The following is a 113406-nucleotide window of genomic DNA, read 5'->3' on the forward strand; positions in this document are numbered from 1 at the left end:
TGTATTGTTGGCTGTATCGCACATTGCCTTAATGACATCAGGATGGTGCCCCATGCCAAGATAGTCGTTCGAGCACCAAACGGTGATCTCACGGGCAGTGCCATTGTTACGCCAGGTAGCTCGGGGGAAGCGGCCCACAATGCGTTCAAGATCAGCAAACACGCGGTAACGCTTCTCGGCGTGCAACTGGTCGATCGCTTCTTCAAAAAACCGGCGATAGTCCATTATACGCTCCTTGTTACTGCTCTAGTACCGCTTTTGCTCGATTGCGTCCATGCCGCAATGACGGTCAATTTGCCACGCATTCGTGAAGCTGCATTGATCAAAATCAAACAAATAGCCGGTTTTCAGTATCTGAACAAAAAAGGCGGGCTATCTGGTCATCAGGCGGTAGATGAATTTTGGTGCCAAATCTCGGCGGCGTACATAGATCCGCGGCATACCGAATGGATCGTCGGATGCTCGTGCGCGGGCACGGACAGTCGTTGTTGCAGTTTCATATCCGGCTTCGCGGCACATCTCGCGATGCACGGCATGATTCCCTCCATAGGGATAAGCGAAATTGGTCACTTCTGATCCAAGCATGTCCTCGAGCATGGTCTTGGATAAGGCGATCTGCTGGCGGGCTTCGTCTTCCGGTATCTTTTCAAGATTGACGTGATCGATTGTATGCGCGCCGACTTCGTGGCCGAGTGCTGCCCATTCACGCATCTGCGCGACCGACATGCAGGGCGTCAGCGGCACACCCATGGCCTGATCCCAGACATTACTGCCACCAACCTGATTGGCGACAAAGTAATTGGTTGCCGTGAAGCCAAAATCGGCAAGAACCGGCAGCGCATTCTCATAATTATTGAGAAACCCGTCATCGAAGGTGATGACTGCGACTTTGCCGGTCTTCTCGCCTTTAATATAAGGCATGGCATCGCGCAGTGAGAGGCCTTGATAGCCGAGCCTCTTCAGCCAGGCCATCTGGTTTCGAAACTTGTCCGGATGCACCCAAAGCCCGCGAAAAGGAATCTTCTTATGTGGGAGAGGGGCAATCTGATGATAGAGAAGAATCGGAACAGCCATTTGTTTCACTTCGATCTTGCAGAAAAGCGACGCACACGCATCCGGTAGATTGGGCGCAGGATCTCACGCGCAAGCTTATCTGAGAAGGACTTCTTGTGCTGGATGGTCGTCCCGCCAAGCTGTGCGGAGATTTCCTTGACCCCGCCTGGAATGACTGCAAGCGGCTGCAGGCCCGTCACCCAGCGCATTTGTACGGTGGTGTCGACAGGTCGGTCGAACTGTTCTGTCGCTGCAAGTAATTTCTGAGCCGCGTCGAAACTCACAAGCTGCGCCACCATACCAAGCCCGATTGGATTGGGAATGATGAGGCGCATCTGGTCGTTGCGAAACACTTCGCGACCATGTTCGCGATCGTCGCGGAAAGTGAAGCGTACGAAGCTACCTGGCTCAAAATGATTGGTGACGGCATGGAAGGCGGCGTTAAAAACGTCTGTCAGTTCGATGTCGTCTTCGATGATAAAACCGGCATCGAGTTTCTGATCAACAATGGCCTGCCAAGCTTTGCGATGCGACAGAAAGCACGCGATTTCATTCTTGCTCAATTCAAAAGGATAACGCGGCGCATGAAGTTTGCGGCGGTAAACGCGTTTGATTTCCGCGTCTGCGAGCGCGCGGCTGTCAACAGCGTCAATGACTTCCGTTTTGACAGGCAGTTCACGAATGAGTTTGTCGACTTGGGGTCCGCGATCGGTCGCGCGCGCCAAGTGGATGATAAAGGCCTTGATGTTCATGTAAAACCTGAGCGCGCAAAAAGTAAATTCAGCCGAAGCGGCGTTCTATATCTGCTATGCGCTTAATTTTCGCAAGTCACACTTACTAGCCTACTTTATGAAGATCTCCCGCAGCGATCTTTTCTTCGATCCACTTGCGCTCGGCTGCCCAGTCGTGCCGCTTCCAGCCTTCCCAGCTGAAGCCACAGATTTTGACGTCCCAATCGGGTAAAGAGTATTTACGCAGAACAAGCCAGATACCGAAGAAGCCAGTGCTGGGAAAGACTGTCTTCATGCGGTCAGCGCCAATGCCAAGCTCTTCACAAACAGCGAAATAATCCTGCGAAGGCATGATGCGGATCTTCTTTCCAGCACGACCGAAATAATCAATTGCCTGATTGGTCCAGTCAGCGCGGCGGCCTTTTAGGCGTGAGAGAAAATTGGGGTGGTGGTGGAACCGCTTGATGATGCTCGGATGAAATGCAAACAGAACTTCTGGGGTATTTCGAACAATTTCAGAATTTATGAAAGTCGGATCTTTGATCCATTGTTCCATCTGCTTGCTCGATGTTGCAAGCATCAACATGTCGGTTTTTGTGCCGCTCATTCCGAGAGAGACGCGCGGTTCATTGAAACGAAGGACAAGATCGGCTGCGTCAATTTCAGAAGACAGATCACGGTCGAGAGGACCGTTCCCGACAATAAATATCGTTTTGTTCATACGTTGGGGAATCTTATTCTGTTAAGCCAGATAAACAGATTTAGTTAAAATCCGAAGATTACAAGTTTCGAACGCCCTCCTAACTCTATGGAGAGGTGTTTTGCCGATCACTTTTATCGCGGGCAGTAAAGAACTGCGTTACTGCGGGTCGCTCATTGTGTCAGCGCTGACGTCATTGCAGCCATGCAGTTTATGCACTTCTCAAAACGATTAAAAAGACGGAAGCTTCATATTGGGAGGAAGGTAAAAAGCTCAGCACTTAGAAGGTACTGAATATAAGGGGATACCACAATGAACCACCTCCGTACCCAGTTTTCCCGTTGGATGCAGTATCGCGAAAATCTGCGCGAGTTGAGCGGTTGCACTGACCGCGAGCTTTATGATCTTGGTCTGACGCGTGATGACATCCATCGCGTAGCCCGTGAAGCAGCTTTCGCCTGATTACTCAGGCGAAGCGTCTATCAGGCATCTTCAAACTTCACCCGGCTTTTTAAAGCGGATGTGAATGTCATCGCCTGCGAGATCAAAACCGGCATAGTTGCGCTGAAAGGCGATAAGGGCATCATTTACGCCCTTTGAATAATCGTCGTCATGCACTTCGACGTGATGCCGGTAAATGATGCGATCGTCTTTGTAGAATATAACCTGACCTTCCATGATGGCCTCCTGTTTAGCGCATCCCGAAAAGTGCGAAGCTGTATTCGGACAAGATGCGCGTAAGAAATAGGCGTGCAACCCTATGGGTGATGGGCGCGCGAACGCGTCCTGAACGTCGGTGTCTTCTATCGAGATAGGCGTTGGCTTGTTGCTTTCAAGCTTTGCCGCTGTTGTTTTCGCCTTTGCAAAGCGCAAGCCATGCTCTTGCGGCATGGGAAAGAAACGCGCCTTTGCGCCAGATCAAGGCCAAGTCCCAATTCACTTCCGCGTCTCTGATCCGATGGATGCGAACGCCGGGATTCTTGCGCTGTTCGGCGATCATTTGCGGCAGAAAGCCAATACCCATGCCCGCGGCCACCAACTCGACAATAAAGTCGATCTGGCTGGAGCGCACGGCGACATGCGGAAACAACCCACGCTGATGGCACGCATCCAGAATGATATGATTGAGCGCGAAGCCGCTTTCAAAAAGAATGAAGGGCAGGCTCGCAATGTCCGACAAGGGAATGCCGCCATCGTCGATGAAACTGTGATTGGCGGGAAGCAGGGCTACGACCGGTTCGCAGCGGACCTCCTGCCATTCGAAGCTCTCTTCGACGGGCAGAAGCGAGGCGGCAAGTTCCACATCGCCAGCCAGCAAAAGCTCTTCCAGCCGCTTGCTGCCATGTTCGACCAGTTGAATGTCGATATCGGGGTAGAGCTTGGTGAAGTCTGCAAAGACCGGAGCAAACAAAACGCTGGAGCCGATGGGTGGCAAGCCAAGTCGCAAAAGCCCGCGCTTAAGTCCGCGCAACTCGCCGAGCTCGGTCAGCATATCATCTTTTTCGGTCAGCATCGCCAATGCGCGGCGGTAGACGATTTCGCCTGCACTTGTCAGGCGGGGCGGGGTGGCTTCCCTGTCAAGCAAGATGAGCCCGAGTTCTTCTTCGAGCTGCCGCACCGTCTTGCTGACGGTGGATTGGGTGGCATTGATGGTGCGGGCCGCGGCCGAAAAGCCGCCCTGTCGCACCACTTCCACGAAAGCCTGAAAGCCACGTAAGTTCATAAGCTATTCTATTATGGAATAGCTGCAATGAAATCAATTCATTTCTGGAATGGCGACACAGCCCCTATATTGAATACACAAACACACGCATTGGAACATGACCATGACCGCCCATAACCTGATGATCCGCTTTCGCTATGCGCTGCACAACAGCCGTCTGATGCAGATTGCGACCCTGTTCGGCTTCTGGCTGGCGGGTGAGGGTTTTGTCCGTCTGGTTGGTCTGCCGCTACCCGGTGGTATTGTCGGTATGGCGCTGGTTCTGGCGCTGCTCTTAAGTGGTCGCATCAGCCTGTTCAGCATGAAGCGTGGCGCGGAATGGTTTCTGGCGGAAATGCTTTTGTTCTTTGTGCCTGCGGTTCTCGCCGTTCTTGAGCATCAGGAGCTGCTCGGAATGCTCGGGGTGAAGATCATGGCTGTTATTTTGGTTGGCACGCTGACTGTGATGACAGTGACAGCACTTACTGTTGATATGTGCTATCGCCTGAGTGTGCGCTATGCCGCTAAGTAATCCCTATGTGGCGATGCTGTTTTGGTCAGCGGCCACAATCCTCCTTTACCTAGCAGCAAAGCGCGTCTACCGCCGCTTTCCAATGTGGTGGCTGACACCGCTTGCCGTTACACCATTGCTGCTGATGGCGCTTCTCATTGGCATGAATGAAAATTATCGCAGCTACTTTGGCGCAACACATTGGCTTGTGGCTTTGCTTGGCCCTGCGACCGTAGCCTTTGCCATTCCGATCTATCAGCAACGCGCAACCATTCGTCGGTACTGGCCTGTTTTGCTGGTCGGTGTGGTGATGGGCAGTTCGTCGGCAATGCTCTCTGCGTGGGGTTTAGCGCATTTGCTTGGTCTTAACGATGCGATCAGCCTCAGTCTGATGCCGCGCTCGATGAGTACGCCTTTTGCCATGACGGTGTCCGGCGATATTGGCGGCACGCCTGATCTGACCGCAATCTTTGTGGTCATCACCGGCGTTTTTGGTGCAGCTCTGGGCGAACTCATGCTCAACTGGCTGCCATTGCGCTCGACGCTCGCACGCGGCGCGCTGTTCGGCATGGGCGCGCATGGTGCAGGCGTCGCCAAGGCGCACCAGATTGGCAGAGAAGAAGGTTCGATCGCTGGCCTCGTGATGGTGCTTGTAGGACTGGTCAATGTTCTGGCTGCACCTTTCATTGCCCATCTTCTCTGAATCATTGTTTTAGCAGCATATTTTTCTACAAATGCTTATTTAATGAGCAGGATTCTTATATTCACATTTTTGCAATAAACTTAAGCACCGGCGTATTTGCATAACTGTTATGCGTTATTGGTCGTTGTTGAATAAAGAGGCTCAAGGTAAACATTGCTCATCGGGTTCACTCCTCCTCCCAGAACCCGATGACGAATACGGCACTCCTCCTCCCAGCCGTATTCAAGATCAGGCCGCGCATCCTCCTCCCGCGCGGCCTTTTTCTTTTTCTAATCTCGCAAAAACACATTCTGATCTGTTAACAGTGCGTCGCCGCATAGCCCCATGGGCATTTGAGCCGATGTAAACTATCGGGCAAGTTCACATTTGCGGTGAGTGCCTCTGTCTGAGAGACTTGCCGCCACAAAAGCGGGAGATCGCAATCATGACCAGCGGCATCCATCACCTCACGCTCATTACGCGCAAGGTTCAGGCCAATGTCGATTTCTATGCAGGCTTTCTTGGCCTGCGTATCGTCAAGCAGACTGGCGGCTTTGAGGATGCCGAGCAGTTGCATCTTTTCTATGGCGACCGTTCCGGAACGCCCGGCTCGCTGATCACTTTCCTCGTCTGGGAAGATGGTGCGAAAGGCCGTGTCGGTCATGGTCAGGTCAGCGAAATTGCGCTTGCCATTGATCGTTCTTCTGTTGGCTTCTGGCTGGAGCGGGCATTGCGCTATCATGTGCAGCCCGAAGGTCCGGTGCAGGAGTTTGGCGAGCCAGTGCTGCGCCTGCGCGACCCAGATGGCGTGATCGTCAAGCTGGTTGGTAGCGATCTTGCGGCCAATGACGCGTGGGTGTCTGGTGACGTACCGGCAGAACATGCCGTGCGCCGCATCCGTTCGGCCACGATCCTGTCCGAGCAGCCTGAGCAAACTGTCAGCTTCATCGAGCGTTACTTCGGTTTTCATTCTCAGTCGAAAGAAGGCACGATAGATCGTCTCATTTCCGATTCAGGTGATGCAATTGACGTGCGCGACGCAAGTGGTTTTTGGCCGGGTATTCCGGGCACGGGTATTGCCGATCATGTGGCTTTCCGTGCCGCAACAACTGACGATGTGACGACACTGGAGAAGGAGCTTTCAAAGCTTAACTCCAGCGAAGTGAATGTGCATGATCGCAAATACTTCACATCTCTCTATGTCCGCGAGCCGGGCGGAACTCTGTTTGAGTTTGCCACAGACGCGCCCGGGTTCACTGTTGACGAAACGGTGGAGACACTCGGCCGAGCTCTTTTTGTGCCGCCGGGCAACGAACAGCAGGCCGACGCGATCCGTGCTCGTATGCCTCAATTTGGTCTGCCGGGCGAGGAGCGGGTGATCTATCGCGAATTGCCGTTTGTGCATCGTATTCATCAGCCGGAAAATCCGGATGGCACGGCGCTCATTCTACTGCATGGGACGGGTGGCAATGAAAACGATCTTATGCCGCTTGCTCGTCTTGCTGCGCCTCGTGCAACGCTACTTGGTGTTCGCGGACGTAGCACGGAAGAGGGCATTCAGCGCTGGTTTCGCCGGTTCGACCTGAAACGGTTCGACCAGAACGACATCCGGTTTGAGGCGGAGGCTTTTGAAGCTTTTGTCGAGGGGGCGATTGCTGCTTACGGCATCGACCCTGAACGAACTGCCTTCATAGGCAATTCCAACGGGGCGAATTTACTTGCGGCTTTCATGCGGCTGCATCCGCATGTCGTGCGTAAGGCTGTATTGCTGCGCGCAACGGATGTTTTGGAAGAGCAGCCAATTGCGGACCTTTCGGACGCTTCTGTCCTGTTACTCAACGGGATAGGTGATCCATTTGGAGATGCATCCGGCAAGTTGGAAGCGGCCTTGCGGGCGGATGGGGCTGCAATAGACGTTCTTTCCGCAGAAGGTGGTCACGGGCTGTCGGATGAAGATGTCCGGCTGACCGGTGAATGGCTGCAGCAAAAGCTCTGACTGTTTGTAAGAGATAAGAAAAAGGGCCGCCGGAGATCTCCGGCGGCCCTTTTGTTGTTTAATCAAGAGGCTTCAAGCCCTTTTCAATCGCCTGTCGTTTTCCTTCAAGGAATGGCGGCAGTGATAAGCTTTCGCCGAGGGTTTCAAGTGGTTCGTCAACTGCGAAGCCAGGACCATCGGTTGCGATTTCAAACAAAACGCCATTGGGTTCGCGGAAGTAGAGCGAGCGGAAATAATAGCGCTCGACCTCACCGCTTGATGGAATACGAAACGCTCTCAGACGATCCACCCATTCCTGCATGGTTTCCTGATCCGGAGTACGGAAAGCAACGTGATGCACTGCGCCTGCTCCCTGGCCAGCAGGTTCCAGATTAGGCTGCACAGCGATGTGCAACTCAGCACCCGCACCACCGTTACCCATTTCAAAGACATGGACATGGCCTTCGCCATCAGGCGATGCATAGTCGCCAGCTTCACGCATGTTCATCACCTTTTCCAGCACGATTTTTGTCGGTGCCAGATCCGGAACGCTTAGCGTGATCGGGCCAAGGCCACGTATCTGCCGCTCAGCAGGAACCGGGCTTTTCTCCCAGCTATGCGATGCGCCTATGCCGCCATCATCGGTCAAGCGCAGCCGCTGGCCTTCCGGGTCCTCAAAATCGAGAACTGCGCGACCGGCAATCTCAAATATGTCGCCGGTTTCGATACCCTTTCCTTTGAGGTGATTGCGCCACCAATCGAGGCTTTCAACCCCATTCACGCGCAATCCTGTCCGCGAAACACTGTGAGTGCCGCGCCGTTCACGATGAACGGGCCAATCGAAAAAGGTAATGTCAGTCCCCGGAGATGCCAGCCCATCGGCATAGAACAAATGATATGCGCTGGTGTCATCCTGATTGACGGTTTTCTTGACAAGCCGAAGCCCGAGTGTGTCGGTATAGAAGCGACGATTGCCCGGTGCATCAGCGGTAATGGCTGTCAGATGATGCAACCCTGTGAGTTGCGGCTTAAGTTCTGAAGTCATTGTATGTCCTCCTGCGCAAAGGCGAACTTGCCCGCGCTGTTGGCTCAAATATCGGGCGCTTGGGATCTGCAGAAAAGTGGCTGTTGCGGAAACAGTGTGTAACCAAGATGCCGCATCGGGACGATCTTTCCACAGCCCCCACATTTAGGGCTTGGCATATCCTCTCAGGTAAAGAATATATTAACCGCGCGCTCCGTGACGGTGAGAGCGCTCTTCGGTTTGTATCCTGTCAGGAGAGTTGGGTTTTGCGGAGCATCATTCGTCGTACTGCCCCGGCATTGCTTGTCTGCCTGACGCTGATCACCGGCTGTGCAAGCCGTCCGGATGGTGTTCTCGTTCCTATTGCTGCAAGTGTTCCCGGCGCATCCAAGGTCGATCTTCTGGTGGCAACTACGCGCGCGCCTTCCGGCAATCCAGGAACGCTATTTTCCGGCGAACGCGATCAGGATATCAGCCTGACTGAGATCATGGTCTCCATCCCGCCTGAAAAGAACCGCAAGGTCGGCGAAGTTCAATGGCCAAAGAAGCTGCCCGCCAATCCGCTCAAGGATTTTGCCACAGTTGAGGTCAAGGCGATCAATACCGAAACTGGTGCGCGTCAGTGGCTTCAGCACAGCCTTCCGAAATCTCGACGTGTGATGGTGTTCGTCCACGGGTTCAACAACACCTATGAGGATTCGGTCTATCGTTTCGCACAGATCGTTCATGATTCAGGTGCCGAGGTTGCACCTGTCATCTTCACATGGCCGTCGCGCGGCAGCGTGTTTGACTATAATTACGACAAGGAAAGCACGAATTATTCGCGCGATGCACTTGAAACGACTTTGCGTAAAATCGCCGAAGATCCGCGTGTAAAAGATATCACCGTCATGGCTCATTCCATGGGCAGTTGGTTGACGGTTGAAGCTCTGCGCCAGATGGCGATCCGCGACAAGCGTGTTAATCCGAAGATTAGCGATGTCATTCTCGCGTCCCCTGATCTCGACGTGGATGTGTTCAGCAAACAGTACCGCGCGATGGGCAAAGACCATCCGCGCTTCACGCTTTTCACGTCGCGCGACGATCGAGCCCTGCGCGCTTCCCGTTTCATCTCGGGTAATGTTGATCGTCTCGGACAAATCGACCCTTCGGTAGAGCCATATCGTTCTCAGCTTGAGACGGCGGGGATAACCGTCATCGATCTCACGCAGCTTAAAGCCGGAGACAGCCTCAATCACGGCAAGTTTGCCGCAAGCCCAGAAGTCGTGCAGTTGATAGGTCAGCGTCTCGTCACTGGCCAGACGATCACCGATTCCGACATTGGACTGGGTGAGCGTCTCGGTGCTGTGGCCCTTGGTACGGCGCAAGGTGTAGGCAGTGCTGCGTCGCTGGTTGTCAGTGCGCCGATTGCCGTCTTCGATCCAAACACTCGCCGAACCTATAATGAGCAGATCGACAGGTTTGGCAGAACAGTGGGCGGCACGGTCAGCGGTGCAGTTGGTAACTAAGCGCGGGCTCTTTCATATATTCACTAGCAAATGCGCTGTTGTCATATTTGAGGGCGCGCTGTAGGACTGCGACAAAATCTGGTTGTTGGCAGGGAGACCCTCATGCAGATCATCCATACGATTGAAGACTTACGGTTTGCGCTTGGCGCAGCGCGCAAGAGCGGTAAATCTATCGGCCTCGTGCCAACGATGGGCTATCTGCACAAAGGGCATCTCGAACTTGTTCGCCGCTCGCGTGAGGACAATGACGTCACCGTCGTTTCGATCTTCGTCAATCCGCTGCAATTTGGTGCCACCGAAGACCTCGACAAATATCCGCGTGATCTGGAACGTGATGCAAATCTACTCCGCAATGCGGATGTTGATTTTCTCTTCGCGCCTGCCGTATCGGATATGTATCCTCGACCGATGCAGACGGTGGTTGATGTTCCAACACTTGGCAACCAGATGGAAGGCGAGGCGCGCCCCGGCCATTTTGCGGGTGTTGCAACGGTCGTGAGCAAGCTTTTCAATATCGTTGGGTCTGACGCCGCTTACTTCGGCGAGAAGGATTTTCAGCAGCTCGTTATCATCCGCCGCATGGTGGACGATATGGCTATCCCGGTACGGGTCGTTGGTGTTGAGACGGTGCGTGAGGACGATGGGCTCGCTTGTTCATCGCGCAATGTTTATCTGACAGCTGAGCAGCGCGCCGCGGCAATCATCGTGCCAAAAGCGCTGGATGAAGCCGAGCGACTTTACCGCTCGGGCGTAGATGATCCTGAAGCATTGGAAGTAGCTATTCGAGTATTTATTGCGTCAGAACCATTGGCGGCGGTGGAAGTGTTGGCGCTTCGCGATCCGCAGACGCTAGAGCGCCTTGAGACTGTTCAGGGGAGGCCGCTTCTCGTCGCTCTATTTGTACGTTTTGGAAACACAAAGCTGCTCGATAATCGCGTGATTGCACTTGCCGCACAGGAAAAGGCCGCCTGACATGAGCGTCACCGTTAAGAAGAAGCGCCTTTCGCCGAAAGCAGTTCAAGCAATGAAGGGCGAGCGTCCGATTGTCAGCCTCACGGCCTATACGACGCCGATTGCCCGGCTGCTCGATCCGCATTGCGATCTTCTTCTGGTGGGCGATTCCGTTGGCATGGTGCTTTACGGCATGGATTCGACGCTTGCCGTTACGCTCGATATGATGATCGCGCATGGACAGGCAGTGATGCGCGGCGCGGAACATGCCTGTGTGATTGTTGACATGCCGTTTGGTTCTTATCAGGAATCGAAGGAACAAGCCTTCCGCAATGCGGCCCGCATCATGCAGGAAACCGGCTGTGACGGCGTGAAGCTTGAGGGCGGCGAGGAAATGGCTGAGACGGTTGAATTCCTCGTCAAGCGTGGCATTCCGGTCTTCGGTCATGTCGGGCTGATGCCGCAGCAGGTGAATATGGTTGGTGGTTTCCGCTCACTCGGTCGCGATGATGAAGAGGCCAACCGCATCCGCCGTGATGCCCAGGCTATTGCAGAAGCTGGTGCGTTCGCGCTGGTCATTGAAGGCACGGTTGAGCCATTGGCGCGCGAAATCACGCAGACCCTATCAATTCCGACGATTGGCATCGGTGCATCGCCTGCCTGTGACGGTCAGATTCTCGTTTCAGATGATATGCTTGGACTGTTTCAGGATTTTACGCCGCGTTTCGTCAAACGCTTCACGGAGCTTGCGCCGCAAGTGTCGGATGCTGCCAAAGCCTATGCGGAAGAAGTGCGCGCCCGATCATTTCCGGGACCGGAGCATGTTTTTGGTGTCAAGAAGTGACTAAGCTTACGATCTGACTGCTTTTAAAAATAGATCCTGAACGCCGCGAACCATTTCATCGCGCTCCGTGATGTTTGAGCGGATGATAAAATCATCGACAGCGCCATGCAGCGCATGAAACAGCAGCGTCGCCAGCAAGCGTGTGTTTTCGACGGACCAAGCACCCGCTGTCTTGCCTTCGCTCAACAGCTGATCAAGCCGGACGATTGCCGGGTTTTCCTGCATCACATGGCGCATAGGCGGGTGAAAGTCATGAAAAACCAGATCGTGCAGGCGATAATTATCGAGATAGCTCGCAATGCCTGTGCTGGCCCAGACAGCGAGACGAGTGTTCCAGTCATTGGCTGGAACACTGTTCATTTCGCTGTCAAGCCGCTCGCAATAAAAGCCAATGAAGCGCTCGCGTAATGCCACAAGGACATCGTCCTTGCTGCGAAAATGTAGGTAGAATGTACCCTTGGCGACATCGGCCTTGTGCACAATCTCGTCGACGCTGGTTGCTGCGAACCCCTTTTCCAGAAAGATCGTTTCAGCAGCAGACATAAGCTCGCTGCGGCGAATTTCCGCCGGTTTGGTGCGGGGCTTGGTCTTGGCTGCTGGGAAATCCTTCACTCCGGTTTTCAGGCTGCTTCCAGTTTTGCGCGGATTGCAGCTTTGTCAAAGGCAAGCTGGTTGGGTCGAACAACCCGTTCATCAAGCCAGTGCAGGGCGGCGTCGATATTTGAGAATGTACCGGCTGGCACGCGGAACAGTTTTTCCGCATCCATGCGGCTTGCTTCCTCATACACGGATTCAGGCACAATGCTAATCATGCCCATGACCTGATGGCGGATGCGTTCGGCATTCTGTTGAAACCATTGCTTGATTTCACGCGCTGCACCGTCTGGATGCTGAAGTGCATCCGTGTCGAGAAACCGCCGGATCGCAATGAAGGGCTTTCCTTCATCCAGCCATGCGTTCCAGCTATCGAAGAATGCGCGCAGCTCTTCAATGGTTGATGGGCCTTTGGCGAGCGTGACGATATAGGGCCACTGTTCGGTATCGTGAAACATAGAATCTCGCTTTTGCTGCGGCCTTCGAGTGTCGGTTCAAGCGGCATCCAGAAATCTGCGTTGCACGTCTGGAGGCAGCTGAAACCGGCCGCAAGCACTCATGTCTCGTGGTTATTGGGTCTGACAACCTGAAAGACCTGCACGCACACATTAGCCGGTCTCTCAGGTCGCCAATTTCACTGACTGATAGTCAGTCATTTATAATTTGCATGAAAATATGAATAAAGCAATCATGTTTCTTCAAAGAAACTGTTGCGACCAGCTGGCAGAGAGGGTGGCCCCGTAAAATCCAAATGAAAGGCCCACCCGCAACTCGCAGGCAGGCCTCCCGTGTTTTAGATCACTGGTCGCAAACGTTACTCTGCCAATAGCGATAAAGCGCTTCCACATCGCCATTTGTCAGCGTCTGCATCGCGCCTTTCAGTTGATGGTCAGTCCAGTCCCACCATTGCATTTCCAGAAGCATATTGACGTTCCTCTCATCGAAACGCGAGCGGATGGTGCGGGCAGGGTTGCCGCCAACAATCGCAAAGGGTTCAACATCACGCGTCACCAGTGCGCGCGTGCCAATAATTGCGCCATGGCCGATTTTCACACCCGGCATGATGATCGCTTCAGAGCCAATCCAGACATCATTGCCGATGACCGTATCGCCCGATGGGGCATAACCATTCGTGCTGCCTGCGAATATGTCCACTTCTGACATGAAGAAGAACGGGAAGGTGCTGATCCAGTCGTGTCGATGGCCCTGATTGCCCGCCATGATGAAGGCTGCACCTGATCCGATTGAGCAGAAGCTGCCAATGATCAGCTTGTCGGCACCTTCATCGGGCAGGAGAAAGCGGGCGCAGTCGTCGAAGCTGTGGCCATGATAATAGCCGGAATAATAGCTGTAGCGCCCGACGACGATGTTTGGATTTGTGACCTGTTTGTCGAGAGTGATGCCCTTGAATGGGCTTTCAAAGTAATTTTTCATGAGAATACTCACTGCATGAGTGCCGGTATCTAGCGCATCCCGAAAAGTGAGAACCGGTTTTCGGAATAGGATGCGCGTGAAACGAAAGGCTCGGCATTTATCCGCCTGCAAATATGCAAACGAAAACCCCGCAAGAAACCAGAGGTTTGCTTGCGTTCATGCTCCTGGTGATTGATTGCTCAAATCACGGGAGCGCGATGCAGGGGGTACTCGAACATTTTATCATGGTGACAAGCATAGCGCCCATCACGGCGAAAGCCAAGCAGGCCACGAACTAGTTCAGCTTCTCCAGGTTCTTTTCAAAGAAAGCTGCGATTTCAGCATTCATGCGCTGGTGAAGTGCAGTTCTCACGATGCCGGGATTATCAATGCAGAACCCGGCAACGAGCTTTGTAAGTTCTTCCGAGCATGGCGCGAGGAAGGTGAAGTGCCCGGCCTTTTCAATGACTTGCAACTGTGCCTTTGGCAGTTGAGGCGCAAGCGCCATGGCATTTTCTTGCGGCGATAATTCTCCATCCTGATCACCCACATAGATGAGTGTCGGTGCTGTGACTGACTTGAGAGTCTCGGCCCCGAAGATAACGCTCAGTGGTGCCATCAGGACATAAGCGCTGATGCGCGGGTCGGCTTGTGGGGCGAGGTCAGGGCGGTCAGTTCTGATCTTACCCTCTGCCTCGCAGACGCTATGATCATCTGGTCGTTTTGCGCAGTAAGCTTCAAATCGTGACAGGTCCGGCTTAGCACCTGCAAGGATGAGGCCGGTTGTGCCGCCTGCCGAAAAGCCGGCGAAACCGATGCGGTCCTTGTCGATATGGGGGGCGAGTGCAGCTTCGTCTAAAGCTGCCGTCAATGCTGCTGAAATCTGCATCGGGCGGCCATAGGTCGAACTGACGGTACCCAATCGGCTTGGGTCTTTAAAGTTGTCGCCGGGATGGGTCACACTCACAACGATGTAGCCATTGCGGGCAAGCGATGCGCCCAGATCATGATGCCCCCACATGCTGCCCATATTGCCATGCGACAGCAGGATCAGAGGAAAGCGGCCTTCTGCCATCGGTGCAGTGGGTGACGCCTGAACCTGATAAGGCCCAATTTTCGTAGCTTCCGTCTTTGCTGCACTGGGATAGAAGACGACTGCTTCCATGGGACGGCTATCGACCGGATCGACTACGGCAAGTTTCTTGAGACCGCTGCCATTGAAACTCTCGGCATTCGCCACGGATACGAGGCATAAAATCGCGGTGACGAGGGCGAATAATCTCAGAAGCATTTCAAAGCACTCCCAAGGGCAAATGACGCGTAGTCTGTAAATTCGAATTATAATAGCAAAAAGGGAGGCATGAGCCTCCCTTTCTATCTTTATGCGGCGCGTTTTACTTTTCGACGAAAGCCTTTTCGATCACGAAATGACCGGCTTCGCTCTGGCTGCCTTCTTCAAGACCGAGACCTTCGAGGATGACACGCATGTCCGCAAGCATTTCTGGACTCCCACAAAGCATCATGCGGTCGTCTTGCTCGGAGAATTTCGGAAGGCCGAGATCTTCAAAAATCTTGCCGGAGGTGATGAGATCAGTGAGGCGACCCTTGTTGCGGAATTCTTCGCGCGTCACGGTCGGATAATAGATGAGCTTCTCGCGCACCATCTCGCCCAAGAATTCGTCTTCTGGCAGTTCTTTGGTGATCAGATCAGCATAGGCCAGTTCGTTCACTTCGCGCACGCCATGCACGAGGATGATTTTCTTATAGCGCTCATAGGCTTCCAGATCGCGGATGATCGACAGGAATGGCGCAAGGCCCGTACCCGTGGAAAGCAGCCACAAATTGTCGCCTGGAATGAGATTGTCATAAAGCAGCGTGCCAACCGGCTTTTTGCCAACGATCAGCTTGTCGCCTTCTTTAAGGTGCTGCAGGCGCGAGGTCAGCGGACCGTCCTGAACTTTAATGGAGAAAAACTCGAGCTGTTCATCATAGACGCTGGAAGCAATCGAATAGGCCCGCAACAACGGTTTGCCGTTCACTTCAAGGCCGATCATAATGAACTGACCACTCTGGAAGCGTAGGCCCTGATCACGTGTTGTGCGGAATGAAAACAGCCTGTCGGTCCAGTGGTGAACGTCAAGAACGGTTTCCTGATAAAAATTGCTGCTCATGTCGGAACTGTCTCTGTTTCGCTTTTCACGGTGTCCGCTCAAAACAAGCGAACTTCATTGATCGCAATCATGGGGGGATCGCGTGTGGCTGCCTTCAGGGTGGCTTCCGCGGAGGTCGTGATTTGCCGGTATGCTGCACCATGCCCGGCCGACGATTACGGAAGTTGGAATAATGCTTCTGTGTCCCGACATCAAGAGTTAATCAGGTGTACACTTCGCGCAATTAAATCGAATCCAAACGCAGTCTCAAGAAAACACATCCTAATCAGACATGCCTTCGGAGTATGCTATGCTCCAAAGGCCTTGTTTTACATATCAGCGTGAGCTGCGCACCAGTGCGATTGCTGCAAAGAGAGCGACGCCCGACATCACGGCAAAGCCGATAAAAAGCCAGAGCGCTGCATTTGCAGTGCCTGCAACGCCGCCCGGATTGCTAAGACCCGCCAAGTTGGCAATCATCCCTGCCAGCGCCGCACCCATAGCTGTGGTGAAAAGCTGGACTGTAGTGAGTGACGCTGAAGCCAGATTCTGGTCCGCAGCTTCGGCACGTTTGAACACACGGGTAAGCAGGTGCGGCCATGTCATGCCGACGCCGAAGCCGACAATAATCATCGCAAGACAGATTGGCACCAGCGTGGCCCAATGACCATCGCTGCCCGGAGGCACGAGGATAGCAAGTGTCGCCATGCCGACAACGCCCATAATGGGTGCGGCAAGGATAACCTTGTTCACGCTCTTGCCTGTCACGCCGGATGAACCGATGGAACCCAACGTCCAGCTTCCACCCATAAGTGCAGCAAGATAACCGGCAATCAACGGAGACTGGTTATGCAAAACCTGAAAAAACAGGGGAACGAACACTTCAGAACTGGTGACCGATCCGCCCAGAAAACCCATGGTGAGATAAAGCGCACCAAGGCGGCTCAGGCTGAACGTACCTTTCGGCAGAATACGCTTTGTTGATCGATGCTCGACCCACACAAGCAACATCAGCACGGCAAGTGCGATCAACACGCCAGCGATATTCCAGAAAGCGCTTGGCGAAATGCTGGCGGCTGAGATGATCAGTACGGCCATTGTGAGCAGAATAAGCTGCGGCCATGCCAGTCGATCTTTGTTTTCAGCATTGTTGGTTTGCTTTGGCAAAATAACCATCGCCATCACCGCAAAAATAGCAATCACTGGCACCAGCGACCAGAAGGCAGCGCGCCATTGTCCCAGCTCGGCAAAAATGCCGCCAACGGCAGGGCCAACCAGTGTTGCCACACCCCACATGCCGGAAACCAGCGCAATGGCACGCGGCCAGAGCCGTTCACTGAACACGATGCGGATCATCGCATAGGAGAGTGCCAGCAACATACCGCCGCCTAACCCCTGCACAATACGCCCGCCAAGCATGGCTGGCATGGAAGGGGCGAAGCCGCAGATGAGCGTGCCAATGGCGAAGATGATGGCCGCGACCAGATAGGCATAGCGCGGCGCTGCCTGTGACAAGAGTTTAGGCACGAGAGCTGAGCCAAGGATCGACGCCGTCACGAACAGTGCTGTGTTCCAGGCATAATAATCCATGCCGCCAATATCGGCGACCACGGTTGGCAATATGGTTGTGGCAATGAAAACATTGATGGCGTGGAGCGCTACGCCACCGACGAGCGTTAGCGAACGGATCGCATTCTTGCCCGCGAACAATTCTCCCCAGCCTGCGGTAGCCCCTGCTGTTACAGTGGCGGCTGGATTTTCGGTCTGCATTTCTTTCCCTGGTCCTATCCCGCATTTCAGAGGCGGGTTAATGCCCGCTGTCCGCACGCGTTGGCGACCTTATAAAATGCTTTTTCAAACTTCGGAATGGGGCGTGAAGTAAAACAACGCCAATAAAAATCAAAAGGGGTTCAATTTAAGATGAAAAGTCCTATATGAAGCACAGAATTCAAAATCCGCCGCTGCGTTGGAGAAATTTTTCTCAAAACGTCTGTGGCGGATTTGTGTTTCTGTCACAAGGTTCCTATAAGCCTCTCCAAAGCGGCTTTTATAGTGCATCCCGAAAAGTGTGAAACGGTTTTCGGATAAGATGCGCGCCAGAGCAAATAACGTGCCCGCCAGCCAGCTGGATAGGCCATCTCCCCTAACTGACGACCCGGAACGACCATGATCCAGACGCCTTACTATCTGATCGACAAGACCAAGTTGAAGCGCAACATGGAAAAAGTTGCCTATGTGCGTGAGAAGTCCGGCGCAAAGGCGCTGCTGGCGCTCAAGTGCTTTGCTACATGGTCGGTGTTTGATCTGATGAGCGAATATATGGACGGTACAACGTCCTCCTCGCTCAATGAAGTGCGTCTTGGCCATGAGCGATTTGGCGGCGAAACCCATGCCTATAGCGTGGCCTATGCCGATCATGAGATCGACAAAGTCATCAGCCATGCTGACAAGATCATCTTCAATTCGATTGGCCAGCTCGAACGCTTTGCCGATAAGGCTGCGCATATCAAGCGTGGTCTGCGTCTTAATCCGGGCGTTTCATCTTCGACATTTGATCTTGCCGATCCGGCGCGTCCGTTCAGCCGTCTTGGCGAATGGGATGTATCGAAGGTCGAAAAGGTTATGGACCGCGTCACCGGCTTCATGATCCATAACAATTGCGAAAATTCCGATTTCGGTCTTTTCGACAAGATGCTGACCGACATCGAAGAAAAGTTCGGCTCGCTCTTGCATCGCGTTGAATGGGTTAGCCTTGGCGGCGGTATCCACTTCACCGGCGACGATTATCCGGTCGATGAATTCTGCGCACGCCTGAAGGCGTTCTCGGAAAAGTTCGGCGTACAGGTTTATCTGGAGCCGGGCGAAGCCTCGATCACCAAGACCACGACGCTGGAAGTGACTGTTCTTGATACGCTTTATAACGGCAAGAACCTCGCCATCGTTGATAGCTCGATTGAAGCGCATATGCTCGACCTGCTCATTTATCGTGAAAAGGCGAAAATGGCGCCAAACAATGGCGAGCATAGCTACATGATTTGCGGCAAGTCCTGCCTTGCTGGCGATATTTTCGGCGAGTTCACTTTCTATAAGCCGATTGCCATTGGCGACCGCCTCTCATTTGAAGATGCGGCCGGTTATACCATGGTCAAAAAGAACTGGTTTAATGGCGTGAAAATGCCAGCCATTGCCGTGCGCGAACTTGATGGCACGGTCAAATTAGTCCGTGAATTTGATTATGCGGATTTTGAAGGGTCGCTTTCTTAAAGATCCTTTTGCGGTCCTCAGACTGCGAAAAACTCATGTGTTCCGGGTGAGAAGGCAATCGGGACGGTTAACAGATGGCGGGTAACCGCTGGAAGAGGAAGCATCGACAGAAAATGAAGAAGAACGTTCTCATTATCGGCGCCGGGGGCGTGGCACAGGTTGTTGCACATAAATGTGCTCAAAACTCTGACATATTGGGCGATATCCATATTGCGTCCCGCACGGTTGAGAAATGCCGCAAGATTATCGATAGCGTGCATGAAAAGAAGAGCCTCAAGACTGAGGTGAAACTGGAAGCGCATGCTTTGGACGCGCTGGATATTGAAGCCACCAAGGCTCTGATCCAGAAGACAGGCGTTCAGATCGTCATCAATGTCGGCTCGGCCTTCCTCAATATGTCGGTCCTTCGCGCCTGTATCGATACGGGCGTGGCTTACATGGATACCGCGATCCATGAAGATCCGAAGAAGATCTGCGAGACCCCACCGTGGTATGGCAACTACGAATGGAAGAATTTGCAGGAATGCGAAGAGAAAGGCATCACCGCAATTCTCGGCATCGGCTTTGATCCAGGCGTGGTCAATGCCTATGCACGTCTGGCTGCTGACGATTATCTCGATGAAGTCAAATCCATCGACATCGTTGACATCAATGCCGGTTCGCATGGCCGCTGGTTCTCGACCAACTTCGACCCTGAAATCAACTTCCGCGAATTCACCGGCACAGTCTATTCATGGCAAGGCGGTCAGTGGCAGTCGAACAAGATGTTCGAAGTCGGCCAGACTTTCGATCTGCCTGTCGTCGGTCCAAGCAAGGCCTATATGACCGGCCATGATGAAGTGCACTCGCTGTCCAAGAACTACCCGAACGCCGATGTGCGTTTCTGGATGGGCTTTGGCGATCACTATATCAACGTCTTCACGGTGTTGAACAATCTCGGCCTTCTGTCCGAACAGCCGGTCAAGACCGCTGAAGGTCTGGAAGTCGTGCCGCTCAAGGTGGTCAAGGCCGTTCTGCCGGATCCATCGTCGCTTGCACCGGATTACACCGGCAAGACCTGCATTGGCGATTTCGTTAAGGGCACTAAGGACGGTAAGGAGAAGGAAGTCTTCATTTATAACGTTGCCGACCACAAGGAAGCCTATAACGAAGTGGGTAGCCAAGGCATTTCCTACACCGCTGGCGTTCCGCCGGTCGCAGCCGCAATCCTGATCGCTTCAGGCGAATGGGATGTGAAGAAGATGGTCAATGTGGAAGAGCTTAATCCAAAGCCTTTCCTCCATATTCTGAACCAGATCGGTCTGCCATCGCGCATTAAAGACGAAGACGGCGACCGCGCACTCGACTTCGCGTAAGCTTGAATACAATGATAAAAGAAAACCCCGCTTTAGCGGGGTTTTTTGTTTGTCGGACACGCGGTGCGAGGTGATTGAGATTTTTGTGATGACGAGACGAAAATGGTGTTTCTCGAGAACCGGAGCGGAATGTACTTAAAGGTACATGAGCACCGGAAGTGAAGAGAAGCGCCATTTGCAGTCCGTCAGCGCGTAAATATCAGTCGTCTCGGGGCCATGTGTCGGAAAGTCGATACCCACCCGGAAACGGATCGCTTGGATCAAGCATAAGCTGCGAAGTCCCCGTCACCCATGCGCGACCGGAAATGATCGGGCTGATGGCGGGTTTGCCAGCAAGGTCTACAGCCTTATCAAGTCGACAATGAAACTCCGTTCCAAGTACAGATTTGCCGATAAATCTTTCACCGACTTTCATCTGGCCCTTGGCGTACAATACGGCCATGCGCGCTGAACAGCCAGTGCCAGTTGGCGAACGGTCGAGCTTGGCCGGGCGGATAGCGACGGTGTTGACGCCGGTGAGTACGTCGCCATCGCGTGTCACTGGTTCAGTGATCTGGCAGAATGAAATGTGGTTCCAGTCTTTCTCAGGATGGCGGAAACCGAATTGTTCATTGGCGGCTTTGGTGATCTTCACGCCGATCTCGGCCAGTTCACGCGCCTGACCCGGCTCAATCTTCATGCCTATATGCGTCGCATCGACAATGACGAAACTGTCGCCGCCATAAGCAGTATCGACGGTAATTGTGCCAAGCCCTTCGATTTCCAATGTAGCATCCAGACGATCTGCAAAGGACGGCACGTTGCGGACACTGATGCGCTCGGCCTTGCCGTTGCGACATTCCGCCTCCACTTCAATGATTCCGCCGGGCGCTTCCAGCACTATGCGGGTTATCGGTTCCTGCATCGGGATGATGCCGCTATCCAGCAGAACAGTGGAGACGCAGATCGAGTTGGAACCAGACATTGGCGGGGTATCCGCGGGCTCCATGATGATGAACCCCATCTGCGCGCGCGGATCTTTGGGTGGGACCAGCAGATTGATATGGCGAAACACGCCGCCACGCGGCTCGTTCAACACGAAATTGCGCAAGGTCTCGTCGCTGGCAATGAAGCGCGACTGCTCCCACACGGTATCGCCAGGAGGAGGAGCCACGCCACCGACAATAACATCACCGACTTCACCTTCAGCATGACAACCAACAATGTGGATGACTTTGGTACTACGCATGGCTTTCCTCGCAAATTCGCATCGCCACTATTGGTAAATCACGCGGCGTCGCGGTCAACTGAAATACGGACGGAAAAATGCCGTTTTGCGACATGTGGGAAATTGATTTCCACGCATGTCAGCAGTTGAGAATTTACTTCTCAAGATGTGTTGCTTCTTTGTGCAAGTCTGATATCCATTGTGCTCTAATTTTGTGCAAATCGATGCGCAGCCCGCTTGGCTCCGGATCAATTTCTGGAACATACACAACGTTCCCGATAGAAATTGAATATTCCGAAAAGTTGGGGCGAAGTCGCTTTTAGCGATGGACGCTCTTAGCCGGCATGGGGCGATCGATATTCGTATCACGATGCTAAATTCCTCAGATTGACATGGTCTCTGACGTCATGGCGCGTGTTCTGGCTATGGATTGTCTGGCGGATTGACGGCCCCGGACAGTTCGGGGAGTAACTTGTGACCAATACAGTTGATGCGGGCTTTCGCGAGCCACAATTGAACAGCGTGCAGCGCTGGACCCGGGAAATGTCGACAGCCCTTAAACTGGGCTGGCCGCTGATTCTAACCAATCTTTCGCAAGCGGCATTGACGGCAACTGATGTGATTTTCATCGGGCGACTGGGCAAGGATACGCTTGCCTCGGCGCTGCTTGCGACCAGTTTTTATCATACGCTGATGATCTTCTCGATGGGCCTTGTCTCGGCTGTCATGCCGATGATTGCCATCGCGCTCGGCAAGAATCGGCATTCGGTGCGCGATGTTCGCCGTACCGTGCGTCAGGGCATGTGGTCGGCGATCATTATCTCGGTCCCAATCTGGATTGTGCTCTGGCATTGCGAGGAGATTTTCCTCTTCCTCGGTCAGCAGCCGGATATTGCGGCACGCTCAACGGATTTCATGCACACGCTGCAATGGGCGCTGTTGCCATATCTCTTCTACATAGTGCTGCGCTCTTTCTTTGCGGCGATGGAAAAGCCGATGTGGACGCTATTGATTGCGGCTGCTGCCATCGGGTTCAACGCGCTGGCGGGCTGGACGTTGATTTTCGGTCATTTTGGCTTCCCGCGTATGGAACTGCATGGTGCGGGTATCGCCACCACGCTGTCGAGCATCATGATGTTCCTTGGCATGGCCATTATCACCGTGCGCCATCACCGTTTTCGTCGCTATCGCTTGTTCGGTCGCTTTTGGCGTCCGGATTGGCCACGCCTGATTGAGCTATGGCGCATCGGTTTTCCGATGGCGCTGACCTTCGTATTTGAAACCTCGATCTTTTACGCAGCCGTCGTCATGATGGGCTATATCGGGCCGACAGCCATGGCAGCCCATGCGGTTGCCATTCAGGTGGCATCGCTCAGCTTCATGGTACCGCTTGGCTTTGGTCAGGTAGCAACCGTGCGCGTTGGCCGCGCCTATGGTCGTGGTGATCCGCAGGCCGTGGCCTATGCAGGTTGGAGCGCCTATGCGCTTGGCGTCGGCTTTATGGCGATCATGGGCCTGCTGATGATTCTCATCCCGCGCCTGTTTATCGGCGTATTCCTCAACCTTAAAGACCCGGAAAACTTCGCCGTTATCGAACTCGCGGTCACGTTCCTGGCGCTTGCTGCACTGTTTCAGATTGTCGATGGCGCGCAGGCAGTTGCAGCGGGCATGTTGCGCGGTCTGCGTGATACACGCGTTCCAATGTATCTGGCGCTGGTCGGATATTGGGGTGTGGGCCTACCGTTGGGCGCGCTGCTGGCATTCCAGTTCAAGCTTGGCGGTGCGGGTGTCTGGCTTGGTCTGGCAGCAGGGCTTGCTATTGTTTCGGTGCTGATGACCATGCGCTGGCGTCGATCGCTCAAGCGCATAGGTGCGGTTTAAGGACTGAACCTTAGCCTATTATATTATTCCTTAAGCTTGAATCAGTTTAAGGTAAAATTATGCTGTAAATATAAAGTGTTAGAGCACCGCGCGCCCAAAAGGACGCACGGTACTCTAGTGCGCATCAAGGGTGCAAAAAAACCGTACGGTGGAAGCCGTACGGCGTGATCTTTGATGCTGCGGATATCGTTATGTATCCGCTAAAATCAAATGCCCCCTATTATTTCGTAAGTGCAATAATACGGTCGAGCGCTGCACCATAGCCTTTCAATGAAATTTTGAAAGCGACAGCCTGGCTTGGGCTGAGTGCAGTCGCGCTGACGTTCAAATTTGTGCCAGCCTTGAGCGAGGCGACCTGCTTGGCATCAAAACTAACTGGCGCCAGACAGCCCTGCGGCAAGCACGTTGAAAAAGTCAAATGCGGGCCATCAACTTCGTCGATCTTGAGAGTGGAACCTTTTGCGAGATCAAGGCCAAATGGCATCAGAATGACACCTTCGACTTTGCCGCCGTTCACATTGCGCAACTCGACCGTCAGGACGCGCTGACCGGTCTGCGTACTGCTTTGATCCTGGCGGACGGCGCAAACTGTGTTGTCTTTTGCAGACTGGCAGGAAACTGTCCAATCCTCATAGGTTTCCTGCAAAGTGCTGGCCCCACCAGGGAGAGGTGCAGCAATAGCGGGAAGGCTCGAGATTACGGCAAAGCCTATTGTGAGACCGATTTGGCGATAGATTTTCATAAATAGATTCTCTGTTAATGGGCATTTTTTAAAAGGTTTTAACTCGAAATCAAACCTTTCCGATGCCAGTGTACATGACGTTAATTCTTTTACAATAGAAATATATTTGCAGAATAATAAATATAAGTAAATTATGAAATATGAATTATCTAAAAACATTAATTAATATATACTGGTGAATACTTAATTCATCGGGAGTGATGGTTTTTTATGAATACGGTGTGAGCATCAATGTAATTGGTGAATCTCAATATTTTAAAATCAATGCCATTAATTTATAGGCACCGAGTCGTATGTAGCAACATATAGGGTGTAATATTTTTGATAAAAATTGCTATATTTCAATGTAATTCTAAATAGTGTTTAAATTAACACACAATATTCGATAATTTTGAAATTGTAAAAGTTGCAATTGAGATTGTTGAGTTTTCTATTCTATCAGTCATTTGCATTAATTAACTTAGATTTGTTGGAGGCATTTTCAAAATGACTATTAAGGGACTTCTTCTCGGGTCAGTGGCAACTATCGCGGTGGGAACTGCTGCTGCGAATGCAGCTGATGCCGTTGTGGCTCCCGAGCCAGAACACGTAGAATATGTACGCGTATGCGATGCTTATGGAGCAGGCTACTTCTACATCCCGGGAACTGAGACTTGCCTGCGCGTATCTGGTTATGTCCGCTATGATCTGACCGGCGGTGATGATGTTTACGGTCGCGGATTTACAGATCGTGACGGTGCTGCGATTGGTGGCAAAGACTACGAGCGTAAGACCTGGGATAATAAAGCTCGCTTCACGCTGCGCCTTTCGACTGCTTCTGAAACCGAGCTCGGCACTCTCAAGACCTATGCTGAAACGCGATATGATTGGGGTAATGGCACGCCCGGTACGTCCGGTGAACTGCGTTACGGCTATATCGAGCTTGGAGGTCTCCGCGTAGGTCTCGACGAATCTGCATTCGTCACCTTTCCGGGCTATCTCGGCAATGTCATCAACGACGACGTCATCCTTGCAGGTGGCTATCGCACAGGTTTGATCAGCTACACATTCAATGCTGGTAACGGCTTCTCGGCAATTCTTTCGCTTGAACAGGGCAACAACGTCGATACCGATGGCAAGTATGGTTATAACGGCGCCATCAAGGATTATACGCCTCATGTCGTTGGCGGCCTGAAGTATGAGCAGGGTTGGGGTAAGATTGCTGCAGTCGCAGCTTATGACGCCCGCAATGAAGAATGGGCTGGCAAGGTTCGCGCTGATTTAAACATCACCGATCAGTTCTCGATCTGGGCTATGGGCGGATATAAGTCCAACAAGGACCAGTACATGAACGTAACAGATGGTTCGGGCAATGTTCTCGGACAGGTTCGTGCGATCAGCAGCTTCTACGGTACTTGGGGTGGTGATTGGGCCGTTTGGGGCGGTGCATCCTTCAAGGCAACCGAACAGGCAACCCTCAATGCGCAGGCTGCATATGATGGCAGCAGCACATTTGCAGCAACCGCAAATGTTGCCTACGAGCTGGTTCCTGGCTTTACTGTTACACCAGAAGTTTCCTACACCAAGTGGCAGGATGACAAGTCTTACCTGAAAGGCAAGGATGCTTGGCAGGGTATGGTTCGCTTCCAGCGCTCGTTCTAATACAAAGCATGGCCGCCACATATTGTGGCGGCCATACTTATTTTTGAATTAATACATTAATACTTATCCGTTTTCATATATCTATGAAAAAATACATGTAATTTTGAATTTAATATTCGATCAACTACATCACGAGATGCCATTGGATAGCGTAGAAGGACTGCGCTGTTTTAAATTCTGATCTCCAGTCGGAAAATGGCTGCGGCGGGCTTAACTATAATGTTAGGCCCGCCGCTTTTATTTGCGCTGTTATCGCGACAGCTTCATATGACGATTGACGTCCTTGTAAAGCAGATAGCGGAATTTGCCTGGCCCGCCAGCATAGCAAGCCTGCGGGCAGAAGGCGCGCAGCCACATGAAATCGCCCGCTTCTACTTCCACCCAATCTTGATTGAGGCGATAGACGGCTTTGCCTTCCAGCACATAAAGCCCGTGTTCCATGACATGGGTTTCGGCAAAGGGAATGACGCCGCCCGGCTCGAATGTCACGACTGTCACATGCATGTCGTGGCGCAGATCGTTTGGATCGACAAAGCGCGTTGTCGCCCATGCTCCATTGGTGTCAGGCATCGGCGTTGGTGCAATGGTCTTCTCGTTGAGGAAAAGCGGCTCCGGCACGTCAAGGCCCTCGACCTTTTCATAAGCCTTGCGCACCCAATGGAAGCGCGCGACGGCGCTTGAATTGTTGCGAAGCGTCCAGCCGCTCTTTGGCGGCAGATAGGCATAGCCGCCTTCGGTCAGCACATGGTCTTTGCCTGAAAGCGTGACGGTGATTTCGCCTTCGACAACGAACAACACACCCTGTGCGCCGTCATCAAGCTCTGTGCGGTCACTACCGCCGCCGGGCTGCACTTCCATAATATATTGCGAGAAAGTCTCGGCAAAACCTGATAGTGGGCGAGCGATGATCCATAGCCGTGTCTTGTCCCAGAAGGGCAGGAAACTTGTGACGATATCGCTGAATGTGCCTTTTGGAATAACCGCATAGGCTTCGGTGAACATCGCGCGATCAGTCAGAATTTGCGTCTGTGGCGGCAGGCCACCGGTCGGTGCGTAATAATTACGGCTCATTGTTGCCTCTGATCAATACAGTGTTTCGGGAAGAATATCTTTGAGCCGCAGCAGCGCGATGCGCTCGACCTGTTCGGATGCTGTTTCCAGCTCCGCCTGCTTGCTGTTTTCGACGCGCCGTTTGAAAGCATCGAGAATCTCATGGCGGTTGCGGCCCTTGACCGCGATGATGAACGGGAAGCCGAACTTATTGGTATAGGCGTCGTTGAGTTCGGTGAATGTCTTGCGTTCATCATCCGTCAGAGCATCAAGACCGGCAGATGCCTGCTCAGATGTGGATTCTGGTGTAAGGCGTTTGGCCGCCGCAAGCTTTCCTGCAAGATCGGGATGGGCACGCAACACACCGAGCTTTTCATCGTCTGATGCAGCGCGGAATGCCCGGACCAGAACCGTATGAAGACCGGATGCAGAATCGGCCAGTTCCGTCAGGCCGGTGTCGTAGGCGCGTTCGGCAATCCATGGCGAGTGCTCGAAAATCCCGCCATAGCGTGCAACAAAATCCGCCTTGCTGGCCTTGGATGGCACAACATCGATTTGTTTCGGTTTGTGATGTTCGTGCCAGTGACGCGCAATATCGACGCGCTTGGCAACCCACACCTTGTCATGGCTCTGTACGTAATCAAGGAAGCGTTCAAGTGCTGCCACACGACCTGGACGCCCGACCAGACGGCAATGCAGGCCAATCGACATCATCTTTGGCGCGCCTTCTGCACCCTCGCGATAAAGCACGTCGAACGTGTCTTTGAGATAGGTGTAGAACTGATCGCCGGAGTTAAAGCCCTGTGGCGTGGCAAAGCGCATGTCATTGGTGTCGAGCGTATAAGGCACGATCAGATGCGGACCCTTTGGCCCCTTAACCCAATAAGGCAGTTCATCGGCATAGGAATCGGCTGAATAGAGGAAACCGCCTTCCTCCATCACCAGCTTCAGCGTGTTATCCGACGGCTTGCCCTGATAAATACCGAGTGGGCGAGAGCCGGTAATCTCCGTGTGCAGACGTACCGCTTCGCGAATATGTTCGCGTTCTATCTCTTCGGGTACATCCTTATATTCCCACCAGCGCAGGCCGTGGCTGGCAATTTCCCAGTCGGCTTCCTTCATGGCGCTGATGGCCTCGGGATTGCGCTCCATGGCAAGGGTCACGCCATAGACAGTCACTGGCATGTTGCGTCGCGTAAACGCGCGCCACAAACGCCAGAAGCCTGAGCGGGCGCCATATTCGTAAATGGACTCCATATTGAGGTTGCGCTGGCCGTTCCATGCCTGCGCGCCGACGATTTCCGAAAGCAGGCATTCGGACGCCGGATCGCCATCGAGGATGCAGCTTTCGCCGCCTTCCTCATAATTGACGACAAACTGCACCGCTATATTGGCCCCACCCGGCCATTGTGGGTCTGGAGTGTTGCGGCCATAGCCAACCAGATTGCGCGGATAACTCATATGGAATTCCCTCGGTTTTTGTCTGTTTTGCCTATGATAATAAAGATTTACGCGGACCATTCCCCCTCAAAATTTTGAAAGACATCCAACGATTATCATCTTTCCCAAGACAGGACTTAGGTAAATACTCACAATCGGGAACAAGTGTGGTTCGCAATGGCTTGAATGTCGCGCGAAATAAACCACATAAAAACAAGTGCTTGCAATGGTTCTAACGGTGATGCCGGAAGAATCGTGCAGGCGGCAGGAGTACAAATGGGAAGCCAAGCAAGCGGTCAGGGCCGGTTAACGACGCATGTCCTTGATACGGTCAGTGGTAAACCAGCCGCAAATCTGCGCATCGAATTACGCCGCATCGAGAATCAGCAGGCAGAGATTCTGCGCGAAATCCGCACCAATGCTGATGGTCGCTGTGATGCGCCGCTGCTTGCGGGCGATGCGCTACATTCTGGTTCATATGAGCTGCTTTTCCATGTCGGCGAATATTTCGGCAAAAGCGATGATGCGATCCCGTTTCTGGATGTGGTGCCGCTACGCTTTGGTGTTTCCGACGAAAAGGCGCATTATCATGTGCCGCTTCTGGTTTCGCCATTTTCCTATTCAACCTATCGCGGGAGCTGAGCGATATGGGTCAAGCAGTCAGACATAATATCCGCTTTCTGCTGAACGGCGAGACAGTTGAGCTCGACCGCGTTTCGCCGACAGAAACCTTGCTCGATTATCTGCGTCTTTCCTGCAAACTGCGCGGCAGCAAGGAAGGCTGCGGCGAGGGCGATTGTGGTGCTTGCACGGTGCTGGTCGGCAAGATCGTTGGTGACGAACTCGTCTATGAAAGCGTGAATGCCTGCATCCGCTTCGTGGGCTCGCTGGACAGTTGTCATGTCGTCACCATCGAGCATTTGCGCGGCTGCGACGGTGGTTTGCATCCGGTGCAGAAGGCGATGATCGATTTTCACGGCTCGCAATGCGGCTTCTGCACGCCGGGCTTCGTCATGTCGCTTTATGGTCTGTGGATGCGCAATCCAAAGCCTGCGGATGCTCACATTGAAAAGGCGCTGCAAGGCAATCTTTGCCGTTGCACCGGCTACGAAGCGATCATGCGTGCAGCGCGTGTGATTTCTGACTACGGCACTTTGATGGACGATCCGCTTGCTGTTGAACGTGCGCATGTCATTAGCCAGTTGACGGAATTGCGTGATGGCGCGCGGGTTGAAGTGGGTAGTGGTAAAGATCGTCTGGTCGTGCCTGCCGATATTGATGATTTTGCCACTGTTTATGCAGCCGAAGCCAAGGCAACAATCGTTGCCGGTTCAACTGATGTCGGCCTTTGGGTTACCAAGATGATGCGCGATATTTCGCCGGTGATCTTTATTGGGCATCTCAATGAACTGCGCACAATGAGCGAAGAAGATGGCGTCATCACCATTGGTGCAGGCGTCACCTATACGGAAGCCTTTTCGTTTTTGGCAAAGCGTATTCCAGCGCTGGGAAGCCTCATCAACCGCATTGGTGGTGAACAAGTACGCAATATGGGCACCATCGGCGGCAACATCGCCAATGGTTCGCCGATTGGCGACACGCCGCCGCCATTGATCGCGCTTGATGCAAAGCTCACGCTCCGCAAGGGAACAGAACGCCGCACCATTCCTCTGCAAGAGTTCTTCATCGCCTATGGCAAGCAGGATCGTCAGCACGGCGAGTTTGTGGAAGCCGTGCATGTGCCAGTGCCGCTTGAAGGCAGTCAGTTTGCCATTCACAAGATTTCCAAACGGTTTGAAGAGGATATCACAGCAACGCTCGGTGCCTTCCATCTGACGCTTGATATGCAAGGCAAAGTCGCATCCATCCGTATTGCCTATGGCGGTATGGCTGCAACGCCCAAGCGGGCATCCAATGTGGAAGCAGCGCTGACGGGTAAACTATGGAATGAGGAAAACGTTGAAGCCGCACTCGAAGCCTATGGTCTCGACTATCAGCCTCTAAGCGATATGCGCGCGACAGCCGATTATCGTTTGCTGGTTGCGAAGAATTTGCTCCGCCGCTTCTATGCTGAAACGCAAGGTGAGAGCGAACCTTTGCGTAAGCCAAACGTTGAAGCTGCATAAGGAGGGTGACATGAACAAGCATCCTGCAAACGCAATCAAAGCCGCCCGCATTAAAGGTGGCGTCGCTACCGATCAGCGTCATGATTCAGCGCACAAGCATGTGACAGGCGAAGCGGTCTATATCGACGATATTCCGGAACCTGAAGGCACGCTGCATATCGGCGTCGGCTTCTCGACGGTCGCCCATGCCAAGATCAATGCTACGGACCTGTCTGCCGTGCGCGCTGCTCCCGGTGTCGTTGATGTGCTGACTTATAAAGATGTACCGGGCGAAAACGACGTCTCGCCATCGGGGATGCACGACGATCCGATCTTCGCGGTTGATAATGTTCAGTTCCACGGTCAGCCGATTTTTGCGGTTGTTGCCCGCACGCGTGATCAGGCGCGCCGCGCAGCCCGTCTTGCCAAGGTCGAATATGAAGAAATGCCGGGCCTGTTCTCGATTTCCGGTCTCGATGGTTACAAGGACAAGCTGGTTTTTACCCCGCTGACGCTCAATCGTGGTGATGCTCGCAAAGCCATTGATGACGCACCGCGCAAGGTCAAAGCGCGTATGAAAGTCGGTGGGCAGGATCACTTCTACCTTGAAGGGCAGGCCTCGCTCGCAATCCCTGGCGAAGATGACGATGTGACCATCTATTGCTCCACACAAGGCCCAAGCGAAACCCAGCATCTGGTCGCCCATGCGCTGGGTGTGCCGAGCCATTCGGTGACGGTTGAAGTGCGCCGTATGGGTGGCGGTTTCGGTGGTAAGGAAACACAGGCCAATCAATGGGCAGCGATTGCTGCTATCGCAGCCAAGAAGCACAAGCGCGCCGTTAAAGTTCGTCTTGATCGTGATGAGGATATGACCTCAACCGGCAAGCGGCATGATTTCATGATCGATTATGAAGTCGGTTTCGACGATGAGGGCAATATCCTCGGTGTCGATTATATGTTCGCGCTGAATGCGGGTTTCTCTGCCGACCTGTCCGGTCCGGTGGGCGACCGCGCGCTGTTTCATTGCGACAATGCCTATTTCTTCCCTGCCGTTCATGCGCAGTCGGCGCCGCTTTATACCAATACCGTTTCCAACACGGCATTTCGTGGTTTCGGCGGTCCGCAGGGCATGGTGGGGGCCGAGCGCGTGATTGAGGAAGTGGCTTTTGCTGTTGGCAAAGACCCGCTCGAAATTCGCAAGCTCAATTTCTACGATGCCATGGGCACCGAAGGTGGCACGCGCAATGTCACGCCCTATCACCAAAAGGTGGAAGATTGCATCATCCAGCGTATCGTTTCCGAACTTGAGGAAAGCGCTGATTACGCGAAGCGCCGCGAGGCAATCCGTGAATTCAACGCCAAAAGCCGCTATGTCAAACGCGGCATGTCACTGACGCCAGTGAAATTCGGCATCTCTTTCACCAAGACGGAATCCAATCAGGCTGGCGCGCTGGTGCATGTCTATAATGACGGCTCGGTGCATATGAACCATGGCGGCACGGAGATGGGGCAGGGGCTTCATCTGAAAGTGGCGCAGGTTGTGGCCGAAGAGTTTCAGATTGATCTTGATCGGGTAAAGATTACCGCAACAACGACCGCGAAAGTGCCAAACACAGCGCCTACGGCGGCATCGTCCGGTGCTGATTTGAATGGTATGGCCGCACAGGATGCGGCGCGTCAGATCAAGAAGCGCCTTCTTCATTTTGCAGCCCAGCAATATCAGGTGCCGGAAGATCAAGTCGTGTTTCTCCCGAACCGTATTCGGGTGGGCAATCAGGAGATCAGCTTCAACGATCTGGTGAAGCAGGCCTATATCGGGCGCGTGCAACTTTCAGCATCGGGTCATTACAAGACACCGAAAATCCACTGGGATCGCGCCAAGGGTAAAGGCCACGCCTTCTATTATTACGCCTATGGCGCGGCTTGCTCGGAAGTTTCCGTTGATACGCTGACCGGTGAATATGTGGTGGAACGCACCGATATTCTTCATGATACCGGGCGGTCGCTCAACCGCGTCATCGATCTTGGCCAGATTGAAGGCGGCTTCGTGCAGGGCATGGGCTGGCTGACTACGGAAGAGCTTGTCTGGGACGACAAAGGCCGACTGCGTACACATGCACCGTCAACCTACAAGATCCCGCTTGCATCAGATCGTCCGAAGATTTTCAATGTGGCGCTGACCGACTGGTCTGAAGCTTACGAGCCAACGATCCACCGCTCCAAGGCCGTAGGTGAACCGCCGCTGCCGCATGGCATGTCTGTGCTTTATGCGCTGTCGGACGCGGTTGCCAGTGTTGCCGATCACAAAATCAGTCCGCGCCTTGATGCGCCAGCAACGCCCGAGCGCGTGCTGATGGCTATCGAGCGGTTACGAAGTCAGAAAGGCTGATGCGATGCTGGGCAGGCGGGACGACATAAGGGCGTTTCTCAATAAACGGCCCGACAGTGTTCTGATCGAAGTCACTGATGTGAAAGGTTCTGCACCGCGCGATGCAGGTGCCTGGATGCTTGTCGCACGAGACATGATTTTCCGCACTATCGGCGGTGGCCAGCTCGAATATATGGCGATTGACCATGCCCGCAAAATCCTGGCTGGCGGTAGAGATTCCCCGATGGATGTCCCACTTGGCCCGGAAATTGGCCAATGCTGCGGTGGCCGCGTGGGCTTAAGCTTCCGGCGGGTTAACCGAGGATTGGCTGAGGACCTTGTTGCCAAAGTTGATGCCGAAATCGCCACCCGCCCGCATATCTATGTTTTTGGTGCTGGCCATGTGGGCGATGCTTTGGCCTATTCGCTATCGCTGACACCTGTACGGGTTATTCTGGTGGATACGCGTGAAGCGGAGCTTATGGCAGTGGATGCTCCAGGCGTCGAAACCTGTCTTGCTGCTATGCCTGAACAGGTAGTGCGCTCGGCACCGCCCGGCAGCGCCTTCATCGTGCTGACCCATGACCATGCGCTTGATTTCCTGATCGTGGCAGAGGCTTTACAGCGCGACGATGCTCTCTATATCGGCATGATCGGCTCGAAGTCCAAAAAAGCCACTTTCAAAAATTGGTTGAAACGCGAAATCGGTAGCGATGATTTATTTGAAAATCTCGTCTGTCCGGTTGGTGGCTCAGTCGTGAAAGACAAGCGCCCGGAAGTCATTGCCGCATTGGCTGCGGCAGAAGTTTTAACCGCTGTGCTCGTTTCCAGTAAAGTTTTACAGCCCGCCTAATTCAATTGATCAGGCGGGCGTTATTTACAGTATTTCCAGCAAAAGTGCGAAGCGGTTGTGTGTTGGATAATGCGATAAAAGCAAAGAGTAGAGCGACCTTTGTGCGCCCAAAAGGGCGCACGGCGCTTTAAGCCAGTGCTTCGCGGATCAAGCGCTGGCAGCGTTCCGTCATGAAATCGATAATCAGGCGGACCTTCGGGTCCTGAAATCGCTTGTGCGGATAGATCGCAGCAAGCTGGATCGACGCTGGCGGTGTGCTCTCAAGAATTGGCACGAGCCTCCCATCGCGGATATATTCCTTCACCTCAAACAGCGGTTTGTTGATGATTCCGCGTCCACCAAGCGCCCATTGCGTCAATACGTCGCCATCATCGGAGTCATAAGGACCAGTGACTTCGAACTTACGCAGACCTTCCGGCGTTTGCAGCGACCAGTAAAACTCTTTGGAGCCGGGAAACCGCAGCAGAAGGCAATCATATTTGTCGCCCAAAAGCTCTTCCGGCGACTGTGGCGTGCCATGCTTTTCCAGATATTCAGGTGCAGCACAGATCACACGTTCGCAGTTAAGAATACCGCGCATCCGCAAGTTGGAATTTTCCAGAACGCCTAATTTGAAAGCAACATCAACGCTTTCGCTCATGATATCGATCTCATGGTCAGATAGTCGCAGGCGCACTTCGATGTCCGGATATTTGTCGTGAAACTCCGGAATTCCCGATGCGATAAGCCTCCGACCCAGTCCCAGAGGTGCTGTAATGCGAATCGAACCTTTGGGATTCTTGGCAAGTTCGGCGACGGCTGCTTCGGCTTCATCCACTGCTTCGAGGATCTTTAAAGCACCATCATAAAATATGCGGCCATGCTCGGTTGGCGTCAGTTTGCGTGTCGTTCTGTTGAAGAGACGCACACCAAGATGCTTCTCCAACTCCTTGATTCGATTACTTGCAACAGCTGGCGAAGCGCGCTGGTCACGGCCTGCTGCTGACAAATTCCCCAATTCGACAACGCGCACAAAAACGCGCAGATTATCAAGATAAGACATGCGTCCCCTCCACGATTGTCTAGATTTTTTTGAAAGTGATGGTCGTGTTGTGACGTTCCCATTGGTGCAAAGCTTTGGCACATAATAAAGTAACGAACAATGGGGCCGCCGCATTGGGCCAAAAATCAATAATGGATTTTTGGAAAACATGATGCGGCAACAAAACAAGACAGAGTGTCCTTTATGCGTCCTTCTGGACGCGACGCGCTCTGAGAATGGGAGTACCGGATGTATGATCTTGCCGTGGCCTGGGACTGGCTGGGCTTCGCAGTGCGGTGGCTACACGTCATCACCGCGATTGCGTGGATCGGCTCGTCTTTCTATTTCATCGCGCTGGACTTAGGACTTCGCCAGCGTCCGGGCTTGCCCGTCGGCGCTTATGGCGAAGAATGGCAGGTCCATGGTGGTGGCTTCTATCATATCCAGAAATATCTGGTTGCCCCCGCCGAGATGCCAGAGCATCTGACATGGTTCAAATGGGAATCCTACGCCACATGGCTGTCGGGCTTCACTTTGCTCTGCATCGTCTATTATGCGGGCGCCGATCTCTATCTGGTTGATCCGAATGTGCTCGATGTATCGGCGCCGACGGCAATCGCTATTTCGATCGCTTCGCTGGCGTTTGGCTGGATCGCCTATAACACCATCTGCAAGCTGATGCTCGGCAAGAGCGATACGCTTCTGATGGTCATTCTCTACTGCATTCTGGTGGTGATGGCCTGGGGCTATACGCATCTGTTTACGGGTCGTGCAGCTTTCCTGCATCTGGGAGCTTTTACCGCGACAATCATGTCTGCCAACGTGTTCATGGTCATCATTCCGAACCAGAAAATCGTGGTGGCCGATCTGATTGCCGGTCGCAAGCCAGATCCGAAATACGGCAAGATCGCCAAGCAGCGCTCGACGCATAACAACTATCTGACGCTGCCGGTTCTGTTCTTGATGCTGTCGAACCACTATCCGCTGGCCTTCGGAACCGAATTCAACTGGATCATCGCATCGCTGGTGTTCCTGATGGGTGTCACGATCCGCCACTGGTTCAACACCCAGCACGCTCGCAAGGGTAGCCCGACCTGGACATGGCTGGTGACGGTTATCCTGTTCATTATCATCATGTGGCTGTCGACCGTGCCGAAAATTCTGACCGGAGAGCCGGAAGAACAAAAGGTTTCATCGCTACAGCAGACTTTCATCTCGGACCCGCACTTTGAAAAAGTGCGGGATACTGTTCTGGGACGTTGTGCGATGTGCCACGCCAAAGAGCCAGGTTGGGAAGGCATCATCGTGCCGCCAAAAGGTGTGGTTCTTGAAACAGATAAAGATATCGCGGCCCATGCGCGCGAAATCTATTTGCAGGCTGGACGTTCCCATGCCATGCCGCCTGCCAACGTCACCGGGGTAAGTAATGAGGAGCGCAAGCTGCTCGCTTCCTGGTATGAATCCGCGACTTCTGGAGCAAAATAACAATGACCAAACTTCTCATCCGTGGCCGCGTGCTGACTTTTCGTGAAGAACCGCAGAGTCTGGATGATGCTCAATCCTATCGATATATCGAAGACGGTGCCGTGCTTGTCGAAAATGGCCGCATTGCGCGCCTGGGCGACTATGCCGATGTCAGCGCTGAAGCAGGCCATGACGTGCAAGTTGCCGACCATCGCCCGCATCTTATTCTGCCGGGTTTCATCGATACTCACATCCATTATCCGCAGACGCAGGTTGTCGCGTCCTATGCGGCCAATCTCCTTGAATGGCTCAACACCTATACATTCGTGGCAGAGCAGAAATTCGCCGATGAGCAGCACGCGGAATTTATCGCTGAGCGCTTTCTGGACGAATTGATCCGCCATGGCACTACCACCGCCGTCGCTTATTGCTCGGTACACCCGCAGAGCGTCGATGCCTATTTCCGCGCGTCGCAGCATCGCAATATGCGTATGCTTGGCGGTAAGGTGATGATGGATCGCAATGCGCCGCCAGCACTCTGTGATACAGCTCAATCGGGATATGATGATAGCAAGCAGCTGATCGCCCGCTGGCATGGCAAAGATCGACTTGATTATGTGATCACGCCGCGTTTTGCGATCACATCAACGCCTGAGCAGCTGGAAGCCAGTCAGGTTCTGGCACGCGAGCATCCTGAATGCTTCATCCAGACACATCTTTCGGAAAATCACGAAGAGATTGAGTTCACAAAATCGCTTTACCCGGATGCGCCTGATTATCTCGGCATTTATGAGCATTATGGTTTGTTGGGTAGCAAGACCTTGCTTGGCCATTCCATCCATCTAGAAGAGCGCGAAGTGAAGGTGATGGCAGAGACCGGCTCGATTGCCGTCTTCTGCCCGACCTCAAACCTGTTTCTGGGTTCTGGCCTGTTCGACCGTGATCGCCTTAAAGCATCGGGCGTACGTATGTCTGTTGCCACTGATGTCGGCGGCGGCACCAGCTTCTCGATGCTGCGCACGATGGATGAGGGCTACAAGGTACTGCAATTGCGTGGAAGCCGCCTCAACCCTTTCCAGTCATTCTACATGATGACACTCGGCAACGCCCGCGCGCTGTCGATGGAAGACAAGATCGGCACGCTCGACGAGGGCACAGAAGCCGATATTGTGGTGCTGGATTCAGCTGCCACATCGCCGATGCGGCTGCGCATGGCCGCAGGCGCCACGCTCGAGCAGGAGTTATTCCTGTTGCAAACGGTTGGCGATGATCGCGCGATTGTCGAAACCTATGTGGCAGGCAAGCCGTTGAAGGCTGAGCTTTCTTAAAGAATCTCAGGAGGAGGGAGAGGGAGGGCCCGCGGCGGAGAAATCTGCTGCGGGTTCTTCTGCTTTTACAACTCTTCCGGTCGCTTGCCACCCATGGTGCGGGTCAGCTCATCGGCTGTCGAGCGGATCAGTGGACCGAGTTCGTCAAGCTTTTGTCGGGGCAGGCGCACCGCAGGTCCGGAGACAGAAATGCCAGCAATCGCTTCGCCATATTCGTTGAAAATGGGCGCCGCGATGCAGCACATGCCGAGCGTATGTTCTTCGTCGTCAATCGACCAGCCGCGCGTGCGGGTTGCCTGAATGTCTTTCAGCAATGCCGGTAAGGTGTCGAGTGTGCGCTGCGTGAAATGTTCAAGCGTTCTGCCAGAGAGCGTGCGCGCGATTTCCGTGTCCGACCATGTGGACAAAACTGCCTTGCCGATACCCGAGGCGTGGATTGGACCGCGACGACCCGGGCGGAAGAAGGCGCGCATCGGCGCATGGCTTTCAATCTGCGAAATGAACACGACGTCACCGCCGTCCTCAATGCCGATATTCGCGGTTTCGCCGCTCGTTTCCATCAATGATTTAAGATAAGGCCGCGCCAGCGTGCCGAGCTTTCGGAAGCGGCGAAAAGCGTTGCCAATCTCGAAAGCCTTGACGCCAATGGTCCAGTCACCGGTTTCCACATCATGCGAAACCATGCCGTGATTGGCGAGCGATGAGAGAAGCCGATGAACGGTCGAAGGAGCCATGCCACTGGCATCGGCGAGGTCGGTTAATGTCGAGCCGTCATTCTCGGCAATGAGCGCCAGAAGCCTGAGACTGCGATCTAAAACCTGAACGGATGAGGGCACGGCATTCTCCGCTGCCTTGCGGCCACGCTTTGCTTTTGCCTGTTCCATATGCCGCCTCCGATTCCCTGTTCTTTCATCACTACCCCATGATCGTAATCTCGGGAAGTGCGCGGCGATTATCTCCATTCCGTTGAAAATCTTTATTTCCATATAATGGTATGAATTTCCATTTTTATAGAATAACTTTTAATTATGGATTAGCTTTCCGCTGGAGGAGATTAACATGGCCAGAATGCGTGCAGTCGATGCAGCCGTACTTGTGCTGGAAAAAGAAGGGATCAATTGCGCATTCGGTGTGCCGGGCGCTGCGATCAACCCATTTTATTCGGCCATGAAGGCACGGGGTTCCATCCGTCACATTCTTGCGCGACACGTTGAAGGCGCTTCGCACATGGCGGAAGGCTACACCCGCGCAAAGCATGGCAATATAGGCCTGTGCATCGGAACGTCCGGCCCGGCTGGTACAGACATGATTACCGGCCTTTATTCGGCCTCTGCCGATTCAATTCCAATCCTCTGCGTTACAGGCCAAGCCCCCCGCGCGCGTCTCGACAAAGAGGATTTTCAGGCAGTCGATATTGCCAAGATCGCGGCCCCCGTTACCAAATGGGCGGTCACGGTTATGGAGCCAGCACTGGTGCCTTTTGTTTTCCAGAAGGCTTTTCATATCATGAAGTCGGGTCGTCCCGGCCCGGTGCTGATCGATCTGCCGATCGATGTCCAGCTCGCCGAAATCGAGTTTGACATCGATACCTATCAGCCGATGGAAGCATATAAGCCCTCAGCCACCCGCGCACAGGCCGAAAAGGCCATCGCGATGTTGAACGACGCGGAACATCCGTTAATCGTTGCAGGCGGCGGCATCATCAACGCCGATGCTTCCGATCTTCTGGTTGAATTTGCTGAAATCACCGGCATTCCGGTTATCCCGACCCTGATGGGCTGGGGCGTCATCCCTGATGACCACCGCCTGATGGCGGGCATGTGCGGCCTTCAAACCTCGCATCGTTATGGCAATGCAACGCTACTGGCCTCCGACATGGTGATCGGCATCGGAAACCGCTGGGCAAACCGTCATACCGGCAATGTCGATACCTATAAAAAGGATCGCAAATTTATCCATGTCGATATCGAACCAACCCAGATCGGCCGCGTTTTCGCACCGGATTTCGGGATTGTTTCGGATGCTGGCAAAGCCCTGAAACTGCTGCTGGATGTCGCCACCGAATGGAAGTCCGCAGGCAAACTGCGTGACTGGTCAGGCTGGGCGCAGGAATGTGGTGAGCGCAAGAAAACCATGTTGCGCAAGACGCATTTCGATCAGACGCCACTAAAGCCGCAGCGTGTTTATGAGGAAATGAACAAGGCATTTGGCCGCGACACTTGTTATGTCACGACCATTGGTCTGAGCCAGATTGCCGGCGCGCAGTTCCTGCATGTTTATCGCCCACGCAACTGGATCAATTGTGGTCAGGCAGGCCCCTTGGGCTGGACATTGCCAGCAGCACTCGGGGTTCGCGCGGCCGACCCTGATCGTCCGATTGTTGCACTATCCGGCGATTATGATTTCCAGTTCATGATTGAGGAACTGGCGGTCGGCGCACAGCACAAGCTGCCTTACATTCATGTCGTCGTGAACAATTCCTATCTCGGCCTGATCCGTCAGGCGCAGCGCGGCTTTAATATGGATTTCGAGGTCAGTCTTGCCTTCGATAACATCAATGCATCGGGTGATGCGGAAAAGGGTTACGGCGTCGATCATGTAGCGGTTGCCGAAGGCCTCGGCTGTAAGGCGATCCGCGTTCGAAGCCCGAACCAGTTCGCGGAAGGGTTCGAACAGGCAAAGGCGCTGATGGAAGAGCATCAGGTGCCGGTCGTTCTCGAGTTCATCCTTGAGCGTGTCACCAATATTTCCATGGGCGCCGATATCGATCAGGTGGTCGAGTTCGAAGAACTGGCCGAGCGTGGCGAAGATGCGCCAACGGCGATTGCCATGCTGCTGGATTAAAAATGAGCAATTGCAGGAAAACTGTGAAGCGGTTTTCCGTTTGCAATTGCGTAGAAAAATAGAGGAGGCGGAAATGCCAAGATTTGCAGCCAATCTCACCATGCTTTTCAACGAAGTGCCGTTTATGGATCGCTTCGCTCTGGCCGCCAAAGCCGGTTTCACAGGGGTGGAATATCTCTTCCCCTATGACTTCAATCGCCATGAGCTGAAAGCCGCACTCGCCAAGCACAATCTGGCACAGGTGTTGCACAATCTGCCTGCGGGCAACTGGGGTGGGGGCGAGCGCGGTATCGCGGTTCTGCCGGATCGTATCGATGAATTCCGCCGCGGCGTCGCCGACGCGATTGACTATGCGACAGCGCTTAACTGTTCGCAGGTCAATTGCCTTGCAGGCATTGCCCCTCAAGGCGTTGACCCGGATGTGTTACGCGCAACCTTCGTCAGCAATCTCAGGCTTGCTGCAAAGGAACTTGGCAAGCACGGCATTCGCCTGCTGATCGAGCCGATCAATCACTATGATATTCCGGGCTTTTATCTCAATACGGTCGAACAGGCGGTGTCGATCATCGATGAGGTGGGCAGCAACAATCTGTTCATTCAATATGATCTTTATCACCAGCAGCGCACGCGTGGCGAACTGATTGCCACTTATGAACGCTACAAGCCGCTGATTGCCCACGTTCAGCTAGCCGATAATCCGGGCCGCAACGAACCGGGCACCGGCGAAATCAACTATCCATATGTGTTCGAAGCGTTGAAAAATGCTGGCTACAAGGGCTGGATCGGTTGCGAATATAAGCCAAAGACAACCACCGAGGAAGGACTTGGCTGGTTCAAACAGGATGAAGCCGAACGGCTTACCGCATAGGGGGAACGGTTATGACAAATATAGGTTTTATCGGGCTTGGCATCATGGGCAAGCCAATGGCGCAGCATTTGCAAAATGCAGGCCATCAGCTCTTTACTTCAAAGCACACACAACCGCCGCACAAGGATTTGCTCGATGCAGGGCTGAGCGTTCTTGAAACGCCAAAGGCAGTCGCAGCCGAATGCGAGACAATCATTCTCATGTTGCCGGATACGCCACAGGTAGCGGACGTTCTGTTTAGCGAAAATGGCGTTGCCGAAGGTTTGGGCAAAGGCAAGACGCTGATCGATATGAGTTCGATTTCGCCGATTGAAACCAAGGAGTTTGCAAAGAAAGTCCGCGCAACCGGTGCCGAATATATCGATGCGCCAGTATCGGGCGGCGAGGTTGGCGCGAAGAATGCCAGCCTTTCCATCATGGCAGGCGGTGCGCAGGATGCTTTTGACAAGGCGCTGCCACTGTTGAAACTCATGGGCAAAAACATCACGCTTGTTGGTGATTGCGGCGACGGCCAGACAACCAAGGTCGCCAATCAGATTATTGTCGCGCTGAATATTGAAGCCGTAGCCGAAGCGCTGGTCTTCGCGTCCAAAGCGGGGGCTGATCCAGCCAAGGTGCGAGAGGCACTGATGGGTGGGTTCGCGTCATCGCGCATTCTGGAGGTGCATGGCGAACGCATGATCAAGCGCACATTCGATCCGGGTTTCCGAATTTCGCTGCACCAGAAGGATTTGAACCTTGCATTGCAGGGCGCAAAGGCTCTCGGCGTTTCGCTTCCTAACACCGCAACCGCTCAGGAATTGTTCAATTCCTGTGCAGCACATGGCGATGATGGTCTCGATCATTCGGGACTGGTGCGCGCGCTGGAGCGCATGGCGAACCATGATGTTGCCTAGTCCCCAAGTTTGATTTCTCTGGAGGGGAGAGGGTGGAGCTGGTTATCTGGAGGGAGATGGCCGGCTCCATTGCTTTTATATGCGCAGCACGAAATAGTGCTGCTTATCGCTTTCTTACGCGCATCTTATCCGAAAACCGTTTCACACTTTTCGGGATGCGCTCTAAAAACAATAATCAATGTCGGGAATCTCATGACTGCTATCACCGATCCGAAGAAGTTTCTGACCAGTCTGTTCGATGCAGCGGTTGCGGCTGCTGATCCCGAACTGGTTATCCGCGCCAATCTGCCTGCCAAGCCCAAGGGCCGGACGATTGTGATTGGTGCAGGCAAAGGGTCGGCACAGATGGCAGCCGCTTTCGAACGCGCATGGGCAGAGCGGCATGAGGGCGAGGACGCACCAATCGAAGGCATTGTCGTCACGCGCTATGGCTATGGCGCACCTTGCAAAACTATCGAGATCATTGAAGCATCGCACCCGGTTCCGGATGATGCCGGGCTTGCGGCCTCAAAACGGCTGTTCGATGCTGTGTCCAACCTCACCGAAGATGATCTTGTTGTGGCGCTTATTTCTGGTGGTGGTTCTGCTTTGCTGCCATCGCCGCCTGAAGGTCTGACGCTCGCCGACGAAATTGCGGTCAACAAAGCTTTGCTTGCTTCTGGTGCGCCAATTTCGGCCATGAATGCGGTGCGAAAACATCTGTCGACCATTAAAGGCGGGAGGCTGGCAGCGCACGCACATCCGGCAAAAGTCTTCTCGCTGGTGGTTTCCGATATTCCCGGCGACAATCCTGCCTTTGTCGCTTCCGGTCCGACCGTGCCTGATGCAACGTCTCGCGATGACGCGCTGAAAATTATCGAACGTTACAAGCTTGAACTTCCCGATGCCGTGCTCGCGCATATCAAAAGCGAGAAGGCTCATGCACCGAAGCCCGACGACAAGATCTTTGCCGATAACGAAGTGCGGGTGATTGCGTCCGCTGCTGTTTCGCTGGAAGCAGCCGTCAAAGAAGCCGAGCGTCATGGGGTCGAGGCGGTAATCCTGTCCGATTCAATGGAAGGTGAAGCACGCGAAGTAGCGCATGTTCATGCAGCGATCGCGCGTGAAGTGGCGGATCGTGATCGCCCGTTCAAAAAACCGATTGTGCTGCTTTCCGGTGGCGAGACTACTGTGACCATCCGCGCCAAAGGCGGCAAGGGTGGCCGCAACAGCGAGTTTCTGCTGTCCTTTGCGCTTGATATTGATGGCTATGCAAATATTTACGCACTGGCGGCTGATACGGATGGCATCGATGGTTCGGAAGACAATGCAGGCGCGTTTGCAGATGGCACGACCGTTTCGCGGCTGCAAAAGGCTGGTGAAGATGGCGCGGCGCGGCTTAACGCCAATGATGCATGGAGCGCATTTGATGCAATCGGCGATCTGTTCATGCCGGGGCCAACCGGCACCAATGTCAACGATCTCAGAGCTATTTTGATAACGGGCTAGCGCTCAAGCAAAGGGGAAGGGGTGTTAAGTTATAACGACTCATAATCCGCAATCGCGATTCTGTTATAACGATTCATCCTTCTTTGCGGGAAAGCGGTCGTCATCGATCAGAATGCGGTTGGCGGCGCCGTCGAGGTCGTCATACTGACCATTTTTCAGCGACCATAGAAAGCCTGCGAGGCCTAGAACACCCAGGCCAAGCGCAATAGGAATCAGGAAAAGCAGTCCGCTCATTTGTGCGCTTCCTTGAGAACAACAGCAGGTGCGACAGTGGTTTGCGCCTGCTGTTTTTGTTTTCCTGCCCTTAGCCGCATGGCGTTGCTGACAACCACAATAGAGGATAGCGACATCGAAAGTGCAGCCACCAATGGTGTCACATAACCAAAAATCGCAATCGGCACCGCAATGATATTATAGCCGATGGAAAGCGCAAAGTTCTGGCTGATTAACCGGCCTGCTTCTTTTGACACGGCAAAAGCCAGCGGCACGGCAGCGAGGCTTTCGCGCAGGAATACGAAATCGGCAGCGTTACGGCCAATATCGGCAGCGGTTGCCGGCGCCATGGAAACATGGGCCGCAACAAGGGCAGGCGCATCGTTCAAGCCGTCGCCGACCATCAGTACTTTACGACCATTGCTGGTCAGTTCCTGCACAAGCTGTGACTTGTCTGCAGGCAGAACTTCGCCGCGATAAGTATCGACACCAAGATAACCGGCAAGCTTTTGCACGGCGGGCTGTTTATCGCCGGAAATGATTTCCAGCTTCAAGCCATTGCGTTTCAGCGCACCGATGGCGCTCGCTGCATCTTCGCGCGGCTGATCTTCAAAGCGGAAAGTTTGAACCAGCTTGCCATCGATGGAGAGGCAGGTTTCAGGACCATCGGAAGCAGCCGCATTCGCATCGCTGTCCGCCCATTCGCGCTTGCCAAGCCGATAGATCGTGCCGTTCAGCTCGGCTTCAATGCCAGCGCCCGGAATTTCCTCAATTCGGGTGAAGGCAGTCATTGGCTTTGCGCCTGAAAACAGCGCAAGCGCCCGCGAAAGCGGATGGCGCGAATAAAGCGAAAGTTCGGACGCGATCTCGAGATTGTTCGGGTTTATCGCATCAAGATCGATCAGGCGGGGCTGACCAAGTGTCAGCGTGCCTGTCTTGTCGAATACGGCCGTGTCGATTTCGGCCATGCGTTCCATGGCAGAGCCGTCCTTGATCATGATGCCGTTTTCAAACAGGCGACGGGCTGCCACCACCTGAACGATTGGCACCGCAAGCGCCAATGCACAGGGGCAGGTGATGATGAGCGTGCAGATCGCAATATAGATCGAGCGATACCAGTCGCCGCCGGTATAGATCATCCAACCGACAAAGGCCGCAAAGGCAATCGTATGCACCATCGGCACATAGAGTTCGGATGCCCGGTCAGCGAGACGGCGATAAAAAGCGCGACCGCCTTCGGCAACGTCCATCAGACGCACCATTTCAGCAAGAAACGAATCCTTGGCTTCAGCGGTTGCGCGAATGACGAGCGGGGCGGAGAGGTTCATGGTTCCCGCACGAATATCCGAGCCGGGACCGACTGGAACCGCATCGCTTTCGCCTGATGCAATCGCGCAATCAAGCTCTGAACGACCGTCTTCGACTTTTGCGTCCACAGGCACACGTTCGCCTGCGGCAAGGATGATCCGCATTCCGGGACGGATTTCATTGACCGGCAGATAGTTGCGCTCGTCATTGTCGCCGATCACCACGGCACCACGCGGGCTTAATTGTGCCAAACCACGCACGGCGGAGCGTGCGCGTGCGCGCATCAGATAATCGAGCGTGCGGCCAATCAGCAGGAAGAACAACAGCGAGACAGAAGCGTCGAAATAGGCGTGCTGGCCATGGTTCATCGTCTCATAAACGCTCATGCCGAAGGCAAGCGAAATGGCGAGTGCAATCGGCACATCCATGTTCACGCGACGGGTGCGAAGCGCATTCCAGGCTGAAACATAGAAAATCCGGCCCGAGTAAATCAGGGTCGGCAGTGCGATCAGGCCGGAAATCCAGTGAAACATATCGCGGGTAGCAGCATCCGCACCCGACCAGACCGCAACCGACAACAGCATCACATTGCTCGACGCAAAGGCTGCAACACCAAGCGCGATCAACAGCCGCGTGAAGGTCGGATCTTTGTCCTGCACCATATCGAAAATATGCGCTTCATAACCGAGACGGCGCAGCGGATCGACAACATCAGGCGGTGTCTCTCCATCCTTCCAGCGGATGGTAACGCGACGTGCTGTCAGGTTGACGCGGACATAGGCAACACCGCTGATTTTGCCGAGCGCATCTTCGATTGTCTTGATGCAAAGCCCACAATGAACACCGGGAACCGAGAGATCAAGCTGGCGCTGGCCGTCACCGAGCGCACGACTTGCGACCTGCATTTCATCTGGCGAAATGGCCTGAATGACGGTGGCGATCTGTGCATTTTCTACGCAGCAACTCATAAGATCCTCCCGTCCTTCACCAGAACACGGATGATGTGGCGATAAGGGTCGTCGAGGCCGTAATCTTTACTGGCATCAGCATTGACTTCCATGATCCACGCGCCTTCGCCAAGCTCAAGCGGTGCTGTCAGAACACCTTCTTCCGCAACAGTGAGCGAGACTTTGGTGTCATGCACGTCGCCAACCGGTCGTTTGAAGTCGACGGTGCCGCCGGTCAAAGTAACGGCCTTGCCTTCACGGTCGGTCAGGCGCCATGTAAATACACCTTCTGCGAAGGTCGGCTGTGACTGCCATTGAAGCGCCGCCTGTTCTTTGCCGGTCTCGGCTTTGTCGTTGAACTCCTGACTTGCGACATAGGTGTTCTTGACAACAAGTCCGCTCCAGCTGCTGACGGCCTTGTAAGCCATCGTGACGTTGACGGCGATAATGACGCCGAAGAATGCAACCATGATGCCCAGCATGTGCCATCCGGTGAATGCGCCTGAAGTCTTCGTTTTCACTGACATTATCTGCCCTCCGGAGCCATGAAGGTTGCTTTGTAGCGCGCGTGTTCTGCGCCGTCCGCATCACGCACTTCGATTTCGTAATCCTTGCGGTTCTCGGTGATTGCGCTATGCGGCATGGTCACGAAAACGCGCAGAGTTTTCAGGCGATCCGGTTCGACCGGAATATCGTAATTGCCATCGGCATCGGGTGTCTCGTCCTGAACCGTAATTTCCGCCCCCGGCAAACCTTCGATCGAAAGCCGGAAAGTACGCGGAACCGGGATCATGTTAAGCAGCTTGACCGTATAACCGTTACGGATCGAACCATCGGACAACAACACATATTGCGGCGTCCGGTCGTGCAGCACATTGATGCCGATCCGCTGACGCATGGAAAGCGAGATCACCAGCGTCAGGCCGATCAGCGCCCAGACGATGAAGTAGAAAATACTGCGCGGGCGCAGCACTTTCTTCCAGGAAAGCTCCTGAACCTTATCCGAGAACGTATTCGGTGCTTTGTAGACGCGGGCAGGGTCAATTGTTGCAGTGCCATCATTGGTGGCAAGCGCCATATTGAAATTGTAATCGGCAAGCGTCGCATAGGAGATGAGGCCGCGTTCCTTGCCAACCTTGTCCATCACGCTGTCGCAGGCATCGATGCAAAGCGCACAGGTGATGCATTCGAGCTGCTGCCCGTCGCGAATATCGATACCCATCGGGCAGGCGGCAACGCAGGCGTTGCAATCCACGCAATCGCCCACGGTTTCGCCCGCGGCAATTGCCTTTTTGGAATGGCGTGAACGCGGTTCGCCGCGCCAGTCATTATAGGTGACGGTGAGCGAATTCTCATCGAGCATTGCTGCCTGAATACGTGGCCAGGGGCACATATAGGTGCAGACCTGTTCGCGCATCAGACCGCCGAAAATATAAGTCGTAGCGGTCAGGATCGCGACGGTCATATAGGCGACGGGCGCGGCATGGCCAGTCACAAAATCCATCAGCAGCGTTGGCGCATCGGCAAAATAGAAGATCCACGCACCACCCGTCAGAACGCCGATCAGCAGCCAGACCGCATGTTTGGTCACGCGCTTCCAAACCTTGTCGAAGCTCCATGGGGCCTTGTCGAGCTTCATGCGTGCATTGCGGTCGCCTTCGATGGCGCGCTCGACAACCAGATAGAGATCAACCCAGACGGTCTGCGGGCAGGTATAGCCGCACCATGCGCGACCCGCGACAGAGGTTACAAGAAACAGACCAAGGCCCGCCATGATAAGCAGGCCCGCCACGTAGTAGAATTCCTGTGGCCAGATTTCGATGAAGAAGAAATAGAAACGGCGATTGGCAAGGTCGATCAAGACCGCCTGATCCGGCGCATAAGGCCCGCGATCCCAGCGCAACCAAGGCGTCAGATAGTAGATCCCCAATGTGATGAGCATGACGAGCCACTTGAAGCGCCGGAACTGACCCTGAACGCGCTTCGGAAATATTTTCACCCGCGCCGCATAAAGCGACTGGCGGATCTTGGGGGAATTGACTGCCTGAACGTCTATCCGTTCGACATCATCTGACATTTGCCTTGCTCCTGAAGCATGGTGCCGGACAGACAGAAGCTGGCTTGCCGGTCATATCACGCTTGCAATGATTGAGAGCGGGGTGGTTATTCGCCGTCCGTTCTGATGCATTTCCAGTTCGGCTGGCCCTGCTTTTCCGTCTAAGCGGGGCCAGTTACTTTTATTCACGCACATCCCGAAAACCGGTTCCGACTTTTCGGGGTGTGCTTGTGTGTTATTCGCCACCACCAAGCGAGTGGACGAAGATTGCGAGCTGTTTAACCGTCGCATCACCAAGGCGCGCTTCCCAGGCAGGCATTACGCCATGCTTTGGATGAGAGACCTGGCGGGCAATGGCGTCTTCACCAGAACCATAGAACCAGATCGCGTCGGTGAGGTTTGGCGCGCCGAACTCGCGCATACCCTTGGCATCACCGCCATGACAGACCGCACAGTTTTCGCTGAAGACCTTCTGGCCTTCTGGGATCATAGCGGGATCATGGGGTGTACCGGAAAGGCTGACCACATAGGCTGCCACTTCACGCACCTGCTGTGGTTCGAGAACATCTGCAAAGGCAGGCATCTCGGAAACACGGGTTTCACTGTCGTCGGGCGAGCGAACCCCATGACGAATGGTCGTCAGAATGTCGTCAACCGAGCCACCCCACAGCCAATCGTCATCGTTCAGGTTCGGATAACCGGGCGCTCCCTGCGCACCAGAGCCATGGCACTGTACGCAATTGACGCGGAACGCTGCGGCACCGCCTGCAATCGCATATTGGCGCAGGTTTTCATCGGCCAGAATCTCATGCACATCCTTGGCCTTGATCTGGTCGATGATACCCTGACGACCGGCAGCAATCTCTGCGTTTTCCTTCCAGAAATCACCGCGACTCGACCAACCGATCAAGCCAGCCGTTGAGTTGGAAATCAGCGGCCATGCCGGATAGGCGATCACATAGGCAAGAGCCCAGACAATCGTTGCGTAGAAAGTCCACAGCCACCAGCGTGGCATTGGATTGTCAAGTTCCTTGATACCGTCCCATTCATGGCCGGTGGTCTCAACGCCACTGACTTCATCAATCTGTTTGTCAGTCATTTTTCTCGTCCTTGAATGGAATTTCTTTCGCTTCATCAGCCTTCTTTTTGCTTCCCGGACGGAAGGCAAAAAGAATGACGAAGACAAAGAAGAGAGCCATGGCAAGCAGGCCCCAGCTATCGGCGAAAGTGCGTAGGGTATTGTAATCCATCGCTAAATCTCCGCTTTATCTTGCTTTGGGGGACTGATCGTAGGTCGAGAAGTCAACGAGGGTGCCGAGCATCTGCAGATAGGCGATCAGCGCGTCCATCTCCGAAATGACCTGCGGGTTGCCGTCAAAATCGCCAAGGCGTGCCTTGGGATAACGACCCTCGATGCCGGACGTATCGGCGTTTGGATCGGCCTGTGCCTGAAGGTCAGCGAGTGCGTTGTCGACCATCTCCTGCGTGTAAGGAACGCCGACCGCCACATTGGCCTTCAGATTGGCTGCAATATTGTTGGCATCAAGCGGACGGTCCTTCAGGAAGGCATAGCTTGGCATGACCGATTCCGGCACCACGTCACGCGGGCGGATGAGGTGCTGTACGTGCCATTCATTGGAATAACGACCGCCAACGCGCGCAAGGTCAGGCCCTGTGCGTTTTGAGCCCCACTGGAACGAATGGTCGTACATGGATTCAGCCGCCAGAGAGTAGTGGCCGTAGCGCTCCACTTCATCGCGGAACGGACGGATCATCTGGCTGTGGCAGAGGTAGCAGCCTTCACGCACATAGATGTCGCGGCCCGCGAGTTCCAACGGTGAATAAGGACGCATCCCTTCCACCTTCTCGATAGTATTTTCGAGATAGAACAGTGGTGCGATTTCAACGATGCCACCGACCGTTACCACGGCAAGCGAAGCAATCAGCAGCAGCGTTGCATTTCTCTCCAGCTTGGAGTGTTTTTTGAGGATAGACATAAATCACACTCCTTATTCGGCTGGCTGCATTGTGGCGCCAGCAGCAGGCCGGGCACCGCCCATAGGGGCTTCTTTGCGCAGGTTGCCGCGAATGGTCTGATAGACGTTCCATGCCATGACCAGTCCACCGGCGAGGTAAAGCAGACCGCCTGCAGTACGGATCACGTAGTAAGGGAACATGGCGAGCACGGTTTCGGCGAAGGAATAGACGAGGAAACCCTGGTCGTCGTATTCGCGCCACATCAGACCCTGCTGGATACCTGCAACCCACATGGCGGCGGCGTAGAGCACGATGCCAAGTGTTGCGAGCCAGAAGTGCCAGTTGACCATGCGGATCGAGTAGAGGCGTTCACGGTCCCACAGCTTTGGTGTGAGGTAGTAAACGGCCGCAAAGGTAATCATGCCGTTCCAGCCCAGTGCACCCGCATGAACGTGACCAATGGTCCAGTCAGTGTAGTGGGAGAGCGAGTTGACCGCCTTGATAGACAGCATCGGACCTTCAAAGGTCGCCATGCCATAGAAGGCAATAGCTGCAACCATCAGACGGATGATCGGATCGGTACGAACCTTGTCCCATGCGCCAGAAAGCGTCATCAGACCGTTGATCATGCCACCCCAAGAAGGCATCCAGAGCATGATCGAGAACACCATGCCGAGCGTCTGTGCCCAATCGGGAACAGCGGTATAATGAAGATGGTGTGGGCCAGCCCAGATGTAGAGGAAGATGATCGACCAGAAGTGCACGATCGACAGGCGGTAGGAATAAACCGGACGCTCTGCCTGCTTGGGCACGAAGTAATACATCATCGCAAGGAATGGCACGGTCAGGAAGAACGCAACCGCATTATGTCCATACCACCACTGGGTCACGGCATCCTGCACGCCTGCGAAAGCCGAATAGCTCTTCACGCCGAGGAACGATACCGGGATCGCCAGATTGTTGATGATGTGCAACATGGCGATTGTGATGATGAAGGACAGGTAGAACCAGTTTGCCACATAGATATGCGGCTCTTTGCGCTTCAATACCGTGCCGAGGAAGACGACGAGATAGGCGACCCAGACGATGGTGAGCCAGATATCGACATACCATTCCGGTTCAGCATATTCGCGGCTCTGGGTAATCCCAAGCAGATAGCCGGTTGCAGCCATCACGATGAAAAGCTGATATCCCCAGAACACGAACCAGGCCAGATCGCCACCGATCAGGCGCGCGCGACAGGTGCGCTGCACGACATAGAACGACGAAGCGATCAGGATATTGCCGCCGAATGCAAAAACAACCGCTGAAGTGTGCAGCGGGCGCAGACGACCGAAGTTCAGATAGGGTTCAAAGTTGAGATCGGGGAAGGCAAGCTGGGCTGCGATAACCACACCGACCAGAAAGCCAACCACACCCCAGAAGACCGTTGCGATCACGCCGTAGCGGATCGGTCCGTCCATGTAAGTGGACTGATCGACCTTCTTTGGCGCAAGGCCGTAATCGGCATTGCGCATCAGCAAGATGGTGAAGATGGCGAGTGTAGCGAACAGAATCCACATATGGGTTCTGAACAACTCATCATGAGAAAATCCGGCCAGAAGCACAGCAAGAAGTGCTCCCAGACCAGACAGGACTGTTCCAGCGGCGTAGTTCATTTAATCCCCTCGCAGCGCAAGTCAGAAGCTGTCTGAGTAACGACAGCTATAGCGATGCCTTTCTATCGGCTCTCTACGAGAGGGTGTCATTGATCTAAATCAAAGAGCTCTAATCGGACCTGCGACGAATTGGGAGTTTTCCGGGAAATCAGGCGGTGTCAGTTTCCGGCACCAGATGGATCAGAACGTCCACTTTGCTGATCTTGTAGCCAGCAGGCGGGGTGGGCAGCGGGCCAATGCCGATATCGTCCGTTGCAATGTCGATGATCTGGTCTTCGTCGTGGATGTAGCATTGTGCGTGGTCGCCAGTATCCGTATCGAAATAGGTACGCTCGCCATGCAAGCTTATCTTACGGACAAGGCCCGCATCGGAAAATTGATTGAGCGTGTTGTAAACTGTTGCAACGGATAGCTTCTCGCCTAGCAGTAATGCTTCTTCATTCAGCATATCCGGGGTTACGTGACGGTGTTTCTCAGTGAAAAGCATACATCCTAACGCAATACGCTGACGGGTCGGGCGTAACCCGGCCCGTCTTAAAATCGCTTTGACTGCTGATGTCTGCTGCTTGGCCCATTCCTTGTCAGAACGAGGGACGGTTTCTGACAAGAGCTGCGCGGCTTTAGGCTCAGATCGAGGATTAAACAGCATGAACAGTCTCGGCTTCTTTAATCAAAAGCTATGTCTGAAATCTAAATGAATATTCTGACCTTAATTGCAAATGATTTGCAGTTGCATCATACGCCGAAAGCCTGCCCCGTCAACCTGCACAGGCGGGAATTTATGTCGCAGCCTGAGTGGGGATGATGAGGAGGGCGCGCAAGCCACCTTCAGAAGGATTATGAAGCTGCACTTCACCGCCCATACGCGTTGCCGCCATCTTCACGATGGCCAGACCCAGACCACTGCCATTTTCGGTTCTATTGGCGCCGCGATAAAAGCGCTCGGTCACATAAGCCATGTCTTCCGGCGGAATGCCGGGGCCATCATCCTCGACAGTGAAAACAACCTGATCATCAGCCTTTTCGAGACTGCATCGCACAGACCCGCCTTGAGGCGAATGATTGACGGCATTCTCGATCAGATTACGCATGGCAAGCGTGAAGAGGTGTGGATATTGCATCGTTACAAGCGGCAGATTGCCGGGCAGTTCGATCTTCACGCCCCGATGTGCGGCAAGCATACGCATGTCGGTCGAGATCGAAACAAGCAGCTGACAGGCTGGCTCCGGCGATGGTGGCTCCATTTCATCACCAGTCTCAAGGGCTGCAAGGTCCAGCAGCTGATTGACGAGACGGCTGGTGCGATCAACACCCGATGCAATTTGGCGTACTGCATTGAGGCGCATGGCGTCGTCTTTGGCACCCTCGGCGATCTGTGCCTGTGTCTTGAGGCCTGCAAGCGGCGTCTTCAATTCGTGTGCTGCAAAGATCGCAAAATTTCGCTCGCGTTCGCGGGCTTCTTCCACACGATGGAACAGATCATTCAAAGCCGAAACCACCGGGCTGATTTCGGAGGGTAACTTCTCTTCCGAAAGCGGTCGCAAATCCCGCGCATCGCGTTTGGATAAAGTGCCGGCGAGACTGCTCAACGGATCAAGCCCGCGACGGACGCAAAGCCAGATCAGGATAGCAAGAATTGGAAGTAGGAGCAGGGCAGGCAACACCACGCCCGTCACCACGTTTTGCACAAGCCGCTCTCGCACTGATAGGCTGTCGCCCACCATCACACGCAGCCCGAGCTTTGTATTCTCAACCGCAAACACCCGCCAGCGGTCGCCAGCGACAACTGTATCTGAAAAGCCATTGGCCACATCGGTCAGGCGTTCACCCGGTGCGCTTTCGGACCGTCCAACAAGTCTGCCGTCGATTGCCCAGATCTGGCAGAAAAGCTGGCGATCATAATGGGGAAAATCATCCATCGGCTTGAGTGAAAGCTGTCCGCCGTCGCCATCGGGATTAACCTCAACGCGCCGCTCGATCAAAAGCGAATTGACCATACGAGCCGCTTCCATGAGGCGCGCATCCAGCACTTTTTCAAGTCGCGATTGGGTACTCACATGAATCCAGATAACGGCGAACAACCAGACAAGACAGGTGATGCCGATCAGTATGCCGGTCAGGCGACTGCGAATGGAGTTCATGCTTGCTCCCTCGCAAGCCGGTAGCCGACACCGCGCACTGTCTCGATGAAGCCTGAACCAAGCTTGGATCGCAGATGATGGATATGCACCTCGACCGCGTTGCTTTCGACTTCTTCCTGCCAGCCATAAAGCGCTTCTTCAAGCGATGACTTGGAGATTGTCGCCGTTGGACGTTCCATTAAACTACGCAATATCGAAAACTCACGGCGGGTCAGGCGGAGCGGCTCGCCCTTGAACTGCACCGACATTTCAGCCGGATCGAGTTCCACGCCCTGCCATTCAAGCGTGCTACTTGCGCGCCCTGTGCCGCGCCGAGCAATGGCACGCACACGCGCTGCGAGCTCATGAAGATCGAACGGCTTGCCAACATAATCGTCAGCCCCGGCATCAAGTCCTGCGATACGTTCCGGCACCTGATCGCGCGCGGTCAGCAACAGAACTGGCGTATCATCGCGAGCCTGTCGCATGGATTTCAGAATGTCGAGACCGGAGCCATCCGGCAGCATGAGATCAAGCACAACCGCGTTGTAATTCTGGGCAGCAAGGGCGGCCTCGGCATCTCCACAGTTTGCAACGGCATCCACGGTGAATCCGGCTAATCCCAGACCCACGGAAAGCCCGTCGAGCAGGATTGCATCGTCTTCAACCACCAGAATGCGCATGTGTCTTCCTGTTTCCGCCTTGTTTCATCTGTAACCGGCTTCTCGCTTTGCCAGCTTAAGGCTGCCTTAAGGTGACGACAGCATTTGCTTTTTACAACCTAAACTATTTTGCACGAATCAAATTACCCGGAATAACCCGAATGCGCTTTTTCGCGATACTTGCTGCTTTTCTTATGTTTGCTCTTTCACCTGCGCTGGCTACAAACCCGCTGCCGGTTGATGATGCTTTTCGTCTAAGTGTTGCGAAGGATGGCGACAACCAGCTCCTGCTTAACTGGCAGATTTCCGACGGCTATTATCTCTATCGCGATCATATCGAAGCCAAAGATGCGAAAGGCGCAGCACTCACCGTTGATACGCAACCGGGTATTGCCAAGGATGATCCGAATTTCGGACGGCTCGAAGTCTATTACACGCGAGCAAGTGCCAGTGTTCCGGCGGGTAGCGAACCCATCCAGCTGACCTATCAGGGGTGTCAGGAAGACGGTATCTGCTATCGTCCTGAAACCCGCACAATTGATCCGGTAACGCTCGCCGTCAGCTCTCAGATGGGCAAAGCGTTTACGAACGGCTCCGTGTTCACCGCCGCATCAGCTCCTGCGGCTGAGAGCAAAGCTTTCGCGCTCGCCCCCGAAAAAGGCATGATCGAAAATCTTCTCGATCAGGGCGGTTCGGCACTGGTGATTGCAGCTTTCCTTGCTTTCGGTGTGCTGCTGGCCTTCACACCTTGCGTGTTTCCAATCTATCCGATTGTCGCAGGAACGCTGGCGCGGGAAGGCGAAAAACTGACGGCGAAACGCGGCTTCGTGCTTTCCAGTACTTATGTGTTCAGCCTCGCACTCGGGTTTGCTGTCGTCGGTGCAATTGCTGGCTGGTCAGGCCAGAATTTGCAAATGGTGCTGCAATCCAAATGGATGGCGCTTGCACTGGCTGGCATCTTCACATTGCTTGCTCTGTCGATGTTCGGCCTGTTCCAGCTACAGCTCCCATCCTCATGGGTCAGTGCAATCTCGGCTAAAACCGGCCAACGCACCGGTTCCAAGCGCTCTGCTGCAATCCTCGGCTTTTCCTCGGTGCTGATTGTCGGGCCATGTGTGACTGCACCTCTTGCTGGTGCGCTGCTCTATATCGCACAGACAGCCAACGTAGCACTCGGAGCCAGCGCGCTCTTCGCGCTTGGCATCGGCAAAGGTCTGCCGTTGATTGCTTTTGCGACGCTGGGTGCTGGCACCTTGCCGCGTGCAGGCGCGTGGATGGAAGCGGTCAAGCAGGTATTCGGCTTTGGTTTTCTCGCAACCGCGATTTTCATGGCTGCACCCTTGCTGCCATCGGGCGTGGATATGGTTTTATGGGCTTTGCTGCTGTTTGGTGTGGCGAGCTTCGCTTTCCTCAAAATCTCGGATCGCAGCGTGGTTGCGCGCACGATTGGTACTGCCGCCTTCGTTTATGGCGTTATTCTGATGCTCGGCGTTGCTTCCGGTGGTCGCGATCCATTGCAACCGCTGGCGGCATTGGTTAACCGTGACGTTAACCATAATTTGGCCGAGCTGCGATTCGCGCCGGTCGAAACGGTTTCTGCCCTTCAGGAAAAGCTGGATGCGGCGCGCGGCGATCAGCCGACGCTGGTCTATTTCACGGCAGATTGGTGCGTCAGCTGTTCCACTGTGGAGCGGCGCGTCCTGCCGGATGCAGGCGTGAAGAAAGCGCTGGGCGGATATCAGCTTATCAAGGCCGATGTCTCGGACCTGAATGCGGGCAATGCCGATCTCATGGCAAAGCTCAAAGTTGCAGGCCCGCCGACCATGGTTTTCTTCAACAATGCCAGCAAGGAACCTGAAGGTACACGCTTGGTTGGCGACGTTTCGTCGGCAACAATTGAACGTTCGGTCGGACTCATTAACGCCGGCCAGAAGCAAGGCTTTTAGGATTGATCATGGCTCGGGGACATTGGGGTTGGGGAAATTGACGACATATAATCAAATTGCAAAGGCAGCGCCGTCTCTGGCGCGGCTGATATTGATTGGCCTTATGCCTTTGGCAGTTGCGGCCTGTACTACGACATCCGACAGGCCTGTCGTTGTTAACATGCCCGAACCAGCGGTCGTCGCACCTGAGCCAGTGGCTGTTGCACCTGTCGTTGAGCCTCTACCGGAGCCGGAAGTTCAGACGGCAAAGAGCGAATATGAAGTGATGTACGGTGCTGTCACCGACGGCGGCAATCACATTGCAGCACTCGATCTCAGTAAAATTGCCGAACGCAATCTTCGCAAACAGGTCAATTATCAGACCAGCCACCCGGTCGGCACAATCATTGTCGATCCCTATACGCGCTATCTTTATCTCGTGCAGCCCGGTGGCAAGGCCATGCGCTATTCCGTTGGCGTGGGCCGTGCTGGCCTGACCTTCAGCGGCGAGGCGCAGGTTGCTTACAAGGCGCAATGGCCACGCTGGACACCAACGCAGAATATGATCAAGCGCAATCCTGATCATTATGCGAAATACGCCAATGGTCTGGAAGGCGGCATTCGCAATCCGCTCGGCGCGCGTGCGCTCTATCTTTATCGCGATGGCAAAGACACGCTTTATCGCATCCATGGCACCAACGAACCCTGGTCAATCGGCAAGGCTGCTTCGTCGGGCTGTATCCGTCTTTTCAATCAGGACATTCTCGATCTTCATAAACGCGTATCCAGTGGAAGCCGCGTTGTGGTCCTGAGCAAGACTCAATCTGCACAAGGAGAAAGCTGATGATGAACCGCCGCCAGATGCTCGCTACAACTGTAGCCGGTGCCGCAACGATTGCCATTTCTGGCGGCGAGAGCTTCGCCCAGCGTGTGCCGACAGTGGCCGATGTCCTTTATGACAAGGAAATCCCGGTCCTTGGTAATCCTAACGGCAACGTCACCATTGTGGAATATTTCGACTATCAGTGCCCTTACTGCAAAAAGGGCCATGCTGAGCTGATGCGCGTTGTTGAGAAAGACGGCAATGTGCGTCTGGTGCTCAAAGACTGGATCATTTTCGGTGACAATTCGGCCTATCCGGCGCGTCTGGTGCTGGCGGCAGAAAAGTCGGGAAATTACGTCAAGGCTATGGAAGCCATGATGCTGACGCCCGGTCGTCTGACCAAAGATCAGACCGATGCAGCCTTGAAGAAGGGTGGCCTTGATCCGAAGAAGCTTGAGGCCGATTACAAGGTGGATGCTGCGCGGATCGACGGCATTCTTGCGCGCAACATGGAGCAGGGCGAAGCGTTCAATTTTGGCGGTACGCCGTCCTTCGTTATCGGCACCCGGCTTTACGGAGGCGTGATGAACGAGCGGAGCCTGATCGACGCGATCAAGGAAGCGCGGAAGGCTTAAAGCGGTCGCAAAATTTGAAAGCAAGCAGCGGAGTGTTGTCAGTCTTGTTAAGCGTTAGCTTTCCTTCATAGTAAGAAGGATAACGGACATGAACCTGATGACACGCACGCTGACAAGCAACAATGACACTGATGAAAGCCGCTGGCTAAAAGTGCTGGCGCGCGACAAGGCATCAGATGGCGAATTCGTTTACGCTGTACGCACGACGGGCGTTTATTGCCGTCCATCGTGCCCGTCGCGGCGTGGCAAACGCGAAAATGTTCAGTTCTTTATGGTGGCCGAAGATGCAGAGCGGGCTGGCTTTCGCCCTTGTATGCGATGCAAGCCGCATGTCGATGTAACGCTTGATGCACAAAACAGTGCGCGCTATGCCGATATGGTTTCCGCCGCTTGCCGCTTCATCGAGAATGCCGATGAAGTTCCCGCGCTGGAAGACATTGCGCGAGCCGCAGGGGCAAGTCCGGCGCATTTCCATCGCATTTTCAAAAGCTTCACAGGGCTCACGCCTAAAGCCTATGTCGATGCGCATCGTGCAGAGAAAATGCGCGCCGCACTTAAATCCGGTGATAGCCGCGTGACGGATGCGATCTACGAAGCGGGTTACAATTCTTCCAGCCGCTTCTATGAAGCCTCAGATAAGATACTCGGCATGAAGCCAAAGGCTTTTAAATCTGGCGGTGAAAACGAAACCATCCGCTTTGCCATCGGACAATCCACACTTGGCGCCGTTCTGGTAGCGGAAAGCGGCAAGGGGGTCTGCGCCATTCTGATGGGCGATGATCCGCAGGAGCTGATTATCGATCTGGAAAAGCGGTTTCCGAAAGCGCAGCTCGTCGGTGCTGATCGCGACTTCGAGGATCACATTGCTCAGGTGATCGGCTTTGTTGAAAACCCAGGCATCGGATTCGATCTGCCGCTTGATTTGAGAGGCACCGCTTTCCAGCAGCGTGTCTGGCAAGCCTTGCGCGAAATCCCGCTTGGCAAAACTGTAAGCTATAGCGAACTCGCCGAGAGGATTGGTTTGCCAAAATCCACCAGAGCTGTGGCGCAGGCATGTGGTGCCAACAAGATTGCTGTTGCGGTTCCCTGCCATCGCGTTGTGCGCAATGATGGTGGCTTGTCCGGTTATCGCTGGGGCGTTGAACGCAAGCGGGATCTGATCGAAAGAGAGCGCCAGTCATGAAAGAGAAACTGGCCTCTTACGACTGGCAGAAAATTGCAGATGAGCTGGATCAATTCGGCACCGCAACATTGGACCAGCTCTTTTCCAAAGATCAATGCAGTGAGATCGTCGGTCTTTATGACGCGTCTGACGCCTTTCGCTCGACGATTTCAATGGCAAGACATGGTTTTGGGCGTGGTGAGTACAAGTATTTCGCCAACCCGCTGCCTGAAATCATCGGGGCATCCCGCAATGAATTGTATGGACGATTAAGTCCGATAGCCAATCGCTGGAGCGAACGTCTTAGAAGCGCGATGGAATATCCATCGAACCATGATGAGTATCTCGCAATGTGTCACGCTGCCGGGCAAACGCGCCCGACGCCACTGATCCTGCAATATGTCGAGGGCGATTATAATTGCCTGCATCAGGATCTTTACGGCGATCTGGCTTTTCCGCTTCAGGTGGCCGTGCTGTTGTCGCAGCCGGGCGAGGATTTTACGGGCGGTGAATTTGTGCTCACAGAACAGCGTCCGCGTATGCAAAGTAGGGCCGAAGTTGTGCCTTTAAGGCAGGGAGATGCTGTGATTTTTGCGGTAAACGACAGGCCAATTTGTGGTACGCGTGGCGATTATAAGGCGAAAATGCGGCACGGCGTCAGTCGTTTGCGCTCCGGCAAGCGTCATACGCTGGGCATTATATTTCATGATGCACGATAAGGGGTTGCAACGTTTCAGTTGATGGCTTTTGATCGCGGCACAAGATCAAAGGAGTCGGAAATGAGCGTGACCATCTACGGTATCAAAGCCTGTGACACCATGAAGAAGGCACGCAGCTGGCTTGACGATCATGGCATTGATTACGCCTTTCACGATTACAAGAAGGAAGGCTTGGACGCTGCAACAATCGACCGCTTTCTCAAGGACATAGAGTGGGAAAAGCTGCTCAATCGTGCGGGCACAACCTTCCGCAAACTGCCCGAAGAAGAGCGTCAGAATGTTGATGCTGAAAAGGCCCGGGCTCTGATGCTGGCGCAGCCTTCCATGGTCAAACGTCCCGTTCTCGAAAAAGATGGAAAGTTGACCGTCGGCTTCAAGCCCGATCAATACGAGACGTTTTTCCAAGCTTGAGCATTGCTGTCTCTGCCATAGATTGACTTGTTCAAACTGACAGTTAGCAGGGCACTCAATCCATGCATAAGCGGATAGACAAGGTTCTTCAGCAATGGTCGGTCAGTTGGCGCGATGCGCTGATTGCCTCTATTGGTGGCGCGGTGGCTTGGCTTATCTGTCAGTGGATGCTCGGCCAGCCGCGCCCCGTTTTTGCAATGGTTACGGCCGTTATCTGCCTTGCGCCCAATCTCCCCAATCACGGAAAACAGGCGATTGGCGTCATTACCGGCGTGACGACCGGCGTTGTGGTTGGCGAGCTTTCTCTGCTACTTCCGGAAACGATCCCGGTCCTGCATATGAGCGTTGTCACCTGCATTGCCATGGTGCTTGCAACAACCTTTGGTCTGGCCCCCGCAATCGCCATTCAGTCGGGCGTTTCCGCAATTCTGGTTCTGGCGATGGGGCCGCAGGTTGCCGGTATGACGCGCCTCATCGATGTTCTCGTGGGCGCGGGTGTCGGGCTCCTTTTCAGTCAGATACTGGCGACACCCGATCCGGTGAGGCTCATCGACAGGGCTGTGCGGGGTCTGGTCGACAATATCCTGAAAGGCCTGAAACAGTCCGCGATTGCGCTTGAAAAACAGGATGTTGTCCACGCACAAAGCGCCATCAACCAGTTCACGCAAGCACAACGCGCGGTCAATGCACTGGGTGATGGCATAGCGCTCGCGCGATCCAATGCGCGCTGGTCGTTGCGTGGAAGGCTCGTCGCGCGCGAAGTCAGTGAAATGGCGGGCCGCTATGATCGTCGCGGCATCCGGCTTTATGCATCGGCACTGTTGTTTGGTGAAGCACTCGGCAATGCTCTGCGTAAAAAGGAAGCCTCGCCGCCGGAGTGGATTGCACAGTCATTGCAATCGGTCATCCATAATTGCAATCTGGATGAAGGCGAGACGCCGGAACGCTTGCCTCCGGTGCCGCAGGGTATTGATTTCAGCTGGCGTGATACGGCTTTCCGCCTGCAGTCCGTGAATGAAACGCTGTTACATTTTCTGCATTCGGCCCAGCCTGACAGTGTGCCTGTACGGATGCCAAAGCCAAATGCAGATGTGCCAACGGTATGACTTCCGCATTTAGCCATAATCCAACCAGATTGAAGCGGGTTCAAATGCCGGAAAGTTGAACTGAATTCGAGTGATTGATCCCATCAGAAAAATTCAATTGTATGCGTTCGCGCGAAGCGTATTTTCCCCGCCATGAATAAGACACTCCCCCAGACCTATCCGCACCAGATTGCACTCCGTTATGCCTTTGGCGGTTTCCTCGCCATGATTACGGCGATGGGTATTGGTCGCTTCATTTATACGCCAATCCTGCCCGGCATGATGTCGGATGTGGGCTTTAATGCCGCTGATGCGGGGTTCATCGCATCGGCCAACTATGTTGGCTATCTGCTTGGGGCAGTTGTTGGTGGCTATGGCTGGTCCGCGGGGATTGAACGCTTGAGCGTGCTTGTGGGGCTGATTATCAGTGCCGTGCTTTGCGCGCTCATGGCGGTGGTCGATGGTGTATGGCTGTTCTCAATCATTCGCTTTGCGGCAGGTTTTATCAGTGCTGTCACCATGATCCTCGCAACTGCAATCGTGCTGAGCCATATCACGGCTGCAGAGCGGGCAGGGCTCGGTGCATTGCACTTCGGCGGCGTGGGGGCAGGCATTGCACTTTCTGCGGTCCTGGTGGCGGTCATTCGACTGTCAGGTCTCGGCTGGAAAGCAGACTGGATTGGCGCTGCTGTTTTGAGCGTGATCATGGCCGTTTTTGTGGCCTATCTCGTGAAGGAAGGGCCGGTTGGCGGCACGAATGGGAAGCGTGAACCGGCTTTGCCAAACAGCTTCGCTTTCAACGCAATTGCACTGGCCTATGGCATTTTCGGCTTTGGCTATGTGATCACGGCGACATTTATCATTGCCATCGTACGATCCAATGACGGCGGGCCGCTGATGGAAGCGGCGGTCTGGGTCATAACCGGATTATGTGCGGCGCCGTCAATCTGGCTTTGGTCGCCTGCCATCAGAAAGTTCGGGTTGTTCTCCGCCTTTGCACTCACTGCCATATTGGAAGCGATTGGCGTTGCAGCAAGTGTGGTGTTGCCCGCACCTTTTGGCCCGCTGATTGGTGGTGCATTGCTGGGTTTGACGTTTATGGCGCTGACCGCCTTCGGTCTTCAGGCTGCGCGCGTTCTTGCACCGCATTCGCCAAAGCGCGCGCTGGGGCGCATGACAGTCTGCTTCAGTCTAGGCCAGATTGCAGGGCCATTGGTTGCCGGCTTCATGGCGCAACATTCCGGCTCGTTTACCCTGCCAAGTCTGATCGCCGCTTTTGCATTGATTGTCACGGCTGTCATAGGGCTTGCTGCGGGCAAAGCTGCCAAGTAACCGGAAACCTTACAAAAATTTAACTGGTAAAGAATGAGGGAGAGGCATTTCATAAATGCAGAATTGCATTTTTGGATTTCCCCCGATGTTCGTATCGTTTTTTCCGCGCCCCAAACTGTTTTTTTCGTCGGCACTTCTCTGGACACTTCTGGCCGTGATTGGCTGGTATGATGGGGGAAGCAATCTTGGGCGGTTCATAGGCCTGCCGCCCGCAGCAGCAGATGCGGCGCCAATCATCGGCGCGAGTGTCTTCTGGTCCGCACCATTTTTGTGGTTCTACATTTATTTCGCAGTCGCTGTGTTTGCGTTCTATGCTTTCTGGAGCGCATTCTCACCGCATCGCTGGCAGCGCTGGTCTGTCCTTGGTTCAGCATTGATCCTGTTTACGACCTATTTCGGCGTTCAGGTCAGTGTCGCGATCAATGCCTGGTATGGACCTTTCTACGATATGGTGCAGAAAGGGCTGAGCACACCGGGCGCCGTTTCCGCTGCCGATTTCTATTGGGGTGCAGTGGATTTTGCCGGGATCGCTTTTCTTGCCATCACAGTCGGCGTGGTCAGCTTGTTCTTTGTCAGCCATTATATCTTCCGCTGGCGAACGGCTATGAATGATTATTACATGCTGCACTGGCAGAAGCTGCGCCATATCGAAGGTGCTGCGCAGCGTGTGCAGGAAGATACGATGCGCTTTTCTTCCACGTTGGAACAGCTAGGCGTCAGCCTTGTAAAGTCGATCATGACGCTGATTGCCTTCTTGCCGGTGCTGTTCACTTTCTCCGAAAAGGTCAGCGAACTTCCAATAGTTGGCGTAATTCCTCATGCGCTGGTCTGGGCCGCAATCGTTTGGGCAATCTTTGGAACCGGCTTTCTCGCGCTTGTTGGTATCAAGTTACCCGGGCTGGAGTTCAACAATCAGCGGGTGGAAGCAGCCTATCGTAAGGAACTGGTTTATGGCGAAGATCATGCCGATCGCGCTGAGCCTGTTACAATGCGCGAGCTTTTCACAAACGTTCGCCACAACTATTTCCGGCTTTATTTCCACTATGTCTATTTCAACGTAGCGCGTATTTTCTATCTGCAGGCGGACAATATTTTTCCGCTTCTGCTGTTAATACCGTCAATTGTTGCGGGTAAGCTGACGCTCGGTTTGATGAGCCAGATTTCCAATGTATTCGATCAAGTACGCGGCTCTTTCCAGTATCTCGTCAATTCATGGACGACGATTATTGAGCTTCTGTCGATCTACAAGCGTCTGCGCAGCTTTGAAGCTGCTATCGATGGCGATCCACTACCCGTTCTGGATCAAGAAAATCTGGGGCTGTCGGCATGAGGCCGACAGCAAACAGCCGTTCTATGATCTGTTTTGAACAGCGTGGCTGTTAGGCATATCGATGCTGTTGAGATAGTCATTATAGGTCGTACATTTGACATCCGGCTTGTTGCAGACCTCAGAAACGAGACGTTCCATGGCGCGCCAGTAGGCGCCATCATTCATCAGTACGAAATGAAAGCCGAGCTGTAGAGGAATGCGTTCACCATCATATTGCTTGTCGAAAGCCGTGCGGAAAGCCTTATAGGCCCGGTCTTCAAATTCGGCTGATTGAGCGGGTGCTTCCTTGCCCTTGGAATGGCGGACGTAGAGATTGTAATCCATGCCAACAATAAGCCGTTGCGATGGTCCCTCCGGGATCAGCGGCAAGCCAAAAGACGCGAACTGGCCGGCTATTTGAGGCAACTCTGGTCCGCGGGTAATGGACGATGCCTGATAGCGAAAACCATTGTCTTTCAACGCATCCTGAACGGGCTTGGATGCGGCAAGATAGGGTGCACGGAAGCCGTTTATGCCGTTGTGGGCTAGCTCCTGCCAGCCTTCGGGTTCGCCTTCAATGCCGTTATTCTTGTAAGCATCGGCAGTGATACGACGGAATTCCTTGATTTCCTTGTCCCAGTCAGCGGTTGACCAGTCGGTGCCGTCAAAGTGCCCGCAGCCGTGACTTGCGATTTCGTTGCCCTCAAGATGCGCCTGCCAGATATTGCCAAGACGAGCCACAACCTCATCGTGACTGAGTGCAAAGCCCACATTGGATGCGCCAGCACGTTTATGTGGGGGCTGATAGTCGCGCCGGTCTTTCTTGGTCATCAGGAAGACGCAGGAGAGAAAATAGGTGAAATGCGCGTTGTTGTTTTTCGCCAGTTCCCGCGAGCGCGTCCAGAGCTTGTTATCATGCGCGCCATCAAACGAAATCAGCACATATTGCGGCTTCGTTGTCTGGGCGATTGTGGGGCTTGCAGCAAGTGCGGAAGCAATAAGCACGGCGGGAGTGATGAGGCGCATGGGGGAATGAACGCAATCTGACTGGAAAAGTTGCCTGTTAGTCACAAAATATGGCGAAGCTCAGACAGAAATGCATATTGTTTCTATGACAGGTCTTACATATGGCGCGAATTCCGACTAAAAGCGCCAGAACATACAAATTAAGATCAACGAATTTTCGAGCGCGGCTCCACAAGTGCTGCACTCCAATAAAAACGGCAGGTCCATGGCAGACGACAGTTTCATTCGCGAGGTAAACGAGGAACTCCGTTCGGAACGGGCAAAACAGGTTTGGAAAAACTTCGGCCCACTGCTGATCGGCGGTGCGGTTGCGGTTGTTATCGGAACCGCTGCCTGGGTTGGTTATCAGCACTGGACCGACAGCAAAGCTTCTGCTTCCGGTGACAAGTTCCTGGCAGCACTTGATCTCGCCGCTTCCGGCAAGAACGATGAAGCCATTGCAGCGCTCGATGATCTGGAAAAGACCGGTTACGGTTCTTATCCGGTTCTGGCACGTATGCGTGCGGCCTCTGTTCAGGCTGCAAAGGGTGACGCGGCTGCAGCGGTTGCCGCATTTGACGCGGTCGCTGCAGATAATGCAGTGCCGTCACCGATGCGCGATGTCGCTCGCTTGCGCGCAGCCTATCTGCTCGTTGATTCTGGTTCTTATGATGATGTCGCAAAGCGCGTTGAAACGCTTTCGGCAGATGGCAATCCAATGCGTTCCGGCGCGCGTGAAGCGCTGGGCCTTGCTGCTTGGAAGGCAGAGCGTTTCGACGATGCTGCCAAGCTCTATCAGCAGATTGCCAATGACAATCTGGCGCCGGCAAATATCCGCCAGCGCGCCAATACAATGCTTGATCTCATGCGCGGCGCTGGCGTTACTGTGCCAGAAGCTCAACAGGGCTAATCCGCGTTTATCTTCGGAGTAATACGAACCTATGGGTTTCACTCTCGCCATCGTCGGGCGTCCCAATGTCGGCAAGTCCACACTGTTTAATCGCCTCGTCGGCCGCAAGCTGGCGCTGGTCGATGACTTGCCGGGCGTTACGCGCGACCGGCGCATCCATGATGCAAAGCTTTACGATCTGAAGTTTCAGGTAATCGATACGGCTGGCCTTGAAGAAGCTGCAAACGATAGTCTGGAAGCGCGTATGCGCGCGCAGACCGAAGCGGCCATTCAGGAAGCCGACGCGATCCTGTTTGTGATCGATGCTAAAGCTGGCATTACACCAACCGATGCGACTTTCGCTGAAGTTGTACGTCGTTCAGGCCGTCCGGTCGTTCTGGTTGCCAACAAGTCGGAAGCTCGCGGCGCGCAGTCGGGTCTTTATGATGCTTTCCAGCTTGGTCTTGGTGAGCCGTGCCCGATTTCTGCTGAACATGGTCAGGGTATGCCTGACCTTCGCGATGCTATCGTCGAACTTCTGGGTGAAGAACGCGTCTTTGCCGATGAGAAGGAAGAGGAAGCTGCTGACGAAGTCTTTACACCAAAGGCTGTTGGCGAGCTGATCGGCGACGATATTGAAGACCCGGATGAAGAAGAAATTCCGGCTTACGACGCTACCAAGCCTCTGCGCATTGCCATTGTCGGACGTCCGAATGCGGGCAAGTCCACGATGATCAACACGATGCTCGGCGAAGACCGTCTTCTGACCGGTCCGGAAGCTGGCATCACACGCGATTCTATTTCGGTTGATTGGGAATGGCGTGGCCGTAAGATCAAGCTTTACGACACGGCTGGTTTGCGCCGCAAATCGCGCGTTCAGGAAAAGCTTGAAAAGCTTTCGGTCGCCGATGGCCTGCGCGCTATTCGCTTTGCCGAAGTGGTTATCATCGTTCTCGATGCGACGATCCCGTTTGAAAAGCAGGATCTGCAGATCGCCGATCTTATTATCCGCGAAGGCCGCGCGCCTATCATCGCGTTTAACAAGTGGGATTTGATCGAAGACCGCCAGATGGTTCTCGCGGATCTTTACGAAAAGACTGCACGTCTGTTGCCGCAGGTGCGTGGTATTCGCGCTGTGCCGATTTCCGGTGAACGCGGTCAGGGCCTCGACAAGCTTATGGAAAACCTTGTCGCTACCCACGAAATCTGGAACCGTCGTATTTCGACAGGTCGCCTCAATCGCTGGCTTGCGGGCGTTATTGCGCATCAGCCACCTCCGGCTGTTTCTGGTCGTCGCCTGAAGGTCAAGTATATGACGCAGGTGAAGACCCGTCCTCCGGGCTTCGTCGTGAACTGCTCGCGCCCTGACGCGATGCCACAATCCTATGTGCGCTATCTGGTGAACGGCTTGCGTGAGACATTCGAAATGCCCGGCGTGCCGATCCGCTTGTCACTGACAACATCGGAAAATCCGTTTGCCGGTCGCGCAAAGAAGAAGAGATAAGCAAAAGCCCGGTCGCAAAACCGGGCTTTTATTTTAGCTGCGCTTACGGGTAGCAAGCCCTGCTGATGCGATGCCAAGCATGCATAGAATCGCAATGCCAAGTGAAACATTGGTTGCGGCATTAAGCGGTGTCCCATCGCCTGCACTCATTAAAGTTCCGGCAATTGCCGATGTGATCGAGAAGGCGATGAGCTGCGTGGTGGTAATCGCCGCTGCTGCCTTGCCGCCTTCGGCGGGGTCGTTGGTACTGCTCATGGCTGCAACGCCGAGCAGTGGCCAGGAGATGCCAATTCCGAGACCGGCCACGCCGAGCGCTATCGTCCATAGCAGCACTGTCGCCGTGGATGCATGATCGATGAGGAGCAGGCTGTAGGTGATAAGGCCAACTGCCAACAGCAAAGGTCCGAGACGAATGGCACGGCGGCGGGTCACTTCTGAATTGATCGATACGGCAAAAAGCTGTGCGATCACCCAGGCGAGTGACAGAACGGCACCCAATAGCCCTGCCAATAGAGGGCTGAGACCGGCGAGTTGCTGGCTGAACAAGGGGATAAAGTTTTCGAGCATGACGCCAGCGCTCAATGCTGCGACGGTCAGGTAAGTCCATTTCAACGAATTGCCCGGCAGATAGGTTATGCGCGGGAGGATGGTGTTTGTGGCACCGCGTTCAATCGATACGAAGACGATAAGCAAAAGAATGCCGATGCCGACAGCAATCAATGTTGGTAAGCCGATTGGCAGAATAGAGCTGATGCTAATTGCGATAATTGCCAGCAACAGAGGGATAAGTGAAGCAAATGGCACGGGCGCGCGATAGCCGCTGGCCTTTGACTGTTTGAAGGAGCCACGGGCAATGATGGCCAGCAGAAGTGCGGCCGCTGCCAGTGCGGCATAGGCCCATCGCCACAAACCAAATTCTGCAAACAAGCCACCCAATGACGGGCCGAACAGCGTGCCAAGCCCCCACATTGCGGAAACAACACCTGTCGCACGCGCCCAGAGCTTTTCAGGAAGGGCAGACCGGATCACAGCATAGCCGAGACCAGCGAGCAGACCACCGCCCAGCCCCTGAACAACGCGGGCCGCAATCAGCAATTCCATTGTAGGGCTGATCGCAGCACCAATCGCTCCGAGAGCAAAGATTGTGAAGGCGATAACATAGGCAGATGCGGCACCCTTCCAGTCGAGTACACGACTTACGAACAGCGATGCAACAATGGCTGCAATGACGAAGGCCGTTGTGACCCACGCATAATAATTTTGCCCACCAATATCCATAACAATGGAAGGCATCAGAGCTGCCGTGAAATAAAGATTCATTGCATAGAGCAGAATGCCACCCGCCATGACGGAAACAACGGCCAGATGCCGACCTGAAAACAGATCAGCCCAGTTGGCTGAAGACGCGTCGAGGCTCCCGGCCTCGTGTGAGAGTCCAGTCATTGTAGTTCTCCATAGTGTAGAGCTTGAGTTAGTTTTCTGGGTGTACGCCCTGAGACAGAATGAGTGTCAGCAATGACACGGTGAGCACGATCAGAGGTGCAATCGCCTGGTCGTATTCGGCATGAAAAAGCGTCGTGAGACTGGCTGCTGCCATGACAAAACTGCCTATTGCAGCACCCAGTTTTCGTGTGGCTGGGTTGATCAACAATGCTGCGGCCGCCAGTTCCAGAGTAGCGGTTATATAGTGAAACCAGTCCGGATAGCCCCAGCGGGCATAGGAGGCCGCGTTCTGGGGTGAAAGCAAAAAATTGCCATAAGCGCCGAACACAAAAAATGCAGCCAGCAAAAAAGCAAGGCCAGTGGTGAAGACGGAGCGGATAGTCATGTTGCGAATTCTCAGATTGGGCGCGACAAAACCCGTCGCCCGAACTGGTATTTTCGGGCGTGACATTTCGTCTGTACTGCTGTTTTAGGTGCATCTGCCGAGGCAGAATGGTATATTAGAGTTATCACTCTATTTATGCTCGACCCAGTGTCAAGCATAATTAGAATGAATGATCTATTTATGGAGATATGAATGGTTCGCACCGTCAATCCTGAAAAGCACGAAGAAAAGCGGTTGGAGATTCTGGAAGCTGCACATCGCTGTTTTTTGCGCGAAGGATTGCAGGGCGCATCCATTGCAAAAATCTGCAAGGAGGCGGAAATCAGCCCCGGCCATCTCTACCACTACTTCTCCAGCAAGGAGGAAATCGTGGAGCAAATGGCAGATGAATATCTGCGTAAGTTGCATGGAGATTTTGCAAGCCATCCGGAAGGGCAAGACACTGCCACTGTGTTGCTGTCAGAACTCTGGGGCATGAGCGGTTGGAATGAGGTCGATCATTGCCGCATTCTGTTTGAGCTGTTGTCTGAGGCGGGCCGAAGCGAGCGTATCAGGGAAATTCTGCGCAACAATACAGCCAGCATTCGCAGAATGCTGGCTGATACCTTGAAAGCAGGGCAGGCTCGCGGCGAAGTCGATCCATCGCTGGATGTAGGGCATACGAGTGCGATGCTGATTGCGGTGCTGGATGCAGCGCCCATGCTGCCTTTGATGGTGCCGGATGTGAGCTTTGAGGAGAGCCGCAAGCTGTTGACCACGATGATCACACGTTTCCTGCGGCCTCAATAATCTACTCTATCAGGGGTGCAACTGTGCGCCCTTGATCGCTTTGTCGATGTCTTTCTTGGGGCCATGAAGAGCGAGGCCGACCAGATCCGGTGTATCGGCATTTTCGGCACGGAAGACTTCGCGATTGGCAGCATCGTGGCCGGTTGCAAACATCGCACGGACATAGGCTGCACGCGTTAAATCCCGTTGCAGGGATTGCTGCCATGCGCGTTGGAGAATTTCGAGTGACGCTGAAAATACGACCACCGGCTGGCTGAACAGACGGGCATGTTCCCGCCCGAGCGCATCCACATATGGCTCGCCAATACCATTTGGAACTGCACCGGCAATACCAGAGGCCAAAAAAGCCGTGACATTGAGTTTTTGCCAGATTTGCAGATCGCTTTGCACCAGAATGGCAATTTTTGTATCGAAAATCATAGGATGCTCCTTTTAAAAAACGCATCCCGAAAAGTGTGTGATTGTTTTCGGAAAAGATGCGCGCTCAAAATGGAGCAGGTAGCGTAGCTAACGCGGCAAATCTGGAACGTTTGTGCGCCCACGACGATATTGTGCTGGCGTTAGTCCATAAGCGCGTCGAAACCATCGGCCCATATGGCTTTGATCGGCAAAGCCACTCAGCATGGCGGCCTGTGCAGGCGTTTCCTGCTCACGCAATAACCGACGTGCAGCAGCGAGCCGCAATTGCACCAGATAGGCGTGAAGCGAGGTTCCGTAGCGGCGTCGAAAACTGCGCGAAAGGGAGAAGCGATCGGTCGCGCCGACGGCTTCGACCAATTGCTCAAGTCCGATATCTTCTTCAAAATGTGCGCGGAGATAGTCCATCGCCCGTGCAGAAATATCAGATGCGATAATGTCAGGCTTAGGCTCTGCTCGTCCGAGATGTCTGCAAAGAAGTGCAATGATTTGGTCGCGGCTTTCTTCAACCGACAGCCGTGGTGCGGCTTCAATAATCAGACTTGTGGTTCGCATCACTGCCTGCGCCAGTTGAGGGTCGTCGGTTAATGTGCTGCGAAATCCGATTGCAGCATCGTTGCCACCCATTTCCTGTCTAATCAGCGATTGCGGCAGATAAAGCATGGAATAGGCAAAGCCATCGTCCTGAATAGCCTGCCCATCATGCAATTCGCCCGGCTCAATGAGCATAATCTTGCCAGTGGTACTCTGACGTCGCTGTCCGCGACAGAAAAAATCCTGCACACCATAATGCGTCACGCCCACCAGCCATTCATCATGGAAATGCATGTCATAGGCATGGCTATGAAACCGTGCACCCAAAGCTTCAAGCCCCGTTGTCTGATCGCGCCGAAGCTGAAAAGCATCGCGCGCCGTATGATGGGTCTTAACCAAACACGCCACCTTCATCAGCATCGACAGTGATCGATAATGTTACATGACGTGGGCGGGTGAGGGCAAAGAGCACGGATTCGACGATATCGCGACTGGTGGCCGCTTGACCTTTCTGCCGATTGGCCGAAGCTTCCCAACTATTATCCAGTGGCGAAGCGTCTTCGAGATATGGTGGATGAACGACGATGGAACGGACAGGTGTTCCCGCAAGCTTTTGCCGTAGGCCATCCGCGAGTGCGGCCTGCGCGCGCTTCGCGGCATAGAAAGGCACCGAAACAGTCTGTAACGGCGCGTTGGGCAAACCACTGATCGAGCCGATTGTTATGATATCCGGGCTGTTTGAATTATTGAGTGCAGGCAGAAGCCCTTGTGTGAACAGGAACGTTCCTGTGACAGCGGCATTGATGACGCCTGCAACTTCTGCCTCTGAATAGTCTTCCTGTCTGTCTTCAAGCCACATCGCGCCGTTGTTTACGAGAATGTCGATTGTAGGATGGCTCGCTTTAATGGCGTCGATGGCAGCCGTAACGCTTGCCATATCAGCGAGATCAACCTGCACGGTATCAACTCTGCGTCCGGAATGTTTTGTAATCTTATCGGCAGTGTCTTCGAGAGCTTTCATACTACGCCCGCAAAGCACGACATTGCATCCGGCTTCGGCCAGTGAGAAGGCGAGCGCTGCGCCAAGGCCGCGGGCAGCGCCCGTTACAACAGCGGTGGTTCCTTCAAAGCGTGACATAGGCTCTCCAGTCATTTTGTATGCGATGCGTTTTGCGTCGAATTATGTGCGGATAGATAGTGCGAATGGAAGCGCGATGCGAGCTTTCAAAAATCCCCTCCCACAAGTGTTACAGCAGGTAGGCTTCCTCAATGATAGAATCTGTAGTATAGTCCCCTATACTATATTTCAGCAGCAGGTTCTCATGTCGCACACCATCCACCAGAAGGAAAAGCTCATTGCCCGCGTTCGCCGCATCAAGGGGCAGCTCGAAGGCGTTGAGCGCGCACTGGCTTCGGAAGCAGCCTGTGCCGAAGTGTTGCGGCAGCTTGCATCAGCGCGCGGAGCGCTGACCGGACTAACAGCGGAGGTGATGGAGGATCATCTGCGTGAACATGTTGTCGAAATCGACGACGCTGGTGAACGTCGAAAGGGTGGTGACGAGATGATCGAGGTCATCCGCGCCTATATGAAATAGTAAGGAGCGTCCCATGGCTGGGAACCATCACCACGCACATTATTCAGTTCATAATTCATCGGCGTCGCATGAACACGTCTTTCTCGGCGAAGACCATCATCGAAACGAACGCAAGGTCTGGCTTGTTATTGCTCTGACTGCGACCATGATGGTCGTCGAAATCATTGCGGGCTCGATTTATGGTTCCATGGCTCTCGTAGCTGACGGCTGGCATATGTCCACCCATGCAGGCGCCATGCTGATTACCGCGCTCGCCTATTCCTATTCACGACGTCACGCGCATGATCCGCGTTTCAGTTTCGGTACCGGAAAGCTGGGCGATCTCGCTGGTTTTGCTAGCGCCGTAGTGCTGGCCCTGATTGCCTTGTTGATTGGGTGGGAGAGCTTCCTTCGCCTGACAAACCCGATTGAGATCAGCTTTAATCAGGCAATTGCAGTTGCCGTGGTGGGACTGGTCGTCAATCTCGTCAGTGCATGGCTGCTGAAAGACGATCACGGCCACCACCATGGGCACAGCCATCATCACGAACATGACCATGACCATGACCATAATGATGAAACAGGTCATACGCATGAGAAGGTGCGGGATAACAATCTCCGGGCGGCCTATCTGCATGTTTTAGCTGACGCACTGACCTCTGTGCTTGCGATTGCCGCACTTCTGGTTGGCAAAAGCTATGGCTGGCTCTGGGCCGATCCATTGATGGGTGTTGTTGGGGCGCTGGTTATTGCGCGCTGGTCGTGGGGACTGATCCGTGATTCCGGTCAGGTTCTGCTTGATGCTGTTCCAGAAGCGGGGCGCCTCAAGAACGAAATCATGAACCACCTTGAGCGTTCGGGGGATCACATCACCGATCTGCACATCTGGCAGATCGGTCCGGGACATCATGCGGCGATTGTTGCGATTGCCTCGCATAGCCCCAAGTTGCCGTCTGTTTATAAGGAACGCCTCGGTCATATCCATGGATTGTCTCATGTGACTGTCGAAGTGGACGCAGCCTGATCTTTGCATCAAGGGTTGAGTCTGCATCCTTGGTCTGCTAATCCGCCGCCTCCTGAAAATCCCCACCATCAGAGGCAGATCATGACGACAGTGAACCAGAGCCAGTTTGACGGCGTCACACTGGGCATCGACTTCGGCACGACAAATACTGTTTTGTCGCTTGCATCGCCCGATGGTTCGACTGCAGTGCTGAGTGTGCCGAAAGATGGCGTCGATATCGCCGGTTATCGCTCGATCCTGTGTTTCTGGCAGGATCGGGAAACCGGCGAACGCACATCGGAAAGCGGGCCGTGGGCGATGGATGCATTTGTGAATGCGCCGCATTCGACCCGTATGTTGCAGTCTTTCAAGACCTTTGCGGCTCAAAAATCTTTCACCGACACACCGGTCTTCGGCAAACGTTTCAAGTTTGAAGATATTCTTGAGACGTTTCTGGAATCAGTTGCTGCGCGTCTTGGGGATCGGCTGCCTCCGAAGGGCAATCGTGTTGTCATTGGACGCCCCGTCATCTTTGCAGGTGCAACGCCGGACGAAGAGCTGGCCATGCAGCGTTATGAAAAAGCGTTCCGCGCTTTTGGCTTCACAGATATTCATTATGTCTATGAGCCGGTGGCGGCTGCATATTTCTACGCACAGGAACTGAAAGCCGAGTCGACTGTTCTCGTTGCTGACTTTGGTGGCGGCACGAGCGACTTCTCCATTGTGCGGTTCGAAGTGGGCGCGGATGGCCTGAGTTTCACGCCGCTGAGCCAGACGGGTCTCGGCATTGCGGGCGATACATTCGATTATCGCATCATCGACAATGCGGTATCGCCGCTGCTTGGCAAGAATGGTGAATATAAATCCTTCGGCAAGCGCTTGCCGGTGCCCAAGCACTATTATGCAAATTTCGCACGCTGGAACACATTGTTCCTGATGAATTCGCCCGCAACGATTCGCGCTCTGACCGATCTTGCCAAGAATGCTGTCGATCCGGAGCCGCTCGAACATTTCATTCACCTGATCGAAAATGATTATGGTTATGAGATCTATCGCGCGGTCTCAAATCTCAAAGTCCGTTTGTCATCGGAAAGAATTTCCGAGCTTCACTTCAAGGCGGACGATTTCGAGATCCGCTCAGACATTACCCGCAACGACTTCGATAATTGGATCGCCGATGATGTGGCGAATATCGAGCAGTCGGTCGAGCAGGCTGTGGAGAATGCAGGCCTGACGTTTGACGGGATCGACCGCGTGTTCCTGACGGGCGGCACTTCCTTTGTGCCCGCGATCCGTACCGCTTTTGAGAAGCGTTTCCCCGACGCGATGGTGACAAGCTCGAACCAGTTTGATTCGATTGCCAATGGTCTGGCATTGATTGGTCAGAGCACAGACATCGAACGTTGGGCTGTTAAAGCAGCTTAAGGCATGATGGTAATCGGGGTGCCATTTGGCACCTTGGACCATATTTCGCGCATTTCAGCATTGGTCACGCCGATGCAGCCATCCGTCCAGTCCCAAAGGTGATGCACCGGTGCAAGCAAGCCCCAACCATTGGGCAAGCCGTGGATCATGATATTGCCGCCGGGCGAATACCCGGCCGCATCGGCGGCGTTCTGATCTGCTGCATTCGGATAGGAAACATGCAAGCTCAGATGTGCCATTGAGCGCGGATTGCGCCAGTCGATGATGTAAGCGCCTTCGGGCGTCTTCTGATCACCTTCGCGCGCCTTGTGTCCTCCATCGCCATTCCCACCAAGCGCAATGCGATATGTGCCAATCACGGTGCCATCCCGAAGCAGGGTCATCCGGCGTTCGCCTTTATTGACCTCTATGGCATCGGCTTGTTGTCCGGCGGGAGCAGGCTGCGGTGGTTCACCAGAACCAATGCGCGCCATAACCTTTGTATAGCCAAACAAAGCAACAGCGATGACAACGACAGCGAAGAGGATTTTCTTGATCATATTGCCCGCTTATTTCTGCTCTGTGGCCTGTTCAAGACCGTTTTTCCAGATGTCTTTTAAAAGCACAAGTCTCGCGGCTTCGCATTGTGATGATCGGGATGGGCGGCTAAGCTTACTTGAAGTCCTCAAGAATGCGGAGCCAAGGCCCACTTATGTCGATAATCGCTGAACAAAAATCGGAACGATTTTCCGAAAATTTGCGCAAAAGCGCTGAGCCATTCTGGTCCGAGGCCGTTCAACACCGTTTGGTGCAGGAAATGTTTGATGGCTCTGTTCCGCAGGAAGTTATGAAGCGCTATCTCGTTCAGGATCATCGCTTTATCGATTGCTTCCTGTCGCTCCTGGGTGGCGTACTCGTCAATTGCGATAATATGGATGCCAAGCTGACACTTGGGCGCTTCATCGGCATGATTAGTAATGACGAAAATTCTTATTTTGAACGCGCTTTTGCTGCGCTCGATGTAAGCCATGTTGAACGTTATGATGCACCAGACGCGGAACCAACCGCAGCCTTTAAAGCATTAATGCTGGAAGCTGCGACTTCGGGTTCGTATGCCGCCTGTCTCTCCGTTCTGACGGTTGCAGAATGGCTTTATCTCGATTGGGCGCAAAAGGCTCCCAGCAACCTACCCGAAAGTTTTGTTTTCTCTGAGTGGATTGTTTTACACGACAACCCTTATTTTTCAGATTTTGTTGCCTTTCTGAGATCAGAGCTTGATCGAGTTGGGCCTCAGACGGAAGCAGAATGCCGTAGCTTTTTTCAGCGCGCCGTAGAGCTTGAGAAGGCCTTCTTCGATTCAGCCTATGAATAACTCAGGTTAGTTTCGCAGGCAGTCAATGATTGTTGTCTCACAAACAGGTGTCTGGGCGCGACTTTCTGGATTGTCGCGCCAATGCTTGTACGTGATCCAAAACTCCACGTCCTTATAGGCATAGGTTTTGGCTTGCTTCTGAGTGCGACTCTTATCGAGTGCGTCGGGCGTAATGACCATATGGTGAGCGAGCCGTTTGAACACCCAGGGCTTAGCCCCTTTCTTATGCTCGAACACTTCCAGATGATAGTAAGGGTCATTGTGTGCCGGGTCAGGCACCTGATGAATGTCAGCCCAACGCGTTAACTTCACCGTATCAGCGAGAATGATTGTACGGTCTGGCGTCTGAGCATTCACTATTGGAGCCGCAAAGGTGAGGGCTGCCAGCGCCAATATAAGAACTTTCGATCGCTTTTTGCCCATTATTCAAAATTCCTTCTGCATCCGAGTTAAAGCGCAGGCGTTTCACCCTGCACATATTTGCTATTGAGAAGGCTAAAAAAGCAAATGAAAACAAACAGCCATCAAACACCGTTAATTCAAAATTAATCAACATTTTCAAAGGGTAAACAAAGGCGCGTTAACGATCCATCAAGGTTAATACTCCATTATTCGCTATAGTTAAGTAATCGTTGCGAGTGGAGTTTGCGGTGCGTTTTGGTTCCATACGAGCGCTGTTTGGCCGGTCAAAGGCCGTAGCCGAGCCGGTATGGCACTATCCGGTGACGGGCTATTGCCCGGAGGATGGTCGCTATTACGCCGTACGCGCAAAACCGCGTCAGGTTCTGCATAAGCCGCATCGTCTCGTGCCGCTGGTTCTGGCGGCAATCACCTATCTCTTCAATTCCAATGCAATCGCCTTTCAGGACATGGCCAGCCTTGTGCCGACGGCTGATATAGCCGGTCATCGCTGGACCGCGTTTGTTGCCAAAGCTCCCGTCGGATCGCTCCATCAGGCAGAAATGCCTTTTGTCGACGCCACGACCGTCACTGGCAGCATCGCCAGCAGCGGTATCGAAGTTCCGGGTATTGGTCGCGTAGCGCTTTCGGGTGGCAAGAAGACTGCCAAGCTGGGTGTTGACGATCCCAATCCCGATGAAAACCGCATCAATCGCTCCGATAAGACCGGTCGTCTTGTCTCTGTGAAGCCGAAAGCTCCAGCGCGGACTTTCAATGCAGGTAGCATGTTTGAGAAGATCAGCATGATTACTGCCCCTCGTGAGAAGATTGATGCGCGTATGGCTTTCTCCAAGTCCAGTGTCGAGGGCAAGGAGGTCGAAATCGCAATGGCGTTTCATGCGGTCAAACCGCCCAAGCCCAAACCGGACATGCCGGTGCAACTGGCAAAGCTAATCAACAATGATCAGCCCGACGTTCTCGCGTTGGGCTATGCGCCTTCTAAGCCTGACTATGGCAAAACCTCTCCCTTCGAGAGCATTCTGACACCGGAAGCCGATGCAGGCCGCTTCGTGCCGCCAATCAGCGATCAGGATCATGCATGGGCTGCAACGCCTCTGCCTGCAGAATCATTTGGAACCAAAGAGCAGAAGTGCCTCGCCGAAGCGGTTTACTACGAAGCGCGCGGAGAAAACGTCAAAGGGCAGGTGGCAGTTGCTCAGGTAGTGCTCAATCGTGTGCGTAATCCTGCTTATCCCGGCACGATCTGCGGCGTTGTCTATCAAAACCGGAACTGGCTCAATGCCTGCCAGTTTTCCTTCGCCTGTGACGGTCAGAAGCATCGTGTAACCGAGATTCCGCAATGGCGTCTTGCACAGCAGGTGGCAAAGACTGTGACCGCAGGCCAGATCTGGTTGCCGGAAGTTGGTTCATCCACCCATTATCATGCAACCTATGTCAGCCCATTCTGGGCGCCGACCATGAAGAAGATGACCAAGATTGGCCTTCATGTGTTCTATCGCACCTATGGCGGCGGTTGGAGCTGATAAGCGACAGCATGGGTGCGATCACTTTCGGACACATTTATTTGTCTGAAGGGTCGCTTGAAACGCGTGCACAATGATGAATCTATGTGCTGACTTTCGCCCAATTCGATTCCAATTTTGAGGCCGAATTGCTGCCTGTTCTTCGACTTTGATCGGAAAATGAGTCGCACCAATAGCTAAATTATTGTATTTCCAAGAGAAAAAACCTTCTGAAGCAACTGCTTGACTGCCTTGACTAGCGGGCGGTGTGTCAATATGTTGCGCGCAACTTGGAAATGGGCTTGTAGCGCCCGCATTTCTTGCAAAAAGGAGCTGCCAATGACGAGCGGCACTGAGCCGGGAAAAACACCCGGTCAAAGCAAGAATGTGGACGGCAAAACTGTTTCTGGGGGGCTGGATCAGCGTTTGAATCGCCTTGAGGTCGAATTGGCCAAAAAAGGTGTGCTCAAGGCACCAGCTTCCGAGGATGAGCGGTCGGAAACATCCAGTTCCGTCGCGCAGGCCATGAAACTCTCCAGTGAATTTATCGCTGGTATCGTGGTTGGTGCGGTAATTGGTTGGGCTCTTGATCGCTACGCGGGCACGTCGCCATGGGGGTTAATCGTATTTCTCCTTCTAGGCTTCGGTGCAGGCACCCTCAATGTGCTCCGTTCCGCAGGTTATGTCGCCGATCAAGGCAACATTAAGTCTAGCGTGGAAAAGAGCGATAAGGAATAAGTCTTCGCGGACATCACGAAAATGTTCGCGTATAGACATTTGAGACAAAGCGGGCGGTTCGCCCGAGACTGAAACGCCTTAGGGCAGGAACGACAGACGAGGTTAAGTTGGCCAACGATCCGATCCATCAGTTCCAGGTTTCCCGGTTGATTCCTATCGACGTCGGTGGTTTGGACCTGTCGTTTACCAATGTTTCGGCTTTCATGGTCGCAACTGTGGTGCTTGCATCAGGCTTCCTCTACTTCACATCGTCGAGCCGTGGTCTGGTTCCAAGCCGCCTTCAGTCGGTTTCGGAAATGGCATATGAATTTGTGGCGTCCAGCTTGAGAGATTCAGCTGGCTCAAAGGGTATGAAGTTCTTCCCCTTTGTTTTCTCGCTGTTCATGTTCGTGCTCGTCGCAAACTTTATCGGCCTGTTCCCTTATTTCTACACGGTCACAAGCCAGATCATCGTAACCTTCGCTCTTTCTCTGCTGGTTATCGGTACAGTCATCATCTACGGTTTCTATAAGCATGGTCTCGGCTTCCTCAAGCTGTTCGTACCAAGCGGCGTTCCGGGCATCATCGTGCCGCTGGTTGTTGCCATTGAAATCATTTCGTTCCTCTCGCGCCCAATCAGCCTCTCGGTTCGTCTTTTCGCGAACATGCTGGCAGGCCACATCACGCTCAAGGTTTTCGCAGGCTTCGTTGTCTCGCTGAGCTCGCTTGGTGCACTGGGTGTTGGCGGCGCTATCCTGCCTCTCATCATGACGGTCGCGATCACCGCGCTTGAGTTCCTGGTTGCATTCCTCCAGGCCTACGTCTTCACCGTTCTTACCTGCATGTACATCAACGACGCAGTACATCCGGGTCACTAAGGTTCTCGCCGGCGGGTTTCCGCCAGAACAGAAATCCGCACTAATTTGCAATCCAGAAGGAGCTTTAACATGGAAGCGGAAGCAGCAAAGTACATCGGCGCCGGTCTCGCCTGTTTCGGTATGGCCGGTACGGCTCTCGGCCTCGGCAACATTTTCGGTAGCTATCTCTCGGGCGCTCTGCGTAACCCATCCGCTGCTGACAGCCAGTTCGGCCGTCTCGTGTTTGGTTTCGCTGTGACGGAAGCTCTGGGCATCTTCTCGCTGCTCATCGCGCTTCTGCTCCTCTTCGCTGTTTAATCAACAGTCGCAAGAAACTGGCCTGCCGCGATCTGTATCTTGAAATGCAGCGCGGCTGGCCTTTTCATATGAAGTCTGAGTGAGCATATTCCAGAACTTCCAGAGTTATTCTCTGGAAAAGAATATGCTGGATTAAAGGGGAAATCTGGATGTTCGTGTCCACGGCGTTTGCCCAAACCGCCACCGAATCGCAACCGGCACCAGCTGCTGGCGAGCACGGCGCAGCCGATGCTGTGCACACCGAAACCGGGGTCGCGCACGATGCCGGACACGGCAGCGGCGTATTCCCGCCGTTCGATTCCACCCATTATGCATCGCAGCTTCTGTGGCTGGCGATCACTTTCGGCCTTTTCTATCTGTTCCTGTCGCGTGTGGTTCTCCCGCGCATCGGTGGCGTGATTGAAAACCGTCGTGACCGTATCGCGCAGGATCTCGAGCAGGCTGCACGCCTCAAGCAGGATGCAGACAACGCTATTGCTGCCTATGAGCAGGAACTAGCCGCTGCCCGCACCAAGGCTGCTTCGATTGCCGAAGCTGCTCGCGAAAAAGGCAAAGGCGAAGCAGACGCAGAACGTGCGACTGCGGAAGCTGCTCTTGAAAGTAAGCTGGCAGAAGCTGAAGAACGTATCGCCGCAATCAAGGCCAAGGCCATGAGCGATGTCGGTACGATCGCTGAAGAAACCACGTCTGCGATTGTTGAACAGCTCCTGGGTACAAAAGCTGATAAGGCTGATGTAACCGCAGCAGTCAAAACCGCAAACGCCTGAGGAGACGAAAATGGATTCAACATTTTGGGCATTTATTGCTCTTCTTCTCTTCATTGCTCTGATTGTTTACCTGAAGGTTCCAGGTATGATCGGTCGTTCGCTCGATGAGCGTGCCGAGAATATCAAGAAGGAACTAGAAGAAGCCCGCACCCTGCGCGAAGAAGCACAACAGCTTCTTGCTGAATATCACCGCAAGCGCAAGGAAGCGGAAAAAGAAGCTGGCGACATCGTTGCCGCCGCTGAACGCGAAGCAAAGGCTCTTCTTGAAGATGCCAAGCGTGCGACTGAAGAATATGTTGTTCGCCGCAACAAGCTTGCTGAGCAGAAGATTGCAACTGCTGAAACCGATGCAATCAATGCAGTCCGCGCTTCTGCTGTTGATCTGGCAGTAGCCGCTGCTGGCAAGATCGTTGCCGACAAGGTCGACGCAAAGGTTGCAGGCACCTTGTTCAAGGATGCACTCGGTCAGGTTAAGACCAACCTGAACTAAGTTCGGCAATCTGATAGTTTTAAGAAACGCCGCCTCAAAAGGGCGGCGTTTTTTTGCTGTTCTGTCTTCTGTTTCAAGGAAGCAGTTCTTAATCCGCGTCCGGTTCAGCGATTTGGCTGAGCGCCAGTTCCCCTTGCGCTTTGACCGTCTGGATCGCGAAATTGCTACGGATATCTATAACGCCTGGAAGGCGCAATAAAGTGCCGGTTAGAAAGCGTTCATAGGCTGCGAGGTCAGCCACGACGACTTGCAACAGGAAGTCGGATTCTCCCGATACAAGATGGCAGGAAAAGACTTCAGGCAGGTTCTGCACTGACGTACGGAATGCTGTTGCTGTTTCCTCATGATGGCGCTCTACACGGATGCCAACAAAGACAGACAGTCCCAGTCCTACGGCATTGCGGTCGAGTGCCGCGTGGTAGCCTTGAATGACGCCAGCTTTTTCGAGGAGTTTGACTCGTCGCAAACACGGGGAAGGGGATAGCCCTATTTTATCGGCAAGCTGAACGTTTGAAAGACGCGCATCGTCTTGCAGTGCAGCGAGTATCTTACGGTCCGTTGCGTCTAGTTTTAATTTTGGCATAAGCCACCATTCTGAAAAGTCATATTGGCAGATTATATCAACTTCGATCCACTCCGCACCATAAAACGCAAGGACACGGACTGCACTTACGAGTTAGCTTCGGAAAGCTCTATCAGCTGTAGCTCATTCATCATATGCAATGAGCCAACCCGATGGCAGCTGCGTGAATTTTAGCTGTTCGGGGCGTTATTGATGAGCGAGACGTGGTTATTTGCAAGCGCACTGGCGGCTGCATTTCTTCTTCCTGGGCCGGACATGATTCTGCTTCTACAGACGGGAGCGGCGCAGGGCAGAGGCCATGCGCTAGCTGCTGCCGCAGGGCTTGCAACGGCCCGTGCTTGCCACGTCCTGCTCGCTGCATTTGGTTTGGCCGCTCTCCTGCACGCATTTCCAATCGCGTTTCAATTCGTGCGGATCGTGAGTGCCTGTTATCTGGTCTGGATTGCGATCGGCATTTTGCGTCACCCAATGGCGTCCCTCGATACAGCAACCAATGGCATCGAACGACGCTCTTATTTGGCGTCCGCCCGTAAGGGTTTACTCACCAATCTGCTGAACCCGAAAGCTTTGCTTTTCTGCTCGGTTCTATTGCCGCAGTTCGTGCATCCAGACAGAGGCAGTATCATGATGCAGTTTGCATTTCTGGGTGGGATAATGACCATCGTCGGGCTGTCGTTCGATACGATCTATGCCTTTGCAGGATCGTCACTCGGCAACCTGTTCAAGCGATATCCGATCATACAATCTATTCAGCGTTGGGGCTTTGCAGCTCTGCTTTTTGGCTTTGCAGCCAAACTGGCGACGGTTTAAGCCTTTCATTGATCATGATCTAGACGCTATAGCGCCCTTTGATCGGCGCGAAGGTATAGCGGTGGATGCCAGGCACCGGCCCATCGGTATCAATAGCCGCTCGATGCTTGGCCGTACCGTAACCAGCATGTACCTCGAGACCGTATGGTGGATGGGCTAGACCGGCACGGATCATCATTCGGTCACGTGTAACTTTCGCAACGATTGATGCGGCCGCAATTGAGATAGAACGTTGATCGCCTTTCACCAATGCAGAACCGGCGCAGGGCAAACCGGGCGGTACATCGCGTCCGTCAATCAAGGCATGATCCGGGCTGAGTGTCAGCCCCATCAATGAACGACGCATTGCTTCAAGCGCTGCTTTGCGAATGTCACTGGCGTCTATACTCCGCGCGCTTAGGCTTGCAACAGAAACGGTCAGTGCTTTGGCGAGGATGATTTCGTAAAGCGCGTCGCGCTTGGCAGCTTTCAACCGCTTTGAATCATCTAACCCTTCTGGGAGGTCATTCGGATCAAGCACCACCGTAGCTGCAACGACCGGACCGGCGAGTGGGCCGCGGCCAGCTTCATCAATACCTGCAATATGGCGAAGCCCTCGCGACATATGCCTTCTCTCTTCGGAGAAGTCGGGGGCAAGCGGGATTTCAAAGAGGAGCGGAGAATCAGAACTCAAGCGTTTCATTTGGCGGCAATGCTCGCATTGCTTCTGATTCTCCGCAAGGTCCCTGCCGAGGATAGTGGCGTAAAAGCAGGGGCCTTCCGCCTGAAAAAACCAGACGGGGATCAAACTCACAACTGACAACTCATGCACACTTAAAGCCAACAAGACACAGGGCTCTTTCACCTCACTTTGATGATAGAAGCGCCGTTATCCAGAAGTAGCGCCGCTTAAAAAAGCGAAAGCTGTTTGCCACCCTTCTCAACAGGCTCAAACAGATCCGTGCGCAGGGGAATACGCTTTGAATTGAAGCCGAGCTTGCGTGCAGCGATCTCGAAGCGACGACCAATTTGCCAAGCATAAGGGCCTGTTCCACGCATACGTTTGTCCCATTCGGCATCGTAGTCTTTCCCGTCACGCATGGAGCGCACAAGCGACATGACATGGCGATAGCGATCAGGATAATTGCGCAGCAGCCAGTCTTTGAACAAAGGGGCTACTTCAAGCGGTAAACGGAGCAGTACATAGCCTGCTTCGCGTGCGCCCTGTGCGTAAGCTGCATCCAGAATACGCTCAATCTCATGATCGTTGATGCCGGGTATGATCGGTCCCATCATCACATTCGACGGAATGCCGGCATCGGCGAGCTTGCGAATGGCCTGCAGGCGCAAAGTCGGCGTTGATGCGCGGGGCTCCATTGTGCGCGCAAGATTGGCATCAAGCGTGGTGACTGAAAGCGCTACTTTGGCTAGCCCCTTTTCAGCCATGCGAGACAGGATATCAATATCCCGCACGACCAGAGCTGACTTGGTGACGATGCCGACAGGATGATTGGCAGCCTCCAGCACTTCAAGAATCTCGCGCATTACGCGCCATTTTTTCTCGATGGGCTGATAGGGATCGGTATTGGTGCCAATTGCTATGGTCTTGGCCTGATAGCCGGGTTTTGCCAGTTCGCGCTCCAGCAGGCGTGGTGCATCCGGTTTGGCGAACAGACGTGCCTCGAAATCAAGCCCGGCTGAAAGCCCCATATAGCTATGTGTTGGCCGCGCAAAACAGTAAATGCAACCATGCTCGCAACCGCGATAAGGGTTAATCGAACGGTCGAAGCTGATATCCGGTGAATCATTGCGCGTGATGATGGTGCGGGGCTTCTCAACCTGAACATCCGTCTTGAAAGGTGGCAGGTCTTCAAGTGTCTCCCAGCCATCATCAAATTCGTGTCGTGTGGTTGGTTCGAACCGGCCGCTAGGATTGATGCCTGCACCGCGCCCACGACGTCGCGAGTGGTCAATGCGCAGGCCTGCTTCACCGACAAGCGCGTTGGCATGTTCCGCCCGTCCTGTTCCGAATGCTGCCTTGTCTGCCTGCTGGATAATTTCCATAACCGACTCTCTCGTTTCAGAATCTATTCGTAATCCAACGTCGGGAACAAAGCAAGAACATATAATCCGAAAGCTTTTCGATCACGCGGCCTTGATATAAAAGAAAGCATGTTATCAGTTCTGATTTTCACGCGAAATTCTGAGGGGCTTCTGGCCCAAACACTGTCAGCACTGGTGCCGGCAGTTGTGGAAGGGCTATTGCGTCGTGTTGTCGTTGTGGATAGGGCGTCCACTGACGAGACAAGGTTGGTTGCAGAGGGGGCAGGTTGCTCACTTTACGACGAAACGGATTTGCAGTCGGCTTTTGATGATCTGCGAGCGGACTGGCTTTTGTTGCTGAAACCGGGTGCTATTCTTGCAGACGGTTGGGAAGACGCGGTGCGTCGGCATATGGAAATGAGCCAATCGCCTGCGCGGTTTTCATCGCCTCAGGATTTAGGCCTGATGGGTAAGCTTTTGGGCGCGAAACCTTCACTCGATAATGGGCTTCTGGCGCCCGTCATAACAATTCGACCCGTAGTCGGAGATGGAGGCGTTCCTGGCGCTGTCTTGAAACGACTCAAGCCAATCCGGCTTCCGCATCAGATTTTACCACCAAAAACAACAAAAGGCGGAGCCTGAGGGCTTCGCCTTTTTGTATTCTACCGGCTTGCGCTGATATTAGTTCTGATAGCTTGAAGGCGATGCGTCGCCAAAGCGATGAGCAGAACCGTCCTGATAAGTGGTCGTCTGACCGATAGAAGCGGTTGCAGTGTTATCAACCTGCTGTGTTGCAACTGGCGTGCGGTCATTTGCATAAAGATCGGCAGGTTCACCAACATGTGGGTTTTCAGCGAAAGCTGCACCGGTGCTAAGAGCAACGGCTACGGCAGCAAGAGCAAACTTTTTCATTTTTCTATTCCTTCTTCATCGCCCTTTGGATGGCATCAGTGCTTCCGGGGCACCGGGGTGGCACCAATGCCATCCACCGGGGAGATAACTCGTATGCGTTGATCTGATGTAGTCAGATTGAAACGCGGTTTGGTAAGCTGGGCTTAGTTCTGGAAGCTCGAAGGCGATGCATCACCGAAGCGATGAGCCGAACCGTCCTGAAACGAAGACTGACCAATCGAAGCGGTTGCAGTGTGATCGACCTGCTGGGCTGCAACTGGTGTGCGGTCATTTGCATAAAGATCGGCAGGGGTGCCAACATTTGGATTTTCAGCGAAAGCTGCACCGGCGCTAAGGGCAACGGCTACGGCAGCAAGAGCAAACTTTTTCATTTTCTATCTCCTTGGTTTTGTGAAGCGACGTTGTGTTCGTCGTTTCGATGACCAAGAGATATGCCTTTCAATCGGCTGCGCCTAGCTACCGTTTGGTTCACAGATTGTATCTTAAAGAGTAGACAATAAACCCTTGAAACGGGCAAAATGTCCAAGACAACACGGTTTATTCAAGTATATGTGAACAGTGTGAGGCGAGAAAATGACCGTTTTGTCAGAGCGCTGACGGAGCTGTTTGGCTTGAAACCACGAACCAGTTGGGATTTTTCGCCAGGATTTGAGATGCGGCGGCATCCGCGCTTTGCTGATCTTTGAAGATTGCAAAGCAGGTAGCGCCTGAGCCGGACATTTGCGCATAAAGCGCGCCATGCGCACGTAGCAGATCAAGCTTACCGTTAATCTGCGGGGCAAGAGCCAGCGCTGCGTGCAGAAGGTCGTTACGGGTTGAGCCGAGATATGTGCAGATGCTTTCAACATCGCCATGTGCAGGTGCCGGGAGCTGCTGGTTGTCACGCTTTGTCAACGCACGGAAGACATCGGGCGTCGCAACAGCGGTGCCATCATTGACCAGCAGTATCGGAAACGATGGCATTTGCGGTATTGCGGTGAGTTGTTCACCGATGCCACGCGCAACAAGCGGTGCTCCGAGAGCGGCACCACGCAGACACATGGGAAGGTCGGCGCCCAAATTGAGCCCGAGTTCAGCCAGCGTGTCGAGGTCCAGATTGAGCCGCCAGATTTCGTTGAGTGCGAGAAGCGTTGCCGCCGCGTCGCTGGAACCACCGCCGATGCCTGACGCGACGGGCAAGTTCTTCTCTAAGTGGATTGAAACGGGGGTAAGCGCGCGATCCGCATGTGATCGCAAAGCGTCGCGCGCCTTGACGACTAGATTGCCGCTATCAAGCGGTATGCCTTGAGCGAAGCGCCCGCCAATGCTGAAACTATCTTCGTCGGCTTCTTCGATGGTGATGCGGTCGCCATAATCAGCAAAGACGACCAGCATATCGAGCAGATGATAGCCATCATCTCTACGCCCTGTCACATGCAGCGCGAGATTAACCTTGGCCGGTGCCACGCGATGAACAGAAGGACGATCCAGAGTGGCAGCCTCAGCAGAATGATGCATTCAGAATGAAATTAATATTAGTCTTTTTTGACGTAATATTCACCCGTCTTCGGGTCCTGAACCAGTGTGCCATGGGCGCGGTTCTGGGCCTCTTTTTCTGCCCGACGAACGCGCTGGGTAACACGTACCGCTTCGCGCTTGAACGAGCGATAACCGTACCAGGCGGCAGCGAGTATCAACAGCAGAAAGATAAGCTGGGGCATGGCCTCTAATCCTCAGGCTAGCATAGGTTCCCGAAAGGCCTTTTCGGGATCACGGAGTGAAACTTATTCGCAGGCAGCATAACACTACTTTGTAGGATTATGCATCATATCATGGTGAAACAATGAATTTCAAAGGCCATATCGCGCCCAGAGCGCCTTTTCTTCGGCGACTGACAGAAGGCCGTCACCGAGATTAGCTGCGATCGCAGCAGGATCAATGCCACTAAGCGCTATTTCGACACCCGGTGCCTTACGTCCGAGTAGTCCGCGCTTGGGTTCAATCAGCTTGAGCTTCACCTTGTCACCATAGGTCTTGCGCAGGAAGCTGCGCATATCCCCAAGTCCGTCAACGAGGCCCAGTTCTTTGCCTTTAATGCCTGTCCAGAATAAGCCGGTGAAGAGGCTCTCGTCATCGGCGAGTTTGCTGCCGCGACGCTCCTTCACCATGTCGATGAAGGTCTGGTGAATTTCAAGCTGAAGCGATTTGAGACGTTCAATATCGGCTTCCTTCTCTGGCTGAAACGGATCAAGCGTCGACTTGTTTTGGCCTGCTGTATAGACACGGCGTTCGACGCCGATTTTCTTAAGCAGCTCCGGGAAACCGAACGACGCTGAAACAACGCCGATGGAGCCGACAATCGACGACGGATCGGCGATGATCTCATCACCTGCGAGCGCAATCATGTAACCGCCTGATGCAGCAGCATCTTCCACAAAGACAAAAACTCGCTTCTGATGCTCGTCTGCCAAATCGCGAATACGACGATAGATGAGGCGTGACTGCACCGGTGAGCCACCGGGCGAATTGATGGAAATGGCGACTGCTGGCGTTTCCTTGTCAGTGAAGGCCTTTTCGAGCACAGCGGAAGCACTTGCGAGCGACAACGATGGGCGAAGTGATGAACCGCCGCTCATGATCACGCCATGCAAACGCACAACAGGGATTTCAATCTCTTTTTTGCGAAAACGACGCGGAATGAAGCGGGACAATATTCCTGACAAATCAAACTCCAACCTGAAAAATGCTTGTTGCAGCGAATGTAGGAAGCAAATTGGCAAACACAAAGAAAAATGCCCGGAATTTCGTTCCGGGCATTGTATTTTCGTCATTTTTTCGGCTTGGCCAGCATTCTGAGCAGTACATAGCCACATATTGCAGAGAGTGCGGAGCCCGTTAGAACGCCGATTTTTGTCTCGGCCTGTAATAGTTCCGACTGATAGGACAAAAGCCCGATAAAAATGCTCATCGTGAAGCCGATGCCGCAAAGAAGTGAAACACCATATATCTGCCCCCAGCTGGCACCCATTGGCCGCTGTGCCAGACCTGTTTTGATTGCGAGCCATGCAGCACCAAACACGCCAAGCTGTTTGCCGACAAAAAGACCGAGCATGATGCCAAGCGGCAGAGTATCGAAGATGATGGAAGGCGTCATTCCGGTGAACGAAATACCGGCATTGGCAAAACCGAACACTGGAACGATGAAGAAAGCGACAGGTTTTGCCAGAGCGTGCTCCAGCGTATGAAGTGGCGAAGTCATATCATCCGGCTTCGCTTTGGCGGGCTTCAGCGGGATCATGAGAGCCGCGACAACGCCTGCAACGGTCGCATGAACGCCGGAATTGAGCACGAAGAACCACAATATGGCAGCGCCAATGAGATAGGGTAGCAGTTTCGAGACGCCTATGCGGTTCATAGCAAACAGAACGGCGGCCGTTGCAAATGCTGCGCCCAGATAAGGCATGGAAATCTCAGCAGTATAAAAGATCGCAATGATGATCACTGCTGCCAGATCATCGAGAATGGCAAGCGTCGCCAGAAAGACCTTGAGGCTTGACGGCACGCGCGATCCGAGCAGCGATAAAACGCCAAGCGCGAAAGCGATGTCGGTGGCCGACGGTACAGCCCAGCCGCGCACTTTCTCAGGATCGTTATAATTGAAGGCAACGAAAATCAGTGCGGGCACGATGACGCCGCCTGCAGCAGCTATGCCCGGCAAAATGCGATTAGGCCAGCTTGCAAGCTGGCCATCGAGAAACTCACGTTTTATCTCAAGTCCGACCAGCAGAAAGAAGACGGCCATCAGCGCATCATTGATCCAATGCGAAAGACTGAGTGGACCAATATAGGACTGCAATGCGCCGAAATAGACCTTGGAAAAAGGCGAATTCGCAACGATCAGCGCGAGCGCTGCAGCGGCCATGAGAACAATACCACCAGCAGATTCGCTGTCGAGAAAGCGACGCATGATGGAAACGGGGCGGACGGGCTTCGGATGTGACGTCATTATTCTTCTTTTCAGGTTATTTCCGGAGCGTCTACTTCGTAGAGCGTGAGGTTGCGATCCGTAATGCCAAGTCTTGGCCATTCGGAACGCCACTTCCCTATGTGGTCAGACACGAAGTGTTTGTCCAGTGAAACCCGATCTCGCCATAGCTCTTTTACATGAATGACGTTTGTTTCAAGTACATCTTGAGAATAAGAATACGAAAGGCAGCCGTCCTCTGCGCGACTTGCTTCAATCATCCGCTGCATAACTGGTCGAGCTTCATCAAGTTTTTCCGCTGGCAAGCGAATCGTTCCAACGATCAGAAGCATGTCTTCAGTTTTCCAAACTATATTTTTTGCAGATCCTGTCGCCTGATGTGCGATAGGTGCGAAACCCCATCGCTTCATAATAGGCGAGGCCCATATCGTTATCGGCGCCGATGGTTGCGTCGATATCAGTGATCTCTGCCGCTTCCGCCGCCTGACGGGTTGCTTCGAATAGGGCCGATCCTACGCCTTTACGGGCGGCACGCGGACTGACATGGGTGCCGATAATTCCCCAGCCGACCGCGACGCCATAGGGATTGTCTTCGGTCGCATGTTTCAGTGATTGAAAACCTAGTATCTCGCCATCAGCAACTGCTACGTGACATTCGATCCGGTTCGGATCGGAAATATAGCGCTCAATGACATGGTCGCGATCATAATCCCGCTGGCGTCCGGTTGCGTCGATGATCTCTTTGAGAATGCGGCTCATGCCATCCGCATCGTCAATTTTGACTGGTCTGATTTCCATGAAGCCCTCGCTTGTTTCAATCACGGAAAGCCATTGGATCAGCGCTCTCGCTTCCCGCATGGCTTCGGTCTGGTCATTGTAAAGCCCGGATGCGTAAGTCGTACCCCAATAAGTGTAGGGTCCGATCTCAGGCACTTCATCCAGAAACTCTTGGGTTTCTTCAAAAGAATAAAGCCCGTTTCCATGATCAAAAAGTTCGAACCGGGCCTTTCCGTCGGTGCGATCAACCGCGTTCAGACATTTTTTCACGGGTTTTCCTAAAGTAGCGAAGTCTGGCCGTTATTAATGGCTGTGGCGCGTGGCGTGAAATCATTACCCGCATCGCCGTGCAGAATAAGGGCTGGCATGAGCGAAAGGCCTGCACGGCTACCGCGAATGCCGGTAATCACGATGCGGATGGCCGCCGCGTCAGGGCGTGGCAGGATCGGAATGATCTTCAGTCCGCCAAAACGTCGCTCAAGCGCTTCCAATATCGGCGCGAGCGAAGCAGGGCGTGCGATAATCGAAACGCCGCCGCCGGGCCGCAGAAGCGCCGATGCGGTGCGCAGCCATTGTTCGAACATGCCTTCGGGCATGACATGCGCTTCAGCTTTCAAGGGATCAGGTGTCGAGCGGTCGCTCGCCTCATTAAAAGGCGGGTTCATGATGACATAATCGAAGCTGTTATCGATCAGGCCAGCGCTGGCCCGCGCCTTGCCGGTCAGTGAGACATCGGCTTCCAGAATATCGACACGGTCGCGCAAGGCGGTATTTAGTGGATGGTTGACGCTCTTATGCGCAAAGTTAAGCATAAAGCCCGAGCGTTCGATGAGTGTAGCGCGCGCGTCCTTGCAGCGGGCAGCCACCGCGAGGCCTGCAGCACCTGCACCACTGCCGAGATCGGCAAGGCGGCCTGAGAAACCATTTGGCACGCTGCTTGCGAGAATCATTGCGTCTACACCGGACCGATGGCCTTTCATCGCGGGCTGCACGAGATGAAATGCACCACGATGAAACACATCCAGCGTTTCTTCCACGGTATCCTGTGCGCGCTCGGAAATGTTATTCGTCATGGTCTTTGAGTTCATGTTCCAGACCGGCATCGATCAGGTAACGTCTGGCTTCGTCCAATCGGTCTTCCTCAACGAGGAATCGCCTAGGTATAACGCCTAATGAACCTTCGAGAATGCTCATATTGGTGTCGGCAATGAAGTAAATGATGCCGGCCTCTTTCATAAGAGCTTCGGCAACGGATAGGAGAACGGAATCATTTGTGCGCATAAGTTCGATCATTTCGACAATGTGTAATCAATAGACCGCATTGACAACTGCTTCCTTCAATGGTGAACAGGCTCTGAATAAAAAGCTTGGGCGTTGCAGGGGCTGTTAAGCGTCTTGAGCATTCTGATCCGCACAAATAGTGTGGTCGGCAGCTAGGAGTAACGACATTGGGTGTGGTTTTGAATCTTGACGGGAAACAGAAGCGGGAAGGATCGGTTCAGCCTCTGGTCGACCTGACGAAGGCCGATATGGGCCGCGTGAACGAAATGATCCTGTCCCGTGCGGGCTCCGATGTCGAGATGATCCCGGAAGTGGCGAACCATCTCATTTCATCTGGTGGCAAGCGCCTCCGCCCAATGATGACGTTGGCTGCTGCCCGCATGTTTGGCTATGAGGGTGACGGGCATGTCCGTCTCGCAACCTCGGTCGAATTCATGCATACCGCTACTCTTCTGCATGACGATGTGGTCGATGAAAGCGATCTGCGTCGCGGTAAAAGCACGGCGCGCATGATCTGGGGCAACCAGGCAAGCGTTCTGGTTGGTGACTTCCTGCTCGGTCAGGCTTTCAAGATGATGGTCGATGTCGGCTCGCTCGACGCTCTTGATGTTCTTGCAACCTCTGCTTCGGTTATTGCTGAAGGCGAAGTGATGCAGTTGGCTGCTGCCAAGAACATGGAAACCACCGAAGACGAGTATCTGGCCGTCATTAAGGCTAAAACCGCAGCGCTGTTCTCGGCTGCTGCCGAAGTCGGTCCGATCATTGCTGATGCGAAACCTTCCGATCGTGCAGCCCTGCGCGACTACGGTCTTAATCTTGGCCTCGCTTTCCAGCTTGTTGACGATGCGCTGGATTATGGTGGTTCGGCAGCCGATCTTGGCAAGAACACCGGCGATGATTTCCGCGAAGGCAAGATCACACTGCCAGTGATCCTGAGCTATCGCCGCGGCACTGATGAAGAACGCGCTTTCTGGAAACATGCAATTGAAGAAGGTGCGAGCGACGACGCTTCGCTTGAAAAGGCCATTGGCCTCATGACCAAGCACGGTGCAATCGCTGACACTGTACAGCGTGCCCGTCATTTCGGCGAAATCGCCCGCGATGCCTTAGCGCCTTTGAAGGCCTGCCCTGAGAAGGATGCGCTGATTGAAGTCATCGACTTCTGCATCAGCCGGGTAAACTAAGGTCTTTGTTAAATTTAAAGAGAAGCATCATTCACGAATGCTTTTTCAAGCATGTCGCTTGAAAGTGGAAACCGGTTTCAGGTTGACGACATGCTGATAAGGAGTAACAAGAAAAGCATCCTTCACGGATGCTTTTCTTGCGCTTGAACCCCAAAAAGGCCATGCTTGAGGTGCCTCTGAATAGGGGATCTTATACGGAATCGGAAAGAGGACTGGGCTTTATGCGGCAGGGATCTAAACGTCGTCCGCTTTACGGATTGCTTCTTCTGGCTTTGGCGGGAGTGGCGATACCGGCAAACGCGGCAATGGCTAAAACAAGCACAGATCCAGTCTCGCAGGTGCGTGCCGGTTCATTTGCCGGCGCTTATCTCGCAGCGCGCACAGCTGAAGCCGACAACAACATTTCCGCAGCTGTCGATTTTTATCGTCAGGCCATGGCGTTTGATCCGGGAAATGACATCATCAAGCAGAACCTGCTATTGGCGCTGTTGACGGAAGGTCGTTTCAAGGATGCTCTGCCGCTTGCCGAAGAGCTTAAAGATCAGCCGGAGATTGAGCGCTTTTCACGCGTAGCACTGGCAATCGATGCCATTTCCAAGAAGCAGTATCGCAAGACCGGCCCGCTTCTGATGTTGTCGATTCAGTCCGACATGGACCAGCTCGCGACCAGTCTCATGAGCGCATGGGTGAAGGTCGGGCAGGGCAATCCAAAGCGTGCGCTTGCCGATGTTGTGAAGATCAACGGTCCTGAGTGGTACGGCCTGTTCCGCATTTATAATGCAGCGCTTATCGCCGATATTGCGGGCGATAAGCAGGATGCACGTAATTATTATCAGCAAGCGCTCGATGATCGCGCCGGTGGTAGCGCAGCACCTGATACCTATGAGCGTATTGTGATGTCCTATGCCGCATTCAAGCTGCGTCAGGGCGACAAGGCCGGTGCTGTCAAGATTCTCAAAGACGCTGAAGAGCTTCTGAATGGCCGTATGACGATCACAGAAATGCGCGAAAAGATCGAGGCCGGACAGAAATACTCTCGCCTGATCGATACGCCGCAGCAAGGTGTGGGCGAAGTGCTTTATACGCTTGGCACTGCGATCAATCGCGGTGGTGCAGAAGCATTTGCGAAACTGTACCTGCAAATGTCGTTGCCACTGCGCCCAGACAATGATGCTACGCTTTACCAGCTTGGAGATATTTCGGCGAAGCTGCGTCAGCCGGAAAAGGCTGTCGAATATTATGCTCGCGTTCCCGAAAAATCGCCGTATCGGCGTGATGCGGAAATGCAGCGCGCGCTTAATCTTGCTGAAAACGAGAAGACTGGCGAAGCAATCACCCAGCTCAAGACCTTGCTTGAGCGTGACAAGACGGATCTGCGCACCTATCTGGCGCTTGGTGGTGTCTATGCGCAGGACAAGAATTTTGCCGACGCTGCAAAAATCTATGATGCAGCGGTAGAGCAGATCAAATCGCCGGAACGCAAGGATTGGCCAGTGTTCTATCAGCGCGGCATCGCGCATGAACGGCTGAAGGAATGGGATCAGGCAGAGCCGAATTTCAAAAAGGCTCTGGAGCTTTATCCTGATCAGCCACAGGTGCTGAATTATCTTGGTTATTCATGGGTTGATCGGGGTGAAAATCTCGATGAAGCACTGAAAATGATCAAGAAAGCGGTCGAACTGCGTCCGCAGGATGGTTACATCGTCGATTCGCTCGGTTGGGCTTATTACAAGCTCGGTCGTTATCCGGAAGCCGTGGTCGAGCTTGAAAAGGCCGTGAAGCTTCGTCCGGAAGATCCGACGATCAACGACCACCTTGGCGATGCTTACTGGCGCTCGGACCGTCAGCTTGAAGCGACTTTCCAGTGGAACCACGCCATTGCTGGCAAGCCTGAACCGGAAGAGTTGGCCAAGATTGAAGAAAAGCTGAAAAAGGGTCTGGCTCCTGATCCAAATCCTTCGGAGGCGCGGGCTCAGGACAAGAAGCCTGAGCCGACAAAAGCGCCTGAAACCAAAACCGAATAATTTCAAAGCCCGGAAGTTTGATCGATTTCCGGGCTTTCCATTTCGCTATGCCAGCGTGAGCAGCGTTCAGCGATCAAATGTCATGCTTGACCGTGGCAGGCGGACAAATTAGACCGGGCCATCATTTCAATAACAAGGCCTGACCCCGTGTCCAGTACGTTGCCAGCACATATGCACCCCACCCGTTCCTTTCAGGGCTTGATCCTGACGCTCCATAACTATTGGGCGGAACACGGTTGCGCTATTTTGCAGCCTTACGACATGGAAGTGGGGGCGGGTACGTTCCACCCGGCGACGACTTTGCGTTCGCTCGGGCCAAAGCCTTGGAAAGCTGCCTATGTGCAGCCGTCGCGCCGTCCGAAGGATGGCCGCTATGGTGAAAATCCAAACCGCTTGCAGCATTATTATCAGTATCAGGTGATCATCAAGCCATCGCCGCCGAACCTGCAGGAGCTCTACCTCGGTTCGCTGCGTGCCATTGGTCTTGATCCGACGCTGCATGACGTGCGCTTTGTGGAAGACGACTGGGAAAGCCCGACGCTCGGCGCTTGGGGCCTTGGTTGGGAATGCTGGTGTGACGGCATGGAAGTGTCGCAGTTCACTTATTTCCAGCAGGTTTGCGGCATTGAATGCTCGCCGGTTGCGGGTGAGTTGACCTATGGTCTTGAACGCCTCGCCATGTATGTGCAGGGCGTGGACAATGTCTATGACCTCAACTTCAATGGTCTCGAAGGCGAGGAAAAAGTCACCTATGGTGATGTTTTCTTGCAGGCTGAGCAGGAATATTCCCGCTACAATTTCGAAATGGCGAACACCGATATTCTGCACCAGCATTTCATTGATGCTGAGCGCGAATGCGCTGCGATTTTGAAGGCAGGCAGCACAGGCGAAGGCTCGCTGCATAAATGCGTTTTCCCGGCCTATGACCAGTGCATCAAGGCATCCCATGTCTTCAACCTGATGGATGCGCGCGGCGTGATCTCGGTCACTGAACGTCAGAGCTATATTCTGCGCGTGCGCAATCTCGCGCGTCAGTGCGGCGAAGCATTTTTGCTCACCGACGCCGGCGGCTTCAACCTTAAGAACGAGGCTGTGTAATGCCTGATTTGTTGCTCGAACTTTTCTCGGAAGAGATTCCTGCCCGTATGCAGCGCAAGGCTGCGGGTGATTTCAAGAAGATGATCACCGATGGTCTGGTTGAAGCCGGTCTGACCTATGAGGCCACGACCGCCTATTGGACCCCGCGTCGTCTGACGCTCGATGTGCGCGGTCTGACTGTGCGCTCGAAAGACGTGCATGAAGACGTAAAGGGCCCATCTGTCACGGCACCGGAACAAGCCATTCAGGGCTTCCTGCGCAAGGCTGGATTGACCGATGTGTCTCAGGCGCATGTGCATTCTGATCCAAAGAAGGGCGATTTCTATGTTGCTCATCTGACCAAGCCGGGCCGTGCTGCGGAAGAAATCATTGCGGAACTCGTACCGCAGACAATCCGCAACTTCCCTTGGCCAAAGTCCATGCGCTGGGGGGCGGCTTCGTCAAAGCCGGGTGCGCTTCGCTGGGTGCGTCCGCTGCAATCGATCCTCTGCACCTTCGGTCCTGAAACCGAAGAAACGGTGGTGGTCGAGTTTGACGTTGACGGCATCAAGTCGGGCAATGTCACCTATGGTCATCGTTTCTTAAGCGATGGTCAGGCGATCAAGGTGCGCCGTTTTGACGATTACGTCGAAAAGCTCGAAAAGGCTTTTGTGGTGCTCGACGCCGAGCGCCGCAAGGAAATCATCCTGCAAGATGCGCGCAATCTGACCTTTGCTTCCGGTCTTGATCTGGTTGAAGACGAAGGCTTGCTTGAAGAAGTGTCGGGTCTGGTCGAATGGCCTGTGGTGCTGATGGGTGAGTTTGAGGAAGAATTTCTGGCGATCCCGCCGGAAGTCATTCAGCTGACAATCCGCGTGAACCAGAAATGCTTTGTCACCCGCAAGCAGGGTGAAACGGAAGCGCTGTCGAACAAGTTCATTCTGGTATCCAACATCGCAGCACGCGATGGCGGCACAGAAATCGCCTACGGCAATGGCAAGGTTGTGCGCGCACGTCTCTCCGATGCGCTCTATTTCTGGCACACCGATCAGCACGATCTGCCGGACCTCGACAAGCTTTTGGCATCTGGCGAAAAGTTCGACCTTGATTTGAAGAAGCCGCTTGATCAGCGCATGGCGCGTTTGGATGCACTCAATGTGACCTTCCACGCCAAGCTCGGCACGCAAGGCTCACGCGTCGAACGCATCCGCCAGCTTGCAGCACAAATCGCGCCGCTGGTCGGTGCCGATCCTGCGCTTGCAGCGCGCGCGGCGGTTCTGGCAAAGGCCGATCTGACCACAGAAGTTGTTGGCGAGTTCCCCGAACTTCAGGGCGCAATGGGTCGTAAATACGCTTTGCTTCAGGGCGAAGACGAATCCGTCGCTGCGGCTCTTGAAGAACATTACAAGCCGCAAGGCCCGTCTGATTTCGTACCGAAAAATCCGGTTGCGGTGGCTGTCGCTTTGGCTGACAAGCTCGACACGCTGGTTGGCTTCTGGGCGATTGACGAAAAGCCTACCGGCTCGAAAGACCCGTTTGCTCTGCGCCGTGCAGCATTGGGCGTGATCCGTCTGGTTCTGTCGCAGGACTGGAAGTTCCCGCTCTTGCCACTTTTGCGCTCGGCTTATGCTGCGCTGAAAGAAGGTCAGGTTCAGCGCAAACTGCGTGAGTTTGAAGCCAAGCTCGCAGATGAAAAATCTGGCGATGTTGATGGTGAGCAGGACGTCGATAACGCATTGCGCAATCTCGAAACGCAAGCGCGTGCTGAAATCGAAGCCAATGCTGAGCCATTGCTGGCTGACCTCCTGTCGTTCCTGCATGACCGTTTCAAGGTACACCTGAAGGAAGATGGCGCACGTCACGACGCGATTGATGCGGTTCTGACTTCAGATGCCGACAATCTTCTGCTGGTTGCCCGTCGTCTGGAAGCTTTGATCGTCTTCATCAATGAAGAAGACGGCAAGAACCTTCTGGCTGGCACCAAGCGCGCTGCCAATATTCTGGCTGCGGAAGAAAAGAAGGGCACCAAGGTCGCTCAAAGCGTTGATGCGGCTCTCCTGAAGCTTGATGAGGAAAAGGCGCTTTATGCGGCTGTAACCCTTGCAGCTCAGGAAGCCGAAGAAGCCATTGCCCTCGAAGATTTCGGCGGTGCAATGCTGGCGCTGGCTAAGTTGCGCGGTCCGGTCGATACTTTCTTCGAGAAGGTACTGGTCAATGACGAGGACGAAAACGTCCGCGCCAATCGCCTTGCACTGCTTGAACAAATCCGCACTGCCACCAGCAAGGTGGCCGATTTCTCGAAAATCGCCGGATAAGACAAAAAGGGCGCTTTCTAGCGCCCTTTCTTTTTGTACCTCATTCCTATCTTGCATGAACTGCACCTACGAGTCCCTTGCTCTCAGCCCATGTGTTGTGTAGCTACAGCGGCAGGAGAATGACCTTGGCCGATATTCTGGAATTTGACGATAAAGCTGTTTTACGCGCGGTGGCTGTGCTCACCAGTGGCGGCCTTGTCGCGATTCCTACAGAGACGGTCTATGGTCTAGCGGCTGACGCAGCGCATGGCGAAGGCGTTGCCGGTATTTTCGCCGCCAAAGGTCGCCCGCAGTTCAATCCGCTCATTGCCCATGTCGATAGTATTGCTATGGCCGAGCGTTACGTGACTTTCGATCCGATCTCACGCAAACTCGCAGAAGCTTGCTGGCCGGGGCCGTTGACACTTGTTCTGCCGCTTAAAACCAAGCAAGACACGACGCGCCCGATACATCCGCTGGTGACCGCGGGGCTTGATACGCTCGCCATTCGTATGCCTACGGGACGGGTGCGTGATGTTATAAAGAATCTGGACAGCCCTGTTGCTGCACCAAGCGCCAATACGTCAGGCCGCATCAGCCCCACTTCGGCCAAGGCTGTAGCCGATGATCTGGGCAATAAAATCGACATGATCCTTGATGCCGGTCCGTGCGGTGTGGGTGTGGAATCCACTATTCTGAAGGTTGAAGGCGAGCGCGTGCGCTTGCTGCGCCCCGGTGGTCTGGCGGCAGAAGAGATTGAAACGCTAATTGGCGTTAAGCTCGAACGTGCGGAGCATAAGGCCGCCATTCAAGCGCCGGGCATGATGGAATCGCATTATGCGCCTGATGCCGCCGTGCGGCTCGATGCTGCAAGCGTTGATGCGGGCGAGGCATTGCTGGCTTTCGGTTCCAAGCGCGTGGCCGATGCCGATAAGGCTGTTTCGACGCTTAACCTTAGCCCATCGGGCGATTTGCGCGAAGCGGCCAGCAATCTGTTTGATTTCATGCGCAAGCTTGATGCAAGTGGCGCGCGCACCATTGCTGTTGAACCCATTCCTTTTGATGGTCTCGGTGAGGCCATCAATGATCGTCTTAAACGCGCGGCGGCCCCGCGCTAGTTCCCCAAACTGACAAGAGAAGCACATGCTCGACACCGCCCTGATCGAACGTTTTGCAGCCATCGTTGGCGAAAAGAATGCGCTGACCGCGCCGGAAGATATTGCGCCTTTCATGATTGAACAGCGCGATCTTTATCAGGGCCGTTCGCCGCTGGTTTTGCGCCCGGCCTCAACGGAAGAAGTTTCTGCGATCCTGAAACTTGCCAATGAAACCAAAACGCCGGTCGTCCCGCAGGGCGGCAATACTGGCCTTGTTGGCGGTCAGACGCCGGATGAAAGCAACACCACGATTGTTCTGTCGCTTGGCCGCATGAACAAGGTGCGCTCGGTTGATCCGGTCGGCAATCTGGTGACGGTCGAAGCCGGTGTGATCCTCAAAAACCTTCAGGACGAAGCGCAGAAAGTGGGCCGTCTGTTTCCGCTGTCGCTTGGCGCGGAAGGCTCTTGCCAGGTTGGTGGCAATCTTGGTTCCAATGCTGGCGGCACGGCAGTTCTGGCTTATGGCAATATGCGTGAGCTTTGCCTCGGCCTTGAAGTGGTTCTGCCAAGCGGTGAAATCCTCAACGATCTGCGCTACGTGAAGAAAGACAACACCGGCTATGATCTCAAAGATCTGTTTGTCGGTTCGGAAGGCACGCTTGGGGTTATCACCGCTGCCGTTTTGAAGATTTACCCGCAGCCAAAGGGCAAGGGCGTGGCCTATGCCGGTCTTCGCAGCCCGGAAGACGTGCTGCGCCTGTTCCAGCTTGCCACCGAACATGCAGGCCCGTCGCTCACTGGCTTTGAACTAATGCCGCGTGTGGGCGTTGAGTTTACCGTTGCTCATGTGGACGGAGTGCGCGATCCGCTCGAAAGCCCGCATGACTGGTATGTGCTGGTGGATATTTCATCGACCCGTTCGGAAGACGATGCGCGCACGACGCTTGAAACTATCCTGACGGAAGCGTTCGAGAACGATATCATTCAGGATGCGGCGATTGCTGAAAGCGTTGCACAGGCGCAGATGTTCTGGAAAATGCGCGAGGAAATGTCCTGGGCGCAGAAGCCAGAAGGCGGCTCGATCAAGCATGATATCTCGGTGCCTGTCGCAAAAATCCCGGAATTCATTCACGAAGCCAATGCGGCAACGCTGGAAATGATTCCCGGTTCGCGTATCGTTTGCTTTGGCCATATTGGCGACGGCAATCTGCACTATAATGTGTCGCAGCCGGTGGGTGCCGATAAGCAAGCTTTCCTTGATCGCTGGCACGATTTAAATCATCGCATTCATACAATTGTTGCGTCTTTTGCCGGATCGATCTCCGCAGAGCACGGTATCGGCGTATTGAAGCGCGAGGAGCTCGCCTTCTTCAAACAGGACGTAGCTCTTGAATTGATGCGCCGTATTAAGAAATCATTCGACCCGAATGGTATTATGAATCCGGGTAAAGTGCTGTAAATTCAGCGAATATGACGAAAACGAGGCGGACAGGAAACTGTCCGCCTTTTCATTTATGTAAACGAAAATTAGCAAGAATTACCGACTTCTTACACCTGGTTGTAAAGCAGTAACCAAATGAAAAAGCAGGGAAAAGTTAACCTAACGCGTTAAGCGCATCGGTAATAAACGCAGTCTATTCTCCAAATCAACAAGAGCGAACATCGCTCAAAAGAGAAGCCGGAATAACTGGCTCTCAAAAAACAGGCAGAGATAGACAGAGGCGTCGAAAATGATGAGCAGCGGACTTAAGAAGCCAGAATGGGCAGGTCAGGAACTTCGGCTCGATCCGTTTCACCTTCCGCAGGTTGTGACCTATGCGGCAGAAGATTGCGATGCAGACGTAACCTTCACCATTAGTGAACGTGGTGCGGTTATCCGCCAGATCCTGCCATCGAGCGGCTTGCCAATGTCGCTCGCTCTTCCGATCAACGCATTCATCGGTGTGACGGCCCGCGCCGTTGAAGACGAATTTGGCGAAATCACCGTAACGCTTGAACTGATGCATGAAGATCCGCAGCTTTCTGTGCCGCTGCTGGTTGCTCACGACCTGACCGATGTTGCTGCTGACTGGCGCGCTTGGGCTGCAACCTTCAACCTACCAATGATGTTGGTGGAAGAAGACGGGGTTGCGCGTCCGCTTTATGAAAGCACTGGCCCGGTTCGCACCGGGGAGCCACAGGCGCGCCGCCAGGGACAGGAACCGCGCCGCCGCCGCCCTCGCTTCCTTGCTCGCCGCAAAACCGGTTCGCTGGGCGTGCGCATGGTCATTGAAGGCCGTGAGATTATCGCTCGAAACTAGAACGCATCCCGAAATTCGCTCCAAGGGCTGCTTCAAAGCGATACGAATTTCGGGTTCGCCATACTAGTAAGTTATCACATTCGCGTGTGAACACGTTCTCGTCGGATTTCTATACTATCTAAGGAATAACGCACCGCTCGGTGGTCGTCTGGAAAGATGAAGGACCTTTCCAGACATCAAAGGCCTCGATGCCGGAGCAACCAACTTGGCTGACCTCCAGCAAGCCACCCGGATGGTAACCCCATCCGGGTAATTTTTTTATTCAGATTACTTTTTGCGGCTGAGAAACGCCATTACGGCTTCGCGCGCTTCGCTCGACGTGAGCCGCTCGGCAAAATGCTTTGCTTCTCTTGCGATGCGATCAGCAACAGGTTCGGCAGGCATACGCATCAGGCTGCGAGCAATCTGCATGGCCTGCGGAGGCTTGGCAGCAATTTCCTCTGCAGCTTTCAGCACTTCTGCTTCCAGCTCGTTGCTTTCGACAACCTTATAGACAATGCCCGCTTCAAGTGCCGCCTGCGCATCGAAGCCATGCCCCAGTGCGAGCAATGCAAATGCCTTCTGATGCCCCATCAGCGATGGTGCAAGCAGGCTGGAGGCCGCTTCCGGTACGAGTCCGAGATCAACAAAAGGCGTGCGAAACAACGCATGGTTAGTGGCAAACGTCAGGTCGCAATGAAGATGGATTGTCGTGCCGATCCCGATAGCCAGGCCATCGACGCCGGATATGACCGGCTTCTTCGAGCCCGATAGGGCTGCGAGAAAATTCAGAATGTCATTGCCCATATTGCCGTCCGATGCGGCAGCCATGAAATCCTGCATGTCGTTGCCCGACGAGAATGCACCGGGCACACCCAAAAACACATGCACGCGCACAGCATCATCGGCATCGCCATCTACAAGCGCCTTGGCCATTGCCGCATACATGGCGCGGGTGATGGCATTTTTCTTGTCGGCCCTATTAAGCCGGATGATCTGCACTGCATCTTTGCGTTCGATCAGAACATGCTCGCTCATAATCAGACCTCCAGCGCGGATTTTGCAGCTGCAAGGCTGACTGCGCCGCTGATGACGGTGTCCTTGAGGGATGAGACTTCCGCAAGCATGTTTTCGGCAAAGAAGCGGCAAAGCGCAGCGCGGCCGGCATCGTCACTGTTAATTGCTGCGCGCGCGAGATAAGCGCCGCCAGCAGTCAGGGAAAGCAGACGCTGATACGGCGTTGCTCCAGCCAGCGCTTCTTCTGTACGGCCTTCACTTGCCGCCTTTTGCAGCCATTCAGTGGCTTCACGCGCTTCGTTGATGGCTGTCGAAAGACGTGAACCCGTTTCGCCAAGTTCAGGACGGTTCGATTTTGTCGCTTTGTCCGCTTCTTGCAGCAGTTCGGCGAGATAGTTGCCGATACGCTCACCATTGCCGAGCGGTAACTTGCGCAGCACAAGGTCAATGGCCTGAATGCCATTTGTACCTTCATAAATCGGAGTAATGCGGGCATCGCGTAGCAGTTGCGCTGCACCGGTTTCTTCGATGAAGCCCATGCCGCCATGGATCTGCACGCCAAGCGAGGCCACATCCACGCCGACATCAGTTGCAAAGCTTTTGGCCAAAGGTGTGAGCAGTCCGGCGCGATCCGACCAGAATTGTGCGTTAGCACCCTCTGTTGCATGGCTCATATCGATCGCATGGGCGCATGAATAGGTGATGGAGCGGGCAACCTGTGTCAGCGCCTTCATGGTGAGCAACATACGTTGCACATCCGGGTGCTCGATGATCGGGCTCATGCCAGCCTTCGGATCGGCACCCAAAGCACGGCCCTGCTTGCGCTCTTTGGCGTAGTTCAATGCCTGCTGATAGGCGGCTTCGGCCACGCCAACGCCCTGAATACCAACCAGCAGACGAGCATTGTTCATCATGGTGAACATGCAGGCGAGTCCGCGGTTCTCTTCTCCGATCAGATAACCGACGGCACCTGTTTCCTCGCCTTTCACGAACCCATCGCCATAGATCATGGTGCAGGTAGGGGAGGCATGAATGCCCATCTTGTGCTCAAGGCCGGAGCAGAACAGATCATTGCGCCGACCGAGCGAACCATCTGCATTGACCAAGAATTTCGGCACGAGAAACAGCGATATGCCCTTGGTTCCGGCAGGGGCATCGGGCAGGCGCGCCAGCACCAAATGCACGATATTGTCGGTCAGGTCATGTTCGCCATAGGTAATGAAAATCTTCTGGCCAAAAATACGATATGAACCATCATCGCTGCGCTCTGCACGCGCACGCAATGCACCGAGATCAGAGCCCGCCTGCGGCTCGGTCAGGTTCATGGTGCCCATCCACTCGCCGGTGATAAGCTTTTCTAAATACGTGTCTTTCAGCTCTTTTGAGGCGTGCTTTTCCAGTGCTTCGACCGCGCCCATGGTGAGCGTAGGAGCGATAGCAAATGCCAAAGTGCCGGAATTCCACATTTCGCTGACAGCCACCGACATCATGGTTGGCAGGCCTTGGCCGCCATATTCCGGCGTGCCGGTCAGTGAGTTCCAGCCGCCTGCAATCCAGTCGGCATAAAGCTCTTTCCAACCGGGCGCCGTTGTCACAACGCCGTCTTTGACGGTGGCACCATGCCTGTCACCGGTGATGCGAAGTGGTTCCACGCGCTCGGAGGCAAACCTGCCTGCTTCTTCCAGAATAGCTTCCGCCAGATCGGCGGAAAATTCGGGGAAACGGTTCTCTTCAATGGCTGTTTCAAGGCCTGCGACCTTCATCAGCGTATGGGAAATTTCGGAAACCGGCGCGCGATACATCTTTCCTCCACTTGGCCTTTGTATGGGTCTCTCCTCGGAAACCCGTCCCGCGGCCAATCAGGCAGCGGGAACATAATGGCTATTGATATAAGAGCTATCGGCTTATTACGTAAACGTCAATATTGTGAATTGTCTTGTTGGATCACGTTCGGTTTCCTTGGGTGGTCGCAACCTCGCGCCAGATTTCCTTTTACAGCGCGAAGAAAACGCAAGTTTGTTGCGTGACAGAAAACAAACCATCTGGTAGGTTTCTTTATGTCAATCGCTAATCGTCGTCAGAAGAACCCTCAACTTGTCCGTTCGCAGCTCATTGAAAGTGCTGTCGAGTTGGCACTGGAGTCTGGTTTGAATGCGGTGAGCCTTGAGGCTGTGGCAAGTAGAGCTGGCGTCACGAAGGGCGGTCTGCTGCACCACTTCGCAAACAAACAATTGCTGATTGATGCGGTCTTTGAGGAATTGGTACTGGATTTTGAAACTGCCCTGCGAGCCAGAATGGCGAATGACCAAGAAACTCGCGGACGTTTTACAAGAGCCTATCTTGAGCTGGCGATAGAGGCGCAACAGGATGACAGTCGTGTATGGGCTTTATGGATATCGGTATTTTCCGATGCAAGACTTCGCGATGCCTGGGGCCATTGGCTTAATGCGCGGCTCGAAGAATACGGCGACACGGAAAGCGGGGCAGATATGGAAGCGGTGCGTTTTGCAGCTGATGGAATCTGGCTGAGCCATATGGTTGGCGTCGTCCCGAATGACTGGTCAGCACTTCGGAGCCGTCTGCTGAAAATGATTAGCGATTAAAGCATTTCCAGCAAAAGTGCGAAGCGGTTTTGCGTAAGAATAATGAATAAAAACAAAAAGATAGAGTTGTTCCAACAGTTTAATATTAACTGGAGTCACTCTAATAACTGGCTTTACCAACAAAGTTAAATCTCATGAAAAACTATCTGTTTCTCGGTGTTGCTATCGTTGCAGAGGTAATTGCGACATCTGCGCTCAAGGCGTCCAACTCTTTTACAGTTATGGTTCCAACCTTCACGATGATTGTTGGCTATGCCGTGGCCTTTTATTTTCTTTCCCTGACATTGCAAACCGTTCCGGTAGGTGTCGCTTATGCGATCTGGTCCGGCTGCGGTATCGTTCTGATTTCTGCCTTTGGCTGGCTGGTCTATGGTCAGAAGCTGGACTTGTGGGGAATGATCGGAATCGGCTTCATAATTTTTGGTGTGCTGATTGTTAATTTGCTCTCCAAGTCATCAGTGCATTAGAAAGCGCGCGAAGGTTACGTTTTCTCATGCTCCAATCCGAAAATAGACCTTTAAAAACAAAACACTGCACTTAATCCAATTTTTAGTTCATTATTGTAAACGTCAGTAATGTTCGTAGGTGTTTTTATATGACGCTTGTTCCGTACTTCCTGACTGTCAATCTGACGGTGTCATGTGTTTTCATCCTGACATTTGCGTTCGTTGCCATTCAGGAACGGAACTATGCAGCCCCGCGCTGGTTCACGCTGGCATCCATAGCAGCAGCACTCGTTGCAATCTTCGGCTACTGGATCCCGCTTGCAGAAAATCCACGCCTATTGGTCCTGGCTTCCTTCTCGCTTCTGATGGCGGCGTTTCTGGCCATAACGATCGGCCTGCAAAGTATTTATCACCAGAAGATCGACTGGAAATTTTATGGCGGCTTCTTCCTTGCAGCCATCATCTGCAATCTGCTCATCTATGATCTGCCGCGAACGTCGTTTTTGCATCGCTTTCTTTATCAGTTGCCGCTCTGCCTCGCGCAGCTTTGGATGATCCGTGTGATCTATCTATCGCGTATGCCACGCCTGGTCGATAAACTGATGATGGCGCTCGCGATATTCAGCTGCATTTACTACCTTTCAAAAGCTTTCCTCATCGCTTGGCCGGGTTCCGATATGCGGCCGGAGGACGATGCCAACACGCTGCATGTCATCGTTTCCCTGGCAGTGGGTGTGTTGGTGCAGGTAGCGCGCGGACTGCTTCTTTTGCTGAGTACTGTGTCGCATATGGTGGGGGAGGCCAGCGAGCAATCGGAAGTCGATGAGCTTTCGCAGATTTATAATCGACGCGGTTTTGATCGGCATGTTTCCCGCGTTTTGGCGCGCAAGGGAGCTTGTATTCGCTATTCAGTGATTATGAGCGATCTGGATTTTTTCAAACGCGTCAACGATACCTATGGTCATGATGGCGGTGACAGGGTGATTGCAGCTTTTGGTAAGCTGCTCAAAACGCAATTGCCGAAAGCAGCGGTTGCCGCACGAATGGGCGGCGAGGAATTCGTTGTCTTCATTCCAGACAACGACATGGCTGCTGCGGAAGCTTTGGCGCAAAGCTTGCGAGAAGCTCTATGCGAGCTTCGCTTTACAGGCAAATCTCCGGCTTGGAGCCCGACGGCAAGCTTTGGTGTTGCCGAGCAGGTCGATGATGAGAGCCTTTATGAGACGATGCGCCGTGCAGATGCGGCACTCTATCAGGCGAAAAAAGCCGGACGCAATCGTGTCCATATCGCTTGAAATGCTGCAGCCGCATGAGACGGGTTATTACTTGCCCGAGCGTTCGCGTTCCACTGCACGCCAGCCAATGTCTGAGCGATAAAAACCTTCCGGCCAGTCAATCTGCTTGACGGCGTCGTAAGCCTTGCTCTGGGCTTCGGCCACCGTTTCAGCAATCGCTGTTACGTTGAGAACGCGGCCACCATTGGCAATCAGGTTGCCGTTTTTTTCAGCCGTACCGGCGTGGAAAACTTTGAGCCCGTCAATGTCATTGAGCTGGTCGAGACCACGAATGATGCTGCCTTTCTTCACATTGGCAGGGTAGCCTTCTGCAGCCATAACCACGGTGAGGGCAGGCTGATCTTTCCACTCAAGCGATACTTCATCGAGCTTGCCGTCCACGGCCGCATTGATAAGATCAAGCAGGTCGGTTTCAAGGCGCATCATCAGCACCTGACATTCCGGATCACCGAAGCGGGTGTTGTATTCGATAAGCTTCGGGCCGTCCTTGCCGATCATCAAGCCCAAGAACAGCACGCCCGAGAAAGGTGCGCCAATTTCCGCCATGCCGCGCATGGTCGGTTCGATCAGTTCGCGCATGGTGCGCTCAACGATTTCGGGTGTCATTACAGGAGCGGGGGCATAAGCGCCCATACCGCCGGTATTCGGCCCGGTGTCGCCATCGCCCACGCGCTTGTGGTCCTGTGCCGAGCCAAGCGATAGGGCCGTTTTGCCATCACAAATGCAGAAGAAGCTTGCTTCTTCACCTTCAAGAAACTCTTCAACGACCACTTCGGCACCAGCAGAACCGAATGCGCCTTCAAAACAGGCATCAACCGCGTCCAGCGCTTCATCGAGCGTCATGGCAACAACAACGCCTTTGCCGGCGGCAAGGCCGTCGGCCTTGACGACGATAGGTGCGCCCACTTCACGGACATAGGCCTTGGCTTTTGGTGCATTGTTGAAGCGGCCATAGGCACCTGTTGGAATGCCAAAACGCGCGCAAAGATCCTTGGTGAAGCCTTTCGAGCCTTCAAGCTGGGCGGCAGCCTTGGATGGTCCGAAAACGCGAACATTCGTGGCTTGGAGATCGTCGGCTAGGCCCGCGACGAGTGGGGCTTCCGGGCCAACGACAACCAGATCGATTGCCTTGTCCTTGGCGAATGCGATGACCGCTGCATGATCGGTTACGTCGAGCGTTACAAGTTCTGCATATTCGGCAATGCCGGGGTTGCCGGGCGCGCAATAAAGCTTTGTCAGCTTTTCAGAAGCGGCGAGTTTCCAGGCCAATGCGTGTTCGCGGCCACCGGAACCGATCAACAGAACTTTCATGCCTTGCTCCCTGCGCGTGAGATCAGTAAATGTTTATTGATACGGGTCTCTATTGCCCAACGCGTTTGCGGGCAAGGGCAGTACCGCGATTTTTGGATAAAAAGCGGGTGGAGCCGTAGCAGTTTCTAGAAAGCAGGCAATCATGCAGCAGTCAAAACCCAATGCAGGGTCCGGTATTGGGGCCAATTCAGATGTGCAGTCGCGCGATGTGCGTGGACGCGTGAAAGACGCACCCTCGGGCCATTGGGTCTATCGTGTTCTTCCGCCATCGCTTTGGCCCTATGCGCAGCTCGCTCGGTGGGATCGCCCGATTGGTTGGCAGCTTTTACTCTGGCCGTGCTGGTGGTCGGCAGCACTCGTTGCTGGCGCAGGTGCGCAGCCTGGCGACGGTGCATGGTCCGTCATGCCCTCGATCTGGCACCTTGTCCTGTTTTTGGTTGGCTCAATTGCCATGCGCGGTGCAGGATGTACCTATAACGATATTGTCGATCAGGATATCGACGATAAAGTCGATCGCACGCGGTCGCGTCCACTGCCATCGGGGCAGGTCACGAGCAGGCAGGCGAAGATTTTTCTCGTTTTGCAGGCGTTGGTTGGCCTTGCCGTCGTGCTGCAGCTTAACTGGTTTTCAATCGGACTTGGTGTCTTCTCTCTGCTGATTGTTGCTGCCTATCCATTCATGAAGCGCTTCACCAATTGGCCGCAGCTGGTGCTTGGTCTGGCCTTTTCTTGGGGCGCGCTGATGGGTTGGGCGGCCGCGGAAGGCTCTCTCGCATTGCCACCTGTGCTGCTTTACATAGGGGCGATCCTTTGGGTGATCGGCTACGATACGATCTATGCCCATCAGGACAAGGAAGATGATGCGCTGGTTGGAGTTGGTTCAACCGCGCGGCTGTTTGGCAAACATACCAAGACTGCGCTCATGGTGCTTTATGGTGGAGCAATCGGTTTTTTTGCGGCGGCGTTTGCTGTTGCGCAGGTTCCGATGCCAGCACTTGCCGGTTTGCTGGCCGCTGGTGCCCATCTTTATCGCCAGATCATCGTGCTTGATATCGACAATCCCGATCAGTGTCTGAAACTGTTTCGTTCCAACAATATTGTGGGCCTGATCATCTTTCTGGGTCTCGTGTTTGGAAGCCTTTGGGTGGCAGTCAAACCGCTCGTCTAAATTAAAAAGGCCACCGAAACGGTGGCCTTTTTCTTATTTGGTTACGGATAAAGCCGATCTTTGTTCCAGTCGCCTTCCGGTGTGTCGCGGGTAAACAATACGCGGTCATGCAGGCGGAACGGACGGTCGTGCCAGAATTCAATGGAAACCGGGCGAATGCGGAATCCAGACCAGTGAGAAGGCCTTGGAATGTCGCCGATGGCGTAACGGGCCGTATATTCGGCAACAGCCTTTTCAAGCGCAAAACGGCTTTCGAGCGGTCGCGACTGTTTCGATGCCCATGCTCCTATGCGGCTGCCGCGTGGGCGCGATGCATAATAAGCGTCGGCTTCTGCGTCGCTGACCTTCTCAACCGGTCCGCGCACGCGCACCTGACGGCGCAGCGACTTCCAGTGAAAGCACATGGCAGCCTTTTCGGCGGACAGTATTTCCTGACCCTTCTTGCTTTCATAATTGGTGTAGAAAACAAAACCGTGCTCGTCGAAATCCTTGAGTAGCACCATACGCACATTGGGCAGACCGTCAGGATCAACGGTGGCAAGTGCCAGTGCATTTGGGTCGTTCAGTTCGCTCTTGGTGGCGTCATTCAGCCATTCAGCAAAAAGTCGGAACGGTTCTGAGCTTTGGGTGAAATCGTCGCTGGTGTCTGTCATTTGCCGCTATTTCAGATATCTGGAAAACTTGGGTACGCGGAACTTCCTCCAATTCGTCCGCTTTGTCCATGGCTGAGAGCTGCGACGCATCATGCCAGCATGTTCTGTTTTCTCAACCAGGCTTCATACCATTGCGGCCATTGTTCCGTAGGCGTTCCCGTCTTACCCATGCCAAAGCCATGGCCGCCTGATGGTATCGCATGAAACTCCACATCCACGCCTGCCTTCACACAAGCTTGCTGCATGATAAGGCTATTGGCTGGATTGGAAATCTGATCGTCGTCCGCTTGCGTGAGAAAAACCGGAGGGCATTCCTTGTTAACATGGCTTTCAACCGACCACTCCCGCGTTGCTTCTTGTGTTGGATGCTTGCCAACAAGCGAGCGACGGGTCGATGTGTGATCATAAGGCGCTTCAAGTGTAATAACCGGATAAATCAGCGCCGCTGCATCTGGCCGGGCTGATTGTATGTCGATGTCATCGACAGGTTCGTAAGACGCAAAAGCTGAGCCGGTCGCGGCAAGCCCCATCAAGTGCCCGCCAGCAGAAAAGCCCAGCGCACCGATCTTGTTTGGAGCAATCTGCCAGTCAGCCGCTTTCGCCCGCACCAGACGAAATGCTCTTTGAACGTCCTGTAGCGGTGCCAGTGGTCCTGCAGCCCATCCCTCAATTGGCAGTCGATAGGTGAGAACAAAAGCAAAAATGCCTCTTTTTGCGAGCCAGCGTGCAGCGGGATAAGACTCTTTGCCTTCCTCAATGCGCTTATATCCGCCACCTCCGGCAATGATCACTGCAGAACCGTTTGGCCGCTCAGGGTTGAATATCTCTAAGCCAGGTACTGCAATGTTTGTGACCGCGCCTCTCTTGGTTATATCAGGCGAACCGCTCGGGCCTCCGCCACCGGGTGGCGATGCAGGCCAAAGGGATAGGCGGCTGCTTTGTGATCGAATACTGATAATCGGCAAACTGAATGCCGTGGTGAGCGCGGCGCCACCAATCAGTAAGTTACGGCGTGAAATCAAAGTTCATCCTCACTCGAACCGATGTTTCGGACTCTTGAATCTGCTCACTAATCATGGCGATTTTTGCCCGCAAAAGCTTGTTTTCGCAATTAACACTGAACATCTGCAATAGAAGCTCTGTCGGCCAACTTTATACCGTTGTCCTTTGGTAGCGATTTGTTTACCTTGCCCGCGAACCGCTTGTTAACCCCATACCCCCCATATTCGCTACATCTTTAGGATGTATTTAAGGGAAGACCGTTGGCTGCTGAATCCGCTCGCCGCGACACACATGACGATTCTACGATTCTTGGTATGGCTTTTATTCGCCGTGCAGCGCTCGTTATGGTTGTTTTGCCGCTGGCAGGCTGTGCGATGGGTGGCGTCAGTATTGAGAAGGCTGTGCCTGATTCGTCTACAATCACGGGTTCAGTCAAACCAGCACAAAAGACAGAAACAGATACTGGCAAACTTTCGGACCAGTCCACGATCAAGAGTGTCGTTTCGGCGCTCGATTTCACCCAATGGGGCAAGAAGCCAGTGCCGTGGGCTAATCCTGATACGGGTAGTCAGGGCACGATTACCACGATTGCCGAGACCAAATCTGACGATGGCCTCTGCCGGAAATTCGAGACCTCTCGTGAGGCTTTTGACGGCGTTTCCATCTATCGCGGCGAAACCTGTATGCAGCGCGGCGGTCAGTGGACACTCACCTCATTTGCACCGATTTAAGCTTTTTTGAAAACATCCCTTTGTAAGTCTGGAAGTTTTCCGGCTTCGTGCGCATATTATGGCAAACTGAGTCTAGCGACTGAGATTACAGTCATTTTTCCTAATGAGGACTATATATGCGCGATCCCTATAGCGTGTTGGGCGTCGCCAAAACGGCGAAGCCCGAAGAAATAAAATCGGCATTTCGCAAGCTGGCCAAAAAGCATCATCCGGATCAGAACCAGGATGATCCGAAGGCACAGGAGCGTTTTGCGGAAGTTAACCAGGCCTATGAAATCGTCGGCGATAAAGATAAGCGCGGACAGTTTGACCGTGGCGAAATCGATGCAGAAGGTAAGCCATTGTTTCAGGGCTTTGCCGGTCAGGGTGGCGGCTTTGATGGACATGCCGGTTTCGGTGGCGGAGATCCGTTTGCGGGCTTTCGTCAGCGTGGCGGCGGGCAACAGGGTGGCTTCGGTGGCGCTGAAGACATTCTCAATGATTTGTTTGGCGGCGCTTTCGGCGGCGGGCGCGGTGGCGCACGTCAACAGCGCGGGCCGGTCAAGGGCAGTGATCTTTCAGCGTCGATCAATATAACGCTGGAACAGGCTGCAGGTGCCGACAAGGTTGAAGCCGTCTTTCCCAACGGCAAGCATCTGAAGATCAAGCTGCCGCAATTCGTCGAAGACGGCCAGACAATCAGGCTCAAAGGTCAGGGCGAGCACGTCCTGGGCGGAACACCCGGCGATGCGCTGGTCACGATCCACTTCAAACAAAGCGCACGTTTTAGGCTTGAAGGCCGCGATGTGCATGTCGATCTGCCGGTCGAGCTTGAGGATGCCGTCCTTGGCGGTAAGGCTGAAGTCGAAACGCTGAGCGGTCGTATCGCCGTCAAGGTTCCGGCTTGGTCCAACTCAGATAAGGTTCTGCGCCTCAAGGGTAAGGGCCTGCCACTGAAAGCTGGCGGTCATGGCGACCTTTATGTTCATGTCCGCATCATGCTGCCGGAAGGTGGCGATGCCGAACTTGAAGAGTTTTTGCGCAAGCGCAAAGGCGAATAAGTCAAAATCGTTATAAAAACCAATGCGGGGATTAACTGCTAAAGCTGCATTTAATCCCCGCAAAAAGGCTTTGCAGTGTCTTTTGCGTCCTCAACCGATGCTCAAGCACAACTCTGTTGTGCGATAAAATCACAATACCCGGCTTTTTATGCGCAATTGCTTGAAGCTGTTGCAAGCCTGTGCGATAGGGCATCTAGTTGATTATATTTCGATGAGGACCCTTAATGACCGCAAAGTCAGGTTTGTTGCAGGGCAAGCGCGGATTGATTCTGGGCGTAGCCAACAACCGTTCCATCGCCTGGGGTATTGCCAAGGCCGCTCGTGAAGCTGGTGCGGAACTCGCATTCACCTATCAGGGTGATGCGCTGAAGAAGCGCGTGGAGCCGTTGGCCGAAGAATTGGATGCTTTCGTTGCAGGACATTGTGATGTTGCTGACGGCGCAAGCATTGA

The 113406-nt window shown here is 53.8% G+C and carries 115 protein-coding genes (2 of these 115 cut by a window edge); 59 read left to right on the forward strand and 56 right to left on the reverse strand.

Annotation, left to right across the window (positions count from 1 at the left end):
- The 4 genes from hemA to KMS41_01580 form a co-directional block, all read right to left on the reverse strand.
- A protein-coding gene (gene hemA, locus KMS41_01565) for a 5-aminolevulinate synthase (protein QWK77961.1) crosses the window boundary here: on the reverse strand, positions 1-225 show its 5' portion. 1053 nt of this gene lie to the left of the window's left edge; 225 of the gene's 1278 nt are visible here — the first part of the coding sequence; its start codon is at positions 223-225; its stop codon lies off the left edge, out of view.
- 147 nt (positions 226-372) lie between these two features.
- Positions 373-1074 carry a polysaccharide deacetylase family protein gene (locus KMS41_01570; protein QWK77962.1) on the reverse strand — a complete coding sequence of 234 codons (702 nt, stop codon included), beginning with the start codon at positions 1072-1074 and terminating at the stop codon, positions 373-375.
- 5 nt (positions 1075-1079) lie between these two features.
- Positions 1080-1805 (reverse strand): glycosyltransferase family 25 protein, encoded by a 726-nt coding sequence (locus KMS41_01575; protein QWK77963.1) that lies wholly within the window; start codon positions 1803-1805, stop codon positions 1080-1082.
- A gap of 85 nt (positions 1806-1890) precedes the next feature.
- On the reverse strand, positions 1891-2505 hold the full coding sequence (locus tag KMS41_01580; protein ID QWK77964.1) for a glycosyltransferase family 29 protein: 615 nt from the start codon (positions 2503-2505) through the stop codon (positions 1891-1893).
- 291 nt (positions 2506-2796) lie between these two features.
- Here KMS41_01580 and KMS41_01585 point away from each other — a divergent pair, with 291 nt between their 5' ends.
- Positions 2797-2946: a DUF1127 domain-containing protein gene (locus KMS41_01585; protein QWK77965.1), complete on the forward strand. Its 150-nt coding sequence runs from the start codon at positions 2797-2799 to the stop codon at positions 2944-2946.
- A gap of 30 nt (positions 2947-2976) precedes the next feature.
- Here the strand turns inward: KMS41_01585 and KMS41_01590 are convergent, their stop codons facing one another.
- Positions 2977-3162, reverse strand: coding sequence for a hypothetical protein (locus tag KMS41_01590; protein QWK77966.1), 186 nt, complete (start codon positions 3160-3162; stop codon positions 2977-2979).
- Between the two features lie 154 nt (positions 3163-3316).
- Positions 3317-4207 carry a LysR family transcriptional regulator gene (locus KMS41_01595; protein QWK77967.1) on the reverse strand — a complete coding sequence of 297 codons (891 nt, stop codon included), beginning with the start codon at positions 4205-4207 and terminating at the stop codon, positions 3317-3319.
- A gap of 103 nt (positions 4208-4310) precedes the next feature.
- Between KMS41_01595 and KMS41_01600 the strand changes: the two genes are divergently transcribed.
- From KMS41_01600 to KMS41_01610, 3 genes are all read left to right on the forward strand, one after another.
- Complete coding sequence (locus tag KMS41_01600) at positions 4311-4718, forward strand: CidA/LrgA family protein (GenBank protein QWK77968.1); 408 nt, start codon at positions 4311-4313, stop codon at positions 4716-4718.
- Complete coding sequence (locus KMS41_01605) at positions 4705-5400, forward strand: LrgB family protein (protein ID QWK77969.1); 696 nt, start codon at positions 4705-4707, stop codon at positions 5398-5400. Before KMS41_01600 ends, KMS41_01605 begins: the two co-directional genes overlap by 14 nt.
- A 424-nt stretch (positions 5401-5824) precedes the next feature.
- A complete protein-coding gene (locus KMS41_01610; GenBank protein QWK77970.1) occupies positions 5825-7375 on the forward strand; it encodes a VOC family protein in 1551 nt (516 codons plus the stop codon).
- Between the two features lie 58 nt (positions 7376-7433).
- Here the strand turns inward: KMS41_01610 and KMS41_01615 are convergent, their stop codons facing one another.
- Positions 7434-8399, reverse strand: a complete 966-nt coding sequence (locus KMS41_01615) for a ring-cleaving dioxygenase (protein QWK77971.1) — start codon at positions 8397-8399, stop codon at positions 7434-7436.
- 107 nt (positions 8400-8506) lie between these two features.
- Between KMS41_01615 and KMS41_01620 the strand changes: the two genes are divergently transcribed.
- The 3 genes from KMS41_01620 to panB all read left to right on the forward strand — a co-directional run bounded on the left by KMS41_01620 (position 8507) and on the right by panB (position 11681).
- On the forward strand, positions 8507-9886 hold the full coding sequence (locus KMS41_01620) for an alpha/beta hydrolase (protein ID QWK78736.1): 1380 nt from the start codon (positions 8507-8509) through the stop codon (positions 9884-9886).
- 102 nt (positions 9887-9988) lie between these two features.
- Positions 9989-10858 carry a pantoate--beta-alanine ligase gene (gene panC / locus KMS41_01625; protein ID QWK77972.1) on the forward strand — a complete coding sequence of 290 codons (870 nt, stop codon included), beginning with the start codon at positions 9989-9991 and terminating at the stop codon, positions 10856-10858.
- A 1-nt stretch (position 10859) separates the two neighbouring features.
- Positions 10860-11681, forward strand: a complete 822-nt coding sequence (panB, locus tag KMS41_01630) for a 3-methyl-2-oxobutanoate hydroxymethyltransferase (GenBank protein ID QWK77973.1) — start codon at positions 10860-10862, stop codon at positions 11679-11681.
- A gap of 6 nt (positions 11682-11687) precedes the next feature.
- Here panB and KMS41_01635 read toward each other — a convergent pair whose 3' ends face one another.
- The 6 genes from KMS41_01635 to KMS41_01660 all read right to left on the reverse strand — a co-directional run bounded on the left by KMS41_01635 (position 11688) and on the right by KMS41_01660 (position 17608).
- A complete protein-coding gene (locus tag KMS41_01635) occupies positions 11688-12293 on the reverse strand; it encodes a TetR/AcrR family transcriptional regulator (protein ID QWK77974.1) in 606 nt (201 codons plus the stop codon).
- An 8-nt stretch (positions 12294-12301) separates the two neighbouring features.
- Entirely contained in the window at positions 12302-12733 is a 432-nt protein-coding gene (locus tag KMS41_01640) for a hypothetical protein (protein QWK77975.1), read from the reverse strand.
- A gap of 340 nt (positions 12734-13073) precedes the next feature.
- On the reverse strand, positions 13074-13709 hold the full coding sequence (catB, locus tag KMS41_01645; GenBank protein QWK77976.1) for a type B chloramphenicol O-acetyltransferase: 636 nt from the start codon (positions 13707-13709) through the stop codon (positions 13074-13076).
- A 274-nt stretch (positions 13710-13983) separates the two neighbouring features.
- Entirely contained in the window at positions 13984-14979 is a 996-nt protein-coding gene (locus tag KMS41_01650; protein ID QWK77977.1) for a prolyl oligopeptidase family serine peptidase, read from the reverse strand.
- 103 nt (positions 14980-15082) lie between these two features.
- Complete coding sequence (locus KMS41_01655; protein QWK77978.1) at positions 15083-15859, reverse strand: ferredoxin--NADP reductase; 777 nt, start codon at positions 15857-15859, stop codon at positions 15083-15085.
- A gap of 315 nt (positions 15860-16174) precedes the next feature.
- Positions 16175-17608, reverse strand: a complete 1434-nt coding sequence (locus KMS41_01660) for an MFS transporter (GenBank protein QWK77979.1) — start codon at positions 17606-17608, stop codon at positions 16175-16177.
- A 396-nt stretch (positions 17609-18004) separates the two neighbouring features.
- Between KMS41_01660 and nspC the strand changes: the two genes are divergently transcribed.
- Positions 18005-19102, forward strand: coding sequence for a carboxynorspermidine decarboxylase (gene nspC, locus KMS41_01665; protein QWK77980.1), 1098 nt, complete (start codon positions 18005-18007; stop codon positions 19100-19102).
- A gap of 113 nt (positions 19103-19215) precedes the next feature.
- Positions 19216-20457, forward strand: a complete 1242-nt coding sequence (locus tag KMS41_01670; protein QWK77981.1) for a saccharopine dehydrogenase family protein — start codon at positions 19216-19218, stop codon at positions 20455-20457.
- Positions 20458-20656: 199 nt separating this feature from the next.
- On the opposite strand, the gene KMS41_01675 is transcribed toward KMS41_01670, so the two are convergent.
- The gene (locus KMS41_01675) at positions 20657-21685 is read right to left on the reverse strand and encodes a 4-hydroxyproline epimerase (protein ID QWK77982.1); all 1029 of its coding nucleotides are present in this window, start codon (positions 21683-21685) and stop codon (positions 20657-20659) included.
- A 453-nt stretch (positions 21686-22138) separates the two neighbouring features.
- Here KMS41_01675 and KMS41_01680 point away from each other — a divergent pair, with 453 nt between their 5' ends.
- A complete protein-coding gene (locus tag KMS41_01680; GenBank protein QWK77983.1) occupies positions 22139-23545 on the forward strand; it encodes an MATE family efflux transporter in 1407 nt (468 codons plus the stop codon).
- A 220-nt stretch (positions 23546-23765) separates the two neighbouring features.
- On the opposite strand, the gene KMS41_01685 is transcribed toward KMS41_01680, so the two are convergent.
- Positions 23766-24287, reverse strand: a complete 522-nt coding sequence (locus KMS41_01685) for an invasion associated locus B family protein (GenBank protein ID QWK77984.1) — start codon at positions 24285-24287, stop codon at positions 23766-23768.
- A gap of 486 nt (positions 24288-24773) precedes the next feature.
- Here KMS41_01685 and KMS41_01690 point away from each other — a divergent pair, with 486 nt between their 5' ends.
- The gene (locus tag KMS41_01690; GenBank protein QWK77985.1) at positions 24774-25928 is read left to right on the forward strand and encodes a porin; all 1155 of its coding nucleotides are present in this window, start codon (positions 24774-24776) and stop codon (positions 25926-25928) included.
- A 249-nt stretch (positions 25929-26177) separates the two neighbouring features.
- Here KMS41_01690 and KMS41_01695 read toward each other — a convergent pair whose 3' ends face one another.
- Together KMS41_01695 and puuE are read right to left on the reverse strand one after the other, a co-directional pair.
- On the reverse strand, positions 26178-26999 hold the full coding sequence (locus tag KMS41_01695; GenBank protein QWK77986.1) for a (S)-ureidoglycine aminohydrolase: 822 nt from the start codon (positions 26997-26999) through the stop codon (positions 26178-26180).
- A gap of 12 nt (positions 27000-27011) precedes the next feature.
- On the reverse strand, positions 27012-28439 hold the full coding sequence (gene puuE, locus KMS41_01700; GenBank protein ID QWK77987.1) for an allantoinase PuuE: 1428 nt from the start codon (positions 28437-28439) through the stop codon (positions 27012-27014).
- A 255-nt stretch (positions 28440-28694) separates the two neighbouring features.
- On the opposite strand from puuE, the gene uraH reads away from it, so the two are divergent.
- Genes uraH through xdhC form a run of 4 tightly spaced genes read left to right on the forward strand, consistent with a single transcriptional unit; the run spans position 28695 to position 33744 of the window.
- On the forward strand, positions 28695-29060 hold the full coding sequence (gene uraH, locus KMS41_01705) for a hydroxyisourate hydrolase (GenBank protein ID QWK77988.1): 366 nt from the start codon (positions 28695-28697) through the stop codon (positions 29058-29060).
- A 5-nt stretch (positions 29061-29065) separates the two neighbouring features.
- Positions 29066-30544: a xanthine dehydrogenase small subunit gene (gene xdhA / locus KMS41_01710; GenBank protein ID QWK77989.1), complete on the forward strand. Its 1479-nt coding sequence runs from the start codon at positions 29066-29068 to the stop codon at positions 30542-30544.
- A gap of 10 nt (positions 30545-30554) precedes the next feature.
- Positions 30555-32912, forward strand: coding sequence for a xanthine dehydrogenase molybdopterin binding subunit (xdhB, locus tag KMS41_01715; protein QWK77990.1), 2358 nt, complete (start codon positions 30555-30557; stop codon positions 32910-32912).
- A gap of 4 nt (positions 32913-32916) precedes the next feature.
- Positions 32917-33744: a xanthine dehydrogenase accessory protein XdhC gene (gene xdhC / locus KMS41_01720; protein QWK77991.1), complete on the forward strand. Its 828-nt coding sequence runs from the start codon at positions 32917-32919 to the stop codon at positions 33742-33744.
- A 127-nt stretch (positions 33745-33871) separates the two neighbouring features.
- On the opposite strand, the gene KMS41_01725 is transcribed toward xdhC, so the two are convergent.
- Positions 33872-34786 carry a LysR family transcriptional regulator gene (locus tag KMS41_01725; GenBank protein QWK77992.1) on the reverse strand — a complete coding sequence of 305 codons (915 nt, stop codon included), beginning with the start codon at positions 34784-34786 and terminating at the stop codon, positions 33872-33874.
- A 228-nt stretch (positions 34787-35014) separates the two neighbouring features.
- Here KMS41_01725 and KMS41_01730 point away from each other — a divergent pair, with 228 nt between their 5' ends.
- Both KMS41_01730 and guaD read left to right on the forward strand, forming a co-directional pair.
- Positions 35015-36250, forward strand: a complete 1236-nt coding sequence (locus KMS41_01730; protein ID QWK77993.1) for a urate hydroxylase PuuD — start codon at positions 35015-35017, stop codon at positions 36248-36250.
- Positions 36251-36252: 2 nt separating this feature from the next.
- On the forward strand, positions 36253-37557 hold the full coding sequence (gene guaD / locus KMS41_01735) for a guanine deaminase (protein ID QWK77994.1): 1305 nt from the start codon (positions 36253-36255) through the stop codon (positions 37555-37557).
- Positions 37558-37622: 65 nt separating this feature from the next.
- Here guaD and KMS41_01740 read toward each other — a convergent pair whose 3' ends face one another.
- Entirely contained in the window at positions 37623-38441 is an 819-nt protein-coding gene (locus KMS41_01740) for an IclR family transcriptional regulator (protein QWK77995.1), read from the reverse strand.
- 175 nt (positions 38442-38616) lie between these two features.
- On the opposite strand from KMS41_01740, the gene gcl reads away from it, so the two are divergent.
- The 4 genes from gcl (at position 38617) to KMS41_01760 (ending at position 43653) form a co-directional block, all read left to right on the forward strand.
- Entirely contained in the window at positions 38617-40401 is a 1785-nt protein-coding gene (gcl, locus tag KMS41_01745; protein QWK77996.1) for a glyoxylate carboligase, read from the forward strand.
- A gap of 73 nt (positions 40402-40474) precedes the next feature.
- Positions 40475-41269: a hydroxypyruvate isomerase gene (hyi, locus tag KMS41_01750; GenBank protein QWK77997.1), complete on the forward strand. Its 795-nt coding sequence runs from the start codon at positions 40475-40477 to the stop codon at positions 41267-41269.
- A gap of 11 nt (positions 41270-41280) precedes the next feature.
- Positions 41281-42165 (forward strand): 2-hydroxy-3-oxopropionate reductase, encoded by an 885-nt coding sequence (locus tag KMS41_01755; protein QWK77998.1) that lies wholly within the window; start codon positions 41281-41283, stop codon positions 42163-42165.
- A 192-nt stretch (positions 42166-42357) separates the two neighbouring features.
- The gene (locus KMS41_01760; protein QWK77999.1) at positions 42358-43653 is read left to right on the forward strand and encodes a glycerate kinase; all 1296 of its coding nucleotides are present in this window, start codon (positions 42358-42360) and stop codon (positions 43651-43653) included.
- A gap of 63 nt (positions 43654-43716) precedes the next feature.
- Here the strand turns inward: KMS41_01760 and ccoS are convergent, their stop codons facing one another.
- From ccoS to KMS41_01815, 11 genes are all read right to left on the reverse strand, one after another.
- Entirely contained in the window at positions 43717-43887 is a 171-nt protein-coding gene (ccoS, locus tag KMS41_01765) for a cbb3-type cytochrome oxidase assembly protein CcoS (GenBank protein QWK78000.1), read from the reverse strand.
- Complete coding sequence (gene cadA / locus KMS41_01770; protein ID QWK78001.1) at positions 43884-46142, reverse strand: cadmium-translocating P-type ATPase; 2259 nt, start codon at positions 46140-46142, stop codon at positions 43884-43886. Before cadA ends, ccoS begins: the two co-directional genes overlap by 4 nt.
- The gene (locus KMS41_01775) at positions 46139-46648 is read right to left on the reverse strand and encodes a FixH family protein (GenBank protein ID QWK78002.1); all 510 of its coding nucleotides are present in this window, start codon (positions 46646-46648) and stop codon (positions 46139-46141) included. The genes cadA and KMS41_01775 overlap by 4 nt, the downstream gene beginning before the upstream one ends.
- Positions 46648-48198: a cytochrome c oxidase accessory protein CcoG gene (gene ccoG, locus KMS41_01780; protein QWK78003.1), complete on the reverse strand. Its 1551-nt coding sequence runs from the start codon at positions 48196-48198 to the stop codon at positions 46648-46650. Before ccoG ends, KMS41_01775 begins: the two co-directional genes overlap by 1 nt.
- A 214-nt stretch (positions 48199-48412) precedes the next feature.
- The gene (ccoP, locus tag KMS41_01785; GenBank protein QWK78004.1) at positions 48413-49276 is read right to left on the reverse strand and encodes a cytochrome-c oxidase, cbb3-type subunit III; all 864 of its coding nucleotides are present in this window, start codon (positions 49274-49276) and stop codon (positions 48413-48415) included.
- Positions 49269-49427 (reverse strand): CcoQ/FixQ family Cbb3-type cytochrome c oxidase assembly chaperone, encoded by a 159-nt coding sequence (locus KMS41_01790; GenBank protein ID QWK78005.1) that lies wholly within the window; start codon positions 49425-49427, stop codon positions 49269-49271. The genes ccoP and KMS41_01790 overlap by 8 nt, the downstream gene beginning before the upstream one ends.
- A gap of 15 nt (positions 49428-49442) precedes the next feature.
- Positions 49443-50174 (reverse strand): cytochrome-c oxidase, cbb3-type subunit II, encoded by a 732-nt coding sequence (gene ccoO / locus KMS41_01795; protein QWK78006.1) that lies wholly within the window; start codon positions 50172-50174, stop codon positions 49443-49445.
- 12 nt (positions 50175-50186) lie between these two features.
- Positions 50187-51812, reverse strand: coding sequence for a cytochrome-c oxidase, cbb3-type subunit I (gene ccoN, locus KMS41_01800; GenBank protein ID QWK78007.1), 1626 nt, complete (start codon positions 51810-51812; stop codon positions 50187-50189).
- A 148-nt stretch (positions 51813-51960) separates the two neighbouring features.
- Positions 51961-52419 (reverse strand): transcriptional repressor, encoded by a 459-nt coding sequence (locus KMS41_01805; GenBank protein ID QWK78737.1) that lies wholly within the window; start codon positions 52417-52419, stop codon positions 51961-51963.
- Between the two features lie 172 nt (positions 52420-52591).
- Positions 52592-53953, reverse strand: a complete 1362-nt coding sequence (locus KMS41_01810) for a sensor histidine kinase N-terminal domain-containing protein (protein ID QWK78008.1) — start codon at positions 53951-53953, stop codon at positions 52592-52594.
- Entirely contained in the window at positions 53950-54615 is a 666-nt protein-coding gene (locus KMS41_01815) for a response regulator (GenBank protein QWK78009.1), read from the reverse strand. The genes KMS41_01810 and KMS41_01815 overlap by 4 nt, the downstream gene beginning before the upstream one ends.
- A 140-nt stretch (positions 54616-54755) precedes the next feature.
- Here KMS41_01815 and dsbD point away from each other — a divergent pair, with 140 nt between their 5' ends.
- The 9 genes from dsbD (at position 54756) to sbmA (ending at position 64016) form a co-directional block, all read left to right on the forward strand.
- Positions 54756-56540 carry a protein-disulfide reductase DsbD gene (gene dsbD, locus KMS41_01820; GenBank protein QWK78010.1) on the forward strand — a complete coding sequence of 595 codons (1785 nt, stop codon included), beginning with the start codon at positions 54756-54758 and terminating at the stop codon, positions 56538-56540.
- A gap of 85 nt (positions 56541-56625) precedes the next feature.
- Complete coding sequence (locus KMS41_01825; GenBank protein ID QWK78738.1) at positions 56626-57363, forward strand: L,D-transpeptidase; 738 nt, start codon at positions 56626-56628, stop codon at positions 57361-57363.
- Positions 57363-57977: a DsbA family protein gene (locus tag KMS41_01830; protein ID QWK78011.1), complete on the forward strand. Its 615-nt coding sequence runs from the start codon at positions 57363-57365 to the stop codon at positions 57975-57977. Before KMS41_01825 ends, KMS41_01830 begins: the two co-directional genes overlap by 1 nt.
- Positions 57978-58065: 88 nt before the next feature.
- Complete coding sequence (gene ada, locus KMS41_01835; GenBank protein ID QWK78012.1) at positions 58066-59160, forward strand: bifunctional DNA-binding transcriptional regulator/O6-methylguanine-DNA methyltransferase Ada; 1095 nt, start codon at positions 58066-58068, stop codon at positions 59158-59160.
- Positions 59157-59858 (forward strand): 2OG-Fe(II) oxygenase, encoded by a 702-nt coding sequence (locus tag KMS41_01840; GenBank protein ID QWK78013.1) that lies wholly within the window; start codon positions 59157-59159, stop codon positions 59856-59858. Before ada ends, KMS41_01840 begins: the two co-directional genes overlap by 4 nt.
- 60 nt (positions 59859-59918) lie before the next feature.
- Complete coding sequence (locus KMS41_01845; protein ID QWK78014.1) at positions 59919-60269, forward strand: ArsC family reductase; 351 nt, start codon at positions 59919-59921, stop codon at positions 60267-60269.
- Positions 60270-60331: 62 nt separating this feature from the next.
- A complete protein-coding gene (locus KMS41_01850) occupies positions 60332-61375 on the forward strand; it encodes an FUSC family protein (protein QWK78015.1) in 1044 nt (347 codons plus the stop codon).
- A gap of 132 nt (positions 61376-61507) precedes the next feature.
- A complete protein-coding gene (locus tag KMS41_01855; protein QWK78016.1) occupies positions 61508-62686 on the forward strand; it encodes an MFS transporter in 1179 nt (392 codons plus the stop codon).
- Between the two features lie 85 nt (positions 62687-62771).
- A complete protein-coding gene (gene sbmA, locus KMS41_01860; GenBank protein QWK78017.1) occupies positions 62772-64016 on the forward strand; it encodes a peptide antibiotic transporter SbmA in 1245 nt (414 codons plus the stop codon).
- Between the two features lie 21 nt (positions 64017-64037).
- On the opposite strand, the gene KMS41_01865 is transcribed toward sbmA, so the two are convergent.
- Positions 64038-65021 carry a polysaccharide deacetylase gene (locus KMS41_01865; GenBank protein ID QWK78018.1) on the reverse strand — a complete coding sequence of 328 codons (984 nt, stop codon included), beginning with the start codon at positions 65019-65021 and terminating at the stop codon, positions 64038-64040.
- 205 nt (positions 65022-65226) lie between these two features.
- Here KMS41_01865 and KMS41_01870 point away from each other — a divergent pair, with 205 nt between their 5' ends.
- Complete coding sequence (locus KMS41_01870) at positions 65227-65910, forward strand: tetratricopeptide repeat protein (GenBank protein ID QWK78019.1); 684 nt, start codon at positions 65227-65229, stop codon at positions 65908-65910.
- 31 nt (positions 65911-65941) lie between these two features.
- On the forward strand, positions 65942-67393 hold the full coding sequence (gene der / locus KMS41_01875) for a ribosome biogenesis GTPase Der (protein ID QWK78020.1): 1452 nt from the start codon (positions 65942-65944) through the stop codon (positions 67391-67393).
- A gap of 33 nt (positions 67394-67426) precedes the next feature.
- Here der and KMS41_01880 read toward each other — a convergent pair whose 3' ends face one another.
- Together KMS41_01880 and KMS41_01885 are read right to left on the reverse strand one after the other, a co-directional pair.
- Entirely contained in the window at positions 67427-68836 is a 1410-nt protein-coding gene (locus KMS41_01880) for an MFS transporter (protein ID QWK78021.1), read from the reverse strand.
- A 28-nt stretch (positions 68837-68864) separates the two neighbouring features.
- Positions 68865-69221 (reverse strand): DoxX family protein, encoded by a 357-nt coding sequence (locus KMS41_01885; GenBank protein ID QWK78022.1) that lies wholly within the window; start codon positions 69219-69221, stop codon positions 68865-68867.
- A gap of 192 nt (positions 69222-69413) precedes the next feature.
- Here KMS41_01885 and KMS41_01890 point away from each other — a divergent pair, with 192 nt between their 5' ends.
- Positions 69414-70010 carry a TetR/AcrR family transcriptional regulator gene (locus KMS41_01890; protein QWK78023.1) on the forward strand — a complete coding sequence of 199 codons (597 nt, stop codon included), beginning with the start codon at positions 69414-69416 and terminating at the stop codon, positions 70008-70010.
- A 9-nt stretch (positions 70011-70019) separates the two neighbouring features.
- Here KMS41_01890 and KMS41_01895 read toward each other — a convergent pair whose 3' ends face one another.
- From KMS41_01895 to KMS41_01905, 3 genes are all read right to left on the reverse strand, one after another.
- Entirely contained in the window at positions 70020-70430 is a 411-nt protein-coding gene (locus KMS41_01895; protein ID QWK78024.1) for a DUF2000 domain-containing protein, read from the reverse strand.
- Positions 70431-70517: 87 nt separating this feature from the next.
- Positions 70518-71375: an AraC family transcriptional regulator gene (locus KMS41_01900; GenBank protein QWK78739.1), complete on the reverse strand. Its 858-nt coding sequence runs from the start codon at positions 71373-71375 to the stop codon at positions 70518-70520.
- The gene (locus tag KMS41_01905; protein ID QWK78025.1) at positions 71353-72099 is read right to left on the reverse strand and encodes an SDR family NAD(P)-dependent oxidoreductase; all 747 of its coding nucleotides are present in this window, start codon (positions 72097-72099) and stop codon (positions 71353-71355) included. The genes KMS41_01900 and KMS41_01905 overlap by 23 nt, the downstream gene beginning before the upstream one ends.
- 184 nt (positions 72100-72283) lie before the next feature.
- Between KMS41_01905 and KMS41_01910 the strand changes: the two genes are divergently transcribed.
- The 3 genes from KMS41_01910 (at position 72284) to KMS41_01920 (ending at position 74963) form a co-directional block, all read left to right on the forward strand.
- Positions 72284-72556: a metal/formaldehyde-sensitive transcriptional repressor gene (locus KMS41_01910; GenBank protein QWK78026.1), complete on the forward strand. Its 273-nt coding sequence runs from the start codon at positions 72284-72286 to the stop codon at positions 72554-72556.
- 13 nt (positions 72557-72569) lie between these two features.
- The gene (dmeF, locus tag KMS41_01915; protein QWK78027.1) at positions 72570-73559 is read left to right on the forward strand and encodes a CDF family Co(II)/Ni(II) efflux transporter DmeF; all 990 of its coding nucleotides are present in this window, start codon (positions 72570-72572) and stop codon (positions 73557-73559) included.
- Between the two features lie 81 nt (positions 73560-73640).
- Positions 73641-74963, forward strand: a complete 1323-nt coding sequence (locus tag KMS41_01920; protein QWK78028.1) for an Hsp70 family protein — start codon at positions 73641-73643, stop codon at positions 74961-74963.
- On the opposite strand, the gene KMS41_01925 is transcribed toward KMS41_01920, so the two are convergent.
- Complete coding sequence (locus KMS41_01925) at positions 74960-75502, reverse strand: L,D-transpeptidase family protein (GenBank protein ID QWK78029.1); 543 nt, start codon at positions 75500-75502, stop codon at positions 74960-74962. The two genes, KMS41_01920 and KMS41_01925, sit on opposite strands and share 4 nt — an antisense overlap.
- 152 nt (positions 75503-75654) lie before the next feature.
- Between KMS41_01925 and KMS41_01930 the strand changes: the two genes are divergently transcribed.
- Positions 75655-76314: a TenA family protein gene (locus tag KMS41_01930; protein QWK78030.1), complete on the forward strand. Its 660-nt coding sequence runs from the start codon at positions 75655-75657 to the stop codon at positions 76312-76314.
- A 6-nt stretch (positions 76315-76320) separates the two neighbouring features.
- Here the strand turns inward: KMS41_01930 and KMS41_01935 are convergent, their stop codons facing one another.
- A complete protein-coding gene (locus KMS41_01935) occupies positions 76321-76737 on the reverse strand; it encodes a DUF5086 domain-containing protein (GenBank protein QWK78031.1) in 417 nt (138 codons plus the stop codon).
- A 227-nt stretch (positions 76738-76964) separates the two neighbouring features.
- Between KMS41_01935 and KMS41_01940 the strand changes: the two genes are divergently transcribed.
- From KMS41_01940 to KMS41_01965, 6 genes are all read left to right on the forward strand, one after another.
- The gene (locus tag KMS41_01940; protein ID QWK78032.1) at positions 76965-78257 is read left to right on the forward strand and encodes a cell wall hydrolase; all 1293 of its coding nucleotides are present in this window, start codon (positions 76965-76967) and stop codon (positions 78255-78257) included.
- 318 nt (positions 78258-78575) lie between these two features.
- The gene (locus tag KMS41_01945) at positions 78576-78974 is read left to right on the forward strand and encodes an AtpZ/AtpI family protein (protein ID QWK78033.1); all 399 of its coding nucleotides are present in this window, start codon (positions 78576-78578) and stop codon (positions 78972-78974) included.
- Between the two features lie 107 nt (positions 78975-79081).
- A complete protein-coding gene (locus KMS41_01950) occupies positions 79082-79831 on the forward strand; it encodes a F0F1 ATP synthase subunit A (GenBank protein ID QWK78034.1) in 750 nt (249 codons plus the stop codon).
- A gap of 69 nt (positions 79832-79900) precedes the next feature.
- Positions 79901-80128 (forward strand): F0F1 ATP synthase subunit C, encoded by a 228-nt coding sequence (locus KMS41_01955; GenBank protein QWK78035.1) that lies wholly within the window; start codon positions 79901-79903, stop codon positions 80126-80128.
- 149 nt (positions 80129-80277) lie between these two features.
- Complete coding sequence (locus KMS41_01960) at positions 80278-80895, forward strand: F0F1 ATP synthase subunit B (protein ID QWK78036.1); 618 nt, start codon at positions 80278-80280, stop codon at positions 80893-80895.
- 10 nt (positions 80896-80905) lie between these two features.
- Positions 80906-81385 (forward strand): F0F1 ATP synthase subunit B, encoded by a 480-nt coding sequence (locus KMS41_01965; GenBank protein QWK78037.1) that lies wholly within the window; start codon positions 80906-80908, stop codon positions 81383-81385.
- Positions 81386-81473: 88 nt separating this feature from the next.
- Here KMS41_01965 and KMS41_01970 read toward each other — a convergent pair whose 3' ends face one another.
- A complete protein-coding gene (locus KMS41_01970) occupies positions 81474-81968 on the reverse strand; it encodes an Lrp/AsnC family transcriptional regulator (protein QWK78038.1) in 495 nt (164 codons plus the stop codon).
- A 192-nt stretch (positions 81969-82160) separates the two neighbouring features.
- Here KMS41_01970 and KMS41_01975 point away from each other — a divergent pair, with 192 nt between their 5' ends.
- Entirely contained in the window at positions 82161-82778 is a 618-nt protein-coding gene (locus KMS41_01975; protein QWK78039.1) for a LysE family translocator, read from the forward strand.
- A gap of 19 nt (positions 82779-82797) precedes the next feature.
- On the opposite strand, the gene KMS41_01980 is transcribed toward KMS41_01975, so the two are convergent.
- Positions 82798-83460 (reverse strand): ribonuclease HII, encoded by a 663-nt coding sequence (locus KMS41_01980; protein ID QWK78040.1) that lies wholly within the window; start codon positions 83458-83460, stop codon positions 82798-82800.
- Between the two features lie 206 nt (positions 83461-83666).
- The gene (locus KMS41_01985; protein QWK78041.1) at positions 83667-84821 is read right to left on the reverse strand and encodes a PA0069 family radical SAM protein; all 1155 of its coding nucleotides are present in this window, start codon (positions 84819-84821) and stop codon (positions 83667-83669) included.
- A gap of 108 nt (positions 84822-84929) precedes the next feature.
- On the opposite strand from KMS41_01985, the gene KMS41_01990 reads away from it, so the two are divergent.
- Positions 84930-85442, forward strand: a complete 513-nt coding sequence (locus KMS41_01990; protein QWK78042.1) for a glycosyl transferase — start codon at positions 84930-84932, stop codon at positions 85440-85442.
- Between the two features lie 39 nt (positions 85443-85481).
- Here the strand turns inward: KMS41_01990 and KMS41_01995 are convergent, their stop codons facing one another.
- From KMS41_01995 to KMS41_02040, 10 genes are all read right to left on the reverse strand, one after another.
- Positions 85482-85712, reverse strand: a complete 231-nt coding sequence (locus KMS41_01995) for a hypothetical protein (GenBank protein QWK78043.1) — start codon at positions 85710-85712, stop codon at positions 85482-85484.
- A gap of 143 nt (positions 85713-85855) precedes the next feature.
- Positions 85856-86083, reverse strand: coding sequence for a hypothetical protein (locus KMS41_02000; GenBank protein ID QWK78044.1), 228 nt, complete (start codon positions 86081-86083; stop codon positions 85856-85858).
- Between the two features lie 214 nt (positions 86084-86297).
- Positions 86298-87209: a 4-(cytidine 5'-diphospho)-2-C-methyl-D-erythritol kinase gene (locus KMS41_02005; GenBank protein QWK78045.1), complete on the reverse strand. Its 912-nt coding sequence runs from the start codon at positions 87207-87209 to the stop codon at positions 86298-86300.
- 17 nt (positions 87210-87226) lie between these two features.
- The gene (locus tag KMS41_02010; GenBank protein QWK78046.1) at positions 87227-87412 is read right to left on the reverse strand and encodes a hypothetical protein; all 186 of its coding nucleotides are present in this window, start codon (positions 87410-87412) and stop codon (positions 87227-87229) included.
- Between the two features lie 129 nt (positions 87413-87541).
- Positions 87542-88414 carry a S49 family peptidase gene (locus KMS41_02015; GenBank protein ID QWK78047.1) on the reverse strand — a complete coding sequence of 291 codons (873 nt, stop codon included), beginning with the start codon at positions 88412-88414 and terminating at the stop codon, positions 87542-87544.
- Positions 88415-88518: 104 nt separating this feature from the next.
- Positions 88519-89697 (reverse strand): Na+/H+ antiporter NhaA, encoded by a 1179-nt coding sequence (nhaA, locus tag KMS41_02020; GenBank protein ID QWK78048.1) that lies wholly within the window; start codon positions 89695-89697, stop codon positions 88519-88521.
- Positions 89698-89708: 11 nt separating this feature from the next.
- On the reverse strand, positions 89709-90008 hold the full coding sequence (locus KMS41_02025) for an antibiotic biosynthesis monooxygenase (protein QWK78049.1): 300 nt from the start codon (positions 90006-90008) through the stop codon (positions 89709-89711).
- A 4-nt stretch (positions 90009-90012) separates the two neighbouring features.
- Positions 90013-90474 (reverse strand): GNAT family N-acetyltransferase, encoded by a 462-nt coding sequence (locus KMS41_02030; protein ID QWK78740.1) that lies wholly within the window; start codon positions 90472-90474, stop codon positions 90013-90015.
- A 257-nt stretch (positions 90475-90731) separates the two neighbouring features.
- Positions 90732-91514, reverse strand: coding sequence for a methyltransferase (locus tag KMS41_02035; protein QWK78741.1), 783 nt, complete (start codon positions 91512-91514; stop codon positions 90732-90734).
- A 1-nt stretch (position 91515) separates the two neighbouring features.
- Entirely contained in the window at positions 91516-91746 is a 231-nt protein-coding gene (locus KMS41_02040) for a DUF2007 domain-containing protein (protein QWK78050.1), read from the reverse strand.
- 155 nt (positions 91747-91901) lie between these two features.
- Between KMS41_02040 and KMS41_02045 the strand changes: the two genes are divergently transcribed.
- The 7 genes from KMS41_02045 to KMS41_02075 all read left to right on the forward strand — a co-directional run bounded on the left by KMS41_02045 (position 91902) and on the right by KMS41_02075 (position 101710).
- Positions 91902-92918, forward strand: coding sequence for a polyprenyl synthetase family protein (locus KMS41_02045; protein QWK78051.1), 1017 nt, complete (start codon positions 91902-91904; stop codon positions 92916-92918).
- Positions 92919-93139: 221 nt separating this feature from the next.
- Positions 93140-94942, forward strand: coding sequence for a tetratricopeptide repeat protein (locus KMS41_02050; GenBank protein QWK78052.1), 1803 nt, complete (start codon positions 93140-93142; stop codon positions 94940-94942).
- 171 nt (positions 94943-95113) lie between these two features.
- Positions 95114-96040 (forward strand): glycine--tRNA ligase subunit alpha, encoded by a 927-nt coding sequence (locus KMS41_02055; GenBank protein QWK78742.1) that lies wholly within the window; start codon positions 95114-95116, stop codon positions 96038-96040.
- The gene (glyS, locus tag KMS41_02060) at positions 96040-98334 is read left to right on the forward strand and encodes a glycine--tRNA ligase subunit beta (GenBank protein QWK78053.1); all 2295 of its coding nucleotides are present in this window, start codon (positions 96040-96042) and stop codon (positions 98332-98334) included. Before KMS41_02055 ends, glyS begins: the two co-directional genes overlap by 1 nt.
- Positions 98335-98459: 125 nt before the next feature.
- The gene (locus tag KMS41_02065; protein ID QWK78054.1) at positions 98460-99431 is read left to right on the forward strand and encodes a threonylcarbamoyl-AMP synthase; all 972 of its coding nucleotides are present in this window, start codon (positions 98460-98462) and stop codon (positions 99429-99431) included.
- A 25-nt stretch (positions 99432-99456) separates the two neighbouring features.
- Positions 99457-100869 (forward strand): FAD-binding oxidoreductase, encoded by a 1413-nt coding sequence (locus KMS41_02070; GenBank protein QWK78055.1) that lies wholly within the window; start codon positions 99457-99459, stop codon positions 100867-100869.
- Positions 100870-101140: 271 nt separating this feature from the next.
- Positions 101141-101710, forward strand: a complete 570-nt coding sequence (locus KMS41_02075; protein QWK78056.1) for a hypothetical protein — start codon at positions 101141-101143, stop codon at positions 101708-101710.
- A 267-nt stretch (positions 101711-101977) separates the two neighbouring features.
- On the opposite strand, the gene KMS41_02080 is transcribed toward KMS41_02075, so the two are convergent.
- The gene (locus KMS41_02080) at positions 101978-102727 is read right to left on the reverse strand and encodes a crotonase/enoyl-CoA hydratase family protein (GenBank protein ID QWK78057.1); all 750 of its coding nucleotides are present in this window, start codon (positions 102725-102727) and stop codon (positions 101978-101980) included.
- Between the two features lie 2 nt (positions 102728-102729).
- Positions 102730-104508 (reverse strand): acyl-CoA dehydrogenase, encoded by a 1779-nt coding sequence (locus KMS41_02085; GenBank protein QWK78058.1) that lies wholly within the window; start codon positions 104506-104508, stop codon positions 102730-102732.
- 255 nt (positions 104509-104763) lie between these two features.
- Here KMS41_02085 and KMS41_02090 point away from each other — a divergent pair, with 255 nt between their 5' ends.
- From KMS41_02090 to KMS41_02100, 3 genes are all read left to right on the forward strand, one after another.
- Positions 104764-105309, forward strand: a complete 546-nt coding sequence (locus KMS41_02090) for a TetR/AcrR family transcriptional regulator (protein ID QWK78059.1) — start codon at positions 104764-104766, stop codon at positions 105307-105309.
- Positions 105310-105443: 134 nt separating this feature from the next.
- Positions 105444-105776 carry an EamA family transporter gene (locus KMS41_02095; protein QWK78060.1) on the forward strand — a complete coding sequence of 111 codons (333 nt, stop codon included), beginning with the start codon at positions 105444-105446 and terminating at the stop codon, positions 105774-105776.
- A gap of 128 nt (positions 105777-105904) precedes the next feature.
- Positions 105905-107050 (forward strand): GGDEF domain-containing protein, encoded by a 1146-nt coding sequence (locus KMS41_02100; protein QWK78061.1) that lies wholly within the window; start codon positions 105905-105907, stop codon positions 107048-107050.
- Between the two features lie 27 nt (positions 107051-107077).
- On the opposite strand, the gene purD is transcribed toward KMS41_02100, so the two are convergent.
- Complete coding sequence (purD, locus tag KMS41_02105) at positions 107078-108361, reverse strand: phosphoribosylamine--glycine ligase (GenBank protein ID QWK78062.1); 1284 nt, start codon at positions 108359-108361, stop codon at positions 107078-107080.
- A gap of 142 nt (positions 108362-108503) precedes the next feature.
- On the opposite strand from purD, the gene ubiA reads away from it, so the two are divergent.
- The gene (gene ubiA, locus KMS41_02110) at positions 108504-109529 is read left to right on the forward strand and encodes a 4-hydroxybenzoate octaprenyltransferase (GenBank protein ID QWK78063.1); all 1026 of its coding nucleotides are present in this window, start codon (positions 108504-108506) and stop codon (positions 109527-109529) included.
- A gap of 41 nt (positions 109530-109570) precedes the next feature.
- Here the strand turns inward: ubiA and pdxH are convergent, their stop codons facing one another.
- Together pdxH and KMS41_02120 are read right to left on the reverse strand one after the other, a co-directional pair.
- Positions 109571-110182, reverse strand: coding sequence for a pyridoxamine 5'-phosphate oxidase (gene pdxH / locus KMS41_02115; GenBank protein QWK78064.1), 612 nt, complete (start codon positions 110180-110182; stop codon positions 109571-109573).
- A gap of 89 nt (positions 110183-110271) precedes the next feature.
- Positions 110272-111204: an alpha/beta hydrolase gene (locus KMS41_02120; protein ID QWK78065.1), complete on the reverse strand. Its 933-nt coding sequence runs from the start codon at positions 111202-111204 to the stop codon at positions 110272-110274.
- A 354-nt stretch (positions 111205-111558) separates the two neighbouring features.
- Here KMS41_02120 and KMS41_02125 point away from each other — a divergent pair, with 354 nt between their 5' ends.
- From KMS41_02125 to fabI, 3 genes are all read left to right on the forward strand, one after another.
- Positions 111559-111915 carry a hypothetical protein gene (locus KMS41_02125; protein QWK78743.1) on the forward strand — a complete coding sequence of 119 codons (357 nt, stop codon included), beginning with the start codon at positions 111559-111561 and terminating at the stop codon, positions 111913-111915.
- Positions 111916-112031: 116 nt separating this feature from the next.
- Positions 112032-112955: a DnaJ domain-containing protein gene (locus KMS41_02130; protein QWK78066.1), complete on the forward strand. Its 924-nt coding sequence runs from the start codon at positions 112032-112034 to the stop codon at positions 112953-112955.
- Between the two features lie 224 nt (positions 112956-113179).
- A protein-coding gene (gene fabI / locus KMS41_02135; GenBank protein QWK78067.1) for an enoyl-ACP reductase FabI crosses the window boundary here: on the forward strand, positions 113180-113406 show its 5' end (the start). The gene runs 592 nt beyond the window's last position; only the first 227 of its 819 coding nucleotides appear in the window; it begins with the start codon at positions 113180-113182; the stop codon falls past the right edge of the window.

The sequence above is a fragment of the Ochrobactrum sp. BTU1 genome (genome assembly GCA_018798825.1).
Classification (GTDB): domain Bacteria; phylum Pseudomonadota; class Alphaproteobacteria; order Rhizobiales; family Rhizobiaceae; genus Brucella.

Coding starts and splice junctions, on each gene's coding strand:
- KMS41_01670 (QWK77981.1), top strand. CDS start 19,216: ATGAAGAAGAACGTTCTCATTATCGGCGCCGGGGGCGTGGCACAGGTT.
- KMS41_02070 (QWK78055.1), top strand. CDS start 99,457: ATGCTCGACACCGCCCTGATCGAACGTTTTGCAGCCATCGTTGGCGAA.
- KMS41_02080 (QWK78057.1), bottom strand. CDS start 102,727: ATGAGCGAGCATGTTCTGATCGAACGCAAAGATGCAGTGCAGATCATC.
- KMS41_02025 (QWK78049.1), bottom strand. CDS start 90,008: ATGCTTCTGATCGTTGGAACGATTCGCTTGCCAGCGGAAAAACTTGAT.
- sbmA (QWK78017.1), top strand. CDS start 62,772: ATGTTCGTATCGTTTTTTCCGCGCCCCAAACTGTTTTTTTCGTCGGCA.
- xdhB (QWK77990.1), top strand. CDS start 30,555: ATGAACAAGCATCCTGCAAACGCAATCAAAGCCGCCCGCATTAAAGGT.
- KMS41_01985 (QWK78041.1), bottom strand. CDS start 84,821: ATGGAAATTATCCAGCAGGCAGACAAGGCAGCATTCGGAACAGGACGG.
- ccoN (QWK78007.1), bottom strand. CDS start 51,812: ATGAACTACGCCGCTGGAACAGTCCTGTCTGGTCTGGGAGCACTTCTT.
- KMS41_01925 (QWK78029.1), bottom strand. CDS start 75,502: ATGATCAAGAAAATCCTCTTCGCTGTCGTTGTCATCGCTGTTGCTTTG.
- KMS41_01655 (QWK77978.1), bottom strand. CDS start 15,859: ATGAGCAGCAATTTTTATCAGGAAACCGTTCTTGACGTTCACCACTGG.
- pdxH (QWK78064.1), bottom strand. CDS start 110,182: ATGACAGACACCAGCGACGATTTCACCCAAAGCTCAGAACCGTTCCGA.
- KMS41_01830 (QWK78011.1), top strand. CDS start 57,363: ATGATGAACCGCCGCCAGATGCTCGCTACAACTGTAGCCGGTGCCGCA.
- KMS41_01930 (QWK78030.1), top strand. CDS start 75,655: ATGTCGATAATCGCTGAACAAAAATCGGAACGATTTTCCGAAAATTTG.
- KMS41_01870 (QWK78019.1), top strand. CDS start 65,227: ATGGCAGACGACAGTTTCATTCGCGAGGTAAACGAGGAACTCCGTTCG.
- KMS41_01905 (QWK78025.1), bottom strand. CDS start 72,099: ATGTCACGCTTTGAAGGAACCACCGCTGTTGTAACGGGCGCTGCCCGC.
- glyS (QWK78053.1), top strand. CDS start 96,040: ATGCCTGATTTGTTGCTCGAACTTTTCTCGGAAGAGATTCCTGCCCGT.
- KMS41_02005 (QWK78045.1), bottom strand. CDS start 87,209: ATGCATCATTCTGCTGAGGCTGCCACTCTGGATCGTCCTTCTGTTCAT.
- KMS41_01850 (QWK78015.1), top strand. CDS start 60,332: ATGCATAAGCGGATAGACAAGGTTCTTCAGCAATGGTCGGTCAGTTGG.
- ccoO (QWK78006.1), bottom strand. CDS start 50,174: ATGTCTATCCTCAAAAAACACTCCAAGCTGGAGAGAAATGCAACGCTG.
- KMS41_01615 (QWK77971.1), bottom strand. CDS start 8,399: ATGACTTCAGAACTTAAGCCGCAACTCACAGGGTTGCATCATCTGACA.
- KMS41_01580 (QWK77964.1), bottom strand. CDS start 2,505: ATGAACAAAACGATATTTATTGTCGGGAACGGTCCTCTCGACCGTGAT.
- KMS41_01725 (QWK77992.1), bottom strand. CDS start 34,786: ATGTCTTATCTTGATAATCTGCGCGTTTTTGTGCGCGTTGTCGAATTG.
- KMS41_01845 (QWK78014.1), top strand. CDS start 59,919: ATGAGCGTGACCATCTACGGTATCAAAGCCTGTGACACCATGAAGAAG.
- ccoG (QWK78003.1), bottom strand. CDS start 48,198: ATGTCAGATGATGTCGAACGGATAGACGTTCAGGCAGTCAATTCCCCC.
- uraH (QWK77988.1), top strand. CDS start 28,695: ATGGGAAGCCAAGCAAGCGGTCAGGGCCGGTTAACGACGCATGTCCTT.
- KMS41_01620 (QWK78736.1), top strand. CDS start 8,507: ATGCCGCATCGGGACGATCTTTCCACAGCCCCCACATTTAGGGCTTGG.
- KMS41_01965 (QWK78037.1), top strand. CDS start 80,906: ATGGATTCAACATTTTGGGCATTTATTGCTCTTCTTCTCTTCATTGCT.
- KMS41_01900 (QWK78739.1), bottom strand. CDS start 71,375: ATGAAGGTGGCGTGTTTGGTTAAGACCCATCATACGGCGCGCGATGCT.
- KMS41_01590 (QWK77966.1), bottom strand. CDS start 3,162: ATGGAAGGTCAGGTTATATTCTACAAAGACGATCGCATCATTTACCGG.
- KMS41_01660 (QWK77979.1), bottom strand. CDS start 17,608: ATGCAGACCGAAAATCCAGCCGCCACTGTAACAGCAGGGGCTACCGCA.
- KMS41_02095 (QWK78060.1), top strand. CDS start 105,444: ATGAAAAACTATCTGTTTCTCGGTGTTGCTATCGTTGCAGAGGTAATT.
- KMS41_02055 (QWK78742.1), top strand. CDS start 95,114: ATGCACCCCACCCGTTCCTTTCAGGGCTTGATCCTGACGCTCCATAAC.
- KMS41_02090 (QWK78059.1), top strand. CDS start 104,764: ATGTCAATCGCTAATCGTCGTCAGAAGAACCCTCAACTTGTCCGTTCG.
- KMS41_01695 (QWK77986.1), bottom strand. CDS start 26,999: ATGAGCCGTAATTATTACGCACCGACCGGTGGCCTGCCGCCACAGACG.
- KMS41_01885 (QWK78022.1), bottom strand. CDS start 69,221: ATGACTATCCGCTCCGTCTTCACCACTGGCCTTGCTTTTTTGCTGGCT.
- KMS41_02040 (QWK78050.1), bottom strand. CDS start 91,746: ATGATCGAACTTATGCGCACAAATGATTCCGTTCTCCTATCCGTTGCC.
- KMS41_01955 (QWK78035.1), top strand. CDS start 79,901: ATGGAAGCGGAAGCAGCAAAGTACATCGGCGCCGGTCTCGCCTGTTTC.
- KMS41_01570 (QWK77962.1), bottom strand. CDS start 1,074: ATGGCTGTTCCGATTCTTCTCTATCATCAGATTGCCCCTCTCCCACAT.
- hyi (QWK77997.1), top strand. CDS start 40,475: ATGCCAAGATTTGCAGCCAATCTCACCATGCTTTTCAACGAAGTGCCG.
- KMS41_01990 (QWK78042.1), top strand. CDS start 84,930: ATGTTATCAGTTCTGATTTTCACGCGAAATTCTGAGGGGCTTCTGGCC.
- panC (QWK77972.1), top strand. CDS start 9,989: ATGCAGATCATCCATACGATTGAAGACTTACGGTTTGCGCTTGGCGCA.
- puuE (QWK77987.1), bottom strand. CDS start 28,439: ATGAGTTATCCGCGCAATCTGGTTGGCTATGGCCGCAACACTCCAGAC.
- KMS41_01775 (QWK78002.1), bottom strand. CDS start 46,648: ATGTCAGTGAAAACGAAGACTTCAGGCGCATTCACCGGATGGCACATG.
- purD (QWK78062.1), bottom strand. CDS start 108,361: ATGAAAGTTCTGTTGATCGGTTCCGGTGGCCGCGAACACGCATTGGCC.
- KMS41_01730 (QWK77993.1), top strand. CDS start 35,015: ATGTATGATCTTGCCGTGGCCTGGGACTGGCTGGGCTTCGCAGTGCGG.
- KMS41_01650 (QWK77977.1), bottom strand. CDS start 14,979: ATGCTTCTGAGATTATTCGCCCTCGTCACCGCGATTTTATGCCTCGTA.
- ccoS (QWK78000.1), bottom strand. CDS start 43,887: ATGAGCGGACTGCTTTTCCTGATTCCTATTGCGCTTGGCCTGGGTGTT.
- KMS41_01595 (QWK77967.1), bottom strand. CDS start 4,207: ATGAACTTACGTGGCTTTCAGGCTTTCGTGGAAGTGGTGCGACAGGGC.
- ccoP (QWK78004.1), bottom strand. CDS start 49,276: ATGACTGACAAACAGATTGATGAAGTCAGTGGCGTTGAGACCACCGGC.
- KMS41_01855 (QWK78016.1), top strand. CDS start 61,508: ATGAATAAGACACTCCCCCAGACCTATCCGCACCAGATTGCACTCCGT.
- KMS41_01740 (QWK77995.1), bottom strand. CDS start 38,441: ATGGAACAGGCAAAAGCAAAGCGTGGCCGCAAGGCAGCGGAGAATGCC.
- KMS41_01760 (QWK77999.1), top strand. CDS start 42,358: ATGACTGCTATCACCGATCCGAAGAAGTTTCTGACCAGTCTGTTCGAT.
- KMS41_01975 (QWK78039.1), top strand. CDS start 82,161: ATGAGCGAGACGTGGTTATTTGCAAGCGCACTGGCGGCTGCATTTCTT.
- KMS41_01810 (QWK78008.1), bottom strand. CDS start 53,953: ATGAACTCCATTCGCAGTCGCCTGACCGGCATACTGATCGGCATCACC.
- dmeF (QWK78027.1), top strand. CDS start 72,570: ATGGCTGGGAACCATCACCACGCACATTATTCAGTTCATAATTCATCG.
- KMS41_02010 (QWK78046.1), bottom strand. CDS start 87,412: ATGCCCCAGCTTATCTTTCTGCTGTTGATACTCGCTGCCGCCTGGTAC.
- KMS41_01960 (QWK78036.1), top strand. CDS start 80,278: ATGTTCGTGTCCACGGCGTTTGCCCAAACCGCCACCGAATCGCAACCG.
- KMS41_01890 (QWK78023.1), top strand. CDS start 69,414: ATGGTTCGCACCGTCAATCCTGAAAAGCACGAAGAAAAGCGGTTGGAG.
- KMS41_01980 (QWK78040.1), bottom strand. CDS start 83,460: ATGAAACGCTTGAGTTCTGATTCTCCGCTCCTCTTTGAAATCCCGCTT.
- guaD (QWK77994.1), top strand. CDS start 36,253: ATGACCAAACTTCTCATCCGTGGCCGCGTGCTGACTTTTCGTGAAGAA.
- KMS41_01605 (QWK77969.1), top strand. CDS start 4,705: ATGCCGCTAAGTAATCCCTATGTGGCGATGCTGTTTTGGTCAGCGGCC.
- KMS41_01675 (QWK77982.1), bottom strand. CDS start 21,685: ATGCGTAGTACCAAAGTCATCCACATTGTTGGTTGTCATGCTGAAGGT.
- der (QWK78020.1), top strand. CDS start 65,942: ATGGGTTTCACTCTCGCCATCGTCGGGCGTCCCAATGTCGGCAAGTCC.
- catB (QWK77976.1), bottom strand. CDS start 13,709: ATGAAAAATTACTTTGAAAGCCCATTCAAGGGCATCACTCTCGACAAA.
- xdhC (QWK77991.1), top strand. CDS start 32,917: ATGCTGGGCAGGCGGGACGACATAAGGGCGTTTCTCAATAAACGGCCC.
- KMS41_01685 (QWK77984.1), bottom strand. CDS start 24,287: ATGAAAATCTATCGCCAAATCGGTCTCACAATAGGCTTTGCCGTAATC.
- KMS41_01895 (QWK78024.1), bottom strand. CDS start 70,430: ATGATTTTCGATACAAAAATTGCCATTCTGGTGCAAAGCGATCTGCAA.
- KMS41_01790 (QWK78005.1), bottom strand. CDS start 49,427: ATGGATTACAATACCCTACGCACTTTCGCCGATAGCTGGGGCCTGCTT.
- KMS41_01920 (QWK78028.1), top strand. CDS start 73,641: ATGACGACAGTGAACCAGAGCCAGTTTGACGGCGTCACACTGGGCATC.
- gcl (QWK77996.1), top strand. CDS start 38,617: ATGGCCAGAATGCGTGCAGTCGATGCAGCCGTACTTGTGCTGGAAAAA.
- KMS41_02100 (QWK78061.1), top strand. CDS start 105,905: ATGACGCTTGTTCCGTACTTCCTGACTGTCAATCTGACGGTGTCATGT.
- KMS41_01880 (QWK78021.1), bottom strand. CDS start 68,836: ATGACTGGACTCTCACACGAGGCCGGGAGCCTCGACGCGTCTTCAGCC.
- KMS41_01600 (QWK77968.1), top strand. CDS start 4,311: ATGACCGCCCATAACCTGATGATCCGCTTTCGCTATGCGCTGCACAAC.
- KMS41_02050 (QWK78052.1), top strand. CDS start 93,140: ATGCGGCAGGGATCTAAACGTCGTCCGCTTTACGGATTGCTTCTTCTG.
- KMS41_01815 (QWK78009.1), bottom strand. CDS start 54,615: ATGCGCATTCTGGTGGTTGAAGACGATGCAATCCTGCTCGACGGGCTT.
- ubiA (QWK78063.1), top strand. CDS start 108,504: ATGCAGCAGTCAAAACCCAATGCAGGGTCCGGTATTGGGGCCAATTCA.
- ada (QWK78012.1), top strand. CDS start 58,066: ATGAACCTGATGACACGCACGCTGACAAGCAACAATGACACTGATGAA.
- xdhA (QWK77989.1), top strand. CDS start 29,066: ATGGGTCAAGCAGTCAGACATAATATCCGCTTTCTGCTGAACGGCGAG.
- KMS41_01945 (QWK78033.1), top strand. CDS start 78,576: ATGACGAGCGGCACTGAGCCGGGAAAAACACCCGGTCAAAGCAAGAAT.
- KMS41_01755 (QWK77998.1), top strand. CDS start 41,281: ATGACAAATATAGGTTTTATCGGGCTTGGCATCATGGGCAAGCCAATG.
- KMS41_01585 (QWK77965.1), top strand. CDS start 2,797: ATGAACCACCTCCGTACCCAGTTTTCCCGTTGGATGCAGTATCGCGAA.
- KMS41_01995 (QWK78043.1), bottom strand. CDS start 85,712: ATGAAAAAGTTTGCTCTTGCTGCCGTAGCCGTTGCTCTTAGCACCGGT.
- panB (QWK77973.1), top strand. CDS start 10,860: ATGAGCGTCACCGTTAAGAAGAAGCGCCTTTCGCCGAAAGCAGTTCAA.
- KMS41_02000 (QWK78044.1), bottom strand. CDS start 86,083: ATGAAAAAGTTTGCTCTTGCTGCCGTAGCCGTTGCCCTTAGCGCCGGT.
- KMS41_01610 (QWK77970.1), top strand. CDS start 5,825: ATGACCAGCGGCATCCATCACCTCACGCTCATTACGCGCAAGGTTCAG.
- KMS41_02075 (QWK78056.1), top strand. CDS start 101,141: ATGATGAGCAGCGGACTTAAGAAGCCAGAATGGGCAGGTCAGGAACTT.
- cadA (QWK78001.1), bottom strand. CDS start 46,142: ATGAGTTGCTGCGTAGAAAATGCACAGATCGCCACCGTCATTCAGGCC.
- nhaA (QWK78048.1), bottom strand. CDS start 89,697: ATGACGTCACATCCGAAGCCCGTCCGCCCCGTTTCCATCATGCGTCGC.
- KMS41_01970 (QWK78038.1), bottom strand. CDS start 81,968: ATGCCAAAATTAAAACTAGACGCAACGGACCGTAAGATACTCGCTGCA.
- KMS41_01910 (QWK78026.1), top strand. CDS start 72,284: ATGTCGCACACCATCCACCAGAAGGAAAAGCTCATTGCCCGCGTTCGC.
- dsbD (QWK78010.1), top strand. CDS start 54,756: ATGCGCTTTTTCGCGATACTTGCTGCTTTTCTTATGTTTGCTCTTTCA.
- KMS41_02130 (QWK78066.1), top strand. CDS start 112,032: ATGCGCGATCCCTATAGCGTGTTGGGCGTCGCCAAAACGGCGAAGCCC.
- KMS41_01575 (QWK77963.1), bottom strand. CDS start 1,805: ATGAACATCAAGGCCTTTATCATCCACTTGGCGCGCGCGACCGATCGC.
- KMS41_01690 (QWK77985.1), top strand. CDS start 24,774: ATGACTATTAAGGGACTTCTTCTCGGGTCAGTGGCAACTATCGCGGTG.
- KMS41_01865 (QWK78018.1), bottom strand. CDS start 65,021: ATGCGCCTCATCACTCCCGCCGTGCTTATTGCTTCCGCACTTGCTGCA.
- KMS41_01935 (QWK78031.1), bottom strand. CDS start 76,737: ATGGGCAAAAAGCGATCGAAAGTTCTTATATTGGCGCTGGCAGCCCTC.
- KMS41_02030 (QWK78740.1), bottom strand. CDS start 90,474: ATGGAAATCAGACCAGTCAAAATTGACGATGCGGATGGCATGAGCCGC.
- KMS41_01640 (QWK77975.1), bottom strand. CDS start 12,733: ATGTTTCACGATACCGAACAGTGGCCCTATATCGTCACGCTCGCCAAA.
- nspC (QWK77980.1), top strand. CDS start 18,005: ATGATCCAGACGCCTTACTATCTGATCGACAAGACCAAGTTGAAGCGC.
- KMS41_01840 (QWK78013.1), top strand. CDS start 59,157: ATGAAAGAGAAACTGGCCTCTTACGACTGGCAGAAAATTGCAGATGAG.
- KMS41_02125 (QWK78743.1), top strand. CDS start 111,559: ATGGGTGGCGTCAGTATTGAGAAGGCTGTGCCTGATTCGTCTACAATC.
- KMS41_02085 (QWK78058.1), bottom strand. CDS start 104,508: ATGTATCGCGCGCCGGTTTCCGAAATTTCCCATACGCTGATGAAGGTC.